Annotated in this window: 79 protein-coding genes and 1 tRNA gene (1 of these 80 only partly in view); 40 read left to right on the top strand and 40 right to left on the bottom strand. The window is 42.5% G+C overall.

Annotated features, from left to right (window positions below; translation table 11 throughout):
• The first annotated feature begins 23 nt into the window (after positions 1-23).
• The 4 genes from VR862_RS14685 to VR862_RS14670 are packed head-to-tail and all read left to right on the top strand — an operon-like array spanning position 24 to position 2946.
• Positions 24-584 carry a ClpP family protease gene (locus tag VR862_RS14685; RefSeq protein WP_324721775.1) on the top strand — a complete coding sequence of 187 codons (561 nt, stop codon included), beginning with the start codon at positions 24-26 and terminating at the stop codon, positions 582-584.
• A gap of 1 nt (position 585) precedes the next feature.
• Complete coding sequence (locus VR862_RS14680; protein WP_324721774.1) at positions 586-882, top strand: GNAT family N-acetyltransferase; 297 nt, start codon at positions 586-588, stop codon at positions 880-882.
• Between the two features lie 10 nt (positions 883-892).
• Positions 893-1336, top strand: a complete 444-nt coding sequence (locus VR862_RS14675) for a GNAT family N-acetyltransferase (protein WP_324721773.1) — start codon at positions 893-895, stop codon at positions 1334-1336.
• Positions 1333-2946, top strand: coding sequence for a L,D-transpeptidase family protein (locus tag VR862_RS14670; protein WP_324721772.1), 1614 nt, complete (start codon positions 1333-1335; stop codon positions 2944-2946). Before VR862_RS14675 ends, VR862_RS14670 begins: the two co-directional genes overlap by 4 nt.
• 5 nt (positions 2947-2951) lie before the next feature.
• On the opposite strand, the gene VR862_RS14665 is transcribed toward VR862_RS14670, so the two are convergent.
• Positions 2952-3698 carry a murein L,D-transpeptidase catalytic domain family protein gene (locus VR862_RS14665; RefSeq protein ID WP_324721771.1) on the bottom strand — a complete coding sequence of 249 codons (747 nt, stop codon included), beginning with the start codon at positions 3696-3698 and terminating at the stop codon, positions 2952-2954.
• Between the two features lie 270 nt (positions 3699-3968).
• On the opposite strand from VR862_RS14665, the gene gpmI reads away from it, so the two are divergent.
• Genes gpmI through VR862_RS14635 form a run of 6 tightly spaced genes read left to right on the top strand, consistent with a single transcriptional unit; the run spans position 3969 to position 8636 of the window.
• The gene (gpmI, locus tag VR862_RS14660; RefSeq protein WP_324721770.1) at positions 3969-5486 is read left to right on the top strand and encodes a 2,3-bisphosphoglycerate-independent phosphoglycerate mutase; all 1518 of its coding nucleotides are present in this window, start codon (positions 3969-3971) and stop codon (positions 5484-5486) included.
• Positions 5487-5488: 2 nt separating this feature from the next.
• Entirely contained in the window at positions 5489-6037 is a 549-nt protein-coding gene (locus tag VR862_RS14655; RefSeq protein WP_324721769.1) for a TlpA family protein disulfide reductase, read from the top strand.
• A gap of 38 nt (positions 6038-6075) precedes the next feature.
• The gene (locus VR862_RS14650; protein WP_324721768.1) at positions 6076-6492 is read left to right on the top strand and encodes a BT0820 family HAD-type phosphatase; all 417 of its coding nucleotides are present in this window, start codon (positions 6076-6078) and stop codon (positions 6490-6492) included.
• Entirely contained in the window at positions 6492-7316 is an 825-nt protein-coding gene (gene map, locus VR862_RS14645; RefSeq protein ID WP_324721767.1) for a type I methionyl aminopeptidase, read from the top strand. The genes VR862_RS14650 and map overlap by 1 nt, the downstream gene beginning before the upstream one ends.
• On the top strand, positions 7309-7872 hold the full coding sequence (locus VR862_RS14640) for an HNH endonuclease (protein WP_324721766.1): 564 nt from the start codon (positions 7309-7311) through the stop codon (positions 7870-7872). The genes map and VR862_RS14640 overlap by 8 nt, the downstream gene beginning before the upstream one ends.
• Complete coding sequence (locus VR862_RS14635; RefSeq protein ID WP_416384502.1) at positions 7869-8636, top strand: class I SAM-dependent methyltransferase; 768 nt, start codon at positions 7869-7871, stop codon at positions 8634-8636. The genes VR862_RS14640 and VR862_RS14635 overlap by 4 nt, the downstream gene beginning before the upstream one ends.
• A 245-nt stretch (positions 8637-8881) precedes the next feature.
• Here the strand turns inward: VR862_RS14635 and VR862_RS14630 are convergent, their stop codons facing one another.
• The 8 genes from VR862_RS14630 to VR862_RS14595 all read right to left on the bottom strand — a co-directional run bounded on the left by VR862_RS14630 (position 8882) and on the right by VR862_RS14595 (position 16336).
• The gene (locus tag VR862_RS14630) at positions 8882-9895 is read right to left on the bottom strand and encodes an FAD:protein FMN transferase (protein WP_324721764.1); all 1014 of its coding nucleotides are present in this window, start codon (positions 9893-9895) and stop codon (positions 8882-8884) included.
• Between the two features lie 2 nt (positions 9896-9897).
• Entirely contained in the window at positions 9898-10254 is a 357-nt protein-coding gene (locus VR862_RS14625; RefSeq protein ID WP_324721763.1) for a DUF8840 domain-containing protein, read from the bottom strand.
• Positions 10255-10348: 94 nt separating this feature from the next.
• Positions 10349-11638: an NADH:ubiquinone reductase (Na(+)-transporting) subunit F gene (nqrF, locus tag VR862_RS14620; RefSeq protein ID WP_324721761.1), complete on the bottom strand. Its 1290-nt coding sequence runs from the start codon at positions 11636-11638 to the stop codon at positions 10349-10351.
• A 10-nt stretch (positions 11639-11648) separates the two neighbouring features.
• Positions 11649-12263, bottom strand: coding sequence for an NADH:ubiquinone reductase (Na(+)-transporting) subunit E (gene nqrE, locus VR862_RS14615; RefSeq protein WP_324721760.1), 615 nt, complete (start codon positions 12261-12263; stop codon positions 11649-11651).
• Positions 12264-12287: 24 nt separating this feature from the next.
• Positions 12288-13046: an NADH:ubiquinone reductase (Na(+)-transporting) subunit D gene (locus tag VR862_RS14610; RefSeq protein ID WP_324721759.1), complete on the bottom strand. Its 759-nt coding sequence runs from the start codon at positions 13044-13046 to the stop codon at positions 12288-12290.
• 2 nt (positions 13047-13048) lie between these two features.
• Entirely contained in the window at positions 13049-13792 is a 744-nt protein-coding gene (locus tag VR862_RS14605) for a Na(+)-translocating NADH-quinone reductase subunit C (protein WP_324721758.1), read from the bottom strand.
• Positions 13793-13794: 2 nt separating this feature from the next.
• A complete protein-coding gene (locus VR862_RS14600; RefSeq protein ID WP_324721757.1) occupies positions 13795-14979 on the bottom strand; it encodes an NADH:ubiquinone reductase (Na(+)-transporting) subunit B in 1185 nt (394 codons plus the stop codon).
• 10 nt (positions 14980-14989) lie between these two features.
• Entirely contained in the window at positions 14990-16336 is a 1347-nt protein-coding gene (locus VR862_RS14595) for a Na(+)-translocating NADH-quinone reductase subunit A (protein WP_324721756.1), read from the bottom strand.
• A gap of 161 nt (positions 16337-16497) precedes the next feature.
• Here VR862_RS14595 and VR862_RS14590 point away from each other — a divergent pair, with 161 nt between their 5' ends.
• From VR862_RS14590 to apaG, 3 genes are read left to right on the top strand one after another with little or no spacing between them, the layout of a single operon-like run.
• Positions 16498-17751 (top strand): type IX secretion system plug protein, encoded by a 1254-nt coding sequence (locus tag VR862_RS14590; protein WP_324721754.1) that lies wholly within the window; start codon positions 16498-16500, stop codon positions 17749-17751.
• 20 nt (positions 17752-17771) lie between these two features.
• A complete protein-coding gene (locus VR862_RS14585) occupies positions 17772-18872 on the top strand; it encodes a DUF3667 domain-containing protein (RefSeq protein WP_324721753.1) in 1101 nt (366 codons plus the stop codon).
• Position 18873: 1 nt separating this feature from the next.
• Positions 18874-19260 (top strand): Co2+/Mg2+ efflux facilitator ApaG/CorD, encoded by a 387-nt coding sequence (gene apaG / locus VR862_RS14580; protein WP_168137041.1) that lies wholly within the window; start codon positions 18874-18876, stop codon positions 19258-19260.
• Between the two features lie 261 nt (positions 19261-19521).
• On the opposite strand, the gene VR862_RS14575 is transcribed toward apaG, so the two are convergent.
• Entirely contained in the window at positions 19522-20232 is a 711-nt protein-coding gene (locus VR862_RS14575) for an NRDE family protein (protein ID WP_324721752.1), read from the bottom strand.
• Between the two features lie 139 nt (positions 20233-20371).
• Between VR862_RS14575 and pruA the strand changes: the two genes are divergently transcribed.
• From pruA to VR862_RS14560, 3 genes are all read left to right on the top strand, one after another.
• Positions 20372-21997 (top strand): L-glutamate gamma-semialdehyde dehydrogenase, encoded by a 1626-nt coding sequence (gene pruA, locus VR862_RS14570; RefSeq protein WP_324721751.1) that lies wholly within the window; start codon positions 20372-20374, stop codon positions 21995-21997.
• Between the two features lie 295 nt (positions 21998-22292).
• Entirely contained in the window at positions 22293-32225 is a 9933-nt protein-coding gene (locus VR862_RS14565) for a DUF8693 domain-containing protein (RefSeq protein ID WP_324721750.1), read from the top strand.
• Positions 32226-32406: 181 nt separating this feature from the next.
• Positions 32407-39828, top strand: a complete 7422-nt coding sequence (locus VR862_RS14560; RefSeq protein WP_324721749.1) for a DUF8693 domain-containing protein — start codon at positions 32407-32409, stop codon at positions 39826-39828.
• A gap of 50 nt (positions 39829-39878) precedes the next feature.
• On the opposite strand, the gene rsmG is transcribed toward VR862_RS14560, so the two are convergent.
• Positions 39879-40508 carry a 16S rRNA (guanine(527)-N(7))-methyltransferase RsmG gene (rsmG, locus tag VR862_RS14555; RefSeq protein WP_324721748.1) on the bottom strand — a complete coding sequence of 210 codons (630 nt, stop codon included), beginning with the start codon at positions 40506-40508 and terminating at the stop codon, positions 39879-39881.
• Positions 40509-40614: 106 nt separating this feature from the next.
• On the opposite strand from rsmG, the gene VR862_RS14550 reads away from it, so the two are divergent.
• Positions 40615-41715, top strand: a complete 1101-nt coding sequence (locus VR862_RS14550; protein WP_324721747.1) for a fatty acid desaturase family protein — start codon at positions 40615-40617, stop codon at positions 41713-41715.
• A 17-nt stretch (positions 41716-41732) separates the two neighbouring features.
• The gene (locus tag VR862_RS14545; protein ID WP_324721746.1) at positions 41733-42923 is read left to right on the top strand and encodes a pyridoxal phosphate-dependent aminotransferase; all 1191 of its coding nucleotides are present in this window, start codon (positions 41733-41735) and stop codon (positions 42921-42923) included.
• Between the two features lie 215 nt (positions 42924-43138).
• Here the strand turns inward: VR862_RS14545 and VR862_RS14540 are convergent, their stop codons facing one another.
• Positions 43139-44635 (bottom strand): TrkH family potassium uptake protein, encoded by a 1497-nt coding sequence (locus tag VR862_RS14540; RefSeq protein ID WP_324721745.1) that lies wholly within the window; start codon positions 44633-44635, stop codon positions 43139-43141.
• Positions 44635-45984, bottom strand: coding sequence for a Trk system potassium transporter TrkA (gene trkA / locus VR862_RS14535; RefSeq protein ID WP_324721744.1), 1350 nt, complete (start codon positions 45982-45984; stop codon positions 44635-44637). The genes VR862_RS14540 and trkA overlap by 1 nt, the downstream gene beginning before the upstream one ends.
• Positions 45985-46116: 132 nt before the next feature.
• Here trkA and ubiE point away from each other — a divergent pair, with 132 nt between their 5' ends.
• Positions 46117-46845 carry a bifunctional demethylmenaquinone methyltransferase/2-methoxy-6-polyprenyl-1,4-benzoquinol methylase UbiE gene (ubiE, locus tag VR862_RS14530; protein ID WP_324721743.1) on the top strand — a complete coding sequence of 243 codons (729 nt, stop codon included), beginning with the start codon at positions 46117-46119 and terminating at the stop codon, positions 46843-46845.
• 4 nt (positions 46846-46849) lie between these two features.
• Complete coding sequence (porT, locus tag VR862_RS14525; protein ID WP_324721742.1) at positions 46850-47557, top strand: type IX secretion/gliding motility protein PorT/SprT; 708 nt, start codon at positions 46850-46852, stop codon at positions 47555-47557.
• On the opposite strand, the gene VR862_RS14520 is transcribed toward porT, so the two are convergent.
• Complete coding sequence (locus tag VR862_RS14520; RefSeq protein WP_324721741.1) at positions 47544-48287, bottom strand: TrmH family RNA methyltransferase; 744 nt, start codon at positions 48285-48287, stop codon at positions 47544-47546. The genes porT and VR862_RS14520 overlap by 14 nt on opposite strands.
• 37 nt (positions 48288-48324) lie before the next feature.
• Between VR862_RS14520 and tamL the strand changes: the two genes are divergently transcribed.
• The 8 genes from tamL (at position 48325) to VR862_RS14480 (ending at position 60431) form a co-directional block, all read left to right on the top strand.
• Positions 48325-50889, top strand: coding sequence for a translocation and assembly module lipoprotein TamL (tamL, locus tag VR862_RS14515; RefSeq protein WP_324721740.1), 2565 nt, complete (start codon positions 48325-48327; stop codon positions 50887-50889).
• A gap of 43 nt (positions 50890-50932) precedes the next feature.
• A complete protein-coding gene (gene fbaA, locus VR862_RS14510; RefSeq protein ID WP_324721739.1) occupies positions 50933-52000 on the top strand; it encodes a class II fructose-bisphosphate aldolase in 1068 nt (355 codons plus the stop codon).
• A gap of 67 nt (positions 52001-52067) precedes the next feature.
• On the top strand, positions 52068-52925 hold the full coding sequence (gene accD, locus VR862_RS14505; RefSeq protein WP_324721738.1) for an acetyl-CoA carboxylase, carboxyltransferase subunit beta: 858 nt from the start codon (positions 52068-52070) through the stop codon (positions 52923-52925).
• Positions 52926-53049: 124 nt separating this feature from the next.
• Positions 53050-53319 (top strand): 30S ribosomal protein S15, encoded by a 270-nt coding sequence (gene rpsO / locus VR862_RS14500; RefSeq protein ID WP_324721737.1) that lies wholly within the window; start codon positions 53050-53052, stop codon positions 53317-53319.
• Between the two features lie 304 nt (positions 53320-53623).
• Entirely contained in the window at positions 53624-55861 is a 2238-nt protein-coding gene (locus VR862_RS14495) for a polyribonucleotide nucleotidyltransferase (RefSeq protein ID WP_324721736.1), read from the top strand.
• A 171-nt stretch (positions 55862-56032) separates the two neighbouring features.
• Positions 56033-58375 carry a TonB-dependent receptor gene (locus VR862_RS14490; protein WP_324721735.1) on the top strand — a complete coding sequence of 781 codons (2343 nt, stop codon included), beginning with the start codon at positions 56033-56035 and terminating at the stop codon, positions 58373-58375.
• 44 nt (positions 58376-58419) lie between these two features.
• On the top strand, positions 58420-59490 hold the full coding sequence (locus tag VR862_RS14485; protein WP_324721734.1) for a PepSY-associated TM helix domain-containing protein: 1071 nt from the start codon (positions 58420-58422) through the stop codon (positions 59488-59490).
• A 77-nt stretch (positions 59491-59567) separates the two neighbouring features.
• On the top strand, positions 59568-60431 hold the full coding sequence (locus VR862_RS14480) for a sigma-70 family RNA polymerase sigma factor (RefSeq protein WP_011708302.1): 864 nt from the start codon (positions 59568-59570) through the stop codon (positions 60429-60431).
• A gap of 148 nt (positions 60432-60579) precedes the next feature.
• Here the strand turns inward: VR862_RS14480 and VR862_RS14475 are convergent, their stop codons facing one another.
• Positions 60580-60708 (bottom strand): hypothetical protein, encoded by a 129-nt coding sequence (locus tag VR862_RS14475; RefSeq protein ID WP_324721731.1) that lies wholly within the window; start codon positions 60706-60708, stop codon positions 60580-60582.
• 121 nt (positions 60709-60829) lie between these two features.
• On the opposite strand from VR862_RS14475, the gene rpe reads away from it, so the two are divergent.
• Both rpe and VR862_RS14465 read left to right on the top strand, forming a co-directional pair.
• Positions 60830-61492 (top strand): ribulose-phosphate 3-epimerase, encoded by a 663-nt coding sequence (gene rpe, locus VR862_RS14470; protein WP_324721729.1) that lies wholly within the window; start codon positions 60830-60832, stop codon positions 61490-61492.
• Entirely contained in the window at positions 61479-62465 is a 987-nt protein-coding gene (locus VR862_RS14465; protein ID WP_324721727.1) for a YpdA family putative bacillithiol disulfide reductase, read from the top strand. The genes rpe and VR862_RS14465 overlap by 14 nt, the downstream gene beginning before the upstream one ends.
• Positions 62466-62870: 405 nt before the next feature.
• Here the strand turns inward: VR862_RS14465 and VR862_RS14460 are convergent, their stop codons facing one another.
• Both VR862_RS14460 and VR862_RS14455 read right to left on the bottom strand, forming a co-directional pair.
• Complete coding sequence (locus VR862_RS14460; protein WP_324721726.1) at positions 62871-64997, bottom strand: Tex family protein; 2127 nt, start codon at positions 64995-64997, stop codon at positions 62871-62873.
• Between the two features lie 106 nt (positions 64998-65103).
• Positions 65104-65466 carry a hypothetical protein gene (locus VR862_RS14455; protein ID WP_324721725.1) on the bottom strand — a complete coding sequence of 121 codons (363 nt, stop codon included), beginning with the start codon at positions 65464-65466 and terminating at the stop codon, positions 65104-65106.
• A 225-nt stretch (positions 65467-65691) separates the two neighbouring features.
• On the opposite strand from VR862_RS14455, the gene VR862_RS14450 reads away from it, so the two are divergent.
• From VR862_RS14450 to VR862_RS14440, 3 genes are all read left to right on the top strand, one after another.
• Positions 65692-67245: a protein adenylyltransferase SelO gene (locus VR862_RS14450; protein ID WP_324721724.1), complete on the top strand. Its 1554-nt coding sequence runs from the start codon at positions 65692-65694 to the stop codon at positions 67243-67245.
• 174 nt (positions 67246-67419) lie between these two features.
• Positions 67420-67542, top strand: a complete 123-nt coding sequence (locus VR862_RS14445; RefSeq protein ID WP_324721723.1) for a hypothetical protein — start codon at positions 67420-67422, stop codon at positions 67540-67542.
• Between the two features lie 457 nt (positions 67543-67999).
• Positions 68000-68073 (top strand) — tRNA-Arg (locus VR862_RS14440).
• A 255-nt stretch (positions 68074-68328) separates the two neighbouring features.
• Here the strand turns inward: VR862_RS14440 and VR862_RS14435 are convergent.
• From VR862_RS14435 to VR862_RS14410, 6 genes are read right to left on the bottom strand one after another with little or no spacing between them, the layout of a single operon-like run.
• Positions 68329-69315 (bottom strand): aldo/keto reductase, encoded by a 987-nt coding sequence (locus tag VR862_RS14435; RefSeq protein ID WP_324721722.1) that lies wholly within the window; start codon positions 69313-69315, stop codon positions 68329-68331.
• 15 nt (positions 69316-69330) lie between these two features.
• Complete coding sequence (locus VR862_RS14430; RefSeq protein WP_324721721.1) at positions 69331-72201, bottom strand: glycosyl hydrolase 115 family protein; 2871 nt, start codon at positions 72199-72201, stop codon at positions 69331-69333.
• A 3-nt stretch (positions 72202-72204) separates the two neighbouring features.
• Positions 72205-73341: an endo-1,4-beta-xylanase gene (locus tag VR862_RS14425; RefSeq protein ID WP_324721720.1), complete on the bottom strand. Its 1137-nt coding sequence runs from the start codon at positions 73339-73341 to the stop codon at positions 72205-72207.
• Positions 73338-74513 carry a mannonate dehydratase gene (gene uxuA / locus VR862_RS14420; protein WP_324721719.1) on the bottom strand — a complete coding sequence of 392 codons (1176 nt, stop codon included), beginning with the start codon at positions 74511-74513 and terminating at the stop codon, positions 73338-73340. The genes VR862_RS14425 and uxuA overlap by 4 nt, the downstream gene beginning before the upstream one ends.
• A 1-nt stretch (position 74514) precedes the next feature.
• Entirely contained in the window at positions 74515-75258 is a 744-nt protein-coding gene (locus VR862_RS14415) for an SDR family NAD(P)-dependent oxidoreductase (protein WP_324721718.1), read from the bottom strand.
• A 5-nt stretch (positions 75259-75263) separates the two neighbouring features.
• Positions 75264-77435: an alpha-glucuronidase family glycosyl hydrolase gene (locus tag VR862_RS14410; protein WP_324721717.1), complete on the bottom strand. Its 2172-nt coding sequence runs from the start codon at positions 77433-77435 to the stop codon at positions 75264-75266.
• A 172-nt stretch (positions 77436-77607) separates the two neighbouring features.
• Here VR862_RS14410 and VR862_RS14405 point away from each other — a divergent pair, with 172 nt between their 5' ends.
• Positions 77608-79815, top strand: coding sequence for a glycoside hydrolase family 3 N-terminal domain-containing protein (locus VR862_RS14405; RefSeq protein ID WP_324721716.1), 2208 nt, complete (start codon positions 77608-77610; stop codon positions 79813-79815).
• Between the two features lie 109 nt (positions 79816-79924).
• Here VR862_RS14405 and VR862_RS14400 read toward each other — a convergent pair whose 3' ends face one another.
• Together VR862_RS14400 and VR862_RS14395 are read right to left on the bottom strand one after the other, a co-directional pair.
• Positions 79925-81010, bottom strand: coding sequence for a LacI family DNA-binding transcriptional regulator (locus VR862_RS14400; protein WP_324721715.1), 1086 nt, complete (start codon positions 81008-81010; stop codon positions 79925-79927).
• Between the two features lie 109 nt (positions 81011-81119).
• Entirely contained in the window at positions 81120-81839 is a 720-nt protein-coding gene (locus VR862_RS14395; protein ID WP_324721714.1) for an NUDIX hydrolase, read from the bottom strand.
• Positions 81840-81998: 159 nt separating this feature from the next.
• Here VR862_RS14395 and xylE point away from each other — a divergent pair, with 159 nt between their 5' ends.
• The 6 genes from xylE (at position 81999) to VR862_RS14365 (ending at position 93943) form a co-directional block, all read left to right on the top strand.
• Positions 81999-83612 (top strand): D-xylose transporter XylE, encoded by a 1614-nt coding sequence (gene xylE / locus VR862_RS14390; protein ID WP_324721712.1) that lies wholly within the window; start codon positions 81999-82001, stop codon positions 83610-83612.
• A 1-nt stretch (position 83613) separates the two neighbouring features.
• Positions 83614-85110 carry a xylulokinase gene (locus tag VR862_RS14385; protein WP_324721710.1) on the top strand — a complete coding sequence of 499 codons (1497 nt, stop codon included), beginning with the start codon at positions 83614-83616 and terminating at the stop codon, positions 85108-85110.
• Between the two features lie 2 nt (positions 85111-85112).
• Positions 85113-86426: a xylose isomerase gene (gene xylA, locus VR862_RS14380; protein ID WP_324721708.1), complete on the top strand. Its 1314-nt coding sequence runs from the start codon at positions 85113-85115 to the stop codon at positions 86424-86426.
• Between the two features lie 103 nt (positions 86427-86529).
• Complete coding sequence (locus tag VR862_RS14375; protein WP_324721706.1) at positions 86530-87660, top strand: glycoside hydrolase family 43 protein; 1131 nt, start codon at positions 86530-86532, stop codon at positions 87658-87660.
• Between the two features lie 11 nt (positions 87661-87671).
• Positions 87672-89603 carry a sialate O-acetylesterase gene (locus VR862_RS14370; protein WP_324721705.1) on the top strand — a complete coding sequence of 644 codons (1932 nt, stop codon included), beginning with the start codon at positions 87672-87674 and terminating at the stop codon, positions 89601-89603.
• Positions 89604-89746: 143 nt separating this feature from the next.
• Positions 89747-93943 carry a hybrid sensor histidine kinase/response regulator transcription factor gene (locus VR862_RS14365; protein ID WP_324721704.1) on the top strand — a complete coding sequence of 1399 codons (4197 nt, stop codon included), beginning with the start codon at positions 89747-89749 and terminating at the stop codon, positions 93941-93943.
• A 355-nt stretch (positions 93944-94298) separates the two neighbouring features.
• On the opposite strand, the gene VR862_RS14360 is transcribed toward VR862_RS14365, so the two are convergent.
• The 15 genes from VR862_RS14360 to murC all read right to left on the bottom strand — a co-directional run.
• Positions 94299-96482, bottom strand: a complete 2184-nt coding sequence (locus VR862_RS14360; protein ID WP_324721703.1) for an endo-1,4-beta-xylanase — start codon at positions 96480-96482, stop codon at positions 94299-94301.
• A gap of 17 nt (positions 96483-96499) precedes the next feature.
• Positions 96500-97864, bottom strand: coding sequence for a glycan-binding surface protein (locus VR862_RS14355; protein WP_324721702.1), 1365 nt, complete (start codon positions 97862-97864; stop codon positions 96500-96502).
• A gap of 29 nt (positions 97865-97893) precedes the next feature.
• Positions 97894-99519 carry a RagB/SusD family nutrient uptake outer membrane protein gene (locus VR862_RS14350; RefSeq protein WP_324721701.1) on the bottom strand — a complete coding sequence of 542 codons (1626 nt, stop codon included), beginning with the start codon at positions 99517-99519 and terminating at the stop codon, positions 97894-97896.
• 13 nt (positions 99520-99532) lie between these two features.
• Positions 99533-102697 carry a SusC/RagA family TonB-linked outer membrane protein gene (locus tag VR862_RS14345; RefSeq protein ID WP_324721700.1) on the bottom strand — a complete coding sequence of 1055 codons (3165 nt, stop codon included), beginning with the start codon at positions 102695-102697 and terminating at the stop codon, positions 99533-99535.
• A gap of 375 nt (positions 102698-103072) precedes the next feature.
• Positions 103073-104437, bottom strand: coding sequence for a family 43 glycosylhydrolase (locus VR862_RS14340; protein WP_324721699.1), 1365 nt, complete (start codon positions 104435-104437; stop codon positions 103073-103075).
• 86 nt (positions 104438-104523) lie between these two features.
• Complete coding sequence (locus VR862_RS14335; protein WP_324721698.1) at positions 104524-105681, bottom strand: endo-1,4-beta-xylanase; 1158 nt, start codon at positions 105679-105681, stop codon at positions 104524-104526.
• A gap of 153 nt (positions 105682-105834) precedes the next feature.
• A complete protein-coding gene (locus VR862_RS14330) occupies positions 105835-107016 on the bottom strand; it encodes an aldose epimerase family protein (protein ID WP_324721697.1) in 1182 nt (393 codons plus the stop codon).
• 23 nt (positions 107017-107039) lie between these two features.
• Positions 107040-108737, bottom strand: a complete 1698-nt coding sequence (locus VR862_RS14325) for a glycoside hydrolase family 43 protein (protein ID WP_324721695.1) — start codon at positions 108735-108737, stop codon at positions 107040-107042.
• Between the two features lie 70 nt (positions 108738-108807).
• Positions 108808-109458, bottom strand: a complete 651-nt coding sequence (fsa, locus tag VR862_RS14320) for a fructose-6-phosphate aldolase (RefSeq protein WP_324721694.1) — start codon at positions 109456-109458, stop codon at positions 108808-108810.
• A gap of 289 nt (positions 109459-109747) precedes the next feature.
• Positions 109748-110188 carry a hypothetical protein gene (locus VR862_RS14315; protein ID WP_324721693.1) on the bottom strand — a complete coding sequence of 147 codons (441 nt, stop codon included), beginning with the start codon at positions 110186-110188 and terminating at the stop codon, positions 109748-109750.
• Between the two features lie 160 nt (positions 110189-110348).
• Positions 110349-110798, bottom strand: coding sequence for a GatB/YqeY domain-containing protein (locus tag VR862_RS14310; RefSeq protein WP_324721692.1), 450 nt, complete (start codon positions 110796-110798; stop codon positions 110349-110351).
• Positions 110799-110918: 120 nt separating this feature from the next.
• Positions 110919-112895, bottom strand: coding sequence for a cell division protein FtsZ (ftsZ, locus tag VR862_RS14305; RefSeq protein WP_324721691.1), 1977 nt, complete (start codon positions 112893-112895; stop codon positions 110919-110921).
• A 68-nt stretch (positions 112896-112963) separates the two neighbouring features.
• The gene (gene ftsA / locus VR862_RS14300) at positions 112964-114313 is read right to left on the bottom strand and encodes a cell division protein FtsA (RefSeq protein WP_324721690.1); all 1350 of its coding nucleotides are present in this window, start codon (positions 114311-114313) and stop codon (positions 112964-112966) included.
• A gap of 3 nt (positions 114314-114316) precedes the next feature.
• The gene (locus VR862_RS14295; RefSeq protein WP_324721689.1) at positions 114317-115033 is read right to left on the bottom strand and encodes a cell division protein FtsQ/DivIB; all 717 of its coding nucleotides are present in this window, start codon (positions 115031-115033) and stop codon (positions 114317-114319) included.
• Positions 115023-115343 carry the end of a UDP-N-acetylmuramate--L-alanine ligase gene (gene murC, locus VR862_RS14290; protein WP_324721688.1) on the bottom strand. It continues 1035 nt past the right edge of the window, so 321 of the gene's 1356 nt are visible here — the last part of the coding sequence; its start codon lies beyond the right edge, outside the window; it ends in the stop codon at positions 115023-115025. The genes VR862_RS14295 and murC overlap by 11 nt, the downstream gene beginning before the upstream one ends.

The following is a 115343-nucleotide window of genomic DNA, read 5'->3' as shown; positions in this document are numbered from 1 at the left end:
GCTACCAATCTTTAAAATTTCAAATGAAAGACACAGATAAAAGCGGAAAACTTCAGGATCATATAGAACGTTCCTTACTCAATGAGCGAAAAATTTTTCTCTGGGGAACTGTAAATGAAAAAACGGCAAAGCACATCATAGAAAGGATGATGTATCTGGATGCCACCGGAAACGACGAAATACAATTTTATATAAGCAGTCCGGGCGGGTATGTTACCTCCGGATTTGCAATCTATGACACCATGTTGAGCCTCAACAGCCCAGTTTCTACGGTTTGTACAGGCCTGGCGGCCTCTATGGCTTCCATCCTCCTATCTGCCGGGGCTAAAGGCAGAAGATTTGTGCAGCCTCATGCCAAGGTTATGATCCACCAGCCGAGCGGTGGTGCACAGGGACAGGCCTCGAACATTGAGATACAGGCAGCCGAGATCCTTAAGATAAAAGAGCAAAGTGCCCGTATTCTGGCCGAAAATTGCGGACAGTCCTATGACCGGATAATCAAAGACTTTAACAGGGATTACTGGATGGATGCTTCAGAATCTGTGGAATATGGTATTGTAGACGAAATCCTTCAAAAGAAATAAAATGAATAAAAAAATTCAGCAAAAAGAAGCAGACGGCAAAGGAATGTTCTACATAGAAAAAGATGGAGATATCATTGCTGAACTTACCTATACACTTCAGGACAATAACGTCATGACCCTCGATCACACTGAAACCGAACCTGAATACACAGGGGAAGGACTAGCCAGTGGCCTGGTGAAGCACAGTGTAGAATATGCAAGGGAGAACGACCTCAAGATCGATCCTTTGTGTAAATATGCTGCCGCCCAGTTTGAGCGACATGAGGAATACCATGATGTGAAGGCTACCGAGGAATAATCTTAAAACTTTGATCCGGAAAATATCAGCCGAAGAAACTTATCCCGTACGGCAGGAAGTACTGCGTCCCAGGAGACCTTTAAAAGAATGCTTTTTTGAAGGAGATTTGGAGGAGGAAACTTTTCATTTAGGCTATTTCCACCGGCAGAAGCTGGTAGCAGTTGCTACTTATGTAGCCCGAAAAAATGAACTTTTTAAAGCTCCTTTTCAATACCAATTGCGCGGAATGGCGGTTCTACCTTCCTTCCGTGGAAAAGATCTAGGAACAAAACTGCTCCTCGAAGGCGAAAAGCTCCTTAAAAAGAAAAATCAGCAGATACTTTTGTGGTTTAATGCCAGAGAAACGGCGATCGGCTTCTATGAAAAACATGGATATAAAACTTCTGGCACTCCTTTTATGATCCCAAATGTGTGCATGCATATTGTGATGTACAAAAACCCTACTGAACTATGAAAAAGAACCTTTTACTACCATTGATCCTTCTCCTTATTAGCCTTAGTGCCTGTGAGGAGGATAAAAGAGATCCAATGACCCGTGCCTCTTCAGATGAGGCTTCGAAAAGAATTGCAGAAGCGACTCCAGATGGCATACGTACAGAAATATCTGCTAAAAATGACATTTTTGAAGGGGGAAACCTGGAGGAGATTTACAGCCAAAGGGACTACAGGTCCTTATGGCGTGATGGCGAAGTCCTTCACTCCTTTTACAACAGCCTAAAAGCTGCGGAAGAGGAAGGTCTTAATTTCAGGGATTATCACGGACTGGAAATTGACTCCCTGCTTTCCCTGTCAAATCTTGATGCAGGGCAGGCTGCCCGGCTGGACCTCTTGCTTTCTGACGCTTTTCTCACTTATGCGCGGCATCTCTACTACGGAAAATTAGATCCTGAAGAACTTCATGAATTTTGGGGTATCTCAAGACAACCGAAGGATCTTAAAGAATTACTTCAAAAAGGTGTAGAAAACAATGAGATTCCCGAGATATTGGAAGATCTCAAACCAAAGAGCCAGGTGTATCATGGGCTAAAAAAGAGTTTAGCTGAATACAGAGAATTAAAAAACAAACAGGATACCATCAACAAAATAGCAAGGGGCCAAGTAATAAAACCGAATGATTCCGATCCCCGGATTTCGGCTATTGCTCAAAGGCTGGAGCAGCTTTCAGGATTCAATCCTGATTCCCTGACCAACCAAAATGTTTATTCGGAAGCTCTGGTTGAGGCTATTAAAGAATTTCAGGAAAGCAAAAGCATTCAGACCGACGGAATTATCGGGAATTCCACTATAGATGAACTAAATAAGGGGCCGCAGGATATCTACAACCAGATCCTCGCTAATCTGGAAAGATGGCGCTGGTATCCCCGCGACCTGGGAGATCATTATATCCTCATCAACATCCCTCACTTCAGGCTGGCTGTAGTAAAGGATGGTGACACAATTAGAGAACATAATGTCATTGCCGGAGCAAAAGCGAGACCGACACCAATATTTTCAGATACTGTAAATCACCTGGTGATCAACCCCACCTGGACGGTTCCTCCTACAATTAAGTCTAAGGATATCATCCCAAAAATGGCAGCCGACCGCTCGTATCTGAGTAGAAACAATATGACGGTTACAGGGCCCAATGGAGAAAAGGTCGATCCTTCAAATGTTAACTGGGACAGCAGTGAAGCCATGAATTATAGCTTTACTCAAAGGGCAGGACCTTCAAATCCTTTAGGCCAGGTAAAGATCATGTACCCTAATAAATATTTGATCTATTTACATGACACTCCTGCAAAAAGCCTGTTCAGTCAATCGGAACGTGCAGAGAGTTCGGGTTGTGTGAGGGTGGAAAATGCCATAGACCTTTCCGCTTACCTTGTGGAGAATCAGAATGAATGGAGTAAAGACAGGATTCAGGAGGTCATTAGATCTGGAAAGACAACTACTGTTAATGTAGACCGGCCCATCCAGGTCCATCATTTCTATTGGACAGCCTGGCGGGCCGGAGATAAAACTGTTGTTATTAATGATGTCTATGGTCTCGATGAACAGATCTACACCAAATTGACAGAATAACTGGCTTAAACTGCCTGAGAATTTATATATGTAGAGTTTGCAAGGTAATCCTCACTTGTGTGGTAGATGAATAATGCAGAACCTCCTTTTATTTTGTTGATGATCTCTTTTGACACTTCAGTTGGCACGGCAGGACATCCATAGCTACGACCAAGTCTTCCTAGTCTCTTGATTGAATCTTCTTTAGCATAATCTGCCCCGTGGATAACTACGTAGCGCTCACGTGCGTTAGAGTTATATCCTTCTTCCATCCCGTCGATGAAAAGAGAAAGTCCGTTCTTCCCGTAATAAGTTTCCGCAGTTACATAGAATCCAAGGGAGCTTTGCAGAGAATTAGGGGTATTTGAAAATTTGGTAGCCATATTACCACCGGTATTTTTTCCGTGGGAAACATAGGTGTGGTAAAGAACCTCATTCGTTTCCATGTCGAGAATCCATAATCTTTTTTCTGTTGAAGGAAGACTAAAATCTACAATACTCAACAAACGATTCTTGATCTTTTCCTCTGCTTCCAGCTTGTTATAACCTGTTAGGGCATAGGTAAAAGAGACGCGGGAAGGCATATTGCTATTTAAGGCTGCAAAAGTCTCGTATAGAAGGTCGATCTTTTCTTCGGCAGTTGGTTCGGCTACTTCATTGGAAGCAGTCACTTCTTTAACTGGAAGAGCAGTTTCTGCAGGTGTGTATGCAGTAAAAGCGAAAGAGACGGTAAGAGTTAAAAATAGAGTTAGGGCAGTGATCTTCTTTATCATATCTTTTTGTTAAAGTTGTTAGTTGCTATTAATTATTCAAAGGTCATACCAAAAAGCAGAAATCATCAATTAATTCAGTATTAATGAGCAGTTTAACATTCTCCTCCTCCACATAGCAAAACTCAAAATTTATAAAAATATTGCGCAACAGGAATCCAAATTTGTTAAACTTTTCCTTATTAGTTTCCTTCAGCCTTAAAGACTTTTTTGACTTCACTTTACACTTTTCTCCCCATGCATATTTCGTATCTTTGTGCAAACCCTATTTTAATGGATAAGAAAGTAATATTGATGATCCTGGACGGCTGGGGGATCAGCAATGACCCCAAAACTTCGGCCGTTGACCAGGCAAATACTCCATTTATTGATTCCCTATATAACAAGTATCCTCACAGTAAGCTTCGCACCGACGGAATGAATGTTGGTCTTCCCGAAGGTCAAATGGGAAACAGTGAAGTGGGCCATATGAACCTGGGAGCAGGAAGAATAGTATATCAGGATCTGGCGAAGATCAATTTGGCAGTTGAGAATGACAGTCTTGGAAAAGAACCTGTACTCGAACAGGCTTTTAACTACGCCAAAGCTCATAACAAACCCATTCATTTTATGGGTCTCGTAAGTGATGGCGGAGTTCATTCCCATATAAACCATCTTAAAGGACTGCTTACGGCAGCCGAAGAATATGGCATTTCTGAAAAATATGTTCATGCCTTCACCGATGGTCGTGATGTGGATCCCAATTCCGGAAAAGGTTTTATCGAGGACCTTCAGGCGCACCTGGAAAAGACAAATGGGAAACTGGCTTCAGTTATTGGAAGATATTATGCCATGGACCGCGACAAGCGTTGGGAAAGAACCAAAATGGCTTATGATCTTATCGTCAATGGCAAAGGTGAAAAATATCAGAATGCTTCCGAAGCCATTCAGAAAAGCTATGAAGACGGAGTCACAGATGAATTCATCAAACCCATCGTAATGACAGATAGCTCAGGAAATCCTGTAGCTACTCTTGAGGAAGAGGAAGTAGTGATCTTCTTTAATTTTAGGACAGACAGAGGTCGCCAACTCACGCAGGCTTTAACCCAGCAGGATTTCCCGGAACAGGAGATGAAAGCCATGCCACTGTATTACGTTACTATAACCCGGTATGACGAAACCTTCAGGAATATTCATGTGGTTTTCAGCAAAGAAGATATTAAGGCTACTCTGGGTGAGGTACTGGAGCGTGCAGGTAAGTCGCAGATACGGATTGCAGAGACTGAAAAATATCCACACGTTACATTTTTCTTTTCCGGCGGAAGGGAGCAGCCTTTTGAGAGGGAACGCAGGATCATGATCAATTCCCCGAAAGTTGCTACCTATGACCTGCAACCGGAAATGAGCGCCTATGAAGTAACTGATGCCATTGTACCGGAGATCAAAAAGAGATCGGCCGATTTTATTTGTCTGAATTTTGCAAATCCCGACATGGTGGGTCACACAGGAGTCTTTGAAGCAGCCGTAAAAGCCTGCGAAACAGTAGATGAATGTGCTAAAAAAGTCGTGGAAGCTGCTGAGGAGAATGACTATTCTGTATTGGTCATTGCAGATCATGGAAACAGTGAATTCATGATCAATGAAGACGGAAGTGCAAACACAGCCCACACCACCAATCCCGTACCTTTTGTCCTGGTAGACAAGGATGTCAAGGAAATCAAGGACGGGATCCTTGGAGATATAGCGCCTACTATCTTAAAACTTATGGGTGTAGAACAGCCTGAATTAATGACTCAAAAACCCCTCTTTTAATCATGAAGTTTTTATTGTATTCGATACTGTTGATCGCTGCAACTAATTGTGGAGGTTCTCAACCAAGTGAACCTGTGGCAACTAAGCCGGAACCGGTGATCCAGGAAGAACAAGTTGATATCCTGGTAGGAAAACTAGGCCTGGAAGATCTGCAAAAGGCTCCTTTTTCAGCCTGGTTTGATCCCATGTACAAATCCTATAAACCGAATGATGAGGCACTGCAGACCATTAAGGAAAATATCAATGACTATGAGATCGTGATGTTCATGGGGACCTGGTGCGCCGATAGTCAGCGGGAAGTTCCAAAACTTTACAAGGTCCTGGAGCTAAGTAATTATGATCTTAACAAGATGGAAGTAAGGGCGGTAAGAGAAGACAAGACCTTACCCGATGACAGACAAAAGGAATATGACATAACCTATGTGCCTACCATTATTTTTTATAAGGATGGAGAGGAAGCAGGAAGGTTTGTGGAGTATCCACAGGAAGATTTTGAAGATGATATTGCGAAAATAGTCTCTGGCGAGGAATACAAGCATTCGTACGAGTAAGCATAATTCCTCCTTGATTTAAATTCTTATTTTTGCGCATGTCTAAAATGTTGACCATAGCAGTTGATTTTGATGGAACTCTTGTAGAAAACCGCTATCCGAAAATCGGAAAGCCCATCCTGTTTGCTTTTGAAACCTTGAAGAAGTTACAGCAGGAAGGTCACCAAATCATCTTATGGACCTATAGAAGCGGAGTAAAACTGGAAGAGGCTGTGGAATATTGTGAAGCCAAAGGCATAAAATTCTATGCCGTCAATAAGAGCTATCCCGAAGAGGAGTACGAAGAACAGTTTATGAGCCGAAAGATCCTTGCCGATGTTTTTATTGACGATCGAAATATTAACGGCCTTCCCCCATGGGGAGAGATCTATCATCAACTTGTAAAATCCAGTGCGCTGGAGAATGAGCTTCCCAGGAAAAGTAATGGGCTGCTCAAAATTTTTAAAAGGTTATAATGATCATACCAAAGACCCGAGAAGAAATTGAACTTATAAGACACAGTGCCTTAATTGTGTCAAAAACTTTAGGAATGCTGGCCGGGGAAGTGAAGCCGGGGGTAACCACCTTGCAGCTGGACAAAATGGCTGAAGAATTCATACGCGATCATGGCGCAGAACCAGGATTTTTAGGAATGTATGACTTTCCGAATTCCCTCTGTATGAGTCCCAACGCACAGGTGGTACACGGTATACCGAATAAAGAACCGCTTAAAGAAGGGGATGTTATTTCCATCGACTGTGGCGCTTACAAAAATGGATTTTATGGTGATCACGCCTACACCTTCGGTGTGGGAGAAATAGATCCTGAAACTCAGAAGTTACTGGATGTCACTAAAGAATCCCTTTACATTGGGATTAGGGAATTCAAAATAGGAAATCGTGTTGGGGATGTAGGATTTGCGATCCAGCGACATGCAGAGAAAAATGGCTTTGGAGTAGTGAGAGAGCTGGTTGGACATGGATTGGGTGCAAAAATGCACGAGGATCCGGAAATGCCTAACTATGGCCGAAGAGGCCGCGGTAAAAAATTCATTGAAGGTATGGTTGTGGCTATCGAGCCTATGATCAATGCCGGAACTCACAGGATAAAACAGCTCAAGGACGGCTGGACAATTCTCACAGCAGATAATAAACCCAGTGCACATTTCGAACATGACGTTGCATTAATTGATGGAAAACCCGAACTATTATCAACTTTTCATTACATTTATGAAGCTTTGGGAATAGAAAGCAATGAGGAGGAAGAATTCCGGGCACAAACCATCAACTTCAATGATTAAAAATTTTCGGCAGGAAAAGTGGCTCCCTTATTCCAGAGAAAACTGGCAGGAACGTTTTCGTTATGCTGTTTCTAACTACGGAAGGGTGGTGAGCTATGTCAAAAATCCTGACGGAGATCTCCTAAAAGGTGGAAAATCACAAGGCTTTCTCACTTTTGTTGCAACTCTCAAAAATGGTAAAAAACAAGCCTGTTATATTCACCGCGTTGTAGCCGAGCTCTTTCTACAGAAAAAGGAAGGGGATGAATACGTTATCCACAAGAACTACAATAAGACCGAGAACAAGGTGAGCAACCTTGCATGGGTGAGCAAAAAACAGTGGGTAGCACACCAGCAGAACAATCCGCAGGTAAAGGAGAATAAACTAAAGCGCAAGCTGGGCACTATCAAATGCTATTCAAAACTTTCTTATGCCCAGGCGACTATCCTGAAGAAAAAACTACTAGATCCCAACCGGAAGACCAGAATCAGAGTACTTGCCAAGCAATTTGGGGTTTCAGAAATGCAGTTGTACAGGATTAAGTCGGGAGAAAACTGGGGAGATATAAAGGTATGATCGGGAAAGCTTTTAAGTTTTTTCTGAACAAGATTCCGCGTCCCATCCTCATTAGGCTAAGTTACGTGGTGAAACCTTTTTTCCTGCTTAGCCTCCGCGGAAACAAATACACAGATCCCATAGACGGCAGAAGCTTTTCAAAATTCCTTCCCTATGGTTATGAACAACAGCGGGAAAATGTACTCTCTCCCTCTACCCTTTCTCTCGAACGACACAGGCTGCTCTGGCTATACCTGAAGCATCATACCGATTTCTTTACTGCTCCTCATAAAGTATTGCATTTCGCACCTGAGCAGGCTTTCTATAAACGGTTTAGAAAATTAAAGAACCTCAACTACACGACAACAGATCTGGAATCACCACTTGCAGACGTAAAAGCTGATATATGCAATTTGCCTTTTGAAGACAGTAGCTTTGATTTTATTCTGTGTAACCACGTTCTTGAACATATTCCGGATGACACCAAGGCAATGAAGGAGCTCTTCAGGATCCTGCGGCCGGGAGGCACAGCTATTCTTCAGATCCCACAGGATTTACAACGGGAAAAGACTTTCCAGGATGACTCCATTACAGATCCAAAAGAAAGAGCAAAGATCTTTGGGCAATATGACCATGTAAGGGTTTACGGAAGGGATTACTTTGAGAAACTTCGCAGTATAGGATTTTCAGTTGAGGAAGTTGACCTTACGTCTAAAATGGATGCACAACTGGTCGACAGGTACCGCCTTTCAAAAGGGGAAATAATTCCTGTTGCCAGGAAATAGCAGGAGTGAAATTGTAATTAGTTTCTAATTAGTCCAGGACTAGCAGCGCTGCCTCCCCGATTACGAATCCGGCCATCGGACCACAAGTGCAGGCTTACTGAATTTTTATTCTTCGGAGTATGAAGCTCACTCCCGATCATTCTCCACCCTCAATGCTCCGGAAAAATTCTCTTCAACGGGTACAGAAAATTAGCACTGCCCGCATAAATTTCTTGGCTCCCGATGCCTGACTCTTGATTTCCCTGCTACAGCTCCTTCATCACTTCCTTAAATCCCGGAGTAGCAAATTCTTTCATTTCCCCCTCAAGAGTGGAATAAATTAGAAAAGCTTCAAGATCTTTCTCCTGGGAAAGCAGCATTTTGGAAAGGTCGTATCCCATTGCCATGAATGCCGTCGCGTAAGCATCGGCTAAGGCACAATTTTCGGCAAGAACAGTCACACTTAGAAGATCGCTTTTTTGAGCAAATCCCGTCAGTGGGTTTATTGTATGCACATAAAGGGCTCCGGTTTCGGGATCCGTTCTATGCTTTCGATAATTTCCGGAAGTAGCCATAGCCTTATTTCTCAATTCTATAGCTGCTGTAAGCTCCCTTTGACCCATTTGCTGAATAGGATCATCTATTCCAACCAGCCAGTAGGATCCCTTATCTTTATTGACGCCGCGAGCCAGCAGTTCACCTCCCAGTTCTATTAAGTAATCCTCTACTCCTTGAGAACCCAAATAATGACCGATCAGGTCTATAGCGTAACCTTTTGCTATTGCATTAAAATCGAGATACATTTCTGGAGATTCCTTTATTACAATATCATCCTGCAGCTTCATTTTTCCGAAGCCAACATAGCGCATAAGGGAATCAATGGTGATGGAATCCACTTCTTTAGGACCATTTTCGGGCCCAAACCCGTACTGATTTACCAGGTCGCCAACAGTTGGATCAAAATACCCGTTACTTTTCTCCCATACCTCCTTGGACAGCAAAAAGACTTCCTGAAAAAGACTGTCAACTTCCACCAGGCTGTCTCCCCTGTTTATTTTTGAAATATCGGAAGAATCCCTGTAGGTGCTCATAGATTGGTTTACCCTCTCAAAAATAGAGTCCAAAGCCTTATCCATTGGAATTAGATCTTCGGAATAATAAGCAATTGAATAAGTAGTCCCTAAAGCCTCTCCATTGGCGCTTCTCTTCTCATCTATCTGAGAGCAGGAAAGAATAAGTAAACAGGAAAACAATAAAATAATAGGTCTCAAAAATGTCATTTTTAGATCTCTTTTAATCCGGGGTAATTGATGACGTAATCTTCGGAACTTGATACAGGCAACTCGTAATTTCGTGAATTTGCCAGTCCCACTCCTGCATAAAATGTACGTGCATCGAATTTCTTTGCATGTTGTTTAATGGTTTCAAGAAAGATCATGTCGATCTCTCTGGGATCATGTGGATATTCTATAGCCCGCACTATAACAAAATGCAGCTTCTTATCCTTCAATGCGACGAACTGTGGATCCTTTTTAAATTCACTGTTTACTCCTAAAAATTCGTAGCCCTGCTCCTCAAGGTCCTTTCCAACTATGTTCATTGCGAGGTTATGAAGTTCCTGATCTGTAAGTTGCGACATACAGCAAATTTAATTATTTAAGGTAAATGTATTGAAACCTAAACAAAAACAGCCGCCCTTAGGCAGCTGTTTTTGTTTATAATTCTACTTTAGATTATCCTCCAAAGTCATCAAATCTCACATTTTCCGGCGGCACACCAAAGTCTTCAGCCATTTTTTCAACGGCTTTGTTCATTAGCGGTGGTCCACAGAAATAGAATTCTATTTCTTCCGGTTCATCATGATGACTTAAATAGTTATCTATTACCACCTGGTGAATAAATCCAACGAATCCATCTCCTTCCCCGTCAATTCCATCTTTTACTTTCCAGTTGTCTTCTTCAAGAGGTTCAGAAAGGGCAATGTAGAACTTAAAGTTAGGGAAATCTCTTTCCAAAGCTCTAAAGTGTTCTGTATAGAATAACTCTCTCTTTGAACGACCTCCATACCAGTAAGTCACTTTTCTTCCGGTCTTAAGAGTTCTGAAGAGGTGATACAGGTGAGAACGCATTGGCGCCATTCCGGCTCCACCACCTACGTAAAGCATTTCAGCATCACTGTGGTTTATAAAGAATTCTCCATAAGGTCCTGAAATGGTAACCTTGTCTCCTTTTTTCTGATTAAAGATATAAGAAGATGCTATCCCAGGGTTTACGGCCATCCAGTCATTCTTTGCACGATCCCATGGCGGAGTTGCCACACGAACGTTCAACATGATCCTTCTTCCTTCAGCAGGATAAGAAGCCATAGAGTAGGCTCTTTCGACTACTTCAGGATTCTTCATTACCAGTGGCCAAAGGTTGAATTTATCCCACTCCAGCTTAAACTTATCAGGTTCTCCCGGATGTTCCTCAGGGTGAGCAGTGATATCCATATCCTGGTATTTCACCTCACACTTAGGGATCTCGATCTGGATATATCCTCCAGCTTTGTAATCCATATCTTCAGGAATCTCCACAACGAATTCCTTGATAAAGGAGGCTACGTTATAGTTACTCACTACAGTAGCTTCCCATTTCTTGATACCAAATACTTCTTCAGGAATGGTGATCTTCATATCTTGCTTCACTTTTACCTGGCACCCCAGACGCCATCCATCGGCGATCTCCTTTCGTGTAAAGTGAGGCTCTTCGGTTGGTAGAATTGTTCCACCACCTTCAGCAACAATACACTTACATTGAATACAGGTACCACCTCCACCACAGGCAGAAGGCAGGAAGAGCTTGTTCTCACCCAAAGTAGAAAGAAGAGTTCCTCCAGATCCTACTTCAATGTCTTTCTCATTGTTAATATTGATCTTTACAGGCCCAGATGGGATCAACTTGGCTTTTGCTCCCAAAAGAACAGCCACCAGGATCAAGATCAGGGCTAAGAATACAACAACACTTGCTATAATTACTTCCATTGCTTTCTCTCTATAATTTAATTCCCATGAAACTCATGAACCCAAGAGCCATAAGTCCGGTGATGATAAAAGTTATTCCTAATCCCTTAAGGGGAGCCGGAACATTTGAATAGGCAATCTTCTCGCGAATAGCAGCGATTCCAAGAATAGCCAGGAACCATCCAATTCCACTTCCAAAGCCATAAGTAGCAGCTTCTCCTATCCCGGAGAAATCCTTTTGTTGCATAAACAGTGCACCACCCAGGATGGCACAGTTCACAGCGATCAAAGGAAGGAAGATACCCAAAGCTCCATAAAGGGCTGGTGCGAATTTCTCCACGATCATTTCAACAAGTTGTACCATAGCTGCGATCACCGCAATAAACATGATAAAACTTAAGAAACTAAGATCTATAGTTGCATACTCTTCGTTCAACCAGGTAAGAGCACCGGGTCTTAGAAGGTATTTGTCAAGCAGGAAGTTAATAGGTACAGTTATAGACAGTACGAAAATAACCGCTGCTCCTAATCCTACCCCTGTTTTTACGGTCTTGGAAACTGCCAGGTACGAGCACATCCCGAGGAAATAAGCAAAGATCATATTTTCTATGAAGATGCTTCGTACGAATAAATTAATATATTCCATATTCGAATTTTTTGTGGTTAGTGATTAGGCCTCGATAAGTTTTCTATTCCTTGAACGCTGTACCCATATAATGATACCTACAACAATAAGTGCCATTGGGGATAACAGCATTAATCCATTGTTCTCATAGCCCAAAGCGTAAAGTCCCGTGGATTCTGCAAGAGTTGCACCTTTATGTCCAAGAACTTCGTATCCAAAAAGTTTTCCAGCTCCTAACAGTTCACGGAAGAAGGCTACAATTATAAGGATAAGACCATATCCTGCAGCGTTCCCGATTCCATCAAGGAAGGATTTGTAAACCCCGTTACCCAAGGCAAAAGCTTCCAAACGTCCCATTACTATACAGTTGGTAATGATAAGACCAATGAACACGGAAAGCTGTTTACTTACGTCATAAGCAAATGCTCTCAATACCTGATCTACCAAAGCAACAAGTGAAGCTACCACAACTAGTTGCACAATGATCCTGATCCTGTTTGGGATCATATTTCTCAAAGTAGAAATGATCATGTTACTAAATGCCATTACTGCCATTACAGCAATCGCCATTACAATTGCCGGTTCTAATTGAACTGTGATAGCAAGTGCAGAACAAATTCCCAATACCTGAACAGTGATAGGGTTATCATCGTCAAGAGGATCTGTAAGCAACTTCCTGTTGGCTCTCGAAAGAAAATGTTCTTTTTCCTCAGAATCTGAAAGGAAAAGGATCATTGCATCTTTCTTGTTTTCCTTATCCACCTCAGCCAATTGCTCAGGCTTATTTTTTGCTTCCTGTGCCATAATTATAAATTACTTGCAACGTTTATATCTGTTTTGCTCTTGAAATAAGGCAGATAGTGCTTAAGTCTTTCAGAGATCATATCTGAAACACCATCTCCGGTGATCGTTGCACCCGATATTGCGTCTACCTTATTATCATCCTTAGAAGTACTGGCGTTTCCTTTCACAACAGACACTCCTATTAGCTCTCCATTCTCATTAAAGATCTTTTCATCTGTAAAGCGCTCTCTAAACCACTCCTGAGTGATCTCTGCACCAAGTCCCGGAGTTTCTCCAAGGTGATCGAAAACTGCTCCTTTGATAGTATTCACATCATCCTGAAGAGCTATGTATCCAAAAATGGCATTCCAAAGTCCGGCTCCTCTAAGGGGAATAATGTAATATGTCTCACCATCAACCTCTGCTATATAGAGCGGAAAGTTTTGTTCTGTATCAGATTTCTTAAGTTCCTTGGCCAGGTCCACGTCGAAAGCATTTACTCCTTCTTTTTCCTGTCCCTGGTTGTTAAGAACAAGCTGTTCTTTAATGTATTCCTGGAACAAAGCTTCGGCTCCTGCTCTGTCGGTTTGTACCCCAACTGTCGCAAGAATGTTCTGCATTTTCTCCTGGCGCATATTCTCATATTGCATTGGCTGCAAAGAAGTCGCAGCGAAAGCAAGCACAACTCCTACTACTACCACCATTATAATGGCGAATATGAAAGTATACGAGTTGGAGTTCGTTTTGTTTACTGTTTTCTCTTCCATAACTATACTACAGTTTCAACTTGATTGTTAATTCCTGCTGCTTTTCTTTTCACTCTGCGCTTAATGTTCCCCTGGATCACGTAGTGATCAATTGTTGGAGCAAACACGTTCATCAACAGAATGGCAAGCATCACACCTTCGGGATAGGCCGGGTTAAATACCCTGATCATAACTGATAAGAATCCTATAAGGAATCCATAGATCCATTTACCTCTATAGGTCTGTGCGGCCGACACAGGGTCTGTCGCCATGTAAACGATTCCAAAAGCAAGTCCACCTGCTACAAGATGGTTGTACCAAGGGAAGTTAGTAAGAGCGTTTCCTTCAACTCCCATTGCCGGAAGCGCATTAAAGATCAAGCCCATCGCTGCAGCTCCAACCACAGCACTCACCATTATTCTCCAGCTACCCACCTTTGTAAAGATGAGGAACAATGCTCCCAATAAACATAAAGCTGCTGAGGTTTCTGAAACCGAACCGGGAATGATCCCCCAGAACATATCCATAGTAGAGTATTCTACAGGCTGGTTTGCCGCAAGGGTTCCAAGAATAGTTTCTCCTGAAACAGCGTCAACTTCTGCAGCGTTCATCACCCACACCTGGTTACCCGACATATACGTTGGATAAGCGAAGAAGGCAAAAGCACGGGCAGTAAGCGCGGGATTAAGAATATTCATTCCGGTTCCCCCAAATGCTTCCTTTCCAATTACTACAGCAAATACAACAGAGATTGCCAGCATCCACAAAGGCAGCCCCACAGGCATGATCATCGGGATCAAAAGACCGGTTACCAGGTATCCCTCGTTCACCTCATGCCCTCTAAAAATAGCAAATGCAAACTCAATTCCCAGACCTACCGCATAGGACACCACGATCATTGGAAGAATATCCATTGCACCATGTCCAAAAGCATCCCAGAAATCAACTTCCGGCTGAATTTGCTTCAAATACTGGTATCCCTGGTTCCACATACTGAACAACAGCACAGGTAGAAGGGCAATCACCACAGTGATCATCACTCTCTTCAAATCAACCGCATCTCTAACGTGCGCACCTTTTTGGGTGGTGTGATTTGGAGTAAAAAGGAAAGTATCAAGCGCATTAATAGCGGGAGAATACTTCTCTAGTTTTTTACCCTTAGCAAAGGGCTCTTTAAACTTATCTAGTTTTTGTCTAATCCATTCCATAGTAAACAGTTTATCCAACTTCGGTGATCATTAAATCCAGCCCTAAGCGTATTATTTCTTGCGCCTCAATTTTTGAAGTATTCACATAATCTACAAGTGCAAAATCTTCGGGAGCGACTTCGTAGATCCCTAGATTCTCCATCTTCTCGATATCGGCTGCCATACATGCTTTTAAAAGCTGCATAGGATAAATATCCATTGGCATCACCTCTTCCATTTCACCGGTTACCACCAAAGCTCTTTCTTCACCGTGAAGGTTGGTATTCACTTCAAATTTCTTATTAGGGAACATCCAACTTAAAGAAGTCCTAGAATTTGAAGGAATATTATTATATGTAAAAGGCAACCAACCAAACATACGATACTTATTTCCTTCCGGAATCAGGGTAAGTTCGTTTGGAAAGAAACCAATGAACTGCTCATTATTCACTTGTTGCCCCGTGAGCACATCACCGGATATGATCCTTACATTCTTAGTGTCTACAGTACCCACAAGATCCACAACCGGAGCTCCAATTATACTTCTGAAGTATTTTCTAACCTTAGCCTCACTACCACAAACCGCAACCGTACGAACAGCAGTGAATTTTCCTGTGAGGAACAGGTCTCCAATGTTGGCAACATCTTCTGGCTGTACAGTCCACACACGTTCTCCCATATTAATAGGATCGATCTTGTGGATCTGAACACCAACATTGGCAGCCGGATGAGGACCATATACTTTATGCACCTCAACATTCTGAAGGTTATTTAAAACCCCTTCACCTTTACCTGCAACAGAGACATGCACCTTCCCGGGGGTTAACCTGGTAAGAGCATTTAAACCGGCCTGAAATGCTTCAAGACGATCTTTCAGGATAAATTCAACATCTGCAGAAAGAGGTGCTGTATTTAATGCTGAAACAAAAATGGCCTTAGGCGTATCTTCAGGATCAGCCGGAATGTCGTAAGGTCGTTGGTTGATAAAAGCCCAGCTTCCACTTTCGAGGATCCTGTTTTTCACAGCATCCGCTTCAGCTTTTAAGGGATCAAGAGTTCCGAAGTCACGAAACTCATCTGAAGCATCGGCCTCTATTACCACCTCAAGTATACGGCGTTTTTCACCCCTTACTATTTCTTTTAAAGTACCACTAACAGGAGAAGTAAACCTTATCTTATCGGTATATTTCGAGAAGAAAAGTTCATCACCTGCCTGTACTTTTGCACCCTCCTTCACGACCATCTTAGGTATCACCGAATGAAAATCGGGCGGTTTTACAGCGTAAGTTTTGGAGCGGGGTGCGTCAACAAGGATCTTTTCGGCTTCTCCCTTAAGGCGAAGCGTTAGACCTCTTTTAATTCTAATGTCGTTTGACATAGGACGAAGTGTTAAAATTTCATTTAAAATTCGGGCAAATTTACTGATTTCCGACCCACAAATCCCAATTAAAACTAAATTAATTCCCCCTCCAACTTGTTAAAATAGTCAAATAATGATGGTAATCAGTTTTTGAGTATCTTTAAATTTATTTTCGTTGCATGAAGTCAATCTTTACCCTCTCCTTTTTCTTTTTTTTTGGGATCTACTTTGCTACCGCACAGGCAATCATTGAAACTCACCCACCCAATTACATTCGCACAGTGGTCTTTACAGGACCAGAGGGTTTTAGCGGCACCCCAATCATACAACTTGGGCAACCCATATTTTTAAGCTTTGATGATCTTATTGGTGATGAGGCAAATTATTATTATACCATTGAACATTTCAATTACGACTGGTCCCCCTCTCAGTTACTTAAAAATGAATTTCTCGAAGGTTTCGACAATGTAAGGATCACAGATTACGAGAATTCCTTCAACACACTGCAACTCTATTCCCACTATGAACTCCGAATTCCGAATGATAATACACGCGCCCTGAAAGTCAGCGGAAATTATTTACTGAAGATCTTTAATGAAGAAAGGGAACTGGTGTTCTCCCGAAAGTTCATGGTCTACGAACCTCTCACCCGCGTCCCCGTCACTGTACGAAAATCAAGGGAAGTTAAGTTTATTCAGACCAAGCAGGTGGTGAATTTTGAGGTGGTTTCGCCCGAATTTATTATTCGCACTCCCGAAGAGTCAGTCTGGGCCGTTATACTTCAGAACAATAACCTAAAGACCGGAATATACAACATTCGGCCGCAGTACCACATAGGTTCTACCCTGGTCTATAAATATGATCAACTCACTTCCTTCTGGGCTGGAAATGAATACCTCAACTTTGATGGGAAGGATCTTATGGCAGCTACTGTAAAGATCCAGTACATCGATGTTCAGGAACTTTACCACCATTATCTTTTCCCGGATGCTATAAGGGCGTTTCAACCTTACACCTATAATCCCGACATCAATGGTAAGTTTGTGGTCAGGAAGTTCCAGGCAGAGGAAGACGATATCGAAGCCGGATATGTGTGGACTCATTTTGCCCTTCAAACTCCGGAACCTTTCGAAGGAGGAGAGGTTCATCTCTATGGTGAATTCAATAACTTTATCCTGGATGATAGTACCAGGCTCACCTATAACTTCGAAAAAGGTGCCTATGAAACCGCCCGCCTCTTCAAACAAGGCTACTATGACTATAAATATGTGTTTCTGCGGAATGACGGGATCTTGGATGAAGGCTTTATAAGTGGAAACTTTGTTAGCACCGAAAATAATTATACCGTTCTCATCTATTACCTGCCGCCCGGCGGAAGATATACCAGGATCATAGGAGTTGGGAATGCCACCTCACTAAACATAAGCAATTAAGTTTTCAAGCAAAATTTCACATGAGCAGAGAAAGTAATTTGCCTACCATTTATAAGGAACGGCACAAACTCAAGTACCGCCACACAGAATGTCTCAATTGCTATCACCCACTCGATATAAGTGACGAATATTGCCCAAATTGCGGACAGCTCAACAGTACCAAAAAACTCGCTTTTAATGACTTTTTCAACGAGTTCTTCGCAGGGATCTTTGCTTACGATTCCAGGTTCTACAGAACTTTAGGAGTACTGCTTTTTAAGCCGGGAAAAATTTCAAAAGATTATATTGAAGGGAAGCGAGTGCGGTATGCAAATCCTTATAGGTTTTACTTAAGTGCTTCAATTATATTCTTCCTGCTTTGGAGCACAACACATCAAATCGAACCTCCTGTTAATATAGATACAGAAGCCACACAGGAACAGAGGCGGGAAGCAGATTCCCTACTTGCCGTTCAACGGGAAGCAAACCCGGAATTAAATGTTATTCTTCCTCCCATAGACACTACAACTGCAGTGGATAGTTCAGGTACTACAACCTATGTTCCCGAAAAAGAGCTTGACACGATGACCTATTTCAATGCCCGTATAAAACAATGGCAGGTATTTTCAGATCATTATAAGCGAACAGAAATGCGCAATCCTCAAGCTGCTCTGGACAGTCTCAATTACTCCCAGACCGGCTTTAATCAATGGTTTTACAGGAAAACAGTTGACGCAGAAAGATTTAGTTCAGATTCCGATCTGTTCTGGAATTATTTTTACAGCAAATTGCCTTTTATTATCTTCTTCTATCTTCCGGTCTTTGCCTTGTTTATATGGTTGTTATACCTGCGGCGACCTTTTACTTATATGGAACACCTCATCTTTACTTTCCATAATCAAACTACCTGGTTCGTCCTTTATGGAATTGCGGTGGGATTCAATTCGATCCTTAACACCGGGGCAGCCACTTGGATAGCGACCTTGATCTTCGGTTTTTACCTCTACAAAGCCTTCCGCAGATTCTACGGGCAGGGAAGAGTTAAAACGATTCTAAAGTTTATAATAATCAACATTATATTCTTTATTTTAGCCTTTGTAGCTGCAGTATTTTCCGTACTGGCATCATTCGCGATCTACTAAGATGATACAACAAGTAACCAGAGGCATTAAGATCTCAATAGAAACCAATTTTGAGGGGACCTTCTACAAGAATTACCGGGTCCACTTCGCCTTTGGGTACCAGATAACCATTGAAAATCAAAGTAAGGACTCTGTGCAGCTTACTTCCAGGTTCTGGAAAATAAAGGATGCTTTAAACAGGACTGAAATTGTGGAGGGTGAAGGCGTTATCGGCAAGAAACCCGTGATCAAGCCCGGCGAATCTCACACTTACAAAAGCGGATGCCTTCTCACTTCTCCTTTTGGTGCTATGAGCGGGTTCTACAACATGATCAATTTTACCTCCACCAGGAAATTCAGAGTAGCAATTCCTTCTTTTAAACTCAGCGCTCCTTTTGCGCTCAACTAGTTTAAGGTTTAAGGTTTAAGGTTTAAGGTTTAAAGCTAAATCAATTCAGGTTCCGCGGAAAGTTCATTTAAAAAATCTTTCCAAAAATCCCTTTTTATGCCTCTCTTATATTAGGGAGTTCTAAAGTTACTGCGATTTAGGGGCAGGTAAAATTTTGAATTGCTCCTAATGGAACACCTGGAAATCCCTCCCCTAAAATGTCATTTTTGAGAGGTTTTATTTTAGAAGTTTCGGAATTGAATTGCTGGAGGAAAAGAGCCTTCAAATAGTCAAAACAAGAATTGATTCTTCTTCAGTATTCAGATCATTGTAGAAAAATTTGCTTGAACCTTTAGAATGGACAATCTGGGAAATACTCACAGTTCTTACAAGGCCACGATCCATGATCACCCCTTTATCCTTATCTCCCTTTCCTGCTGAAAAGTGGAAATCCAGCAAAGTTTCAGATGTCAATTCTCTTTCCTGCTGAAGTTGTGCAAACCACTTTTCCCGCAACTGCTTCATTTCTTCTGAATATAAGGGACTTGATGACCAGATGTGAGGCTTCAGGGGCAGCTCCTTAAGATGTTTTTCTCTTCCGTCCCAAACGAACTCAAAGAAACAAAGCTCGTTTTGCCAGTCGGCTGCCACTATGGTGAAAGGTTCTACTTCAGTCAGATCATATGCTTCCGCAGCTTCAGGAAAATTTTCCGCAGCAAGTAGATCCTTTACTACCACTCCCCTGCTCTTTCCATAGGGCAGCCTTCTCTCATGTTTTTTAAAACCACCATTAAGAAGAGAGATGACCCGCTGCCGTTCACTTAATCCCAGCCAGGTACCGCCGGCAAGAACATCCTTCGGGAATGCCATTTTTAAGCCCTCAACATCATAAATCCTGGGCGGCAGAGTTTCCCTTCCGGGCGCTTCATCCCTATTGGAAGTAAGCACGAACGAATTCTTCCCTGATAGAGGGGTAATTGTGACGGTACACATTATGAATTAATTAAGATTCTATAGCTTTTAGCTCCTCATTTTGAGTAAAGTTCAGTAAAAAATAGTGCAACTAAAACTATTTTAATTTTTTTACCTTTACGACCACTCATTTAGAAATCACAAAAAATTAAAGACAACTATGGGAAAAGGTGTATTCCAGGTTCCGCAGGCAGTTAATGAACCAGTAAAATCATATGCTCCCGGAACACCCGAAAGAGAGGCCGTTTTAAAGGCTTATAAAGAATTGTATAATAGCAAAGTTGACGTGCCGCTTTATATTGGTGGCGAGGAGATCAGGACCGGCGACACTGCCCCAATGAATCCGCCGCACGACCACCAGCATCATTTAGGAGATTATCACAAAGCTTCAAAGGAGCATGTAGAAAAGGCGATTCAAACTGCACTCGATGCCCGTGAAAAATGGGCAAACCTCGAATGGGAGCAGCGTGCCGCAGTATTCCTAAAGGCAGCCGAACTTATTGCAGGGCCTTACCGCTACAAGATCAATGCAGCGACCATGATTGGACAGTCAAAGAATATTTTCCAGGCAGAGATTGATTCGGCTTGTGAACTTATTGATTTCCTTAGGTTCAATGTGGAGTACATGACCCGAATATATGAAGAGCAGCCCGAATCTTCTTCGGAAGCGTGGAACAGACTTGAATATCGCCCGCTTGAAGGATTCGTTTACGCAGTGACTCCTTTTAATTTTACCGCTATTGCCGGTAACCTGCCATCGGCTCCTGCTATGCTTGGTAATGTGGCGATTTGGAAGCCAAGTGATTCACAAGTGTATTCTGCACAGGTGATCATGGAAGTATTTAAAGAAGCCGGACTACCAGACGGAGTGATCAATATGGTCATGGGAGATCCAAAAATGATCTCTGATGTCATTCTTGAGCACAGGGATTTTGCCGGACTGCATTTTACCGGAAGCACCACTGTGTTCAAAAACCTTTGGAAACAAATCGGAGAAAATATTCACAACTACAGATCTTACCCGCGCATAGTCGGAGAGACAGGCGGTAAAGATTTCATCCTTGCCCACCCCAGTGCAAATCCAAAGCAAGTGGCCACTGCAATTTCCCGGGGAGCTTTTGAATTCCAGGGGCAGAAGTGTAGTGCCGCTTCAAGAGTTTACATCCCTAAGAGCATGTGGGAAGAAGTCAAAGGTTTTGTAGTGGAGGATGTAAAATCTTTTAAAATGGGATCGCCAGAGGATATGAGCAACTTCATTACCGCTGTAATTCACGAAGCTTCTTTTGATAAGCTGGCGAAATTCATTGATGCTGCGAAGAATGACAGCGATGCTGAAATAGTGGTAGGTGGTAATTATGACAAATCGAAAGGCTGGTTCATTGAGCCAACTGTAATTCTTACCGATAATCCGAAGTACAGTACTATGTGTACTGAATTATTTGGTCCGGTTGTCACTGTTTTCCTTTACGAGGATGACCAGTGGAATGAAACGCTGAAACTGGTGGATGATTCCGAATACGCCTTGACCGGAGCGATCCTTTCGCAAGATCGATACGCAGCTGCCGAAGCTACAAAAGCCCTTCAAAATGCAGCCGGAAACTTCTACATCAACGATAAGCCAACAGGTGCGGTTGTAGGTCAGCAGCCATTTGGAGGTGCCCGCGGAAGTGGAACCAATGACAAGGCAGGTTCGATCCTGAATCTTTACCGTTGGATTTCCCCGCGAACTATCAAAGAGACTTTTGTTACTCCGACAGACTATCGTTATCCGTTCCTGGAAGAATAATTACAGAAGGAAATAGATTAGAATTTTCCTACAATTCCAAATTCTGTTTCTGTTATTCAAAAGCTGGATGTTAATTATTTGTAAAAATATTAACATCCAGCTTCTTTTTTTAAGAGAATTAACTCTTACAAATCCTAATTTTTTACCTAAAAATTTCTTAATTCGTGTAGTTCATCGGAAATACTGTTACAGATATCTAAAAATCAGTTAATTAACGTTTTTTAGCTGTAAATTAGCATGTTACATAACTCCCTTCGGAGTTTAATGAGTCCCCCTACTCTTAATGCAGCTACTTATGGCAAAAAAACTACTCTTAAAAGTATTCACTTTTTGGGCTTTAATTCTGACCCCGGTTGTGGGGTGGGGGCAGACTTGTCCTACTTCTGTTAGTATACAATCTAACCAAGGTAATAATATTTGTGAGGGGACTTCTGTAACCTTTACAGCGACGCCTAATGGTGGAGCAGGTACCTTTACCTATCAATGGAAAGTGGGAACCACCGTTCAATCTTCAACCACTAGCACATTTACCACGTCTACCTTGACCAACGGTCAAAAAATTTCTGTTCAGGTTACAGATGCATCTGGCACGGCATGTAATATTACTAGTACAGATTTTACAATGACTGTTGTAACAAAAAAAACACCGGCCGTCAGCATTTCTACTACTTCAGGAATTAAGTGTGTTGGCACAAGCATTCAATTCACAGCAACCGACCAAAATGGCGGGAACAGTTCCACTCCGCCTACGTTCGCCTGGTATGTAAACGGAAACACTACGGCTGCCCAAACCGGCACATCAAAACAGTTTTCAACTTCTTCACTTCCTATTGGCAGTAATTCCGTCAAGGTTATAATGACCAGCGGACTGGACTGTGTTACATCTCAAACTGCTGAAAATACGGTTAATTTAACTATAACCGGAGATGCTAATATTGCATTAACTGGTGGAGTGGCTAGTCCATCCTTATGTATTAACACCAGCCTAACACCCATTGTTTTTACCATTAGTTCAAGTGGAAACAATGCCACGGTCTCGGGATTACCAAGCGGGATCACCGGTTCTTATAACTCTTCAACTAAGAAATTTACAATAAGTGGCTCCCCTACTGTTGCTGGAACTTTTCCATATACTGTTAACGCAACTGGACCATGCAAGAACAAAACCATTACGGGGACAATTACCGTTAATCCGAATGCTACTATAAGTCTAGATTCTGGGAACAATGTTCAAACTGTTTGCCAGGGAGAGGCCATAACAAACATCGATTATAGTATTGGACAAACCGGAAATGGTGCTACAATATCAGGACTACCTGATGGTTTTTCAGGTTCTTTTGCGAATGGAAAGTTTACCATTAGTGGTTCAAGTACTACTGTTGGCACCTATAACTATACAATTGCAGGTACAGGAACCTGTGGGAACTCACAAACTTTAAATGGCACTATCACCATCAATCAGAATCTTACTCCGGAAGTAACTATTTCCTCCTCGGATGCCGATGATACTATTTGTGAAAATGAATCTGTAACATTTTCTATAAATACAATTGCTAATGAAGGTTCTTCACCAGCCTATCAATGGAAAATAAACGGAACTAGCGTAAGTGGGCAGAATTCCACCTCCTTTACAACCACTACCTTACAGGATGGAGATATTGTAACATTGGATCTAACAAGTTCTGAAAACTGTATCACCACAGGGAATGAAACGGTTACAAGTAATCCGATCACCACTGTCGTAAATCCTAATTTGACTCCTTCTGTAACTATTTCTGATGTCACAGATACGGATATTTGTCCGAACGATACAGTAATTTTTACTGCAACCCCTACCTATGGTGGATCTACACCTAGTTATCAATGGCAAGTGGATGGCAATAATGTAGGTACTGATAGTCCTACTTTTACAACTGATGCATTAACCGACGGACAGGTGGTTACCGTAATCCTTACTTCAAATGAAACCTGTCTGGCTACAGACACAGCTGTAAGCGAAGGAGTAGCCATTGAAGTATTCCCTCCCGCACCTGATATTCCTGGACCAATTACCGGAGATCTTGAGGTATGCTATGATGCTACCGGGCTTGAATATTCGGTGCCGCCAGTACCTAATGCAGACACTTATATTTGGACGCTGCCTCCCGGGTGGAGTATTACGGGTGGAGATGGCACCAATTCCATTACTGTTAATGCGGGAATGGAAGATGGAACAATAAGTGTAACTGCCAATAACACCTGTGGAGATAGTTCTGACAGCTCTGCAATTACGGTTACCGCGATAGATGCCAAACCTGCGAATCCAGGCCCTATTACTTCGGACCTTTCTGAAAATGCGGATGCTGCATGTCCTCCGGCTACTGCTAGTTTCAGTGTTGCAGCTACGGGTGAGTTTGAATGGACAATCCCTGAGGCTTGGGAAATTATTAACGGTGCAGGAACGAACAGCATTCAGGTAAACATCACTGCTGCTACAGGTAGCGGAACCTATTCCGTCTCAGTAGTAGCAACAAATATATGTGGACCTAGTTCAAGTTCTATTTATGATAATATCGTTATAGATAATCATATTATTGCGGATTTTGGTGATGATCAAACCGTTTGTTCCACCGTAGACAACGTTCAACTTAACGGAACCCGAAGTTTTGGTGATGCCACCCTGGATGTTGAATTCGCAACAAGTGGCTCAGGCACATTTACAGGATCAAATGTTGGAGGAACTAATAAATATGGGCCTTTTACTGTAACATATAATCCTTCCCAGGCAGATAAAGATGCAGGTTCTGTTACCTTGACTATGACAGTTCCAGAACCAAAAAAGGGGCTTAATGGTAATGACTGTGGCGCGTCAGAAGATAGTGTTACGATATACTTTATTCAGGATGCCACTATTTCAACTCCATTGAACATCGACCAGTCACTTTGTATAAATCAAGCTCTTAACGATATCATTTTTACCATAACCGATGCCGGGACCGATGCAACAGTGACTGGTTTACCAGCAGGACTTAACGGGACTTTCGATTCAGGCAACTTCACAATTTCAGGAACGCCAACCGAATCAGGCACATATAATTATATTGTTGAAACCTTAGGGGATTGTGCTCAGCAAACCTCTACCTCCGGAACTATTACAGTAACACCAGATAATACAATCTCTGATGCTTCCAATAAGGATCAAATGGTATGTATTAATACCGCAATAGAAGACATTTCCTTTACCGTAAATGAGTCGGTGGATGCAGTTAACACAGCTGGTTTGCCTGCGGGTATAACAGGTATTATAAATGGTGGAAATTTTGTTCTCACTGGAACCCCTTCCGAATCGGGAATATTTAATTATACACTTACTACTGCCGGGGCATGTGAAACTGCAGAAATAGCGGGTACTATTACGGTTCAACCAAATATAACCATAAGCTCGCCAGCCAATAGAGATCAGACAGTTTGTATAAATAGTCCTATCTCAGCTATTGAGTTCAACATTACCGAACCAGGAACAGGTGCTAACATTACAGGCGATTTTCCGAACGGGTTAAGTAGTAGTTTTAATAATGGCATATTTACTATTTCCGGAAGTCCAACAGAAGCTGGAACCTTTACATATATTGTTAATACAGAAGGTAATTGCGAAACGCCAACTGAATCTGGTACAATTACGGTAACTCCTAACCCTACAGCAACTATTTCTTATACAGGTAATTTTTGTACTTCCCAGACAAACAATATCTTAGTGACCTTAGATGGTACCGGTGATTATCAAGGTGGAACTTTTTCAGCGGCTCCTGATGGTTTAAGCATAGATAACGGCAATGGTACAATCACAGCTTCCACCAGCACTGCTGGAACGTATACAGTAACCTATTTAGGACCTAACAATTGTGTAAGAGCGGAGACTAATACTACGGTGGTCATTAATCCTGCACCTACAGTTGACTTCAGTTATGACGGACCTTTTTGTAACTCCGACAACACGCTTAAAAGTCCGATTTTTGAAAATGGAGTTGGAGCATGGGAGGATGGAACCTTTAGTGCTACTCCAGGCGGATTGAATATAGATGCGACAGGGAGAATTAATCCAAATGCAAGCAGTCCTGGTGATTATTCCGTAGTCTATACCATACCTGCTACAGTTGGCTGTGTGAAGGAAGAAATTACTGCCCTTGTCACAATTACTGAATTGCCTGAACCATCAATAGCATATCCTGAAGAAGTTTGCACATCTGAAACTTCTGTTACTGTAGATTTTGGCACAACTTCAGTAGAATATCAAGATGGAACCTTCAGCGGTTCTTACGGCTTAAGCATAGATGCTTCAGGTACTATAGATCCTTCAAACAGCAGCGCGGGAGTTCATACCATTACTTATACAATCGCTTCAGAAGGTAATTGCGCAGAAGTTATTGTTACTGATACTATTGAAATTTTTGACAAGGTAATAATTAATACAGAACCTTTAAATATAGGAATATGTTCATCAGAAACTGCAACCTTCGAAGTGGTGGCTTCCGGAAGTAATTTGACATATCAATGGTATAGAAATGTAAACGGAACTCCTGAAGCAATTCTAGGCGAAATAGATCCGATTTTAAATATTAACAATGCAACTTTAGAAGATGCCGGCTCTTATTATGTAGTAGTGTCTGGACATAATTCCTGTGGCTCTGTTGATACCTCTAATTCACCCGCTACTCTTAACGTTGACGAAAACATTATAATAACAGAACCAACTGAAGATATAACCATTTGTGAAAATGAAGGTGGGCCGATTACTTTTACATTTAAAGGTCATGCAAACGGACAACCGCTGACATTCGATTGGTATAAAAATGAGGAAATTGTTACCCAGAGTAGTAATATTGATTTATTAGTTATTCCTCCAGATGACAATGATCCATTGAAAGAGTATGAAGGTACTCTAACTATAAATGATCCCAAAGAAGCAGATTCAGGAACTTATTATGTGAAGGTAGATGGACCCGATTATTTTACCTGTTCAGAGGCTACCTCGCCAAGTTTTGAATTCACCGTAAATCCTGCTCCGACACAGGGGCCTATAACCGAACCGATAACTTATTGTAAAGGAGATGAAGCTGCTCCATTAACAGCAACTGCTGATGGTGACAATGTGCTTACGTGGTATGATGCAAATGGTAATGAATTGGGAGATAGTATAATTCCACCTACCGATGAAGATACCGTCCTTACCTATTACGTTACACAAACAAAACTATATGATGTCCCTGGAGGAGAACCCATCGGATGTGAAAGCCCCAAGTCAGCATTAGTTGTAACTGTTTACGATAAACCTGAACCTGTCTCGGAAACTACGTTGGTATATGAATATTGCTTTGAAGAAGGAGATATCTCTGCTCCAACAATCGCTCCTACCGGAATTGGTGAAAACGTAATATGGTATTATGTGGAAACCGGTGGTGATCCAATTACACCACCATCGCCAGACACATCAAGTTCAGGCACTTCAGTCTACTGGATAAGCCAGACTACTTCTGATGGTTGCGAAAGTGATCGCACAAGAGTAGAATATCTTGTTAAACCATTGCCTAATGTTCAGGTTGCCATAGCCGAAGGCTTTAGTGACAAAATTTGCCTTGGAGATTCCACCACGCTTACCGCAAGCGGTGCAGAAACCTATACCTGGTTTCTTAATGGGGATGAAGTAGGCACAGGTGAAAGCCTATCTGAAACACCATCTTCTGCTGGAGAATTTGTATATACGGTTGAGGGTAGCCAAAACGGTTGTAGCAATACAAATGAAATAACAGTAACTGTAGATGAAGTTTCCGTAGCAGGAACACTTACTGCAAATCCCGAGCGAGTCTGTATTTCGAATGCTAACGGAGATATTTCTCTGAGTGGAAAAGTCGGGAATATTCAAAAATGGGAGTATAAAGCGGCTTCTACAGGTGATATATGGACCGTTTGGGATGAAGGCAACCTTGCTGAAAAAATAAGTTTCTCCGGTTTAACAGAAACAACTTCCTTTAGGGTAACTGTTAAAAATGGGGAATGTAGTGAGGCTACTACAGAACCGACACAAATAGTTGTTGACAATATGCCATTAGGTGGAGAACTTTCTTTTGCTGATTTCGGGCGGTTATATACCACATGTGAAGATCCGGAATTACTTGTAGATCTTAATTTAATTGATTATGGAGGGCAGGTATTTGCCTGGAAGTACAGAAGGGCTAGCGAAACAAATTTTACAACAATTTCAGGGGAGACCGGGGAATCATTATCAGCCTCGAAAATTGCAGGATTATTAGGGAATGAAACTCTGGTATTTCAGGTAGACGTTGTGAATGGTAGCTGTACTCAACCAGTTTCAAGCAAAACTGCAATATTGAGCGTGATTTCTTCTAATATAGAACCGGCACCTGTTACGGTGAGCGATGATGTTATTTGTTTAAATACCGAAGTTACTTTAAGTGCAGAAACTGGTTATGAATCGGGTGATGGTATTGGAGATAGTGGTAATTTTGACAATGCATCAATCAACCAACATGGATGGAGAATTATAAATGCGGCAGGAATTGAAGAAAATTTTGAAACAAGTGCCAACAATACGGCGCCAAACGTTTGGCGAAGAGTAACACCCAGAGAATTTACAACTGCTAATCTTTCAAGTCCCTATTCTACCGGTCCGCAATTATTCGATCATGGTTTAAATGATGCCAATAAGGGATTCGCTCTAGTATCCGGCCAGAACACTTCAAAACTGGAAACCAATCTCTTCACACTGGATGGAATGGATGAGGCCATTTTAACTTTCGACCAGGCATACAATTTAACTCCGGGTGCTTCAATTACTGTCTCTATATTTTCCAATGGCAACTGGATTCAATTATATAGTAATGAGGGAGATCCCAGCAGCGGTAATTATACTGATTTTGCTTCGGGAACCCCTCAGGACAGGCCTGAAAATAAAATAGAGATAGATCTTGGGGAATATCTTGGGCAATCCAATCTAAGGATTCAATTTAGTTTTGTTGGTGCCAGATCGGGTGATGTATGGGCAGTTGACAATATTGTAGTTCCTGATGGCCCTAGTAATGTTGGAGTAATTTGGGAAGATACCACCATAGACCCAGAAAATCCGATTTTAATTGGTTATAATCCAAGCGAAAAATGGACTCCCACCAAAATTGGATGGAATGTATCCGTAATTACAACTACTTTAGAGTATACTGGAGGTTCCTGTGCTACTGCAGTACACAACGAAGAACTAAAGGTGTTTGTTTTTGATAAATATACAACTAGCGTCACTGCCGATTATGGCACTTGTGGTAATTCTGAAGTTGAATTAACAGCAAATGTTCTTAATGGAAGGGATGAACCTATTACAAGCTATCCTACTCCTGATGGCTATATTGGGCGATGGAACATCGAAGGAGGTACTCTAATAGATTCTAATCCAGATGATGACATAGAAGCAATAAATGATCCTAATGCAATTTTATCTACTCCAGAAAATGGCTCATATACAGTTTCCTGGATCCTGGAGCCAACAGAAAAAGATGAAGATGGTAATCTTTTTGTAAATCCCGATGCCTGCCCACCGGTGGTAGAACCTTTGGAAGTAGTTATAGAAGGATGTACAGCCTTGGATTTTGACGGGGTAAATGACTATGTGGATCTTGGCACCTCCTATGCTGGCAGCAGTTATAGTATAGAAGCATGGATTTATCCTCATGATCGTGATACTGAAAATGGATTAACTAACGCCAGTTATGGCACCATTATTTCGGGGCCAGGTTTTGAAATTAAAATGCAGGATCTTCCTTCTTTTGTGCAAAAAAACAAAAGATGGTATCATATTGCCTATACCAGTGAAGGGTTACTTTATATTGATGGAATTCCATTGACCTCTAATAATATTTCTGATGTTGGAGGAAATGAAACTTTAATAGGTGCTCGCTGGAACTCCTCTACCAAAAAAGCCGAAAATCATTTTTCAGGCTGGATCGAGGAAGTTCGAATTTGGAAAGGAAATATCACCCAGGAACAAATTAGATTTTTAATGAATCAGCGGCTCCAGACCGGTGCTAATATCGGAGTAGAAATCCCTCTACCCGCTCCCGGTCTTACATATGATGCTCTCTCTGGCTACTTCCAACTATTGACTACTACAATAGACAATGGGGAAACTCCGAATTTAGGAACTGGGGCCGATGGTCGTTTATACAATATGGAAACGTTACAGGAGAATACGGCTCCGCTCCCATATACAACTTCTGCAGACGGGAGTTGGTATGATGCTGATGAAATAGCACCAGCTTCTCCCTGGACCCATCCTGATGTTTGGGACGCTCCACATAGCACTGGAATCGACGGTAGCCGGATTGAATGGAATATTGTACGTTCTGCAAATAATGTCGTGTCAGGCGGGGAAGACATCAGAATTTTAGGTTTACTCTCGGAGGCCAACACACTAAATATGGAGGGAACAAATTCTACAAGCTGGTCTGGTGGAACGGGAACAGGAAATGAATTATTTATTTCAAATTATCTCCTTCTCAATGGAATTATTGACCTGAACGGGGAATCCCAACTGATACAACCAATGGGCAGTATAGTCGATGGAAACAGCGGAGGGCATCTTGACCGGGATCAACAAGGCACCATGAGCAGTTATAATTACAACTACTGGTCCTCCCCCGTAAGCCCGGGGTCGAGTAATGCCGGTTATTCCGTAGCGGCTGTAATGATGGATGGCACAAATCCTGGAAATCCGCAGGGTATAACATTCGGTTCGTCATATCCTCATGCTGATGGGGGACCTACAACCCCAAGAAGAGTAAGTGAATATTGGTTACACAAGTTCCATGGTACTGCCAATGACTACTTCCAATGGGAGCATATTGGAAGTACGGGAGCATTAAACGCCGGAGAAGGCTATAGCATGAAAGGAACTGCGGGGTCAGCTGCCATTGAAGATTCTCAAAATTACACCTTTAGAGGCCTTCCGAACAATGGTGATGTAATACCAGGTTCTACAGGGCCAGAGGAGAACTATTTAGTTGGAAACCCTTATCCTTCAGCTATTGATGCCAAGGCATTTATTGCCGATAATTTAGCTGCAGGCCACATTAATGGTGACAATGTTTTCAACGGAACTATTTACTTCTGGTCTCATTTTGCCAATAAGACCCACTTTTTACAGCAGTACATTGGAGGATATGCAGCTTATAATCTTTCTGGCGGAGTACGTGCAGTAGCCATAGATGAGCGTATCAATCCTACTACTCAAACAGGAGGTGAACAACCTCAACAATTTATCCCGGTAGGACAAGCCTTTTTTATAAATACTATGATAGATCCAAACTTGGCAGCGGCTATAGAGGACGCCGGCCTGGATATCAATGTTAATGGAGGCCAGGTTATCTTTAAAAACAGTCAGAGAATTTTTATGTCAGAAGGTACAGGAGAAGGTGGATCAGTGTTCCACTCCGCAAATAAGAAAACTTTGAATTCTGGCCCTAACAATTCATCCACAACAGAATCTGTAGAGCAGAGAAAGATCTGGCTTAAATTTAAATCGCCTAAAGGATACCACCGACAGATCCTGGTTACTGCCGACGAGCGGGCAACAGATAATTTTGATCTTGGATTTGATGCTCCTTTAATTGATGATAATGTTGAAGATATGTACTGGTTCTTCAATAATCACCAATTTGTCATCCAGGGTGTCAATGACTTTAATGTAGACAGGAAGCTTAAACTGGGAGTCAAAGTAGCAAAGAAGGGAGAATTTATCATAAGTATAGATCAGCTTTCAAATGTGCCTGCTAATCTCCCTATCTTCCTGAAAGATAATAAGGAAGAAGTCGTACATAACTTAAGAGAAAGTAAATATGTGACTCATTCGAAACCCGGTGTCTTTACTGACCGCTTTGAAATTGTATTTAAGAATGAAACAGCAGTCGGTATCGATCCAGAACCCGAAGAACCCATCGTTTCAGAGGAAGGACCAATTGAAGTGATCTATATTAATGACACCAGGGAGATTATCATAAAAAATCCTGAGCTGGTCAAGATTGACCGGGTTTATCTAAATAATATGGCGGGACAACAGGTTCATGTTTATTACAATGTACCACAGGATAAAAGAGTACCGCTTCCAGTGAAAAGATTCAGTTCTGGTGTATATATTGTGAAACTACATTCGGAAAACGGCATAATTACTAAAAAAGTCATTCTGGAATAATATGTTTGTTTTCCCTCAAAAATCTTCCAAGTTTGGGAGCTTTTTTTTGTCTTCACAATTAACAAACTGGGTATTTCATCCTTTAAACATGCCATTAAACGTATAAATTTTTCTTAAAATTCTCCCAGGGTCATTTTTTTTCCTACTTTTACTCCCTGATAAGTTTCTAATAATTAGGCCTATGGAGAAAATTTTTACCTCTCTAAAACTTGCCGTACTATTTTTCACCCTGACATCTTCAGGGTTTTCCTATTGGAATTATCCGGCTCTTGAAACTTACTCCTATCCACAACCTGCTTCCCAAGTGACGGAAAATTGGTATGATTCTCCATTCGGGATATTTGCCATTGCTGTGGAGAACTGCACCACTGACAATGAAAAACCTGTTATTTCTCACAACGGGGATCAGAATTTGTCCAACGCTACCGGAACATGTGACGTTTTGTTCGAAGCAAGTGCTACAGCAACCGATAATTGCAGTGTCGGGGATCCTGTAGGTAGCAGAAGTGACGGTTTAGCATTGACGGCTGCCTATCCTGTAGGTACAACAATTATTACCTGGAATGTAACTGACGCCAATAATAATGACGCGACCCCTGCAACACAGACTATTGTGGTAACTGACAATGAAGATCCTGAAATTATAGTCGGAAATGCTATTTTAGAGACCACAGATGCAGGAGTTTGTACAGCTTCCATTGCCATTCCAAATGCTTCTATCAGCGACAATTGTAGCGGAAGCAGTCTTAGCTGGAGTATGAGTGGAGCTACTACAGCTTCAGGAACAAACCAGGTAGGAACTCACACCTTTAACCTCGGAACAACTACAATAAACTACATTGTGACGGATGCTGCCGGAAATACAACTCCAGGATCTCTTACAGTTACTATAGAAGACGATGAAGCTCCGGAGATCACTCTCGGAAATGCTATTTTAAAGACCACAGATGCTGGAGCGTGTACAGCTTCCATCGCCATTCCAGATGCTGTCTTTAGCGACAATTGTAGCGGAAGCAGTCTTAGCTGGAGTATGAGTGGAGCTACTACAGCATCAGGAACAAACCAGGTAGGAACTCACACCTTTAACCTCGGAACAACTACAATAAACTACATTGTGACCGATGCCGCCGGGAATACAACTCCAGGATCTCTTACAGTTACTGTAGAAGACAATGAAGCTCCGGAGATTACCCTCGGAAATGCTATTTTAGAAACCACAGATGCAGGAGTTTGTACAGCATCTATTGCCATTCCAAATGCTGCCTTTAGCGATAATTGTAGCGGAAGCAGTCTTAGCTGGAGTATGAGTGGAGCTACTACAGCTTCAGGAACAAATCAGGTAGGAACTCACACCTTTAACCTCGGAACAACTACAATAAACTACATTGTGACGGATGCTGCCGGAAATACAACTCCAGGATCTCTTACAGTTACTGTAGAAGACAATGAAGCTCCGGAGATTACCCTCGGAAATGCTATTTTAGAAACCACAGATGCAGGAGTTTGTACAGCATCTATTGCCATTCCAAATGCTGCCTTTAGCGATAATTGTAGCGGAAGCAGTCTTAGCTGGAGTATGAGTGGAGCTACTACAGCTTCAGGAACAAATCAGGTAGGAACTCACACCTTTAACCTCGGAACAACTACAATAAACTACATTGTGACGGATGCTGCCGGAAATACAACTCCAGGATCTCTTACAGTTACTATAGAAGACGATGAAGCTCCGGAGATTACCCTCGGAAATGCTATTTTAAAGACCACAGATGCTGGAGCCTGTACAGCTTCCATCGCCATTCCAAATGCTTCTATCAGCGACAATTGTAGCGGAAGCAGTCTTAGCTGGAGTATGAGTGGAGCTACTACAGCATCAGGAACAAATCAGGTAGGAACTCACACCTTTAACCTCGGGACAACTACAATAAACTACATTGTGACGGATGCTGCCGGAAATACAACTCCAGGATCTCTTACAGTTACTATAGAAGACGATGAAGCTCCGGAGATTACCCTCGGAAATGCTATTTTAAAGACCACAGATGCTGGAGCCTGTACAGCTTCCATCGCCATTCCAAATGCTTCTATCAGCGACAATTGTAGCGGAAGCAGTCTTAGCTGGAGTATGAGTGGAGCTACTACAGCATCAGGAACAAATCAGGTAGGAACTCACACCTTTAACCTCGGGACAACTACAATAAACTACATTGTGACGGATGCTGCCGGAAATACAACTCCAGAATCTCTTACCGTTAACGTAGAAGACGACGAGAAACCAGTCATCACTGCAGGTGCAGACATAACTATTTCCAATATTAGTGGACAATGTTATGCCGGAGTTTCAGGAGTTCAAGCTACTGCTACAGACAATTGCGGAGTAGGGAATCCTCAGGGCATAAGAAGTGACGGCGAGGCATTGAATTCTTCCTATCCTGTAGGAACAACCACAATTGAATGGACTGTTACTGATAACAACGGAAACGCTGCAACACCTGTAATTCAGACTGTAGTTGTTGAAGATAATGAACCTCCTGTACCTCCTCAACTTGAAGATATATTTTGGGGCTGTGAGTACACTTTTGAAATACCGACGGCCTTGGATAACTGTGACAATGTAATCACTGCAACTTACTCCGGTTCTAATACCTTTACCACATCCGGTTCTATTACCTGGACATTTACAGATGCTGCAGGTAATTCAAGTGAGGTGACACAAAATATCACAATTGATCCTGTAGGTATTGCAACCGTAGATGTACAGGATGTTCTGTGTAATGGGTTTGCAACAGGATCAATTACAGTTGCCGCATCAGGTGGAGTTGCTCCTTATACCTATGACTGGGGTAGTCTTGGAGCAGGTGACACTAAAACAGATCTTCCGGCTGGAACTTACTCTGTTAAAGCTTTCGACGCTAATGGCTGCGAGACTGAAACAATAAATGTGGTCATTGAGGAGCCGGACACTTTTGTGGATATCCAATCTGTTACCACAACTGCAGGATGCTATCAGCAAAATAACGGAACTGCAACGGTACAGGCTACGGGAGGTACCGGAAGTTATACATATTCCTGGAGTAACGGACAAACTACTCAGCAAGCAACAGGACTGGCTCCAGGCACACATTCTGTCGTCGTTACCGACAGCAATGGATGTTCTAAAGAAAGATCCTTTTCAATATCTCAACCAGAGGAGTTGATCGTTTCAGGATTTTTAACTACTGAAACCACGTTGTATGGTTCTGCCACAGGAACGGCTACTGCACAGGTTACTGGAGGAACCCCCAACTACAGTTTTTCGTGGTCGAACGGGCAAACGGGACAGACAGCACAAAACCTGACTGCAGGTACTTACACCGTAACTGTTACCGATGGGAACGGTTGTACTGCGACGGGAGTAGTTGAGGTTATTGATTCCTTAGTAGGGTACATTCTCCCTATTTCAGTTTGCGAAGGAGATGATATAATCAGGACGTCATACTTTGAAGTTGAAAATGGAGGTGCCATAGGTGGCACCCCGGGATATACCTATGAATGGAATTTCGGCGAAGGCGCTTCACCCTCCACAGCCGTGGGCAAAGGTCGTCACAAGGTAGAATATGAGACAATTGGAGATAAGATAATTACACTTACTATTCGGGATTCAAAAGGTAGAGAATTTGAACATACAGTTATACAGTACGTGGGAGGTTGCTTTGCAAATGATTGTGGTTCAAATGATCTTGGATTGGACAATTATTTTATTGGAGATAAGAACAAGAATAAGATTACTTCAGAAAATTGTGATACGACAGATGAGAAATATATTTATATTAATTTCCCCACTAACGCCACAAGATACTCTTTACAAATTGAGCTAATTTACTCAGTTCAGAATCTTGAAGACAATACCACTCAGACGTACAAGGTAAAGGATTGTTTCTTTAATAAAGCTGCAATTCCCCAGGTGGCGCAGACTTTCCAAATAGATTACACCTGCGGAGACATAGTGAAAATTGAAGGTATCTATCTTACATTCCAGAATAACATCCAAAGGGAATGTGGTACGACCGACAGCACTAATGGTAATGGCAATGGAAATGGCAACGGAAGTACTCCTAAATGTTTTTCGACGAACAATGAAGCTACGGTCGTTTCACCTCTCTATGCAGTTGCATTTGCTAACGAGTTACTATGCTTTGGAGCTTCTAACGGAACTATAACCTCACGAGCATCTGGGGGTCAACCAGCTTATCAATTTAGGGTAAAGAACTCTGAAGGAAATGTGGTGCGACCCTATCAATCAGAAAACATTTTTAATGGACTTCCTGCAGGACTCTATACTGTGGAGGTAATAGATACAGAAGGTACAGTTTTTCCAAGTCGTCAGGTAGAAATAACACAACCTGAGAACCCACTAAGCCTCGAACTTGTAAATTCAACAGATGTAACCTGTTTTGGAGGTGATAACGGTGAAGCTACAGTAATTGCATCAGGGGGAACCCCAGGAAGCTCAGGACAATATATCTATAGCTGGGAGAACATTGGTCAAACTACTGCTACAGCCACCAATTTAACTGCAGGAACCTATACTGTCAAGGTTTTGGATGCCAACGGCTGTGAAATTTCCTTAGATGTACTTATAGGAGAACCAGCCGAGCTTTTGGCAAACGCAGGTCCAGATCAAGTTCTGGAATGCGGAAATTTAAGCACCTCTCTAGCTGCTGTTTTCGAACCTGTTGTAGAAGATGGAGAGCCAGCTCCCCAGGGAACCTGGAGTATCGTAAATGGACCAGCGGGAGGGACAATTGAAAATGTAAATGATCCTAATAGCAGGTTCACCGGAAATGTGGGAACCTACACTCTAAGGTGGACGGTACCTTGCGGGACCACTGATGATGTGAAGGTATCCTTCAGTAGTTGTAGCACACTAGATTTTGATGGAATTAATGATCATGTGGTAGTGGGAGATAAATTCGACCTGCCGAGTGCCTTTACGCTAGAGGCATGGGTGAAACAGAGTGCTCAAAAAACTGCCGGTGTAAAAACGGTAATGTCAGAAACAGACCTTTCCGATCCTACCAAAGGTTTTGCACTTGTAGTAGATAATAATATACCTAAGTTCCGATGGAACGGAGGTGAGGTCTCTTCTAATTACCAGATTGGCACAGACAGGTGGTATCATATTTCAGTAATAATAGGCGGTCCTGATGCAGGTCTTTATGTGGATGGTATAAAAGTTTCAACAGATACGCCAGGCGCACCTTCCACCTCCACTTTACCTTTTATCATCGGTGCCTCTTATAATTCCAGCACTTCTGTACCTGAGAATTATTTCCACGGCTGGATCGAGGAGGTTAGACTGTGGAATAAGGCATTGACAAAGAACCAGGTAAGGTTTTTAATGAACCAGAGATTGAAAATTGGAAGTAATCCTTTGGAAGGGACCGCTTTGCCATTGGCAGCTCCAGGCCCTCTTGATTATTCACAGGACATATTGGCTTATTATCCTCTTATTGTAAGTGAAATTACAAATGGAACAACTATAGATAAAGGACCAAATGCCTACCACGGGAAAATGGTAAATATTACCACCCTTCAGCAAAATACTGCTCCTCTTCCCTATATCTCAGCAAAAAATGGAGCATGGACTGCAGATGACACATGGCTGCGTCCAGCCGTTTGGGACCATCCGAACAGTATAGGAGTGGATGGAAATACCTTTATCGACTGGAATATCGTAGTTACTAATCATAATATTACTTCTCAGGCCAAAGATATCACTGTTCTAGGTTTGAGGTCTGAAGCGGGAAGATTGACGATTAGTAATCCATCGGGTCCCCAGAATGAATTGAATTCAGGCCAGAGTCTTACCGTCACTCACTATTTAAAGCTAATGGGAGTAATTGACCTGGTTGGGGAATCTCAACTCCTACAAAGCGAAGGCAGTCTTCTAGCATCTACAAGTACCGGTTACCTTGAGAGGGATCAACAGGGAACGGCTAGCAGTTACAACTACAACTACTGGACCTCTCCAGTAAGCCCTGGTTTTAATGCTGCGTATAGCATAAAAGGAGTTATGAAAGATGGCACAATAACCACTTTCAGAGATCTAAGCTTTGGTAATCAGTATCACTTTGCCGATGGTCCCTATACCAATCCCCGGCGAGTGAGTAATTACTGGCTTCATAAATTTCATGGTACTGCAAACAATTATTTCTCCTGGAATCATATTGGAAGTACCGGAACCTTAAAAGTAGGTGAGGGATATAGCATGAAAGGGACATCCGGGTATGCCAGCAATGATGACCTACAGAACTACACCTTTGTTGGACTACCTAACAATGGGACCATTGAATTACCTATTAATCAGACCTCTGAAGGTGAAAATTATTTGGTAGGTAACCCTTACCCTTCCGCCATAGATGCAGACAGTTTTATATGGGATAATATCACCAACGATCCTTCAAGCAGCTCATTCAACGGAAGCCTTTATTTTTGGGACCACTTTGCCAAAACCGATCACTATCTTGAACATTATATCGGAGGGTATGCGGTTCTCAACATATCTGGTTCTGTAGAACCCGCCTCCTCAGTCGACAGTAGGATTGATAACAGTGATCCTTCTAGAACCGGAAGTAGAAGACCAGGGGATTACATTCCTGTTGGCCAGGCCTTTTTTGTTAATACTGTGACGGCTTATACTGGATCAGGAGTAGAAACCACGGGTGGAAACACCATTAAATTTAAAAATTCTCAAAGGATCTATAAACGTGAAGGAATAGATAAATCCAATGGGCAGGATCAGGTCATATTTTTCTCTGCCAATAAAAAAACTTTAAACACATCTACTTCTTCAGAAAATAAGGTTGAACAACAAAGAAAGATTTGGCTAAAATTTAAATCTCCTGCAGGTTATCACAGACAAATACTGGTAACAGCCGACAATCGATCAACGAATGGATTTGATCTCGGTTTTGACGCGCCATTAATTGACAATAACAAAGAAGATATGTACTGGTTAATGGGTAAGTCTGAGCTCGTTATCCAGGGAGTACCTGATTTTAATCTGGAGCGCATCCTGCCCTTAGGAATAAAAACAGCCGAAGGTGGAAAATTTATAATCACTATTGACGGCCTGGAAAATGTAGATACTAATTTTCCTATTTATGTTAAGGATATAGAGAAAGACACTTACCACAACCTACAGGAGTCAGATTTTACTGCAAAAGTAGAGAAGGGCAATCTTCACGAGCGATACGCCATAGTTTTTAGCAACAAGGAAGACCCTGAAGATCCGGGAGATGGCGAGGGTGATCTGGATAATGGTGATGGTGATGGCGATGGTGTGATTGTAATAGATAAACCTGAACAACCTCTTCCAACTCCTCCAGGTTTAGAATTACTATATTCTTCAAAGGATAAAGAGGTCGTTATAAAAAATCCTGAATTGTCACCTGTCAAAAAAGCGGTTCTGTATAGCTCATTAGGTCAGGAGATCTACACGTATAGGAATATTCAGGTAAAGACTGTTATTGAACTTCCAGTAGATCTTCCGGCCGCAGGAATGTATATCCTTAGAGTTTATACTGAAGATTCTACCCAGGCACTAAAATTCCTGGTAGACTGATTTCTTAACGATTAAGAAATAGGGCTCAAAAACGACGTTTTTGGGCCTTATTATTTTTTGTACTTCAGCGGAAGGTAAACTACCTTTTTTGTTTCGAAAAAGTCCTCTGCAAAATAATCAGGAAGGTCATAAATAACAGCATTTCGATATTCGGAGAGTTCCTTAGAAAGATCTCCGCCTTTTAAGTACAAAATTCCGTTTTTTAATTCATGTCGGCTTTCTTTGGCAATTTTGCCTTTGATCCAGTGAACAAATGTGGGCATCACAGCTACAGCCCGACTCACTATAAAGTCGTAATGCCCCGGCACTTCCTCAACCCTGGCATTCGTTGTGTGAACATTCTTTAAACCTAATCCTTCTACAACTTCATTTACCACCTTAATTTTTTTTCCAATGCTGTCTACCAGGTGGAAATTTGTTTCGGGATGAAGAATGGCTAAGGGAATTCCGGGGAAACCTCCACCGGTACCCACGTCCAGGATTGATGCTCCAGGCAAAAAGCGCTGAACTTTAGCAATTCCCAAAGAATGCAGCACGTGTCGAAGATAAAGCTCATCAATATCCTTTCTGGACACCACATTGATCTTTAAATTCCAATCTTCGTAAAGATCCTGCAGGTTAGAGAATTTATTTTTTTGATCCTCAGTGAGATCGGGAAAATATTTTTCGATGAGTTCCAAACTTCTTATTTTTCCGCAAAAGTAAATAATTTAAAGCAGTTAATTGTGAGCCGGTATACTCTCAAAGAATTATTATCTTATACCTTTGTAAATTATATATGATTTAATGAATACACCCACAGTACGTTTTTCGCGGACAGATTCCGCAAAATTTTTTAGAACCCTGAACAGTAGGGTAAATACTTATTTTAAAGAAAACAACCTTCAAAGGACAGGGAACTGGAAGTTGCATCTCAAAGCAATAGTCATGTTTTCCCTCTTCCTCACCCCATATTTCTTGATTCTCACCCTGGATATTTCTCAATGGTGGATGTTGCTTCTCACTATTGTAATGGGAACAGGAATGGCAGGAGTAGGAATGAACATTATGCACGATGGAAATCACGGCTCTTATTCCTCAAAAAAGTGGGTCAATAAATTGATGGGAAGTACCATATACATTTTGGCAGGCAATGTCTATAACTGGCAGGTGCAGCACAATGTTTTGCACCACACCTACACGAACATTCACGGCCACGATGAGGATCTTGATGCCGGAAGGATAATAAGATTCAGCAGACATGCAAAATGGCATCGCTTTCACAGATTTCAGCATTACTACTCAATTTTCCTTTACGGACTTCTTACCTTCAACTGGGCATTGACTACAGATTTCAAGCAAACTAAGAGATATCTCTCCAGGCAATTATCATACGGTAAAATGCCTAATCCTGTAAAGCAGTGGAGCATCTTAGCAATAACAAAATTAATTTACGTTTCGATCTGGATCGTGATCCCTATGCTGATCCTTTCCATAGCATGGTGGAAAATACTTATAGGATTTTTTATCATGCATTATACTGCCGGTTTAATCCTAAGTGTGGTATTTCAGCTGGCTCACGTTGTGGAGAAAACAGATATGCCGTTGCCCGACAATACGGGTTCAATTAGGAACACCTGGGCCATCCACCAGCTCTTTACAACAGTAAATTTCTCAACCAGGAACAAAATCGTTAACTGGTTCACCGGCGGACTCAATCATCAGGTGGAACATCATATATTTCCTAACATTAGCCACATTCACTATAGTAAGCTGTCAAAAATCGTAAAAGAAACAGCCAAAGAATGCCAGCTACCTTATAATGAATATAAAACCACAAGGGCAGCCATCGCTGCACATTTTCGTCACCTCCGGGAGATGGGAATGAAGCCTGCCGTTTCAGCATAAACATCAACCTTTTTTACATGTATCAACTATCTGACCGTATTAATAACATGTCTACCTCCCAAACTTTGGCCATGGCTGCCAAGACAAGGGAATTAAAGGCAGAAGGAAAAGACATTATCGGATTAAGCCTGGGAGAACCCGACTTCAACACTCCGGACTTCATTAAGGAAGCCGCAATCCAGGCCATTAATGATAATTACAACTCTTACACACCCGTAGATGGATATGTGGAGTTAAAAGATGCGATCATTCAGAAGTTCAAAAGAGACAATGATCTTACGTATGATCGCTCTCAAATAGTAGTTTCAACAGGGGCAAAACAATCCCTTGCTAACGTGGCAATGGTAATGCTAAATCCCGGAGACGAGGTGATCCTCCCCTGCCCTTACTGGGTGAGTTATGCTGAAATTGTGAAGTTGGCCGAAGGTGTACCCGTTGAAGTACCAACTTCGGTAGAATCAGATTTTAAAATGACACCCGAACAATTAGAAGCTGCTATTACTCCCAAAACAAAAATGCTCTGGTACAGCTCCCCTTCCAATCCCAGCGGAATGGTCTATAGCAAAGAAGAATTACGAGCCCTGGCAGATGTTCTGGTAAAGCATCCACAGGTTATTGTGGTAAGCGATGAGATCTACGAACATATAAATTTTGTTGGAGAACATGCTTCAATGGCACAGTTCGAAGACATGTATGATCGTGTGGTAACTGTTAACGGAGTTTCAAAAGCATTTGCAATGACAGGCTGGCGTATAGGCTACATAGGTGCACCTGCAGAAATTGCAAGAGCATGTAATAAAATGCAGGGCCAGATCACCAGTGGAGCTAATTGTATTGCCCAGCGCGCCGTCATTACAGCTCTTGAAGCACCGGTTAGCAAGATCCAATATATGATCGACCGGTTCAAGAGCCGGAGGAAACTTATCATCGACCTACTCTCAGATATCGAAGGATTTGCTATTACAGAACCCGAGGGTGCCTTTTACGTATTTCCCGATGTTTCACACTTCTTCGGAAAAACCATCAATGGCTATGAAATAAAAGATGCTACAGATTTTTCAATGTTTCTCCTTGAAAAAGCTCTTGTGGCAACAGTTACGGGAGATGCCTTCGGAAGCCCAAAATGCATCCGACTATCTTATGCTGCCAGTGAATCTGAAATAGAAGAAGTTATGAAGCGGATCAAAAATGCAATTTCTGAACAGTAATTTCTGAATGAAGTTATTTGTACTTTTTTAGAATCAAGGGGGTAAAACCCTTTTAAAGTACCTTTCAAAAATGACATTTTTGAAAGGTATTTTTGTTATAATTCAAAACGTTAAGTACTGAATGCTGACATCACCTGCACGGATTGCAAATTCGTGCCATCTCGTTATATGTTGCAAAAACTACCAACTATTGACTAAAGACTACCGCCTAAAAACTATCTGTTTCTCCAGAAGAACGGGGTGAGGAGAATCAGCACGGTAAAAAGTTCAAGCCTTCCAATCAACATTAAAAAAGAACACCACCATTTTCCCTGCGGAGGAAGAGAGTCGAAATTATTCACCGGACCGAGGTCGCCAAAGGCCGGCCCAATATTTCCGAGAGAAGAAGCAGCCCCTCCAATGGCAGTTTCAAAATCCAGTCCCATTGCAGCAAGCACCACGGCTCCTATAATAAATGACAGCATATAAAGAATAAAAAATCCGAGTATATTGAACACGATCTTTTTACTAATGCTCTTTCCGTTGTAATGAACAGGAAGAACGGCATTAGGGTGAAGGGTTCTTTTAAACTCGATCAATCCATTCCTGATCATGATGACATGTCGCATTACTTTCACACCACCCGCAGTAGAGCCCGCAGAACCTCCCAGGAAGAAGATTCCAAAGAAGAAAACCGTTAGGAAAGTGGTCCACATGGTGTAATCTGCCGTCACAAATCCGGTGGTCGTAACGATTGCCAGAACTTGGAATAAAGCATGCCTTAAGGCGCTTTCAAATTCTCCCAGAACCATTGGGTGCTCTATGGAAGAGAGAGAAGGATCTGCCTTAAAAAAGATAATGAGAGTGGCAACTACGGTAAAACCAACAACAAAATAAGTGTACCATTTGAACTCCTCGTCTCTAAGCACCTTTCCGAAGTTACCTTTAAAACCAAAATAGCTAATAACGAAGTTGGTTCCTGCCAGGAACATAAAAAGACAGACAATGTACTGCACCAGCGGGTTATCATTCCAGAATGCAAGACTGGCATTTTTAGTAGAAAATCCTCCCGTTGACAAAGTACTAAGGGAGTGGTTCACAGCATCAAATAATCCCATTCCGGCAACGTATAGTAAAATGGTTTCAGCAAAAGTTAATCCCACATATATGAACCAAAGTCTCTTAGCTGTATCGGTAATTCTGGGTTTCAGTTTATCTGCACTTGGTCCTGGCGCTTCCGCAGCAAATAACTGCATTCCTCCAATCCCCAGTAGCGGTAGTATGGCAATTGCGAGGACAATTATTCCCATACCGCCTATCCAGTGAGTAAGACTCCTCCATAAAAGCAAACCTTTGGGTACAGATTCTATATCATTTAGAATTGAGGCACCTGTGGTCGTGTAGCCAGACATGGTCTCAAAGAAGGCATTTGTAAAGGATGGAATGCTTCCACTAATCACATAAGGCAGTGTACCACTCAATGCCATGAAAATCCAACCAAAGGTCACAATTAGATATCCATCTCTTTTTTTAACTTCTTTCTTGTGCCCCCGGGTGAGGAGCATGGCAAAGGAACCCACACCAATTGTAATCAAAGCGGCCGCCAGAATTTCCATTACCACTCCGTCATCATAGTAAAAGCTAACTGCAGCTGCCGAAAGCATAAAGCCTCCGTTACATACCAGCAGCACCCCCATGATATGGCTTATTATGGGTTTATTAACTCTGGGCATTACAGGAACAATTTTTCAACTTTTTGAATGGCATGTGGAAGGCAACAAATAACTATCCTATCACCCGGGAGAATCTTGAAATTTCCCAAAGCGATTACTCCGATTCCGTCGCGTATTGCCCCGCCAATAATTGCTGAGCGAGGAAAATCCAGGTCGACGATCTTTTTGTTGCTTACCTTGGATGTGGGTTTTACTATGAATTCGAGCAGTTCCGCATCCATATTGCTTAATCTGGTCATTGCAACCACCTCTCCCTTTCTGATATACCTGAAGATATTACTGGCGGCCAGGAGTTTTTTATTTATCAGCGTATCTATTCCAATAGAATGGCTCAACTGAAAATAATCCATGTTTTCGACCAGTGCTATTGTCCTCTTTACATTTTTTGATTTGGCTACAAGGCAGGTCATGATGTTAGTCTCAGAATTACCCGTAACTGCAATGAAAGCATCCATATCCTGAAGACTTTCTTCTTCGAGTAACTCTACATTTCTTCCGTCGCCATGAATAACAAGCGCCTTTGGCAATTCATCTGCCAGATCAAAAGCAGTATCCTTGTCACTTTCGATCAGCTTGACGTTCATTTTCTTCTTACATAAGTCGGTGGATGCTTTACGACCAATCTTACTTCCTCCCAGGATCATGACATTTTTCATGTTCTGCCGTTTTTTCCCGGTAAGCTTATAAAGGTCGTTCACCCCTCCCCTTGTGGTAACAAAATAAACCTGATCCCCATCCTTAAACGTGGTATTCCCCCTGGGAATAATAGTTTCTATAGTATCTTTCCTTCTTAGGGCAATGGGCATGAAATGGATTCCGGGAAATATCTTGGCAGTATCCTTTACAGATTTTCCCACAAAAGCTGCCGATTCAGATAATGTCATCCCCACCATGGTGAGAGCACCGTCCTCGAATTCATAGCTATCGTTGAAGGCCGACTGGTTCAGCAACAATTCGATCTCCCGGGCAGCCAGTGCTTCAGGAGAGATCAATTCATCTATCCCGAACTGTGTAAAACCGATTTCGTTCTTATTATCGAGAAATTCTGTATTTGCAATTCTGGCAATGGTGCGTTTTGCGCCCAATTGTTTGGCAAGTACACACACAGTAATATTTGTGGTTTCACTGCTGGTTACGCCAATCACAAGGTCCACATTTTTGACCTGTGCATCTTTTAGCACAGCAATAGAAGTAGCATCTCCTCTTAAAGTGCGGATATCAAGGTGGGCATCAGCATAAATGAGATTTTCCCTGTTATTGTCAATCAGGGTGATGTCTTGAGATTCGTATGATAATAATTTAGCTAAATGAAATCCTACTTCACCGGCACCGGCAATAATTATTTTCATAAGGAACGAGTAAGTTCAAGGGGAACAAAGTTAAGGTATTTAGCTCAACCAAAACAAAATACCGCCGAAGTATTTAGTTTGAAGCCTCAGCATTTGGTGGATATTCTTGTATCTTTGGCGAAAATTTTTTGAATGGGAAAAAAGATCACTCCATATAAAGATTCAGATCTGGGAAAGAAAAAACAGGTTGAACAAATGTTTGATACCATTTCAACAAACTATGATGGCCTTAACAGGGTGATCTCCTTTGGTATTGATGTGAAGTGGCGTAAGAAGGTAGTGAAAATGGTTTCTGAAACCAATCCTCATGCAGTTCTTGATATCGCCACCGGCACCGGTGATCTCGCCATAAGCCTTGCAAAGACAGGAGCAAAAAGAATCGTTGGACTTGATCTTTCGGAAGGAATGCTGGCCGTAGGCAGAAAAAAGATAAGGGAAGAGGATCTTTCAGAGAGAATTGAGATGATCCAGGGCGATTCTGAAGCCCTACCGTTTGAAGACAACACTTTTGATGCCATAACAGTTGCTTTTGGAGTACGAAATTTTGAAAATCTGGAAAAAGGACTGGCTGAAATCTTAAGAGTTTTAAAACCTGGAGGAATTTTTGTCATTTTAGAGACCTCTGTTCCTACTAAGTTCCCTTTTAAGCAAGGATATTACTTCTACACCAGAAATCTGCTTCCACTTATTGGCAAACTCTTTTCAAAAGATAAGGTAGCGTATAGTTACCTGAGTGAAAGCGCAGCTGCTTTTCCATATGGAGATAAGCTCAACAATATTTTGAAAGAAATTGGGTTTATAGATGTGAGCCACAAACCTCAAACTATGGGAGTGGCGACAATTTATTCGGCATCAAAATAGATCTATGAAGAAGTTCCTGATACTGGTAATTGCCATACTTTTCGCATTGCCTGCACACGCTCAGTTGTTTGGCAGGGATAAGGTGATCAATAACCCTAATTTCGATATGCAACGTTTTTCCTGGGGATATTTTTTGGGTTTCAACACCTATGACTTTGATTTCGATTATAAGAGGTATGTCGCGAGTCCCGCCACCGGAAAAGATTTTTCTGTTGACCGGACTATAGGTTTCAACGTCGGACTTATTGGAAATATGAGGCTCAGTGATCACCTCGACCTAAGGTTGGAACCCGGAGTTTCTTTTAACAGGATCAACTTCCAGGCAACTAAAGCCGATAGCAAGACATTCAGGGAGATCAACTCAACTTTTGTGCACATTCCTTTGCTTTTAAAATTTTCTACAACCCGTATAGGCAACTACAAACCCTTTGTGGTGGGTGGAGCTTCTACATCGATAAATCTTTCCAGCAACGAGAACAACCCGGATGATAATAAGGATGGGCAGTTTCGAATGACCACTAATAATTTCTACTATGAAATAGGTTTTGGGATAGATCTTTACCTGTACTACTTCAAATTTACACCTTCCATACGAGGAGTGTTTGCCATTAATGATGAGCTGGTGAGGGATGATGACCCCAATAGTTTTTATACAGGAAACGTAGAGAGCATGTCCTCCCGCGGAGTTTTCCTCAATTTTACTTTTCAGTAAAACTCATCCGTCTGAATTCACTTAAGAAAATTGCAGCGGCTGTTGCCACATTAAGGCTTTCGGTGCTTTGTGCAGCTCCAAATTGAGGTATATGTATTTTTTCAGAGATGAGGTTCTCAATTTCTTTAGAAATTCCATTTGCTTCGTTCCCAAGCACAATAATTCCATCAGAAGAAAGATGTTTCGTATAAACATTCTCACCTTCTAAAAAAGTACCATAGATTTTCTTCTTCGTTTTAGCCTGAGTGAGATATTCAGAAATGTCACAATAATGAATATTTACTCTGGAGATAGAACCCATGGTAGCCTGAACTACTTTTGGATTATAACAATCCACCGTTTCCAAGGAACAAATGAGGTGCCTTATTCCAAACCAGTCACAGAGGCGGATTATTGTTCCTAAGTTACCGGGATCCTTTATCTCATCCAGCACCAGCTGCAGTCCTTTCATATCTGGGACTTCCGGTATTGGAATCTGGAAAACAGCCAAGGCGGCTTGCGGGGTGTGCAGGTTGCTTATCTTCTTAAGATCGGCTTCAGAAATAAGAAAAGTCCTGTCCTCTTCAGCTTTGAAAATATCTTCGGTAGTATAAAGTGCATGAAGCTTGAAGGACGAATTCAGGAGTTCAAAAATGCCTTTTTTGCCTTCAATTACAAATAGCCCATTTTTCATCCTGTACTTTTTTTGAGACAGGCTTTTTATAAGTTTAATTTGGCTTTTGCTAAACATACCAAAGTTGTATTTTTGAGCACATTAAAAAGGCTACTTGAGACATTTGCGGGCAAAAATATCATTAATTCTTTTAACTGCTTTATTTCTTTCTTCCTGTAACGCTGTAAAAAGAGTTGAAGATGATCAAAGACTTCTCACAGAAAATACCATTTTTGTTAATGGTGAAGAAATTTCTCAAAGAAATATTTACAACCAGATCTACCAGGAGCCGAATAAGACCTTTTTAGGCCTTCCGTTGCAATTATACCTCTACAATTTAGCCAATCCCAACCCTGATACAACCTATTTGAAGTGGCTACACAAAAAGCCAAATAGACCCGAAAGACTTGCCAGTTTACTTTCAGAAAAACAAGTAGTAAGGCTCGGAAACATCTACGTTAACATCAATGAGTGGATCATGAAGACGGGAGAACCACCTGCTATAGTTACAGAAGGACAAACCCAACGTTCTGCAGAAAGACTGAAGGCATGGTACTGGAACAATGGATGGTTTAATGCCGAAACCGCGTATGAGATTATCCCCACCAGAAAGAAACGGGCAAAAGTCAATTATTTCGTCACTCCCAAGGAACCATACATAGTCGATTCCATTACCACCAGAATAGCTTCAATAGTGGCCGATTCTATATACGAGGCTCATAAGGCAAATTCACTTATTGTACCTGGCGTGCAGTATAAAACTCAGGATTACGGAGCCGAAAGGGAACGACTCACTCAATTATACCGCAATAATGGTTTATACCATTTTGAGCAGGAATACATCAGCTTTGAAGCAGACACTGTAAATACAGATCATAAAGTAAATACAGCGGTTATCATCCAGAATCGCGAAGCAACCGTGGATGGTGTAGAAACGAGGGTTCCTTACAAGGTTCACAAGGTGAGCAAAGTAAACATCTTTCCCGGTTACAGGTTTGAAAACAGGAATGAACCAATTACAGATACCGCATCAAATGAGGGGTACGACCTCTACAGTTTTGATCAACTGGAATTTCGACCTAAGGCTCTAACAAATGCAGTTTTCATTACCCCCGGAACCATCTATTCAGATGCCGACAGGACCCTTACTTACAACCGTCTCAACCAACTCAGGATCTTTAGGTATCCTAACATTCAATACATGGAAGATCCTTCCGACACAACCGGAACAGATCTTATCGCCAACGTGTTCCTTACCCCGAGACAAAAATATTCTCTCGGATTTGAATTCGATCTCTCCCAAAGTAATATCCAGAAATTTGGAATTGGATTTGGTGGTTCGCTGTTGATCCGGAATGTCTTTAGAGGTGCTGAGATCCTAGAAATTGGAGGCCGCGGTAGCATTGGTTCTTCCAAGGATGCTGCAAATGATTCCGACCGTTTTTTCGATATAACAGAAGTAGGAGTCGATGTGGATCTCACTCTCCCCAGAATTTTATTTCCAATTGAGACAGAGCGGTTCATTCCTAAATACATGTACCCTTTTACCACCCTTGGCGTAGGTGCCAGCACTCAAACGAACATCGGTCTCGACAAGCAAAGCTTAACCGCAGTCATGAACTACCGGTGGCTGCCTAACGATAATCTCACACACCTCCTTGACCTTGTAAATATTCAATACATCAGGAATCTTAATACTGATAACTATTTTAATGTATATAGAAATTCTTACCTGGAGTTGAATCAAGTGGCTACTGCCGATAATGTAAACGCTCCAGATCAATTCTACACTATTGGAGATCAGGGAACCCGGTTCCTTCAAATTCCTGAAGGTGCCGATGGTTTTTTACAGGCTGCACGTACCGGAGGAGTAACCGGACTTACGGCACCTCAAACTGAAATTCTCAACGACCTTAGAGAAAGAAAGAACAGGCTCACTGAAGACAACCTTATTTACGCCACCAATTTTTCATACATCCTCAACAACAAGGAAAATATTTATGATGAAGATTTTTCACGGCTACGGGTAAAGGTCGAAGCTGCCGGAAATATTTTGGCCGCCGTTTCAGAACTTGCCGGTGTAGAAAAAGATGAATCGGGAAGATTCAGCATTTTCGGAGTGAATTTTTCTCAATACCTAAAAACTGAAGTTGACTACATAAAGCACTGGGATCTGGGCAGGGACAATGTAATCGCTATCCGTTCCTTTGGCGGGATCGCTGTCCCGTATGGGAACTCCAACAGCATTCCATTTATCAGGTCCTTTTTTGCAGGAGGACCAAATGATAATCGGGCGTGGCAGCCTTACTCTCTTGGCCCCGGAAGCAGTGGCGGCCGAAATGAATTCAATGAGGCAAACATGAAGATCGCACTCAGTACAGAGTACAGATTTAACCTTTTTGGGGACCTACATGCTGCCCTCTTTGCCGATGCAGGAAATATCTGGAACGTTTTTGATGTCGTAGAGGAAGAAGCATCGACTTTTACCAGCCTTAGCGACCTCGAGGAGCTCGCTTTGGGAACAGGAATTGGCCTGCGTTACGATTTTGATTTTTTCGTGTTGAGGTTCGATGTTGGATTCAAGACTTACAATCCTGCCCTGAAAGCCGGAAATCGGTGGTTTAGAGGGTACAATTTCTCTAAAGCAGTATTCAACGTAGGAATCAATTATCCTTTCTAACCCGACTATTTTTCTTATTTTTGTTAACCTAAAAACCAAATCAATGAGTCATAATATAAAACCCGGAGTTGCCACTGGAAAAGAGGTCCAGGAAATATTTCGATATGCAAAATCCAAGAAATTTGCTTTACCGGCAGTCAATGTGATTGGATCCAGCACAATAAATGCGGTGCTGGAGACAGCCGTAGAGCTAAATTCCCCTGTAATCATACAATTCTCTAATGGAGGTGCCCAGTTCAATGCCGGGAAAGGTCTCTCAAACAAAGATGAAAAAGCAGCCATAGCAGGAGCTGTTGCCGGCGCAAAACACATACATGAACTGGCAGAGGCTTACGGCGCGACTGTCATTCTTCATACAGACCACTGTGCAAAAAAACTTACCGGCTGGGTAGACGGTATGCTCGATGCCAGTGAAAAACATTTTGAGCAGTTTGGAAAGCCACTTTTCAGCTCCCATATGCTGGACCTTTCTGAAGAGCCTTTGGAAGAAAATGTTCAAACCTGCAAAAAATACCTGGAGCGTATGAGCAAAATGGGTATGACCCTCGAGATCGAGCTCGGGGTAACAGGTGGCGAAGAAGACGGTGTGGACAATACAGATATTGATTCTTCGAAATTATATACCCAACCAGATGAAGTAGCTTATGCTTATGAAGAGTTGAGCAAAGTGAGCGACCAGTTTACAATTGCAGCTGCCTTTGGAAATGTTCACGGTGTATATAAGCCTGGAAATGTTAAGTTAACTCCTGTGATCCTAAAGAATTCGCAGGATTTTATTTCTGAAAAATATGGAGTTGAAAAAAACACCATAGATTTCGTTTTCCACGGTGGTAGTGGCTCAACTGTTGAAGAAATAAGAGAGGCAATTGATTACGGAGTGATCAAGATGAACATAGATACAGATCTTCAATATGCTTATATGGAAGGAATTCGTGACTATATGAATGAAAAGTCTGAATACCTGAAATCGCAAATCGGCAATCCTGAAGGTGCCGATTCTCCAAACAAAAAGCACTATGACCCTAGAAAATGGGTGCGTGAGGGAGAGTTGACTTTCAAAGCCCGTTTAAAAAAGGCTTTCGAAGACCTTAATAACGTAAATACACTTTAAAAACCTATTTTAGAAAGGCTTCAAAAATGCTATTTTTGCGGCCTTTCTTTTTTAATCCCTATACAATATGGCCTGGTTTAGAAGAACACAAAAAGGTATCCAGACTGCAACCGAAGACAAAAAAGATGTCCCTAAAGGATTGTGGTACAAGTCTCCAACCGGAAAGATCGTTGATGCAGAACAGCTGGAAAAGAATTTTTACGTAAGTCCCGAGGACGGTTACCACGTGAGAATTGGAAGCAATGAATATTTCAAAATTCTCTTTGACGACAATAAATACACTGAACTGGATAAGAACCTTTCATCCCGGGATCCACTTGAATTTGAGGACACCAAAAAATACACAGACAGACTGGAGGAGGCGCAGAAGAAAACCGGTCTCAAAGATGCAGTTCGTACGGCTGTAGGAAAATCTAAAGGTAAAGAGCTGGTGATAGCCTGTATGGATTTTGCCTTTATTGGAGGGTCCATGGGTTCGGTAGTAGGTGAAAAGATCTCCCGCGCTGCCGATTATGCTCTGGAGCACAAAATACCACTCATGGTGATCTCAAAATCTGGTGGAGCAAGAATGATGGAAGCCGCTTTCTCTTTAATGCAGCTGGCCAAAACTTCAGCTAAACTGGCGCAACTTGCAGATGCCCGGATACCATACATCTCCCTTTGTACAGATCCCACCACAGGAGGAACCACCGCTTCTTTTGCGATGTTGGGAGATATAAACATTGCTGAACCCGGAGCTTTGATCGGTTTTGCAGGACCCCGCGTAGTGAAGGACACAACCGGAAAAGATCTTCCAGAAGATTTTCAAACTTCTGAATTTCTACTGGAACACGGGTTTCTGGATTTCATCACCAAGCGATCTGAACTAAAGAACAAAGTCAACAAATACATTGATCTTATTCTTAATGAGCCAATAAGAGCCTAAAATGTCATTTTTGACTGAGTTTCAGAAAAGTAAAAATTTAGCTGTTCGTATTTAATATTATATTATCTTTGCGCCCTGGCAGAAAAGCTGTCAATACATAAAAATCATTAAAATTAATATTGGAATGTATTTAACTAAGGAAGCAAAAGAAGAACTTTTTGCAAAACACGGAAAAGGGAAGAACGACACCGGTTCTGCCGAAGGGCAAATCGCCCTGTTCACTCACCGTATTGAACATTTGACCCAGCACTTGAAAAAAAATCGCAAAGATTATAATACAGAGCGGTCACTAGTGAAGCTGGTAGGTAAGAGAAGAAGCCTGCTTGATTATTTAATGAAGAAGGATATCTTAAGATATCGTGCAATTATTAAAGAACTAGGATTAAGAAAATAAGAAAAAGGGGCTATTGCGGCCCCTTTTTTTATTCTAATTCTTCTGAAAAAACAGCTTTTATAAAAATTATTACCTCCTTTTTCTTTTCCCTTGAAAATTCTGTGTAATTTTTAACCTGAAAAAAATAAGTAATAAAAGCTCATTTTTGACACCTGTAGTTTTTCTGACTTAGCAGGTGAGGAAACAAAAGGCAGTTTTTCATTGGTCTTCACAACTCACAACAACAACACAACTGTCCCGTTCAGCATAAACGGGAGACCATTGTTTAACAAACCTGCATGAGCAGGAGTAGAATTAAAAATTTATGATTCCAAAAACTTTTAGAGAGGTCATCGACCTGGGAGACGGCAGGACCATCTCCATCGAGACCGGAAAACTGGCAAAACAGGCCCATGGTTCTGTTGTTGTTCAAATGGGAGATGCAATGTTGCTTTGTACCGTAGTTTCTAACTACAACAAAAGCACCGCCGACTTCTTTCCATTGACCGTAGATTACAGAGAGAAATTTGCAGCCGCAGGAAGATATCCGGGAGGATTCTTCAAAAGAGAAGCCCGTCCAAGTGACGGTGAAGTTCTTGTAATGAGAATTGTTGACCGCGTATTGCGTCCACTTTTCCCTTCAGATTATCGTTATGAAACTCAGGTGATGATCCAGTTGATGTCTCATGACGAAGAAGTAATGCCCGATGCACTTGCAGGATTGGCAGCTTCCGCAGCGATCCAGCTTTCTGATATTCCTTTCGAAACTCCAATCTCTGAAGCCCGCGTGGGAAGGATCAATGGAGAATTCGTGATCAACCCTAGCCGCAGCCAATTGGCAGAATCTGATATCGATATGATCATTGGAGCATCTGCAGATTCTGTGATGATGGTAGAAGGTGAGATGAAAGAGATAAGCGAAGAGGAAATGGCCGAAGCCATTAAATTCGCTCACGAAGCCATTAAAGGACAGATTGAAGCTCAAAACCGGCTTGCCGACGCTGTTGGAAGAAAAGAAACCAGAGAATATGCTGTAGCAGATTCTGATGAGGATCTTTACAACAAGATCCGCGAAGCTGCATATCAAAAGATCTATGACATCGCCAAAGGAGCTCACAGCAAACACGAGCGCAGCGATGCATTTTCAGCAGTAAAAGATGAAGTTCTTGCAATGTTCTCTGAAGAGGAACTCGAAGAGAAGAAAGATCTTATCAAGAACTATTTCAATAAAGTAGAAAAAGAGGCTGTAAGAGAGTTGACTCTTGCAGAAGGTTTACGCCTGGACGGTAGAAAGACAGATGAGATTCGCCCAATCTGGTGTGAGATTGATTACCTTCCGTCTGTTCACGGTTCTTCTATTTTCACCAGAGGGGAAACCCAGGCGCTCGCCACGGTGACCCTTGGTACTTCCAGAGAAGCAAATATGATAGACATGCCAACTCACCAGGGTGAGGAGACATTCTACCTTCATTATAACTTCCCTCCTTTTAGTACAGGAGAAGCTTACCCTATTCGTGGAACTTCGCGTAGAGAGATTGGGCATGGTAACCTGGCTCAACGAGCTCTAAAAGGAATGATCCCTGAAGATTGCCCCTACACTGTACGTGTGGTTTCAGAAGTTCTGGAATCAAATGGATCATCATCTATGGCAACAGTTTGTGCCGGAACTATGGCAATGATGGACGCGGGTATTCAGCTGAAAAAACCTGTTTCAGGAATTGCGATGGGACTTATTTCTGATGGAGATCGTTACGCAGTACTTTCAGATATTCTGGGAGATGAAGATCACCTGGGAGATATGGACTTTAAAGTTACGGGAACGGCCGACGGAATTACGGCTTGTCAGATGGATATAAAGGTAAAGGGACTTGCTTATGAAATCCTTGTAAAGGCTTTAAAACAAGCCAGAGCAGGAAGATTACACATCCTTGATAAATTAACTGAGACCATTGCAGAACCAAAGGCAAATGTGAAAGCTCACGCTCCAAAAATGGAGAAAGTGGAGATCCCGGGAGAATTTATTGGTGCCGTTATTGGACCTGGTGGAAAAGTAATCCAGGAAATGCAGAAGGAAACCGGTACTACCATTGTCATCGAAGAAGTTGAAGAAATGGGAGTGATCGAGATCTTAGGGGTAAACCAGGAGATGATCGATGAGGTTAAAAAACGTATTAAAGCTATTACTTTCAAACCTGAAGTTGGAAAGGTTTACGAAGTGAAGGTCGTTAAGATGTTGGATTTTGGTGCTGTAGTGGAATACAAGGAAGCCAAAGGAAATGAAGTCCTACTTCACGTATCTGAACTGGCATGGGAACGCACAGAAAATGTTTCTGATGTTGTAAAAATGGGTGATGAATTTGAGGTGAAATATCTCGGAATTGATCCTAAGACCAGAAAACCAAAAGTTTCAAGAAAGGCTATTTTGCCAAAACCTGAAGGTTTCCAGTCCAGACCTCCAAGAGACAGGGATAACAGCCGTGATGGTGGCAGACGCGACAATCGAGGGCGTGATGACCGTTCCAGAGGAAATCGTGACAGAAATGACAGGAACGACAGGAACTAAAACCTGAATTTATACTATAAAATCCCCCTGCCTACCACAGCAGGGGGATTTTTTTTGCTCATCTTCAATGCCTTAAGTTTTAAGGCAAATTATTCCCTCTTCTTGCTTTGTTTTTATTTAGATTGATTCTACATTTGTCTTCAATTTATAATCAATCCAAATAAAAATACGATGAGATTTCTACCCCTTCTCAGTTTTATGTTCTTCAGTTTGCTGGCAACTGCACAAACTGCTACACTCACGGGCAAGATTACAGGACCCCAGAGTGAAGAGGTGCCGTACGCAGCTCTCAGCTTTCAACAATCAGACATAACCACTACAGCAGGTGCAGATGGCACCTACAGTTTTTCGTCATTGACTGCCGGAAACTATACCCTTTTAGTAACAGCACCAGGATATGTTCCTACTACCCGAAAGTTTAGCCTGGCGGCCGGAGAAAACAAAATCCTGAACATTGTCATGGAACAAGAGCTCAAGGATCTTGAAGAAATAATAATAACTACCAACAGAAGGACCGAAACTTTAGATGAAGTACCTTCCTCTGTTTCTGTCCTCAACTCCCGTGAAATCGAGAGATTTAGCCTTACCAGTAATTCCATTGCCGATGTCATGAATGAAGTGCCGGGACTGGCTTTAAGCACGAGCCAAACCAGTAGCACAGGACAAACCCTTAGAGGAAGGAAGATGCTTATCCTTATCGACGGAATTCCACAGTCTACCCCTCTGCGCAACGGAAGCAGAGATGTTAATACCATCGATCCAAATGTCATAGAAAGAATTGAGATCATTAAAGGTGCAACTGCTATATACGGTAACGGGGCAGATGGAGGGATTATCAACTACATCACTAAAACCCCAAAGGCCTACAAAGAACTTGAAAGCACCACAGAACTTAGCAGCGGAATTTCACTTGTAAATACCGAGCACACCCTTAGTTCCAAATTATCACAAACTTTCTCGGGACAGGTGAATAAGCTGGGCTACGTGGCAAATGCGAGTTTCGGCCAAACCGGGATCTTTAGAGATGCTAATGGCGAAGTGGTCTCACCTTCTTATGGCCTTGGAGAAACAAATCAGTACAATTTCTTCGGAAAGCTCAACTATGAAATTGACCACAATAATTCTGTTGAATTCATGTACAACTATTTCAGCAGCAATCAGGACACAGAGTATATCAACCAGCCCGGAGTTTATGGGGAACGCCCTGCAATTGGCGTCATTGGTGAGGAATTAGGTGTGGACCAGGGAAACCGTTACAACCATAACGGGCAGTTTACTTATAATTCATTTGATCTTTTTGGAGATACAGATTTTAATGCCAACCTTTATTTTCAGGATTTCAAGACGGTTTATGGCTACTCTCCTTTCTTCTTCAACAGTGAAACAGGTTATGAAGGTGGGCAGTCAATGATCGAATCTGATAAAAAAGGAATACGTGCTAATTTTAGAACTCCCTATGCATTTGGAGGAGACATTTCCGGAGATATTCTCTACGGAATTGATATACTCAACGACGTTACCTCTCAGCATCTTGTGGATGGCAGACTCTGGGTTCCGGAAGTTGACATGAAGAATTTCGCTCCTTACGCCCAGCTGAAGACCCTTTACCGCGACTTTGTCCTAAAGGCCGGAATTCGTTTTGAGAACATCAACATTGACATACCAGACTATACTACCATTTTCATAATGCCCAACGGGGGAACTCCGCAAGGAAATGTCTCTGTTGAAGGAGGAGAGCTCAAGTACGACGCCACCACCTTCAACGCCGGTTTGAGGTATAACGGTTGGAAATATCTTCAACCATTTGTAAGCTTCTCCCAAAGTTTCTCCATCGCCGATCTTGGCCGTACGTTGAGAAGCGCAACAGAAAATACCGTGGGCCAGATCTCTTCGGAAGCTGTTATCGCCAATAACTATGAAGTCGGGTTCAACAGCAATTTCGGAAACACATCTCTTAGCGGAGCTTATTTCATAAGTACTTCAGAACTGGGAGCAACCTACCGCGAAGTAGACGGAATATTTCAGATAGCCCGTCAGCCTGAAAAGGTTTACGGCTTTGAAGCAGCTTTAGACACAAGATTGTCCCAAAATCTCACTTTTGGCACTTCAATTTCATATATAGAAGGAAAGCTGGATTCAGAAGATAATGGTGACTATGATCTTTGGATGAATGGCGACAGAATTCCGCCTATGAAGATCGCCTCTTACATTAATTACAATGTCTTGAGTAAAGTAAATGTACGCCTTGCACATATTTATAGTGGAGACAGGGACAGATTTGATCCGAGACCAAATGGAACTTATGTCTATGGTCAGGGTCCTGTAGATGCTATAAATCTTGTCAATCTTACCACTACCTACAACATGTCTGCTAATACCCTTTTGAGCCTGGGAGTGCAAAACCTTCTTAATGAAGATTATTACCTTCCAATTTCACAATGGGATGCAAGACCGGATAATTATATCAAAGGCAACGGAACCCGGCTAAACCTATCGCTAAAGGTTAACCTGTAACAAAACAACGGCAGCTATGGGCTCTACCATAGCTGCCTTTTTCTATGAAAAACAGAAAGATCCTTAAATATCACTCTTATGCAGGCCTCATAGCAGGTCTTTTCCTGATATTAATGGGAGTGTCTGGAGCCATTTTGGTATTTCAACATGATATTGAAGATTTCCAGTGGCAGGAATATACTGAAGTTGAAGATTACAAGGGACTGAATATTGACCTTGGAGTCTCTACCATTCAGGAGAAATATCCTCATTGGGATACAAGGCTGATGCATTTTGAGGAAAATGAAGCCTTGATCTTCAACCTTAGAAAACCCACAGAAAGACTGTTTGTCTTTGTACACCCTTCCACAGGAGAGATCATTAAAGAAATAAATGAACTTACCACCTTCACCAGATGGCTTTTGAAGTTTCACTACTCGTTCCAGGTCGGTCCTGCGGGAAGGATCCTGGTATTTATTATCGGAGTACTTTTTCTCTTTTCCCTCTTAACAGGAATTTACCTCTACAGGAAAAGCATTATCAAAACCTTCACTTTTAGAACCCCTGTTTTGCACAAATCAAAACGGACTTTTTACTCTTCCCTGCACCGTATAGTTGGCACCTGGGCTTTGCTCTTCAACCTGGTACTGGTGGTGACAGGAGTTTTTCTTTCCTGGACTGTAGCTGCTGCGGGATTAAATCCCCCGGCTGCTCCCAAAACTCCGGTTGTTAAAGCCCCGGTAAAGAATTTATTGGAGGAAATACGGCATGAGTATCCGGAATTTTCTCCGACCTATGTAAGACTACCTCTTAATCCGGAAGGACATCTTATTGTCTATGGCCTTTTTGATGATGATCCATTTTACTATTCCGAGTTCTACAACAAAATAAGCGCGAATTTCAATTCGGGGGAAATTACAGGTGTTACCAGAATTCAGGAAGCCGATCTTCAAACGAAACTTTCCAGCACCTTAATCCCCCTGCACTTTGGGCAGTATGGCGGAATTTGGACCAAACTACTCTACTGCATTACAGGCCTCACGGGACCCTTTTTATCGGTTACAGGCTTCTTGGTCTGGAAGCGGGGAAAACCGGTTAAAAAACCTCGCAGGAAAAAAATTTTTCATTATCTTTAATTCTTGTAACATTTCCAACCCTTCTTACGTATAACTATTACAAGAGTTATTCTAATTAAAATCCAAGGAGACGATAGATGAGACAACTTAAGATTACGAAGCAGGTAACGAATCGTGAAACTGCTTCGCTGGATAAGTATTTGCAAGAAATAGGTAAAGTTGACCTGATCACCGCAGATGAAGAGGTGGAGTTGGCACAACGAATTAAAGCGGGTGATGACCGTGCTCTGGAGAAACTAACAAAGGCGAACCTTCGTTTTGTGGTATCTGTGGCAAAACAATATCAAAACCAGGGGCTAACCCTTCCCGACCTTATAAATGAGGGAAATTTAGGATTAATTAAAGCTGCCAAACGATTTGATGAGACCCGTGGTTTCAAATTCATATCCTATGCCGTTTGGTGGATTCGCCAGTCTATACTACAGGCTTTGGCAGAGCAGTCGCGTATTGTACGACTGCCGTTGAACAAGATCGGTTCGATAAATAAGATCAACAAAACTTTTGCTTTTCTTGAACAATCACATGAGCGTCCGCCAAGTGCAGAGGAAATTGCAAAGGAATTGGATATGACCATTAATGACGTAAAGGAATCCATGAAGAATTCCGGCCGTCACGTATCCATGGATGCGCCGCTGGTAGAAGGTGAGGATTCAAACCTTTATGATGTATTGCGTTCAGGAGAATCTCCAAACCCGGATAAAGAACTTTTACACGAATCCCTTCGCACTGAGATCGAGCGTGCTCTTGAGACGCTTACTCCCAGAGAAGCCGATGTAATTCGCCTTTATTTCGGCCTGGGAGACCAACATCCTATGACTCTTGAAGAAATTGGCGAGACTTTTGATCTAACAAGAGAAAGAGTAAGACAAATTAAAGAAAAAGCTATTAGAAGGTTAAAACACACCTCCAGAAGCAAGATCTTGAAAACATACCTGGGTTAATACCCGGTAACGAAGCAACAGTTGATTACTGTTCGTTTTTTGATTGATTGATGAAGAACCCCGGCTGATTACCGGGGTTCACTTTTTTTGGGTATAAATAGGTTTGACTGTAAAGGTCAACTCCTCAATTAAAAATTTCCTGGCTCCCTTAATGCTCCCAGGGATAATTAATGACTCCTGTTGCTATTAGGATAATTATCAAGATGAGAATAAGGACAGCAACAAAACAGCCCATTTTTCCGTAGTTACTCTTATTGCTTTTTTCTTCTACTTCCATAGTTTCATTTTTTGGTTGATCTATTCTAAATATACAAAAATCTTCCTACAGGAATTCACCCACGCCCAATCAACTCTTTTAGTTTATTTCTTGTTACTTTTGCAGAACTAGAAAGAATTTCATGAAAAACAGACTTATAGCCCCTTCTGTATTAGCTGCCGACTTTGGCAATTTGCAGCGTGATCTGGAGATGATCAACAATAGCGAAGCCGATTGGTTTCATATAGATATTATGGACGGAGTTTTTGTTCCGAATATCTCTTACGGAATGCCCGTTCTGGAAGCTATAAACAAACATGCAAAAAAAACTATTGATGTTCACCTAATGATCGTAGATCCTGATAGGTATATCAAAGAATTTGCTGCCCTGGGAGCTACCAACCTTTCTGTACATTACGAAGCCTGCACGCACCTTCACCGCAGCCTTCAGGCTATTAAAGCTGAAGGCATGAAAGCCGGGGTAGCTATTAACCCCCATACTTCTGTAGATCTTCTTGAAGATGTCATTAACGATATCGACCTGGTATGTCTAATGAGTGTAAATCCAGGCTTTGGCGGACAAACCTTCATAGAAAACACTTTCAACAAAGTGAAAAAACTGAAGGATATAATTCAGCGCAACAATGCATCCACTCTTATTGAAGTTGACGGCGGAGTGACCGACAAAAATGCTGCTCGACTGGTTGAAGCCGGGGCAGATGTGCTGGTAGCCGGAAGTTTTGTCTTTAAAGCTGAAGATCCTACTCAAACCATTAAAGAACTAAAAGCTCTTGTCAACAAATAACAGGCAACAACCATACGATCTCATAATCGTGGGCGGCGGACCTATTGGCATCGCCTGCGCCCTGGAGGCAAAAAAGCATGACCTTACATACCTCATTTTAGAGAAGGGAACGCTGGTGAATTCTCTTTACAATTATCCGGCGAACATGACCTTCTTTTCAACTTCCGAAAAACTGGAGTTGGATGAGATCCCCTTCATCAGCACCAATCCTAAGCCACACAAGCAAGAAGCTCTCGAATATTACCGGCGCATAGTCACCTCCAACCATTTGAATATTCAGCTTTTTGAGAAGGTAGAGAAAATAAAAACTGAAGGAGAAAATCAGCATAAGATCACTACCTCCAGGAATTCCTATACCTCCAAAAATGTCATTATTGCCACAGGTTTTTATGATATCCCTAATTACATCAATGTTCCGGGAGAAGAACTGCCAAAGGTGGCACATTATTACAATGATCCACATTTTTATGCAACGCAGAAGACCATTGTAGTAGGCGCAAGTAATTCGGCTGTAGATGCGGCTTTAGAGATCTACCGCAAAGGCGGAGACGTCACCATGGTTGTGCGCGGTCCTGCCATAGGAGAGCGAGTAAAATACTGGGTCAAACCAGATATCGACAACCGTATCGACGAAGGCAGCATAAAAGCCGTTTTTAATGCCAAAATAAAAGAAATTAAAGAGCACGAAGTGATCATCTCGTCCAAAGAAGGGGATCAAAGCCTGGAAAACGACTGGGTGCTTCTCCTCACCGGTTACCGCCCGAATTTTGAATTTCTGAAGAGCATGGGCATCAAACTTTCAGACGACGGCAGAAGGATCCCTCAATACGATCCCGAAACCATGGAAACCAACATAAAAGGCATCTACCTCGCCGGAGTCATCTGCGGCGGTACCGAAACACATAAGTGGTTCATTGAGAACTCGCGGGTGCATGCCAAAATGATAGTTAGTGATATAGTTGGGAGTTCGTAGTTTGGAGAAGCTTTTGACTTTTGGCCGTTAGCATTTGACACAGTCCGGTTACCGGTTGCCTGTAGCCCGGTTGCCTGTTTCAAAAATGGATTCATAAATGTTGCAGGTTGCGGGTAGCAAATAGCCTTAAAAGTTGCACGTTAGCCGGTTATGCGTTTTTTTCTTCAAAAACAACTGACCACTGGGCAACCAGGACCACTTCTTCTAACTTTGCACTTCAAAGATCAAACATCCGTCACTGCATATCTGCCGTCCTTTTCCTGTTGTATTTGCAGGTCGGGACATATACGTTTAAAGTTGCCTGTTGGAGTGGTTACAGCGTTCATTTCCTCGAACCCACTGATCACTGAGCACCGAGCACTGGCTACTTCCTTCTAACCTCGTCCTTCTAAAATCTAACTTCAATTAGTCGATCATCGACAATTGTATCCTCTTCCTCGCCTCATCCACCTCCATTACAGCTACCTGTACGTGCTGGTGCAATTTCACCACAGAATTCACATCGCTCACGAACTCATTTTTCAGTTTGGAGATGTGGACGAGTCCGCTTTCTTTAATACCGATGTCTACAAAGCAACCGAAGTTGGTAATATTATTCACGATCCCCGGCAGCTTCATTCCGGGCTGAAGGTCTTTAATGGTTTTTACTTTGGGATCGAATTCAAAGACTTTAGCCGATTTTCTTGGATCCACTCCGGGTTTTTCCAGCTCGCCCAGGATGTCTTTAATAGTAGGTAAACCTACAGTGTCAAAAATGTAATTTTCAGGAGATATTTTTGACACCAGCTCCTTATTCCCAACCAGGTCCTTCAAAGGAACTTGTAGGTCTGCAGCCATTTTTTCTACTATAGAATAACTTTCAGGATGAACGGCCGAATTGTCCAGCGGATTTTCAGAAGCAGGCACTCTAAGGAATCCTGCAGATTGTTCAAAGGCTTTGGCTCCCAGTCGCGGGACTTTCAGCAGCTCCTTCCGCGAAGAAAACTCCCCGTTCTCACTTCTGTAGTTCACTATATTTTCGGCTAAAGCAGGACCAATTCCGGAGACATAGCTCAGCAAGGCAGCACTCGCGGTATTCAGGTTAACTCCAATTCCATTCACACAACTCTCCACTACCCTATCCAGTTCGGCCTTGAGCTTAGATTGATCTACATCGTGCTGATACTGCCCCACTCCAATGGATTTGGGATCAATCTTCACCAGTTCAGCAAGCGGATCGGCCAATCGGCGGCCAATGGAAATTGCCCCGCGCACTGTGACATCATAATTGGGAAATTCATCCCTGGCAATTTTTGAAGCCGAATAAACCGAAGCTCCGGCCTCGTTGACCACGAACACCTGCACATCCCTGTCAAAACGAATGTTTTTAATAAAGAATTCAGTTTCACGAGAAGCTGTTCCGTTGCCAATTGCTATGGCTTCAATATTATAGGCATTGACAAGAGATTTTACCTTTTTTGCGGCCATAGCCACCTCCCTTTGCGGCGGGTGAGGATAAATGGTCTCATTGTGCTGCAAATCCCCTTTCTCATCTAGACACACCAGTTTACAACCCGATTTAAATCCGGGGTCACACGCAAGAATTCGTTTATTGCCCAACGGGGGCGCAATAAGTAACTGCTTCAGGTTTTCTGCAAAAACTTTTATAGCCTCCTCATCGGCCTTTTCTTTTGCAGCAACAAGTGCTTCATTGGAAAGCGCAGGAAAAAGCAGTCTCTTAAGTGCATCCTCCATGGCCTCTGTTATGTGGGAAGTACCTGAGCTCTCTTCATTTTTTAAAATATATCTTGCAGCAAGTTCAAAGGCTTTCTCCTTTTCAACCTCAACCTTAACACGAACATAACCTTCATTCTGAGCCCGTAAAATTGCCAGAAGACGATGAGAGGGAATGTTTCTAAGTCGCTCCTCCCATTCAAAAAAGAACTTGAATTTCTGAGCATCTTCCTCTTCTGCTTTTTTCTTGACTACAGTTGAAACAATTTTTCCATGCAGCTTAAAAAGGGTGCGCAACTTTTTCCTTACCCCCTGGTGTTCGCTGATCCATTCTGCAGCAATGTCTCTTGCGCCAGAAAGTGCTTCTCCGATCGAGCTAACGTCTTTACTTACGTACCTCCTGGCAGCGGCTTCAATATCAGGGGAATTTTGTGCCATCAGCATTTTTGCCAGTGGCTCATGTCCCAGTTCCCGGGCGGCATCGGCCTTTGTTTTCCGTTTCTTTTTGTAGGGCAGGTAAAGATCTTCCAGCTGAACAAGATCTTTTGCACTACGTATCTTTTCCTCCAAATCGCCGGTAAGAGCGTCCTGTTCAGCTATAGCTTTTAATACACTCGCTTTTCGCTTTTCCAGCTCCTCAAATTCAGTTTTATGTTTTGCAATCTTAGCAATCTGCACTTCATCCAAATTTCCCGTCCTTTCTTTGCGATAGCGGGAAATAAAAGGAATACTGGCGTCCTCGTGGAGTAATGAGAGGGTATTTTCTATACTTCTCTGCGGAAGGTGTGTTTGGGCAAATATATATTCTGAAGCTGTCATAATTTAGCTGAAGTTGAACCCACAAAGATAACAGCCTTTCACTTTTCTCAATGAAAAAGCCTTCCGAATAGATCTTCAGAAGGCTCAAGGCAATTTGTAAATTGTGCTATACCAGTACTACATCTTCTATTTTATTTGCATTGCCATAGCCTGCAAGCAATTTTCCGTAGAACTTCAGGTCAAGATCGTCACTTCTTAAAGATTTAGTTAATTGTGCAACTGCTTTTTTAAGTGGGATCTTATGCACCGTAATTTCAGGATAAGCGGTAACTTCTTCTTCTTTTTCCACGCCTACCTCTATGCAGTTAGACTTTTTGTCGTAGCACACGAAAGCAGCCTGGTAGTTGTGTTTAATAAGTTCTTCAAGAGCCTGCGGGAGCTCGTCGCATTCCCGGCACTCTTTGATCTGGTACGGAAGTAGGTTCCGTACCTGATTCTGAATGTCATTTTTGCTTTGATATGAGACCATTTTCTTTCAATTTTTTTCTAAAAATATATCAGATCATGCTGTCGCAAATACATTTTAATTTAGGTTTAACTTAAATTCTTGTCATTGTCTAAGCTGCTGTTAATTTTCTAAAGAAAATTCCCACTTGTGCCACTTCTGTTTCTCTACATTTGTAAGTAAAAGAGGGTCGAAAAGACTTCCGCTTTATACTCCGGAAAGTTTTGTATTTTCAGGGAAAAATAAGCTATGCCTGCCATTGCAGAAAAAGATCTTAAAAATGAATTTGTTGAAGCTTTTGATGGAGATGACAGTGGTGATCGCACTCCTCGCCAAACCCCAGGAAAACTCTACAGCAAAGCAGAACCTACTCCCGTAGCAAACCCAAAGCTCCTGGGCTGGTCGACAGATCTGGCAGAAACTTTGGAAATTGAAAGCCCAACAGATAAGGATGTGGAAATCCTGGCCGGTAACAGCCTCACTCCTTCCATGTTTCCCTATGCAGCCTGTTATGCGGGGCACCAATTTGGTAACTGGGCGGGGCAGCTCGGCGATGGCCGGGCAATTACTTTGGGAGATTGGAGTTCGAAAAATGGCATTTTTGAGCTGCAATTAAAAGGGGCGGGGCCTACCGCATATTCCCGGCATGCCGACGGGCGGGCGGTACTTAGGTCTTCTGTTAGAGAATATTTGATGAGCGAGGCCATGCACCATCTTGGAATTCCTACTACCCGGGGCCTGGCCCTTGTTTCTACCGGAGACCGGGTTTTAAGGGATATGTTTTACAACGGAAATCCCCAATATGAACCTGGCGCAATAGTCACCCGCGTAGCTCCTTCGTTTTTGCGCTTCGGAAATTTTGAGCTGTTGGCGGCACAGCGTAATTTCAATCAACTGGAGCAACTGGTGAACTGGACAATTAGCCGATATTATCCGCATCTCACCGGGGACGACAGGATCCTGAAATGGTTTGAAGAAGTAGTGGCAAAAACAGCATTTTTGATGAGCGAGTGGCAGCGGGTAGGTTTTGTTCACGGAGTAATGAACACCGATAATATGTCTGTTCTCGGCCTCACCATAGATTACGGTCCTTTTTCTTTCCTAGACAACTATGACTACAACTTCACTCCAAATACTACCGATCTTCCAGGTCGCCGATATGCCTTTGGCAATCAGCCGTCCATTGGCTACTGGAACCTCGGCAAGCTGGCCAACGCACTTTCTTTGTTGTTTGAAGATACCGACGGACTGGAAAATGCGCTCAATTCGTATGAAAAAACATTCTGGGATCATTACTATTCAATGATGGGCAGGAAACTTGGGCTCGACCAAATTAAAAAAGAGGAAAAAGAGCTTATTTCAAGATTTGAAAAAGTACTTTCTGAAATTCAGCCCGACATGTGCCTTTTTTACAGGTTACTTGCAGATGTTTCTATAAAAGCTACTTCGGAAGAAATTCTGCAGCATTTTAAAAAGGCATTTTACCAGCCCTTAAAACCCGAAGAGCAGGAGCAATTTATCAGTCTAATTACTGATTATTCAAAAAGGCGAAAAAACAACAGCATTTCTGCTGAAGCTTCCCGCCAGCTGATGAATAAAAATAACCCGAGAATCATCTTAAGAAATTACCTTCTGCATCAGGCTATAGAGGAATTAGAAAAAGGCGAAAAGGAGCTTTTCGAAAAACTGCAGAAAGCAATGAAGAACCCTTATGCTTCTGAAGGATTTGAGGAACTGGTAGAGAAAAGACCAGTTTGGGCCGAGACAAAGGCCGGCTGCTCGATGCTTTCCTGTAGTTCATAAAGACTTCTTTTAACGTAATATTTTAGGATCGCTCCGACACCTCCAGGTATTTTGTACTCAATTTCAGACATTTAACAGTAGTAGCTTTGGCAGAGTCTTAAAATTTTATAAATTAGAGTAATCCTCTCTTAAGAATTTTAAGGGAGTCAAACCTAACCTCTAAAATTGGAAGCCATGAGCCGACACAAGAGAAATTCAGGAGAAAAGGAAAAGGTAACAGATTTCGAGATCTGGTCTGACCATTGCCTTGTAGCTGCACTGTTCATCTTTTTAGTGCTGCTTGGTTTTATAGTGTAAGTGTAACTTCATTTTTGAACATAAAATATAGAGCTCCGGAAATTCCCGAAGCTCCTGGTTTTTTTAGTTTTTTAATCTGCTGCATTTTATGCCAGGCGGCCATGATGAACCTATTTTCCAAACAAAACCGGAAGTATATCCAAAGCAAGATTATTTATAAGAGCTTCTGTCTTATCTAGATGCTGAGGAAAACCCGGACTTCTATCAAACAAAATTCTATACCCCATTTTCCCCTTCATCGTCAAATCCCTAAAAATTGATTCTTTGTTACAGGCTGAACTATTGCCTGAATCACTTCACTTTCAGGGACCACGTACCTCGTCTGCCACAGGCTGTAAATTTCGTACTAGGGCTTTTAAAGAACGGGGTTTTATGTTTAGAAAGGAGAAAAATATTTAAGCCTGGAATAGGTCGTGAATCTTAAAATTATTTCTAAATTTGGCCCTTAAAATTAGCAGGCCGCGTAGTTCAACTGGATAGAATATCAGATTTCGGCTCTGAGGGTTGGGGGTTCGAATCCTCCCGCGGTCACATCAAGCAGAAAGTCTGCAGCGCAAGCTGCGGACTTTTTTATTTCCCGAAAAAGCTGAGCTTGCTCAATGTTCTTGTAATTCAGGATTTAAAAATCAGGATTCGAGATTTCTAACAAACCAATCTTGAATTTCAAACGACCAAATTTTCTATTTGCAGAAAGGAGCGTAATGAGTGACACCGCAGGCTAATTCTCCTGCGGTTACAGTGCTCAGCGAGAGCTATCTTTTCAAGAGGAATATTCTTGATCACAACTTACCACCTTTGATGTACCTGTGGCTTGATGTACTTCTCGTAAATCCTCTGCATTTCAATTTTCTGTTGTGTAGTAAGTGGAGGTGCATCGTAAATAGATAAATTTGATTCCACTTGCTCGGGTCTAGAGGCGCCGGGAATGACACAGCTCACCTCTTCAAACTGAAGAATCCACTGTAGCGCGACCTGCGCTAAATTTAAAGACTTTGGAAAGATCTTTTCCAATTCCCGAACCGCTTTTAAGCCGGTCTCATAATCCACCCCGGCAAAAGTTTCACCTTTATCAAAGGCTTCTCCGTTCCGGTTAAAGTTTCGGTGATCATCTTTGTCAAACGGGGTGTCTTCAGAGAATTTTCCGGTGAGGAGTCCGCTGGCTAAGGGCACTCTTGCGATGATCCCCACATTCTTTTCCTTTGCTTCCACAAGCATTCTTTCCTTGGGACGTTGCCGGAAGATATTGAAGATCACCTGTATTGTCGCTACATTATCATATTCCATAGCTTTGATCCCTTCCTCCACTTTTTCCACACTTACTCCCAGGTTCTGGATCTTTCCCTGTTGCTTGAGCCTTTCAAAAGTTTCAAAGATCTCCGGACGGTAATAAACATCGGTAGGAGGACAATGCAGCTGAATGAGATCAAGCGTCTCCAGTCCCATTCTTTTCAAGGTATCTTCAACAAACTTTGTCAGAACCTCCGGCTTGTAGCCATCATTTGTATGCGGATTGATCTGCCGGCCACACTTGGAAGCTACATAGATCTTCTCAGATCTTGATCTAACTACCCTTCCTACAGCGGCCTCGCTAAGGCCATTTTCATAGACATCGGCAGTATCGATAAAATTAACTCCTTTGTCTATGGCAGAATTGATGATCCTGTCGGCATTCTTGTCATCAAAACCACTGCCCCATTTCCCTCCAACCTGCCAGGTACCAAGAGAAATTTCAGAAATTTTTAATCCTGTCTTTCCTAAAATGCGATATTTCATCTTCTTTATTTTTTTCTAATTCGTTTTTGCACTTTCCGGAGGTCCTAAATAAGACTCCTTTACTTCCCCTGTTTTAAGGATGATCTTCTGCAAAACAGGTCCTGTCTCCACCGCCCATATCTTGAGGGTATGTGCTCCGGGTTTTCCCAGGTCAAGCTTTGTCACCACCCTGGTCACATTATTACTTACGGAAGCAGACCAATCATCTGGTGTATTTTCATGCATGTTGAGCATTTGAAGTTGCTTATCATCTAAAGAAACAGCCAATTTAAGTCCGCCCTTGTTCAGGTAGTCCAGAGTTGGTGATAGCAACAATTCCAGGTCTGCTTCTCCACCACTTGTAGTGAAAATGTTATAGGCAAGGTAGGGATTCTCTTTGCTGATTCCTTTGTGCACCGGCTCATTAGGATAAGCTGCCATAGCTGAACCTGTTCTTCCCAGGTTTGGAATCAACTCCCAGCCCCGGCCGTTCTTCTGCACGTTTTCTGAAAAGTTAGCAGCCTCTATTGCTATATAGTTATTTCTTTCTACAAAACCTGTTGCTTCTCCTGTCCTAAAATTATTAATTGGCACCTCCACCTCAACAGATTCTCCGGCTCCGTGTACAGTAATTGTTCCGGTTTTTTTACCTTTTGGCACCTTGTCCCAATTCACCTTCACATAGATCCTCGACTGATCGTCTACAGTTCCCTTTACTTCTGAAACCTCCAGCCATTTATTCCTGTTTCGGATATTAAAATTAAACGGCTCCTTTCCCTTATTGAAGATCTCGATGTAGTACGATTGATCATTATAAGGATCAAGAACAGGCAGGGTAGCAGTTGCACTTGCTGTCGGAAATGTTTGTTCCGACCCTTCCAAAGCAATTCCCATTTTAGCCTTTTTTGGAAGGTGAATTTCTTCAACTTCAGGCATGTTGTTCTGCTCGGGTTGCTGCCAGTAAGTGTAGCCAATATGAGTTTGAGACATCATGTGATTCCACTTTCCGTCTGCCAGATCGGTATGAAATTCTTTAGTAAGCGCCGCATCCTTTTCAAAAAGTACTTTTACTCTTTCGGCGTACCTGTTGGTTGCAGCCCTGCCCTGTTGTGAATAGAGCCTGTTCTTTGCCGCCGCTACATAAAGTTCGTTCAGGTTAGCTGAAGCCTTAACAGGAAACAATACCAGCTGATAAAAAGCATCTTTATATTCCTCTTCCAATGCTGCATAGACCTTTTCTGCCCGGTCCACCAGATTGTTGTAATCTTCTACAATTCTTTCAGCCTCATTAAAATTTGTCAAGCTGTAGGTTTCAGGACCTATAAGCTCAGGCTTTCTCCTGCTATTGTATTTGGTGTATGTAAGCAGCAGCCCGGCTATTTCTTCTGAAAACTGCTCATTAAATTGCTTTTTTGACCACTCTACAGTATAATCCTTCAGGTCATCAGCAGAAATTTTTTCAGGATCCCAGGCATAGTCCAGGAAGAAGCTAATAGGAAATTCCATGGGTTTGATATCTCCCACATTCACCATCCATAATTCATCTGCTCCATACCGGTAGGCAAGATTCATCTGCTCCCACACCCGGGAAATCTGAGTGGTGTTGATCCATTTATAGTTCCGTGGACCTCCAACATAGTCGTAATGATAATAAATTCCGTAGCCGCCTTCTCTTCGTTCATCTTTGGGGTTAGGAAGTTTCCGGATGTTTCCCCAATTATCGTCTGCCAAAAGCAGTGTTACATCATCGGGCACCCGCATCCCCTGATCGTAATAATCCTGAACTTCCTTGTACAGCGCCCATACCTGCGGAGTTTCTTCGGAAGGTTTCCCTGTAACATCGGCAATGATCTCGCGCTGGTCTTTTACTATGGTCTCAAGCAGCTCAACGGCAGTGTCCTCGCTCATGGGCTCATCACCGTCCCCGCGCATCCCTATGGTGACCACACTCTCATTGTCTCCCATTCTTTCAATTCCCCCTCTCCAGAATTCCCTGAGATTTTTCGGATTTTTATTGTAATCCCAGGCCCCTTTCCCATAGCGTCTCCATTCATCATGTGCTCTCATTAAAGGCTCATGGTGCGAAGTTCCAATAACTACTCCGTATTCATCGGCCAATTCCGCATTTATAGGGTCATTATCGTAAAAGGCGCGGCCCCACATAGCAGGCCATAAATAATTTCCCTTAAGCCGAAGAATAAGCTCAAAGACGTGCTCATAGAATTTGCTGTTAAAGCCTCCAAAGTTCTCCCCCGCCCATCCGGAAAGGGCCGGAGCTTCATCATTGATAAAGATCCCCCTGTATTTCACTTTTGGAGTGTCATCTGAAAATTTTCCGGGTTTGATGTAGAGCTCTTTAGCCTTATCTGCCGGAACATCGGCCCAATAATACCAGGGAGAAACCCCTATTTCTTCTGAAACATCGTAGATCCCGAAAATAGTTCCGCGTTTATCGCTTCCAACAATAACCAGGGCCTGATCAACTCCGGGAAAAGGTCTTTCTACAGTCTGAATGGAAAAGGTTTCCCACTTTCCTTCAATTTCTGAAATATCCAGTTTTCCCCTATCAACAAGATCATCAATCAAGGTACTTTTCCCGAGGGTTCCAATAATCACCGGTTTTCCATCGGGAATTTCCGGACCTGTCTTAAGAGCAGGAAGCTTGCCGGTCACCCTTTCTACATCTTCAACAAAATCCTGTGCTACTCTATGAACTCCTTTATAATCGTTTTGAGCAACGTAAACAGTGGCGGCACCGGCTTCAGAAACAAGGGGAAAAAATGCCTTTTTTGGAACAGTAGTTACGAAAGACTCCTGTGCACCTACTGAAGCAATGTTTAAAACTACCAGAAGCAGCCCCAGCAGAACCGGTTTTTTTGCACTAAAACTGAAAGGTAATCGCCTCATTTCTTAATTTTCTACTTTGCCAAAATCGATCACTTCGTAGTACGCTTTCTTGGGTTCAAAGTTTTCATTAAATAGCAGAGGATAGTTCTTTCTACCTTCTACAGGATAATGGTCAAGCCAGGTGTACCTGTCGGACAGATTCCAGAAAGTAACTCCCGTAAGAACATCCTTATAATCTCTAAAGACCTCGAAGAACATATCATAAGCTTCGATCTGTCTCTGTTCGAGCTCGGGCGTGAACTCGTCAGATTCTCCTGGCTTTAGATCCCGTTGTTCCTTTTCCCATGGATAAAGGGAAACATCGAGCTCGGTGATCTGCACATCCAATCCCAGAGAAGAGTACATATCAAGCGCCTTTCGCAGCTCTTCTTCCGAAGGACCATAAATAGACCAATGGCCCTGGATTCCCACGCCGTCTATCGGCACATTATTTTCCACAAGGTTTTTCAGCATTTTGTAGATCCTGTCCCTTTTTTCGGGAATGATGGCATTATAGTCATTGTAATAAAGTTTGGCGTCGGGATCTGCAGCACGTGCATACTCGAAAGCTTTGGCTAAAAAATCCTCTCCAATTATCTCGAGCCAATCCGACTTGCGGAGTAATTGGTCAGGATTGTCGGAAATTGCCTCATTCACCACATCCCAGGAATAGATCGTGCCTTTATACCGGCCCACTACAGAATCAATATGGGTCTTCATTCTCTGTAACAGTTCTTCCCGGTCTACCTGACTTCCATCCTCATTTTTAAAGATCCAATCTCCTGCCTGCTGATGCCAAACCAGGGCATGACCTCTCATTTTAAGATCATTTTCTTCTGCAAAAGCGGCAATTTTATCGGCTTCCTCCCAGTTGAACCTATCCTTCTCCGGGTGAATAGGCCCCATCTTCATCACGTTTTCCGGGGTAATGCTGTTAAAATGTTTAAGTAGAAGATCTGCAGATTCTCCTTCAACAGTATTAGGAGCCACTGCAACTCCCATGGGAAAATAACCTTCATAATAATCCTTAAGTCCCGGCTCCTCAGCTTCGGCCGCGGCGACTGCCTGCTCTTCTTCTTCAGTACCAGATTTACAACTCAACAATGTTCCCGTAACCAGCAGGAAGAGAGCTGCTTTTTTTAAGCTTTTTAGATCTTTCATTTCTTATTTATTAATTCTTCTAAACCTATTTCGAGTCCGCGCAATTCAGCCAGGCCTTTTAACCTTCCTATATACGAATAGCCGGCATAGTAGTTTTTATCCCTTTCCATTGTGTGGAGGTAACCGTGGTCCGGGCGCATGGGCAGGCTCAGTTGCCGCTCCTGCATGAGTTGCAGGATATTCTTTACCACTTCAGTCATTGGCACATCTCCATCCAGGTGGTCTGATTCTCTAAAAACTCCGGATTTTTCTTTTCGCACATTCCTTAGGTGTAGAAAATGAATGCGGTCGCTAAAATTTTTAAAGATCTCTAAAAGGTCATTTTTTGGATGTGCTCCCAAAGAGCCGGTACAATAGCAAAGTCCGTTGGCTTTGTTATCCACATTTTTCAGGATAAAATCTATATCCTGCTGGGTACTCACTACCCTGGGAAGCCCAAGTACAGGAAAGGGAGGATCATCGGGATGTATGGCCAGATTTACCCCGCTTTCTTCGGCTACAGGCGCCACTTCAGCAAGAAAATTGATGAGGTTATCCCTTAATTTATCTTCGTTGATATGTTTGTAAGATTCCAGCAGTTCAAGGATGATCCCGGGTGTGAAATTCTCAGTGCTTCCCGGCAGTCCAAGAAGAATGCTGCGGAAGAGCTCAGCCTTTTCTTCTTCGGAAAGTTCCTTTTCCAGCTTTTTTGCTGCGGAAATGACTTCTTCGGAATGATCTTTTTCAGCTGAAGGCCGCTTCAGCAAAAAAAGATCGAAAAAAGCGAATTTTACAGGGTCGTATTCCAGCACAAGTGCGCCCTGCTCGTTTTCGGCATAATGTTCTGTCCTAACCCAGTCCAGGATGGGCATAAAATTGTATGCCACCACCGGAATTCCGCATTTTCCAATATTGCGCAGGCTTTCCTTATAATTATCGATGTATGTCCCGTAATTTCCTGAAGCTTTTTTGATATCCTCATGCACCGGCAGGCTTTCTATCACGCTCCATTCCAGCCCGTGAGCCTCAATAGTTGCTTTCCTCTCTAAAATGGCATTTTCGGTCCAGATTTCTCCAACCGGGATCTCGTGCAAAGCAGTTACTATTCCACTAATGCCGGCCTGCTTCAAGTCCTTTAGCGACAATACATCATTGGGCCCGTACCATCGCATGGTTTGTTTCATTCTATACATATCAAAAACCTATGGAATTGCCTCCATCTACAGGTAGAACCGTTCCTGTTGTAAACTTTGATTCAGAAGTAGCGAAGTAGAAAACAGCATCAGCTACATCTGAAGGTTCTCCTAACTTACCCATTGGTGTTCTGGAAAGAACTCTTTTCTTTCTCTCCGGGTCGCCATCCAACGCCTTACCGGACATATTAGTTTTTATAAATCCAGGAGCCACAGCATTAACCCTGATCCCAAATTGTGCCAGGTCTACAGCCATGGCGCGGGTCATCCCATCTATAGCTGTCTTACTGGCAGAATAAGCGATCACCCTTGGAATCCCGTATTGAGCAGCCATGGAGCTAATATTTATAATACTGCCAGAGCCATTCTCCTTCATCACTCTGGTGACCTCCCGACTTATCGCAAAAAGCGCCAGAACATTCGTGTGAAGGATATTCTGAAACTCCTCATTTGTCACTTCAAGGAAGTCTTTTTTCATGTTGATCCCTGCATTGTTCACCAGTACATCAATTCTTCCGGCTTCTTTTGCCACTTTTTGAACAGCAGCAGGAATTTCCTCCAGGTTATTGAGGTTAAGAATGAAGGGCCTGGCATTTGGCCCCAGCTCCTCGCAAGCCTGTTTTGTTTTTTCTTCATTTCTTCCGTTAACGTAGGTAATTATCCCGTTATCGCAGAATTTCTTTGCAGTCGCAAAACCGAGTCCGGCATTCGCTCCGGTTACAATTGCGATTAGTTGTTTCTTCATACTTATTAGTTCCAGGACGGGTTTATGCCAGGGGCATAAGGGTGATTAAGGGATTTATAATATTCCAGATCATGTTCGGGTTGCGGAACCGAATCCGGTAATTCCATATCTGAAAATTTTTGGAAGTAGCTTAACACAGCATCTCTCCACCATTTGGCTTCTTTCAACTGAATGTCGAGGAGCATAGAAACTCTCTCATACCTTTCCTTGTCTACATATTCTTCCATCTCTTCCCAGGTGGATTTCATTTCTTTAACATCCTCTACCCCTTCCTGATGGGTGAGCGCCAGATTCGTCCACAGGGTTTTTCCATTCTTCATTTCATAATCCCATGGTAAATGATGGAACCACAAGAGGTATTTTTCCGGAGTGGTTTCTGGAGAGCTGTACTGCTGGCTAATAGGTTCGGCATATTGCTCAAGAGCATTACTTCCGGTAGCTGTTCTGTCAAAACCAACCCCTAAAGAATCAGCTTTGTGGTAATAAACCGGATTCCATTCAGGGCGGCTTAGATCATCTACCCACGGACCGGGACCGTAATGGTGACCTGTAGCCATGATGTGATGCAAGCCCAGCGGGGTCATATATTTTACCACAGCTTCCCTGGAATTGAGCATCTGCTCCTTCATTGGCTCTACAAATTCATTGTCATTTGAAAATGTCATTTTAAGCCACTCTTCGGCGATCTTCTCCGAGCTTAGGTAAGGATCCCAGGCAAGTCTCCCAAAGCCGTACCAGTTGGCCTGTCCAAAAGGATGATTTGTCCAGTTCTTTGCAGTACCAATATTGGCCACGCCGGCCATGCCAGTTAATTTCTTGTTGTGGAGACTACCATCTATGACCTTTGCCACTGTTGAGCCTTCTCCTTTTACGAAAGTATCTTCATCTAATACCTCTTCAAATAACTTCGGAAGAAAGACGAGATGAGAACTAAAACCGAGATATTCCTGGGTAATTTGAAATTCCATCATCAACGGGGTATTTGGCATTGCTCCGAATATAGGATGAAAGGGCTCTCTTGGCTGAAAATCTATAGGTCCATTCTTAACCTGAACAAGTACATTATCCCTGAATTGCCCATCAAAAGGAACAAATTCAGAATAAGCCTGTTTTGCCCGGTCGTCGGGATCATGTTCAGAATAAACAAAAGCCCGCCACATCACAATGCCGTTGTGTGGCGCAACTGCTTCTGCCAGCATATTTGCACCATCAACATGAGATCTTCCATAATTATTTGGACCGGGCTGTCCTTCGGAATTTGCTTTTACCAAAAAGCCTCCAAAATCGGGAATTGTAGCGTAGATTTCATCAGCTTTATCTTTCCACCACTTCCGGACTTCAGGATCAAGTGGATCTGCTGTTGCAAGATCTCCAAGTTCTAAGGGAGCTGAAAATCTTGCTGTCAAATAAACCTGAATTCCGTAAGGTCGAAAAATATCGGCCAAAGCCTTGACTTTTTCGATGTACATGGGAGAAAGCACCAGCGAACTGGCATTTACATTGGTAAGTACAGTTCCGTTTATTCCTATAGAAGCATTTGCACGGGCATAATCCATGTATTCTGGTTTAATGAGTTCAGGTAAGTGATGCCAGTCCCAGATTGAAAATCCGGCATAGCCCCTTTCTACGGTTCGATCAAGATTATCCCAGTGATTAAGAACCCTTTTTTGAATTTTTGGAGCATCTGCAATGTAGATCTCCTCGATTTTGTTGTGTAATTGCAGTTCTCTCATAAACCTGAAGGTCCCGTAGAGCACTCCCACTTCGGATTTTCCGGTAATGACGATAAGGGGAGTATTACCTATTTTGATTTTCTTAATGAGAAAACCTTCATCATTTATCTTGCTATAATCCTGTTCCAGAGCAGGCAAAACATAAGCCGGTAAATCTTCTTTAGTTCCCAGCACCAACGAATTTGCCTTGATAGAGATCTGTCTTTTTAATTCTTTTTTGAAGAAACCCTGGTGCGCCCGCATTATTTCATTGGAAGCAGCCTTAAGAGTAGGGCTATCGCCAAATACCATCAATCCTGAAACATTTTTGAGGTACTCTTTGGACAACTTCTGATCTTCTATTTCATCATACTGGAGCCATAGATCATAGCCTCTCTGGGAGTATCCATTGAAGGTAAGTACAAGCAGAAGAAGGGCTAAACTGATTTTTTTACAATACATCATTCTGGTGATAGGGGGTGGTTTAATTACATCAAAAAGGCTTGGGATGCGAAAATTAGGCAAAAAAAAGAATGGCGCAAAATAAATTACGCAATCGGTTGCGCAAAATCCTCCTTTATACTTAATTTGTTAAATAATTTTTGCAAATTTATAGTCTTAACCAACCTCAGAATTTATGATACGTTCTCTCACAAAGCCTCTTCTGCTCCTTTTGATCTGCTTCCCTTTTACAGTTTTGGGTCAGGAAAAAATTGCAACAGGAGATTATCCTTTTAAAAATCCGGGTCTTTCCACCGAAGAAAGGATCAATGATCTGGTCAATCGATTGACCCTCGAGGAAAAGGCCGGTCAAATGATGCATAACAGTCCCGCTATTGAACGCCTGGGAATTCCGGAGTACAACTGGTGGAACGAGGCATTGCACGGGATTGGCCGATCTGGGGTGGCAACAGTTTTCCCCCAGGCCATTGGTCTGGGTGCAACCTTTGATGAAGATCTTATCTTAAGAGTCGCCACAGCAATTTCAGACGAAGCCCGCGCCACACATAATACTGCAGTTGAGCATGGTTACCGCCGACAATATAGCGGGCTCACTTTTTGGACCCCGAACATTAATATTTTTAGGGACCCCCGTTGGGGCAGAGGACAGGAAACCTACGGCGAAGACCCTTACCTTACAGCTCAGCTGGGAACTGCCTTTGTGAAAGGGCTGCAGGGGGATCATCCTAAATACCTAAAGACAGCCGCAGCAGCAAAACATTATGCTGTTCACAGCGGGCCGGAAAAACTGAGACATGAATTTAATGCCGAAGCTTCTCTTAAAGATATGTGGGAGACATACCTGCCAGCTTTTAAGGCACTGGTAGATGCCGATGTTGAAACAATCATGTGTGCCTATAATGCCACAAATGGTGAACCTTGTTGCGCTAACAAATATTTACTGGAGGATGTATTGAGAGGTCAATGGAATTTCAAGGGACACGTGGTAAGCGATTGCTGGGCGCTTGTAGATTTTTACGAAGGTCATAACGTAGTTGAAACCCCCGCTGAAGCTGCTGCTCTAGCAGTGAAGCACGGCGTAGATCTCAACTGCGGGAGCACCTATTACCCCAGCCTGGTGGAAGCTGTGGAAAAGGGTCTGGTAACCGAAGAAGAAATAGACGAACGCTTAAAGGTCTTAATGAAAACAAAGTTTGATTTAGGACTCTTTGATCCTGCAGAAGATAATCCTTACTCCCAACTTTCTGTCGAAAATCTCAACACACAGGAACACAGGGAACTTGCCCTGGAGACGGCTCAAAAATCTATAGTTCTTCTCAAAAACAATGGAGTTCTCCCACTAAGAAATGATCTATCCAAATACTTTATCACCGGGCCCAATGCTACCAGTATAGAGGTTTTGCTCGGGAATTACCATGGAGTAAACCCCGATCTGGTAACCATCCTCGAAGGAGTAGCCGGAGCTATTGCACCACAAAGTCAGCTACAGTACAGGCAGGGGACTTTGCTAGACCGTCCCAATGCTAATCCCCAGGACTGGGCTTCACCAAATGCCGGAAATAGTGACGCCACTATTGCTGTACTGGGAATTTCGGGCGTTCTTGAAGGTGAGGAAGGAGAATCCATAGCCTCCGAAACATTTGGTGACAGGCTGGATTACAACATTCCGCAGAACCAGATCGACTATCTGAGAAAACTGAAGGAAGCTGCCGGAGAGAATCCTCTGGTTGCAGTGATCACGGGAGGAAGCCCTATGAACCTCGAGGAAGTACACGAATTGGCAGATGCGGTACTCCTGGTATGGTACCCCGGCGAAGAAGGAGGAAATGCCGTTGCAGATGTCATTTTTGGTAATATTTCCCCTTCAGGAAGATTGCCAATTACATTTCCAAAATCCCTGGAGCAACTTCCGCCTTATGAAGATTATACAATGGTAGGCAGAACATATAAATACATGACCGAAGAGCCTATGTACCCTTTTGGCTTTGGCTTAAGCTACACCAGTTTTGACTATTCAAATGTCACACTTTCAGAAAAGAGAATTAGAAAGGGGAAATCTCTAACGGCAAAGGTCACTGTAACTAATTCCGGAGACACAAAAGCAGAAGAGGTTGTTCAGCTTTACATTTCAGATCTAAAAACCTCTGTAAGAGCTCCAAAATATCAACTTTTTGGAATAAAAAGGGTCGAATTGGAGCCAAAAGCTTCCGAAGTGGTGGAATTTGAAATCATTCCGGAGATGATGGAGTTGGTCGACCTGGAAGGAAGAAGAATACTCGAGTCAGGTGACTTCAAAATTTACATCGGCGGATCCAGCCCGGGTCAAAGAAGTCATGAGTTGGGTATCCCGCCTTCAAAAGAAGCTGTATTTACCTTAAGGTGAGTTCTAGAAATAGAACACGAAGAACTCTCAAAAATGATATTTTTGAAGAGAAAGTATATCGCAGATTTGCTGAGCATGCCCGGTCTTGTTTTTGTTCAAAAAGATAAGATCAGGACTGGGAATGTTCGGTTTTAAATTCTTGTTCTGGCTCCCCTGCGGATTCGGATTTTGAGTTTTTGCGGCTTGAATCCCTGACAATGATCTCTGTGTCCAGCATGGTGATTTCAGATATACCAGAGTCCAGGCCAGCAGATGAATGCTCCAGAATTCTCTGCGTTGACAGTTCCCCCATTTTTCTTGCAGGATGAGAAACAGTAGATAAAGCCGGCTCAACAATGGAAGCCACAGGATCATCGTTAAATCCAATTACGGCAAGTTCATCTGGCACCTTTACTCCGAATTTTTTTGCACATAAAATAGCTCCCACTGCAGCAGCATCATTAGCAGAACATACGCCATCGGGAGCATGTGGTGATGTGAGCAATTTCTCGGTAGCAGCCATTCCCTCTTCCATGCTCAGAGTCTCCAGGCTTATTACATTTTCATCATAAATTTGAAGTCCATTTTGTTCCAAAGCATCTTTGTAACCTTGAAGTCTTAAGCTATAAACATTTATATACTTTGAGCCTGTAAAATAGGCAATTCGCCTGCACCCCTGATCGATCAAATGTTTTGCCGCTTTAAAACCGGCCGCATAATTATCTATTATTACTCTATAGGAATTGAAAACCTGGGGCACCCTGTCTACAAAAACCACGGGGATTCCTTTATCGGTAAACTGCTTGAAATGGTCTGTATTTCGGGTTTTCATTGCCAGGGAAACAATTAGACCTCCTACCCTGCTGTCGTAAAGAGCCTTTGCGTTTCTTACTTCATTCTCGTAGCTTTCATTTGACTGACTTATAAGCACATTATAATTAGCCTTGCGTGCAGTATCTTCAATGCCACTTATAAGGGTAGACATAAAAGGACTATTTATTCTTGCAATAAGAATTCCAATGGTCTTACTTTTGTTACTGCGCAAAGAAGCTGCAAGAGAATTGGGCCGGTAACCCAATAAATCGGCCGCTTTTTGTATTTCCCTGGTGGTCTTTTTTCCAATACTCCTATGGTTGTTAAGAGCTCTGGAAATGGTAGAAGGAGAATAATTCAGCTCTTTTGCCAAATCATAAATCGTAACCTCTTTTTTTTTCATGAATTGCTACTTGAGAGATAAGAATTCCTTCTTATCGGCCGTAGACAAATATAGCCAAAGTTGACCAACCGCATCAATGATCAAAAGAGAAAGTTTTAAGAGAATTTACTCAAAACTCGAAATTAAAACCCTTTTGGGTTAACTTTTTGTAGGTGTTATCGTCGAACTTGTATAGTTTTGCAGCGCGATGGGAAACATCTTTCTGCTTCTCATTCACATCTACCAGGAGCTTCATTCTCAAAAATTTTCTTCTAAAGTTAGGCTTATCCATTTCCAGATCAAGAATTTCCTCGTAGAGCTGCATCAATTGGAGAAGAGTAAATTTTTCTGGCAAAAGATTGAAACCTATAGGAGCCTGTCTAACTTTTCTTCTAAGATTTTCTATGCTGAAGTTTAAGATCTCATTATGGTCATAAATTAGCGGAGGGCAGTCTTTAATTTTAAACCACCTTGCTTCCGAGGCAGTGAACCCGGCTTTAATGCTGTAGTCCTGTCTCTTTACAAGGGCATAATATCCTACTGTGATCACTCGCCCCAGAGGAAAACGATCTGGTTCTCCAAAAGCTTTGAGTTGTTCGAGAAAGATATTATCAAGCCCCGTTAGCTCTCTCAACAAGCGATGAGCTGCTGCATCAATACTCTCTTTTTCCTGAATCCATCCTCCGGGAAGACCCCATTTTCCTTTGCTAATACCCTGAGCATGTTTGACTAAAAGAACCTCAAGACTACCGTTCTCAAAGCCAAAGATGGTGCAGTCAATGGTTATGGTGCTCATCACCGAGGTAGAAACAAGTTCTCCAGATTCAATATCTAATAATTCTTTTTTCATGGACTAGATGAATTGCGATTTAAAATTCTTCAATACTGAGAAGTTTTTAATACTGATCTGCAATTTTAAGAAGACTTTAATATTAGCACCAATTAATTGCTAAAGTAAAAATTATTATTTAAACTTGTAGTCACTTAAACCATAAGTTCCAATTTTATAATGTCAACACTTCAAACCAGCAAAAAAAGCGTGTATCTAATAACTATAGTTGCCAGCCTGGGCGGGTTGTTATTTGGTTACGATACAGCAGTTATTTCCGGGGCCGTAGGAGCCCTTGAAAATTATTTTATTTTCACTCTCGAAAACGATTCCGTATTCGCAGCGAAAAGTATTTTTCAGTTTAAAATTATCCTTAGCATCTGTATTTTCGGGATTGTCCTACTTTTCAGTTCTTTTATTCTGAAGTTCTTTAAGAAGAGTACGGCCTATACCATCATTGCTTTGTTTTTTCTAATAGGAGGAGCTTTATATTATTTCCAGTTTTTGGCTCTCCCAGATGTTCTAACAGAGAACCTAAGAAATTCAATTCTCGGGTTCATGATTAGTAGTGCTCTCGTGGGATGTATAATAGGGGCATCCTTTGGGGATAACATAGCTAATTCCATAGGGCGTCGCAATGGACTCATAGTAGCTGCGATTCTCTTTTTAATCTCTGCATGTGGCTCTGCTTATCCTGAAGCTTTGGATATTTTCCCCGGGAACAATCTTTCTGCTTTTATCATTTACAGGATCATAGGTGGAATTGGAGTAGGATTGGCGAGTATGCTTGCACCTATGTACATTGCCGAAATGGCTCCTGCCGATATGCGGGGTAAACTGGTTTCATTTAACCAGTTCGCCATCGTGACGGGAATGTTGGTGGTTTATTTTGTCAACTATTTCATTGTACGGGGACAAACCGAAACGTGGATCAATGAAGAAGGTTGGCGTTATATGTTTATCTCCGAAGCAATCCCGGCAGTTCTGTTCTTCATTTTTCTGTTGTTGGTTCCTAAAACCCCCCGTTTCCAAACAATGAAAGGACGGGAGGAAAATGCAAGGAAGGTCCTTACCCAACTTAATGGACCTGAAAGAGCAAACCAGATCTTACAGGAAATCAAGGCATCCTTCAGCAGAACAAGATCACACTGGCTATCCTTTGGCTGGACAGTGGTTATTATAGGTATCTTATTATCTATATTTCAGCAGTTCGTAGGAATAAACGTTGTACTCTATTACGCTCCAGAGATCTTTAGAGGAATGGGAATGGAGACAGACGCCTCTATGCTGCAAACCATCATCGTGGGAGCCATTAACATGCTGTTTACAGTGCTTGCGATCATGACTGTCGACAAATTTGGTCGAAGGAAATTAATGATGATAGGTAGCGCCATTATGGCAGTTAGTATGATTGGTCTTGGCTTTACGCTTTATTGGGAAGTGGAGGGATTACCGGCCTTGCTCCTCATGCTACTGTATATAGCCGCCTTTGCCATGTCCTGGGGACCTGTGGTATGGGTACTGCTATCAGAAATTTTCCCCAACAAGATCAGAGGTGTGATGGCCGTGGCTGTTGCTGTACAATGGCTGGCAAATCTAATAGTTTCCTGGACTTTCCCAATGATGAACAACAACGAGGCTTTAGTAGAAAGTTTTAACCACGGTTTTTCTTACTGGATCTATGGGGTAATGGCAATTCTATCAGGACTCTTTATCTGGAAGTACGTACCTGAAACGAAGGGAAGAACTCTCGAAGACATGGAAAATATTTGGATCAGACAAAAGCAGAACTAGCATGTACTTTTTAGGAATTGATCTGGGAAGCTCTTCAATAAAGCTATCGGTGTTGAATGCAGAAAAAGGGACTGTGGTATGTTCTGTCACTGCGCCCGATTTTGAAATGGAAATGAGAGCCCCGAAACACGGATGGGCAGAGCAGGATCCCAATAGTTGGTGGCAGTATTTCAAACAAGGTCTTAATACCATAAGGAACGAACACAGGTTTGATCTTAAACAAATAAAAGGAATAGGTATAGCTTACCAGATGCATGGTCTTGTTATTACCAATGAAAAATTTGATCCTGTACGACCTTCAATAATCTGGTGTGATAGCAGAGCGGCTCAAATTGGACAAGAAGCTTACAAATCCATCGGTGAAAAAAAATGTCAGGAGCAAATCCTCGGAAGCCCCGGTAATTTCACAGCCTCTAAGCTAGGCTGGGTAAAACAGAATGAGCCCGGGGTTTATGCCGAGGCAAAATACATGATGCTTCCCGGGGACTTCATTGCTGCGAAATTAACGGGAACAGCTCAGACCACTTCTTCTGGTTTATCTGAAGCTGCACTCTGGAATTTTCCTGAAGGCCGGCTCGCTGTAGAGGTTTTGGAAAATATGGGTCTGGATGAAAATCTTATTCCCGAAATCGTGCCCACTTTTGGGGAGCAGGCTACTATTAATCCCAAAATTGCCGAAGAGCTGGGATTTGATAAAAATGTAAAAGTCACCTATCGTGCCGGCGACCAACCAAATAATGCACTGTCGCTCAATGTACTGAATCCCGGAGAAATAGCCACAACGGCTGGAACCTCAGCAGTTATATATGCCGTTACAAATAGCGACGCCTACGACCCTGAAAACCGGATTAACACATTCCTGCATGTAAATAATACTGAAAGGCAAAAAAGAAATGGACTGCTGGGGATAATTAATGGATCGGGGATATTGTATCAATGGCTTCGGAGAATAATGTCCCTGGGCAACAGTGAACTTATTTCTTATGAGCTGCTAAATACTGAAGCTGCAAAGACAGAACCAGGTAGTGCAGGCCTTCGTTTCTATCCGTTTGGGAATGGAGTGGAAAGAATCTTTAATAACAAAGAAGCCAATTCGGGAATTGAAAATCTCAATTTCAACATTCATCAACCCGCTCACCTTGTAAGGTCTGCCTGTGAAGGAATTGTCTTTGCCATGAACTATGGCTTTGAGGTCATGAAATCCCTGGGCACCTCGGGAGAAATTGTGCGCGCCGGGAAGGGGAATCTTTTCCTGAGTCCGGTATTTAGAGAAATTTTCTGCAATACTACCCAGGCGCAGCTTGAACTTTATAATACTTCGGGAGCAGAGGGGGCAGCTCGTGGTGCAGCCTTTGGCCTGGGATACTTCAAAAATTTGAGCGAAGCTTTTGAGAACCTGGAGCGACTGGAATGTTTGGAGCCCGACAAGGAGCTCTCTGCACGTTATCAGGATATTTACGAACAATGGAAAAACAACATTAAAATAAATAAAGATTAAAAATGGAATCAAAATTTTTCAAGAACATCGACAAAATAAAATATGAAGGCAGGGAAAGCGACAACCCTCTTGCTTTTAAGTGGTACGACGAGAACAAAGTTGTAGCAGGAAAAACTCTAAAAGAACATCTGCGATTTGCCACAGCTTACTGGCACACCTTCAACAATACCGGAAGTGATCCATTTGGACCGGGCACAGAAACTTTCGCCTGGGACCGGAGTAACGACCCCATTACGAGGGCAAAGGATAAAATGGATGCAGCTTTTGAGTTTATGACTAAACTGGGAACGCCCTACTACTGTTTCCATGATGTAGATGTTGTTGACGAAGCCCCCACTCTTGCTGAGTTTGAAAAAAGACTCCAGACAATGGTGGAGTATGCAAAGAAAAAGCAGGAAGACACTGGAATTAAATTGTTGTGGGGAACTTCAAACTTGTTCAGCAATCCACGTTATATGAACGGGGCTGCCACCAATCCCAACTTTGACGTACTTGCCTATGCGGGTGCACAGGCAAAAATTGCACTTGATGCCACCATTGCTTTGGGCGGAGAAAACTACGTATTCTGGGGTGGACGAGAAGGTTATATGAGCCTTTTGAACACCGACATGAAAAGAGAACTTGATCATTTAGGAAGATTCCTGAATGTTTGTAAGGACTATGCGAGAAAGCAGGGCTTCAAAGGAAATTTCTTCATTGAACCCAAGCCTATGGAGCCAACAAAACACCAATATGATTATGATGCCGCCACTTCTCTCCATTTCATTAAGCAGTATGGACTGGAGAAGGATTTCAAATTAAACCTTGAAGTTAATCACGGAACTCTGGCAGGTCATACCTTCGAACATGAATTACAAGTTGCAGTAGATGCAGGTATGCTGGGCAGTATAGATGCTAACAGAGGAGATTACCAAAACGGCTGGGATACAGATCAATTCCCAATCGATCTTTACGAGATCACCCAGGCCATGCTCATCATCCTCGAAGGAGGTGGACTACAAGGTGGTGGAATAAACTTTGATGCCAAAGTCCGCCGTAACTCTACCGATCTTGAAGATAAATTCATTGCGCACGTTTCAGGAATGGATGTGTTTGCCAGAGGTTTGATCTGTGCTAACAATGTACTTGAAAATTCAAAGTATAAACAAATTCGTAAGGATCGTTACGCGTCATTTGATTCCGGTAACGGAGCAAAATATGAAAACGGAGAACTCTCGCTTGAAGATCTAAGCAGAATTGCACGTGAAAACGGCGAACCAAAACAAATTAGCGGAAAACAGGAGTTACTCGAGCAAATTATTGCCAATTCCTATTAACTTTCTCGTTTAAGCAGTAAAACCTTTTAATAGAGGCCGGAGTCTTTAAGACTCCGGCATATTAACTGCTTTAATTCAAAGCTCATCGCATAAACTCACAATCATGAAACAAAAATTAAATTTTCAAAGAGTAGGACTCTTTCTTATAGCAGCTGCTTTTCTAACAGGGTGTAGAAATGAGAACAAGACTCCGGAAACCGAAACAGCTCCCGCTGCTTCCAGTGATACTCTACCGCAATTTGCCTCGGAGCCACTGGTAACAGATAACTATACGGCAGATCCTTCTGCTCATGTTTTTGAAGGGAAGATCTATGTGTATCCTTCCCACGACTGGGATTCAGGAATTCCTGAAGATGATACGGGAGCGCACTTCAACATGAAAGATTATCACGTTTACTCCATGGACAGCGTAGGAGGTGAAATTACAGATCACGGAGTAGTGCTGGACGTTGAGGAGGTCGCCTGGGCTAAAAGGCAAATGTGGGCGCCCGATGCTGCCGAAATGGATGGAAAATATTATCTATACTTCCCCGCAAAAGACGAGAATGACATCTTTAGAATTGGAGTTGCGGTTGGAGATTCACCGGCAGGACCGTTTACCCCTCAGGAAGAACCCATTGCCAAAAGCTACAGTATAGATCCTGCAGTATTCAGAGATACAGATGGAGAATATTACATGTACCTGGGCGGAATCTGGGGCGGCCAATTGCAACGATATCGCAATAACGAATACCAGGGAGAGCAAGATCTTTATCCTGCAGATGATGAGCCGGCCTTAAGTCCGAAAGTGGCCCGCATGAGTGATGATATGTTAGGTTTTGCTGAAGAGTTAAAGGATGTACAGATCCTGGACGAGAATGGAAATCCAATTACCACAGGCGATAATGAAAGAAGGTTCTTTGAAGCTGCCTGGGTTCATAAATACAATGGAAAATATTATTTCTCCTATTCTACCGGAGACACACATAACATCGCTTATGCCATCGGCGACAGTCCTTATGGTCCCTTTACTTACCAGGGGGTAATTCTTGAGCCGGTTTTGGGATGGACAAATCACCATTCGATTGTGGAACATAATGGCCAGTGGTATCTCTTCTATCACGATAGCTCCCTTTCCGGAGGCAAGACATATCTTAGAAGTATGAAAGTTGCTAAACTTGAATACAACGAGGATGGCACCATTAAAACCATAAGTTCCTTCAAGGAGGAGGAGCCGGATGTAGTTACAAACTAGAGCTTCCAAAAATGTCAAAATCCAGAGCTTTATTATCTGCAGTACTGTTTTGTATCTTCTCTGTTGCTGCGTTTGGTCAGGTAAAATTGCCGAAACTAATAAGCGACGGCATGGTGCTGCAGCGGGATACAGACATCAAGCTATGGGGATGGGCTTCTGAAGGGGAACCTGTTTCTGTTCTATTCAGGGGGAAGGAGTACAACACCCGTGCAGATAATAATGGAAAATGGACCATCGATCTTTCAGGACTTGAAGAAGGTGGGCCATTCATTATGACAATTGCGGGAAGTAATAAAATCGAATTAAAGGACATATATGTAGGTGACGTATGGCTGGTCTCTGGACAATCTAACATGGAATTATCTATGGGAAGAGTTGAACCTTTGTATGCCGATGAAATAGCCAATGCCAATAATCCCCAGCTTCGATTTTTTGAAGTGCCTAAAAACTATCATTTTGAAGAGGCCCGGGAGGAAATTGAGGGAGGCAAGTGGGAACCTGTAACCCCGGAAAATATCAGGCAGCTATCAGCTGTTGCTTATTTCTTTGCCAAAGATCTATACGATCAATACCAGGTTCCAATTGGGATCATCAATTCGAGCCTTGGGGGTTCCCCTGCAGAAGCCTGGATGAGCGAAGAAGCTTTAAAAGAATTTCCAAATCATTATGCTGAAGCAATTCAGTATAAAATTTCAGACTTTAGGGACAGCATTCAAAACAATGATGCTGAAAGAATTGGAAGCTGGCATCGTAAGGCTGTAAAGGAGGATGTAGGGATCCCGAATAAATGGAAAAACGAACAGGTTGACACGTCCGGATGGAGCAGCATGGAAATTCCGGGGTACTGGGCCGATGATGAACTCGGCCACAAAAATGGGGTGGTTTGGTTCAGAAGGACATTTGAGATCCCGCAAGAGCTGGCAGGCCAATCACCGAAATTGTTACTAGGAAGAATCGTGGATGCCGATTCAGTGTTTGTCAACGGCCACTTTGTAGGAAATACAACGTATCAGTATCCTCCACGAAGATATTCGATACCGGCAGGAATTTTGAAGCCGGGACAGAACAGCATTAGCATAAGGATCACCAATGAGAGCGGAAGAGGCGGGTTTGTTACAGATAAGCCATATAAGCTCATCTTTGAAGATTCAGAAATTGATCTTAGGGGAGAATGGAAATATAAACTTGGGGTGGAGATGCCATCTTTAAGAGGTCAAACCTTTATAAGATGGAAGCCCCTGGGCCTGTACAACGCCATGATCCACCCTCTTACAGACTACTCTTTAAAAGGAGTTATATGGTACCAGGGGGAATCAAATGCCGATAATCCTGTGGAGTATGAAAGGCTATTTCCAGCTCTTATAAAGGACTGGCGGAAGCAATTGGAGCAACCGCGACTTCCTTTCCTGTTTGTGCAACTGGCAAACTTTATGGAACCCCGGGAAGAGCCAGGTGAAAGTAGTTGGGCCAGGCTTCGAGAATCCCAGACTAAGACCCTGTCCCTTCCCAAAACCGGAATGGCAGTAACTATAGATGTAGGGGAATGGAATGACATTCATCCCCTAAACAAGAAAGCAGTCGGCGAAAGGCTTGCACGGGCAGCAAAAAAAGTTGCTTATAATGAAGAAATTGTGCCAGCCGGACCGCTCTACGATTCTTTTGTTAGGGAGAAAGACTCGATTATAATTAGCTTCAAAAATACAGGAAGCGGATTGGTTGCCAAAAATGGCAATTCTCTTGAACATTTTGCCATTGCAGGAAAGGATAGAAAATGGCGCTGGGCAAAAGCTGTGATAAGAGGAAACAAAGTAGTGGTTTATCATCCTGAGGTCTCGAATCCTGTAGCAGTACGATATGCCTGGGCAGATAATCCCGATACGGCTAATCTCTACAACAGAGAAGGACTGCCTGCCTCTCCATTTAGAACAGATGACTGGGATTAATATACCTATTGTAAAAAGCCATTTTAGGAAGTGTTTTGAGTGGCCTTTTTCAGGTTATCAATATCCATTGGTTAGAGGAGAAAAATTGAGGTAAACTAGTAATAACAGATTAACCTGTTCCCTACCCCATAAGAATGCTTGTTATGAGTAGACAGCTATTTCCAAAAATATCTTTTGCAGCCATTCTGATTTGGCGGTTTGCAAACAGCTGTCAAAAAGTTCAAGTCAGCTATTCTAAAAGACCCTACTTCCTTTTCTTTCTCTTTTTTCTTTACGTTGCCTTCTGCTTTGGTCAGGAAAAGCCACTTCAGAAATATCAATTCGAGGATCTATCCAACATTCCCACGCAAAGGGCCGTGGCCACCATTTCGCAAGACCAACAGGGATTCATTTGGATGGGCACCAACGGCCTCGGTCTAAACCGGTATGACGGTCTTGACTATGCTATCTACCAATACAGAGAAAAGGACAGCACTAGCCTGAGCAATTCTCTTGTCCACGCCACTTTTGTAGATGAAAAGAACAGGTTGTGGGTAGGCACAGAAATGGGTCTTGATCTTTACAACAGAGATCTGGACAACTTTCTGCACATCCCCATGACAGAAGAAGGAATAGAACCAGCAGTGCATTCTATCCTGAATCTCGGAGTTGATGAACTTTTAGTGGGAACTCATGAAGATGGGATTTTTCGAGTAAACTCTCAATCATTAGAATCTTTTTCTGTCGAAATAGAAGGAGTTAGTGAAATTAGGAATTTCCTTATCAACGATTTTGCACATTTTGATCATAGGATTGTTGTAGGAACAGACCGAGGTCTTTTTGAATTTGATAAAGAACAGAATAAACTCTATCCTCTCACCTTTATGACTTTGAATGGTAGGGAAAGAATTACTGCCCATGTACAAAGCTTTGCCGTTGACCAATACGGAACACTTTGGGTTGGCACTACCACACAAGGTCTGTACAGGATTGAGGGCAATGAAAATGGCCGCTATGTGATTCAGCATTTTCCCATCACCTCAAAAAGGATTTTATCTCTTTTGGCTACTCCACGAAAAACAATGTTATGTGGAACAGAAAACGATGGAATGTTTGAGTTGGACAGACATGGAAAAATTCTCAAGCAGTATTTAAGCACCAAAGATGACGACAAAAGCATAAAATCAAACTCTATCTGGTCTCTATTCCTGGACCATCAGGAACGGATATGGATTGGCTATTACAATAATGGAGTGGCAGTCTACGATCGTCTAAGCGACAAATTTGCAGATATTGAAAGTAAGTTGAACAATTCCAACACCCTCCAGGCTAACTCAGTAACCGGAATATTGAAGGATGAAAAAGGCAGAACTTGGATAGGAATGGATGGAGGCGGAATTGATGTTTATCACCCCCAATCTCATTCTTTTACTCATTTGCTTAATAATAGGAACAATGTCGCCAGTGGACTTCATTCTCCCGATGTTCAGACCCTTTTTAAGGACAGTAAAGGGAATATCTGGGTGGGTACCTGGGATCATGGGATCTACCTATTGAAGAAAGGATCGACTTCATTCATTAACTATAACATCGAAAATACAGAGGGAGAAATAGCCACTAACAGAATTCTCAGTTTCACGGAAGATTCAAAGGGAACAATATGGATAGGTACCTTTTCCAGAGGCCTTCATTCCTATGATCCTCGATCGGGTAAGTTTTCCGTGTATGATCAGGAGCCATTCCTACGTGAAAGGATAAGTTATAGCAATGTAAGGAAAGTATATGTCGACAGTCAGGACCAGCTTTGGATAGGAGGTAATCCGGGGCTTTTCAGGCTTAAAATCCAGAATGGGAAATATTTTCTGGAGGTGATGTCGGGGAGATTTTACGCAGGGGCGGGAAAAAGATCCTTTGATAGTCAGGTTCTCGATATCTATGAAGACTCCTCCCAAAGGATCTGGATAGGTACAGATGGGGCGGGACTTTCCACTTATGATATGAAAACAGACCGTTTTTCGTGGATCAAACCTGAAGATGGCCTGGATAAATTAACAGTTTCCTCGGTTGTTCAGGATAATGAGGGCAACATTTGGGCAGCAGGAAATAATGGGCTGGCAAAGCTGGACAGAACCAACAATAGCATCAAGAACTTCACAATCAATGATGGTTTGCTCAGCAATGATTTTAATAACAGTGCAGTTTATAAAGACCGGGATGGCACACTCTATTTTGGTTCCTACGAAGGGGTGAATTTTTTTAATCCTGCACAATTGACTAGTAACAATAGCCCTTCAAAAGTCTATTTTACCGATTTAAAGATTTTCAACCAATCTGTCAAGCCTGGAGAGGAAGCTTCTCCCTTAGACAAGGTTATTTCTCAAACCAGAAAAATAGAACTGCACCATTCCCAATCTGTCTTCACCATAGACTTTGCATCTATTGACTTTACAAGACCCGAAAAAATTTATTTTGCCTATTACCTCCAGGGCTTTGAAGACAAATGGAACTATGTTCAAAATACCAGAAGTGCTACTTATACAAACCTTCCGGCAGGTGATTATACATTTAAGGTAAAAGCAGCCAACAGCGATGGAATTTGGGGAGCGGAACCTGCCTCCGTTCAAATAACCATCCTTCGTCCCTGGTGGTTTACCAACCTTGCTATAACCGGTTATATCCTTCTTATTCTAGGGTTATGTTTCCTCTTCTATCGATATTTTAATTCCCGTATAAAACACAAACGTCTAATTGAACAGGAACGGGAAAGGCACCTCCAGGAAGAAGTTTTGAACGATAAGAAGATCCAGTTTTTTACCAATATCTCTCACGAATTTCGTACGCCGTTAACTCTTATCTTGAGTCCGCTTCAGGACATACTGCATAATGACATCCTTCCGGAGAAGCTGAAAAGAAAACTCAATATTATCAATAAGAACACTGTGAGGCTAAAAAGGCTTGTTGATGAATTAATGGACTTCAGAAAACTTCAGCTTGATGAAATCCCTTTGAAGATTTCCGAATTTAGAATTAATTCACTGCTGGAGGAAAGTCTGGAATACTTCAGAGAAGAGGCTCAACAGCGGAATATTGCCCTGACCCTCGAATCTGAAAATAAAAATATTATGATCCGGGCAGACAAAGGTAAACTTGAGAAGATCCTGTTTAACCTTCTTTCCAATGCGTTTAAAAGCACCCCGAATAATGGGATAATCACCTTAGCCGTCGCTATAAAACAAGAACATCACTTCAGACTTACCGATGAAGATCTTCCACTAGAGGCCCTTGAAATTAGCATTGAGGATACAGGAAAAGGAATTCCAACGGAAGAACTGGATAAAATATTTGAGCGCTTTTATCAGATAAAGGATCTTAATGAACAATACTACAGTGGAACGGGAATAGGCCTGGAGGTGGTAAAGAGCTTTGTGGAACTGCACAAAGGTGACATTAAAGTAGAAAGTGAATCAGGAGTTGGCACCAAGTTCACAATTCTGCTTCCCCTGAATAAAACCTTATCCACTGTGGCGGAGGTCATAGACCCAGAAACAGCTTATCAGAAACACGAGACTAGAGCACATGAACTTGCAAAGCCAGAATTCGAGAAGCAACACAAGAAAACTCTTTTACTAGTAGAGGATAACCTTGAACTCAGATCCTACTTGCAGGAGGAACTTTCTTTTGATTACCGCGTGTTGACCGCACTAGACGGAATAGAGGCCATCGAAAAGGCCGATAAATACCTGCCGGATGTGGTGGTTACTGATGTTGTGATGCCCAATATGAGCGGAATTGAATTCTGTTCCCAGCTTAAGAAGAACATTAAAACCAGCCATATTCCTGTTCTTATGTTGACGGCAAAATCACAATCTGACGACCTGATAGAAGGACTGGAGGCGGGAGCCGATGTTTACCTGACGAAGCCATTCGAGATGAAAGTGATGCGGTCTCAGTTAAAACAGCTGCTTTCCACAAGAGCTCTCTTGTACTCAAAATATATTGGAGATTTTAAAAAGGCCGAAACAGAGCCCGGCTCCATTTCTTTAGATCAACAATTTATCCTGGAGATCATAAGGTACACCCGCCAAAACATCAAAGAAACTAATCTTAATGTAGAGAAGCTTGCGAAGGAATTTAATCTCAGTAGAAGCCAGCTTTACCGGAAGATTAAAACCCTCACGGGGCTTACCGCCAATGAACTCATTCGAAAGATTCGCCTGGAACGAGCCAAAGAACTGCTTGAAGAAAGTGCATCCTCAGTAAGTGAGATAAGTTATGCTGTAGGATTCTCTTCCCCCTCCTATTTCTCGAAATGTTTTAAATCTCATTTTGGTATTCTTCCAAAGGAACTGAAGGAAGAATAAAATTAAATGCCAGGGGAATGCGTCTTTAAAATCAAGTTATTCAGCTCCTGAACAAATCTTTTTTGAGCCTTACCTTACCTTAAGTTTCCAGCTTTGGTTGGTTGAGATGTGCCAACTGGTGGTTCTATAGGGGAGTCAGCATCAATGTGTGATCCGGATTTCAAAAACTGGCGAAATAGCCTTTCAAAAAATAACATTTACCACACTCCTTAAAAAAGGTGCCTCAAAAATGGCATTTTAGGAAGTTCATTTTGAACAGTGTTCACCTGTTCCTATCTAAAAATAAGCAAACAAAAAAACCGGGCCAGAACCCGGTTTTTTTGAGAAGTTAATTGAAGCTAAGCTAATTCAAACCCTAGTATTCCAATTCTCCTGTAAAATCTTCACTTACGTCTCTACCGGCCAAGCCGTCTGCAACTCCCTTGTAGGCATGTTTTCTTTCATAGTTGGCATCCCAAAGGTTAGGAGATTCATCGGGCAACCAGAATTCGTGCTCCTTTTCGTGATCTGAAACACCCCAGATGGTTATTCCGTAGCGCTGAGCAGCAGGAATATATTCTCTATAGGAATCAAAGATGAACCGGTACATATCAGCTTGATCTGCTAATTGCTCGGTTGTTGGAGAGGCCGTACCGAGTCTTACATCAAGTTCTGAAACTTTGATGATTTTCCCGGTAGCTGCAAGTTTCTGGAACATTTCAACAATGTCTTCTCTGCTGGTATAAAGACCCACGTGCATTTGGGTACCAATTCCATCAACTGTAGCACCCTGGCTTTCGATGTAGTTAACATAATCTATCAATCCGTCGAGTTTTGCCATACTGGCCTCAAGGTTATAGTCGTTAATAAAAAGTACATCAGATGGCTCAGCATGCTCGCGCGCCAGTTTGAAAGCCGTCACCGCATAATCCTTTCCAAGATACTTCTGCCAGTAAAAATGATCGCTCGCCGCATCTGTTACGTTACCGTCACGAAGGCTTCCACCCTCTTTCATCGGCTCATTAACAACATCCCAGGCCGTTACGTCATCTGTATAACGGGTTACCATCTCGGTGATCCAATGCTCCATTGCATCACCTATGACTTCAGCTTTTTCTTCATCGGTCATTTCTACTATTATTGGAGGAGAGCCTGCAGCTACTTCGCCCGAAGTCAGCACCACATCGTCAATGTAAAGAGTTGCCGGAGTCTGTCCAAAATCGAAGACAAGTTTATTACGGTCTGCTGTAGTTGGGGTAATTGTTCTTACCACTTGTTGCCAGGTGGTTCCAACATCAATACCACCGGAATAATCGGCTGCATAATCAGGATTTTGTAACTGAAATTGAATAGTTGCCGGTACATCTGCTTTGACATAAAAAGATACAGTATATTCTGTTCCCTGCTCCAGTGGTTCGTTTAAAGTATAAAGCTGTTGTGCCTCCCATAACTGGGCTTCAGAAGGATTCGTCAAAACCATAGCATAAGTACTGTTATAGCCTTCTCCTTCTGCAGAAACTGATCGGGTAGACTCATTTCCCCAACCGTTCCAGCCGTCTAGTGTTCCATTTTCGAAATCACCGTTAGCTATCAGATTGACTACTTCGGCCTCCGCGTCAAGATCCACCACATTAAAGCTGTCAACGTCGACATAATAAGTGACGCCGGGCAGATAACCCAGGTCCAGAAACATACTAAAGTTTGTTCCGGTAAAATCGCTTACGACAAATTTCACCTGCTGCCATTGAGAAGTTGTCTCAAAAGCTTCGGTCCAATCCCCACCAGTATTATACCAGTCAAGCCATGGATAATTGTTCGATAGGCCGCTAAAGGAAATTCTTCCCTTACCAGGTTGATCAGATCTTATATAAAATGACACTTCATATTCATGGCCGGAAACTACAGGGATTTGTGGACTTGCTAACTGGAGATCCCACGGGTTTGCAGCACCTGAGCCGGCAACAAGTTTAATTGCTTTACTGTTGTCTCCCAGACCTTCTCCTTCAACAACAGTTATACCATTCCCCGGGTTGTTTTTATTCCAACCGGTAAAGCTGCCGTCTTGTAAGCCCGAAATATCCAAAGCATTAGACCCACTTGATCCGGGTATTACCGTGGGTGCTATTAAGCTGTTTAGGTAACTCGCGTTTTGATTGGAATGCCATACAAGAGTATGACCATATATGCTCAACCCTGCGTCTGTAGCTTCTGCAATGAAAGCATCAACAGGTGCAAAGTTTATTTCGCCCTGTGCATTCACCATAGCGCCGTGTTTCATGGCGTAACCTACAGTGACTTCATCAAAGTTCTCGTTTACTATATTCCTGTAAACCTCATCATTCATGTAAAGGTCCATTCCTATACCTGCACCCAATACATAATCGGCATAGGTCTTTAGCGGCTCATATCTTTCTATTTTTTCTGCCAGTTCCAATGGCAATTCTGCACGTGTCACCCTTTCATCTTCAGGTCTCTCCTCCCACTCCATAATTTCTCTTTCACAGGATGGAAACAGGAGAGAGCAAAGAACAAAAACAGATAATATCTTAATTTTTTTCATCTCTTAATTATTTATAGTTATTCAGGAAAATCGGTAACTATTGGAGTTTCTAAAGAAACAATACGCCAGTTATCTGTATAAACCTGCACAGAAGTTTCAGAAGAAGGGAATTCCACATCGGCAGTGTACCCCGGCAGCTGATTAAGATTAAAATCGGAGTTTTCAAAGAAGATCCCAAAGTTCTTATAGGTAGCCGCTTCACGATATGCCAATACATCTTCAAAGGTGTGATCACCTCCATCACTAAACATATAGAAGTCTGTTAGAGGAATGGTGACTGTGGTCCAACCTTCGGGTTCAAAAGGCACTACCTCCCCGTCAACGATCCATGGAACGTAATTGTACACTCCTCCACTCCATTCACCACCGTTGAAGTTGTTTATCAACATAATTTTTAAGTATCCGCTATCTGCCCATGCTTCAGGAACAAAGACATCAAATTGGAAAGCCACCTGGTCCAATGGAGTATCGGCTGGAATTATGGGAGTAAGTTGAGATCGCCAGTTTTCTTCGCCTGATGTCCAGACCTCAGATAAGCGATTTTTAGCGGCGGCATAGGTTTCACCTTCCGCAGGACCATGAGGAATATAGTTGCCCTGAGAAACATGACCTTCCCCGACCACTTCAGACCGGAGATCTTCCCGGGTGAGATTGGTTCCCCATTCTCCCATGACACCTTTCCCGTCAAAGTTCAAAAGTATACCGGGCTCGAAATTAAAAAAGGCAGGAGAATATGCTACCCCATTGGCGGTTTCAACATAAATCGAACCGCCTTCGTCTGCAACTCCTTCAGGAACGGTTACAGTAAAGAATTCCCCATCTTCTTCATCGTAAGTAATTCCGCTAGTAACTTCAACATCACCAGGAAAAACTACCCGACTCACCTCCATTAAACCTGTACCATAAACGGTGATTTCTTCACCCGCATTAGGTAGCGTGTGTGAAACACCTGTAATTGTTGGTGCCGAAGAGCGTATTTCAAAATTAATTACCGTTTCAGTATTGTCCTTTACCAAACGAATGGTGTTACGTTCATCTTCAGGAGCCTCCGAAACAGGAGTGTCTGACGACACCCGGATCAACATTGAATTGTCTGAGACATAAACAGGATTAAAATCTGTTTGAAAGCCGTTGATATAAACTCTTCTCATACCGGTGAAACCCGATCCCTCAAGGCGCAATAACTGCCCAAGTCTTGCAAATTCTACTTCCCTGTCGGGTACATTTGAATCTACATCCTGCAGGTAGACCGCGTCTACAACTATTTCACTATCGCTGGTATCATCATCGGTAGAACAGGCCGTGAAGAGAAAACTCCACAGAAGAACTCCCAGCATGGCTCTCCACTGCCACCAACTCTTGTTTATACTTTTATTCTTCATTTTATTTGATTTTAATGTTATATAATTTCTTACTGGAATAGTTCATCTGTAATTCTTTCTTCAGTAAACTCGTAAGGAACAGCCTCTTCTCTTAGAAGTGGATTTTGCACAACTTCAGATTCAGGATAAGGCAAAAAGAATATACTGGCATCAGCATCTCCCACCGCACGTGTCGTAGCGTCAACTGTCTCATCAATCGTTACAGTATTGGTTGCGGCATTATAGGTGAAAGGAAGAATGGTAGCCCGATCCTGATTGTCAATGTAATTTATTACTTCCTGTTGTTCATAATAGGACCATCTCACCAAATCGTACCAGAACTGACCTTCCATTGCCAATTCTACCCGGCGCTCATGTAGAAGATCTGCGAAGGTAAGACTGGATTTAGGATCCAAACCTGCTCTTTCGCGAAGTTCATTGACATACATAAGTGCAGTTGCGTCACTTGTAGAGGCGTTGTTTCCTAACACTGCCTCGGCATAGTTCAGGTAAACTTCCCCCAGCCTTAGCATATAAGTATTCAAGCCGGAATTCATTCTTGAAGTAGCCGGGTTGTCTTTAGTTGAACCCACAACTCCTTTCTTTACATTGAGATAAGTGTTTTCATGTTCGACCAAATAACCTCCATTTGCTTTGTTGATCTCAGGATAAAAGTCTCCATCAGCCATCCAGGTGGCTTCGCGACGCTGGTCATTCTGTTCATATTCCAACAAAACGTCATATGAGGCTCTCGTCCAGGCTCCCCAGGCCGCATCATCCCCGGTTATTTCAGAATTTAGTGCAAAGTATGCCTGATGTGTATTATTCACTCCCCAATCTCCATTTGGTACCCACTGCAGCGCAAACATTGATTCTGAATTGTTATTATTTTCGACTTTAAACAAGTCGGCGTAGTCACCCATCAAAGCATAAGGTCCTTCATTAATAGCCTTGGCAGCAGCCATTTTTGCCAGGTCAAGAAGTTCCTGATCTCTCGTACCACTGTTGGGGCCATCAACAAGTCCGGAATATGAGAGATATACTCGGGACAGCATTCCATAAGCTGCATATTTTGTTAGCCGCCCAGCCTGTCCTGCTGTTTCGGGTAAATACTTAGCAGCAAATTCCAGATCCCTCAATGCAAACTCAAACACATCGGTTCTTGGGCTCTTCGGGATCAATGGATTACTAATGATTTCTGACTGACTTGTGGTAATAATAGCATCTCCCCATAATGAAGCAACATACCAGTAGGCCGTTCCTCGCATGAATCTTGCCTCGGCTATGTACTGATTTTTTATGTCTTCACTAACATTACTTTGCCTTATAGCCTCAATAGTATTATTGGACTGCTGAATTACCACGTACAGAGATCTCCATGCCTCCACCAGCGGCCCGGTAAGACCGGTCTCAGTTAAATCGCTGAAAGGATAAATGTAGTCTGAATAAGGGGCATACAAATTATAAGACCTTCCATCACCCAGACCAAAGTAAAATTTATCATTGAATGAAAACCATACCTTGTTATAAAGAGGTGCAGTTGCAGCCTGGAAATCCTGTTCAGATTTGAAGAAATTCTCTTTTGCAATTTGATCATTCGGCTCTACATCAAGACTACAGCCGTAGGAGCCAACAAGGAGACCCGCCACAAAAAGTGTTTTAACTATATTTTTCATAATCATCATTTTTTTAAAAGTTGACATTTAAACCTACCGTATAAATTCTAGGGGAGGGATAACGGCCATTATCAATACCTGTTAAAAGGGCATCCTGGTTAATTGCTCCTACTTCGGGATCATAGCCAGAGTAATCTGTAAAAGTGTAAACATTCTGAAGATTGGTATATGCCTTCATGCTGTATAATCCAAATCGTTCAATCCAATCGGCTGGTAATCTATAGCCAAAGGAGATGTTCTGAATCCTCAAATAGGAACCATCTTCAAGGAACCTGTCACTAAACCTGAAATTCGAAGTCGAAGCTGCAGATGATGCCGCTATTCTTGGCATATATGGATCACCTCCAACGATCTGCACGTTGCGGTAATCGTTTGGACCATTAGGATCTATTAAGGCCAGTTGGGCATAACCAAGAGCCGATTGCAGCAAGTTGGTATTTTCCCTTGGGTTTTCTAAAAATCTTCTCTGATAATTTACAATCTCATTTCCGTAGACTCCTGACAGTTGAACATTTAGATCAAAATTCTTATATCTAAAGGTATTTGCTATACCAAAAGTGAAATCTGGCAATGGGTTTCCAATATAATCCCTGTCCTGTTCATTAATTACTCCGTCACCGTTAATGTCTTTAAAAATGTAATCTCCAATCCACACTCCATTTTCTCCAATTTCCATTCCTTCCGGCAAGGCCGTTGGAACAACCTCTCCGGCCTCATTTCTGTAGTAGAAATCGGTAGCATCTTCAAAACGCCCAATAACTTTATAACCATAGAATTGAGCTATAGGCTTACCAACTGCAGTTCTTGTAACAATGGTGACATCTGAACCTTGCTGAAGAGTTCTGTTAAGAATCCCGGTTTCGGTGGCCAGGGAAAGCACTTCGTTTCTGTTGAGGGTAAAAACAAAGTTTGATTTCCAGGCAAAGTTATCAGAATCGATGTTTACAGTATTAAGAGTCAGCTCAACACCCTTGTTTTCCAAAGATCCAATGTTCACATATGGCGCAGAAGTAGCACCTACACCTGAAGTTCCCGAATAATCTGGATAGGGAGCAAGAAGAAGTAGGTCTTCTGTTTTCTTGTAGTATACATCTGCAATAAACTCAATACGGTTATTGAACATGTAAAGATCAATACCGGCATTGCTGGAATATGTAGTTTCCCACTGCAGGTCTGGGTTTGCAGTATTTGCAGCCAAAAGCCCGGTTCCAAAAGGAGTGGCAGAGGCTCCATAAATAGAAGTGAAGGCAAAATTAGGCACACTCTGGTTACCCACAGCTCCATATCCTAAACGCAGCTTCAAGTTATTAATGTATTCATTGTCTCTAAGAAAATCCTCATTGGAAATTCTCCAGGCCAATGCTGCCGATGGGAACCAACCCCAACGATTATCCTCGCTAAATTTAGAAGAACCATCATACCTTAAAGTGGCTGTCAATAAATACCTGTCATCATAGGAATAGAAGGCCCGTCCAAAATAAGAGCTAAGTGCACTTTTGAAACTGGAATTGGAATTTCTGGCAGTTGTGGCATCACCAGCATTGAGATCGGTAGCTCCATTTGTAAGATATCCTGTGCGGTAACCGTATAAACCTTCCCAGAAAGATTCCTGGTACTCCTGTCCCAGCATAGTGTTAATACTGTGATCTCCAAAAGTACGGTCGTAGGTTAAGATGTTACGGAAGTTGTAGTATTCATTATAATTTTTTGTTCTACTTCCTTCACGAACATCGTTCACAATGGCCCCAAAAGTATAGGAAGGATTAAAAGTATATCCATTATATATTCCGTAATCCAGGGAGTACTCCGATCTCAACTTTAGACCTTCAATGATCTCAAGCTCCGCATAAGTATTTGCCCTTATCCCGGCACTTTCACTCCTGTTTTCTCTAATACTGGCTAAACCTACAGGGTTATTCTGCACGAATTCGTCTGTTACAGGACCGTCGAAGGTTCCTTCTGCATTGCGCACCGCCACATTTGGCGTTTGCTTTAAAGCGGTGAGAATCAACGACTGGTCTGAAAATGTAGTATTCTGGTTAATATTACTGAAAGCAAAATTTATCCCGGTCTTTAGATAATCTTTCACCTGTGTATCGAATAGACCCCGAAGGTTCAAACGATCAAAAGAAGAGCCCAACGCAATACCTTCCTGATCAAGATATCCAATACTCATGGAATAATTGTTTTTTTCGTTTCCACCAGAGACAGAAACATTATAGCTTTCCATCATAGCCCTGTCAAACATTTCATCCTGCCAGTCAGTTCCTTCTCCCAGCAACTCCGGACGAATAAAAAAGGGATCCTGCTCAACAATGCCCAGTTCGGCTCTGGTATTTTTATGAATAGCGTACTCTCGCAGGTTTAGCATATCCAGGTGTTTTGGTAATTCCTGAAAACCTACGTAGGTATCCAGATTTACCCTCATTTCACCTGCCCGGCCTCTCTTTGTAGTGATCAAAATAACCCCGTTAGCAGCCCTGGACCCATAAATTGCCGTAGCAGAAGCATCCTTTAAGATATCTATGGATTCAATATCTGAAGGGTTGATAGATGCAAAAGCATTTTGCCCTCCCTGGCCGGTATTACTATCCACGATTACTCCGTCGATAACGAAAATGGGCTCGTTGGAACCTGTTATGGAACTTATCCCACGAATTCTTATCGAAGAGCTTCCTCCCGGAGCCCCACTGTTCTGCTGAATTTGCACTCCGGCAGCTCGCCCCTGAAGCACCTGGTCTACCGTAGTGGACACAGACTCCTCTAATGCATCAGCCGAAACCGAAACCACAGCTCCTGTCACATCACTCTTTTTCATTGTTCCATAACCTACTACCACCACTTCATCCAAAGCAGAGACATCCTGAATAAGAGTAACATTGATTTCCGACTGGCCATTCACGGTAATTTCTTCAGTTACAAAACCTACGTAACTATAAACAAGAGTTCCGTTGGCAGGAACATTATCAATAGTGTAGTTTCCATCAAAATCGGTCACCACTCCATTAGTTGTTCCCTTAAGTAGGACGGTAACTCCGGGCATGGGACCATTTTCATCGGTGACCGTCCCTGTCACTGTACTTTGACCGACTGCAGTAAAACTCATTAAGCTCAAAAGAACCAAAAAAGTAAAACTTCGTGTCCTGGAGCAAAATTCGCGAAGTAAATAATTTGTCATCTTCAATCTTTATTAATTAAGTATTAAGTAAAATATCCTGCCTCGTAATGGCATTGAATTTTTAACATTTACGAAATCGATTGATTTCTTAAATATGGGTTAAATCTAAAAAATAATTATCTTATAAACATAGCTTCAACTGCTAAAATTTAGTAGCACATTTGTTGCAAAATTGTACGAAATTTGAAGCATTACAGCACTTTACGGCACCAAAACCCTTTAATCATCTGCCAACAGCAAAGGAGTTTTGAAATTTCAAAATTTTTAACAACTTTTTTTTCTGAAGAGGTATTTTGAAAATCGATTGTGAAAAATTTCCTCTATTGATCATCTCATATTTTTTCAGGTGCTTGTGATGAATTCTTGAGGATGATCTTAGTTGAATTTCACCCAATCCACCTCCACGCCATCACCTTCCTTCAACTGCACTATAAGATCCTGAATACCTTCTACCTCCTTTTCTACCGGCGCTGAAAAAACATTCCAATTTCCCCCTTTTTGAATGGCAACTCTAGAAATCTCCTTTTGGTCCTCACCTGCCAGTTTTAGTACCACAGTACCGCCGGTTAAGGATCTTGCCTTCAGCTTTACTTCTTTCGGACCTTCTTTACCGAAGACTACCCTGTTATACCTAACCCAGGCATCAGGTTTATTTATTACCATTTTCCAGCCTTGAAAGGGATCAAGCCGGTCCAAGAAAACTGCGGCAGCTCCGTAATTACTTTTTGCACTATAACGGTCGATTTGAATTTCAGAATTGCTGGAAGTAACTCCCACTCCGCGTTTGGTAGGAACTACTTTTTTAATATTTCCATTGTCCTCAAAAAACAAGCTGTCCGCACGAATGGAGCGGTTTTTGTCAAAATCGGGAGACAGATCATTGTCGTGATAAAATAAATACCATTGATCTTTATAACTAACAATCGAATGATGATTCGTCCAGGTACCTGAAGCAGACTCATCCATGACAACTCCTCTATGGGTGAATGGTCCCATGGGGTTATCCGAAACTCCATATTCAATTCTTTCGGTATTATTAGCCACATGGGGATAGGTCATATAATAGATCCCGTTACGTTCAAATACAAAAGGCCCTTCTATATGCCCTTTTTGAGGGATCTCCTCAAAAGTTTTTATTTCTGAAGCCAGCTCCAGCATATTATCATTCAGTTTCGCACCGAAGATCTCGCCTCGGGACCAGTACAGGTAAGCCTGCCCATCATTATCTATAAAAACATTTGGATCTATTCCTTCCACACCATGAATATGGTTTGGCTGTGGCTTGTAAGGACCTTCAGGCTTATCTGCTATGGCTACCCCAATGGAAAAGCCCTTTTCACCATTCGCGGCACCTTTGATCCTGGTGGGAAAATAGAAGTAATATTTTCCATTTTTGGATACCGCATCGGGGCCCCACATACTATAAGCCGTGGGATCGCCCCACGGAACATCCTTTTGATCCAGGATTTTTCCGTGGTCTGTCCAATCGGTTAGATTTTCAGAAGAAAAGACGTGATAATCTGCCATGTTGAACCATTCTGCACGTCCTTCCCCTTTGGGAGGCACAATATCATGGGAAGGAAACACGTATAACTTTCCATTAAAAACTCTGGCCGTAGGATCTGCCGTGAACTGGTCTATGATCAGCGGATTCTGCGCAAGTGCCGTTTTCGGGGTTAGAAGGATGATCAAGGTAAAAACCGTTGTAAAATTCCTAAATGCCAACTCTCTGTATTTCATATCTTCTTCTTTATCTTTTTTGCAATTCTACCTGCGCAAACGTTTGAGTAAGACTTTCAAAATTTTTCCGTTCCCGGTGTATCATGTCATTCTTTTGTACTCAACTCAATGAGTTCCTTTACCACAGGTTTCGGCTGGTTCTGTCTGTCGAATAAAAGCGGATAGTCTGTTCTCCCTCTTACCGGCCAATTGTTTTTCCACGAATTTCCGTCGTTGACACCCCAGAGGCTTACGCGGGAGATTTTATCCTGATGTTGCAGAAAAAGGGAGAAATACTGGACATATCTCCTGGTAAACTGCTGTTCAACATCCTCCGGAAGACCCTTGGGAAATGGGTTCATCTTATCTTCATAATCAAAATTCTGCGAGATTTCGGCCCCGGCATCGCCCCAGGGAGAGGGTAAAACGCTGAGATCGAGTTCGGTGATCATTACCTTGCCCAGAGCTCCGAATGCTTCTATACTTTTCTCAAACTCCAAGATATTTGGATAATTCAAGCCAATATGCCCCTGCATTCCTATGCCATGAACCGGCACTCCCTCCTCCTTAAGCTGTTTTACCATTTTCACCACCCCTGCACGTTTGCGCGGATTGGCCATGGAATAGTCATTGTAGAAAAGTTGTGCTTCAGGGTCTGCTTCGTGCGCAAACTGAAAAGCCAGTTTGATATAATCTTCTCCCAGAATCCTGTAGAATTCACTTTCCCGGTAGCTACCGTCATCTTCTATGGCCTCGTTTACCACGTCCCAAGAATGGATCCGCCCTTTGTACCTGCCTACTACGGTATAGATGTGGTCTTTCATACGTTTCTTAAGGACTTCAGGAGTGACTTTTTTTCCCTGAACATCTACAAAGAACCAGTCCGGTGCCTGTGAATGCCAAATGAGCGTATGCCCATGAATGTGCATGTCATTTTGCTCCCCGAACTCCACCAGTTCATCTGCGGCTCCAAAATTGAATTCTCCTTCCCGCGGCCGAATACGGGCACTTTTCATGCTGTTTTCGGCAACTATAGAATTGAAGTGCTGCTTTACAACTTCTATTGCTTCCGGTTCTTTCCCTAAAAGTTGCCAGGTATTCAATGCTGTACCTATGAGAAACTTTTCTTTAAAGGCATTTTTAAGAGCAAACTCGTCATGTTCTCTATTAAAAGCGGTTTGGCCAACAGCTTGTCTAGCTGAAAAAGCAAGGCTTATGCAGAGGAAAAGGCTTAGTAAGGGATATGTATTTGTGCTAAAGTTCATAATTGGTAATAATCTTCTATTGACCTGGTCTTGCTCTCTTCTGATGCTCCTAGCCACTGCTGTCCTTCTCTTCTCTATCTTGAACCTTCCCTCTTCGTGCATTCTCATCTTCGGAAAAAAGGCTTCAAAAATGTCATTTTTGGATACTCTTCCCTATTCTTCTACTGAAAATCTAAAACTGGTTTTACTGGAGTACTTCTCCCCCGGCTCCAATACTACCGACGGAAAATCTTCCTGATTTGGAGAATCGGGATAGTGTTGTGTTTCAAAGCAAAAGCCGCTTCTTTTCTCATAGTACCCGTCTCCATGTTGCAAAGGCAAAGTACCATCAAGAAAATTCCCGGTGTAAAGTTGCATTCCGGGTTCTGTGGTAAAAACCTCCAGCCTTCTACCCGATTCGGGATGAACTGCCGAAGCAGCAAAGCGCATCCCACTGTCTTGCTCATTAAGTACCCAGGTATGATCGTACCCATTTGCAATCTTCAGTTGCTCATGTGCAGCATTTATCTCTTTTCCCAGGGTTTTGGGCTTCCTGAAATCAAAAGGAGTATCGGCTACTGAATCTAATTCTCCCGTTGGTATAAGGCTATCATTTACAGGCACAAACCTGTCGGCATTGATCCTCACCTCATGATCCAGGATCTTCTTTGAAAAATCTCCAGACAAATTGAAGTAGGAATGCTGAGTGAGATTAACTATGGTTTTTCTGTCAGTCGTGGCTTCATACTCTACATCCAGGGAATTGTCGTCATTAAGGGTGTAAGTCACAACAGTTTCAAGGCGGCCGGGATAACCTTCTTCCAAATGTTCACTGATGTAAGATAAAGTGAGACTATTCTGGTTTGAAGCATCCTGTACCTTCCAAATCCCATTGTCAAATCCTTTTATCCCACCATGCAGATGGTTTTCCCCGTTGTTCCGGGCGAGAGTATATTCCTGTCCGTCCAAAGAAAATTTCCCTTTTGCAATTCTGTTCCCATAGCGGCCGATTATCGCTCCAAAAAAAGGATTCTCCTCAACATACTGCTCCAGGCTGTTAAAGCCCAAAACCACATCTTCATAATTACCTTGTCTATCGGGAACTTTTAAAGAAGTTATTCGTCCTCCGTAGGTGATGATCTTCACTTCCATACCCTGCTCATTTTGAAGAGTATATTGTCCAATCTGTTTCCCTTCGGGAGTAGTTCCAAAACTGTCTTTTTTCATTGCTGAATTTTCTTGTTGTGCCGGAGAATCCACTTCCGCAGATTTCCCCTGATCATTTTTACATCCCATGAAAATACCCGCCAGACAAGCCAATGCAGTTGTCACAACGAAAAGCTTAGGAGTTTTCATAGGATCTGTTTTTAATGAAGAGATCAATTGTTTTGACTCTCCTGATACACCTCATCATCACCCGAATATTTAAACCAGTCGAAAGCTGCCGAGTTATTAGAGGTCTCTCCATTGGAAGTGGTATACATTCCAATATTATTTCCAACGAAACCACCTGCTATACGAGTACTTAGGTACTTTCCATAAAGCTCACCACCAAGGTTCTTCCATTCGTTACCGGTCTTGTAATAGAACTTATATATGTCTTTATCGAATTCCACCTTAAAAACCACAGGTTTTCCTGAAGGAGAAATTTTTTCACTGGCCAACAACTCAGGTCCACTTTCTGATCCCCTGTATAGCTGTACAACAGGAGAATTCCCCTCGTAAGATTTAGCTATAAAATAAAAATGCGTTTCATTTTGAAACGCGATCAATCCGGCTTTTTCATTTGATTTTTTCGTCTCAAAATTCATAGAAACAGAAGCCTCCCCTGTTAAATGTTGCTGCCTGTGGGCAATGAAGCTGGGATTTGAAGTTCCTGAAACCGTCTCAGGACGCGTGGCCATGATCAGGTAGCCTTCCTTCTCCTTTAGATCAAACCACTTTTCTTTCCGATTCCGAAGGAACAACCATTGAAGATCAAGTTCTTCCTCTTCGAATTCCCGGGTAAATTTGAAGTTCCCGTTAAGAGGAAATAGATCCTGATTAATGCTAACCCCTTCCGGAAGCGGATATTCATATTTGATCTCCTCTCCTCCTAAATCAAAGATGGGCCAGTCATTTTCCCATTTTACGGGAGTCATAAAAGTCTCTCTTCCGGTATTGTAAAAATCGCCCTCATAAGGCCGTACGGCAAGAAAAACTCCATACCAGTCCCCGTTTGGATGCTGAACAATATCTGCATGTCCCGCCGAAGTGACCGGATTTTGACGCTCCGGATCGAGATGCCTTTGGGTGAGAATGGGATTGCCCTTAAAAGGAATAAATTCGTCGTCTATGTCTTTATTCCTGTAGATCATTTCGGAATGGTTCACCGCTGTCCCTCCTTCCGCAGTCATTAAGTAGTAATACCCGTTCAGTTTATAGATCCTGGGACCTTCAGCCCAAACAGGTTTGGTGCTTATGTCCACACCACCATTCACAAGAATACGATCCTCTCCCACCGTCTTCAGGTTTTCCTTATCGAATTCCATCATCCTGATAGTGCGGTGACCGTCGTACAACGGCTCATTGTTCGGCGGATCACTGTTATATACAATGTACGATATGTTCTCGTCGAAGAACAGCCCGGAATCAATACCAATGACTTCCGGCAACCACACCGGATCGCTCCACGGACCTGCCGGATCTTTAGCAGTGACCACAAAATTCCCTTTCCCATCTACTACAGTACAGGTGACATAGAAAATTCCGTCGTCATAGCTGATATCTGGCGCAAAAATGGCCCGGGATGTTCCGAAGCCTTCAAGGTCTATCTGGTCCGGCCGATCAATCAAATTGCCAATTTGCTTCCAGTTCACCAGATCTCTACTGTGAAAAATAGGAATTCCGGGATAAAATGCAAAGGTGGAGTGCACCATGTAAAAATTGCCGCTCCCGTCATTGGTAATTGCAGGGTCTGGATACCAACCTGCCAAGATGGGATTCTTGTAGGTCTCCTGTCCAAGAGTTGATAAGGTAATAAGTAGGATCACACAAAGAGACAGAAATCTTGCTGAAATCTTAGAAGTATAAGTCATATATTATTTTTATATTAGGTATCAGTTCCTCAAGATGAACCTCTAAAACAGAGTATTTTTTTAGCGCTCCTTAAAATGATTTCGCGTCCTCGAGGAATTTTGCTAATCCGCTATCGGTTAGGGGATGTTTGAGAAGACCGTCAATTGAAGAAAGAGGTCCTGTTATGACATCTGCACCTATTTTAGCGCAGTTCACCACGTGCATGGTATGTCTTATAGATGCTGCGAGGATCTGGGTCTCGAATTCATAGTTATCATAGATCTGCCGGATTTCAGCAATTAACTGCAGTCCGTCCGTCGAGATATCATCCAGCCTGCCCAAAAATGGAGAAACATAGGTAGCTCCAGCTTTTGCCGCCAAAAGTGCCTGCCCTGCGGAAAAGACCAGGGTGCAGTTAGTGCGTATTCCTATATCTGAAAAATATTTTATGGCCTTGATCCCATCCCTGATCATGGGGACCTTTACCACAATTTGGTCGTGCAGTTCTGCCAGTTCCTCTCCTTCCCTGATTATGTCATCAAGATTTGTTGCAATTACTTCTGCGGAAACATCTCCATCTACTATTTCGCAGATCTGCACATAGTGCTTCAGAATGTTATTTTTACCCCTGATGCCCTCTTTGGCCATTAAGGAAGGATTTGTGGTTACACCGTCCAGCACTCCCAGTTCCTGCGCCTCCCTGATCTGTTCCAGGTTGGCAGTATCAATAAAAAATTTCATACTTGACTATTTATAGTTCGGAGACTTGTTGTCATTTTAACCATAAGCCAATTTAGGAAAAATAGCTGACACCAAAAATTTCTATAAGAAGATTTTGAATATTTGAGAAAGCGGATAATAAGTTTCTGTATTGCCGGATCCTTTAGCTAAAATTTGTTTGGGTTACAATAGCGCTTCCTTAATGGAAGAAATAGCATTGGCCTTTCTGAGTAGTTGTTAAGTCAGATTATTTTTTCGCAAAAAAAAATCCGCAGCTCTCGCTGCGGACTCTTCCTTTTATTGCTACTTCTTAAGATTCACCCATGATTGAAACCCTCATTGGTTTTAGAGATTCTCCGCTTCTTTCAACTTCAACCTCCACTTTTTGCCCCTGCTTGAGCACATCAAAGGCTACGGGTTGACCGTTACGCATTATCTGAGTGTCACTAGAAAAATACAACTCAATTATTGTGGTGTCGTTAAGTTGAACGTAAACTTCCTTTTGCTCAGAATCTACTATCGTTGCAGTACCTGTATATGTACCTGATTCAACCAGATCTGTGTTTTCGAGTTCCTTTTCACCAGCCATGGTAGTATCCAGGGAAGTCATGTTGTCGTTCATGTCCATAGAAGATTCTTCCACTTCGGTCATCTCAATGACTTCTTCATTGTTTTCTTCCGCATCTTTACAAGAAGTTACAGTGGAAAAAATCATCGAGGAAACAGCTAAAATCATTATTGTTCTTTTCATAATTTTCTATTTTAATTTAAAGGACCATATTCTTTACAGGGTCCATTAATACAATTAGCGAATATAAAAAGGAAAAACGCTGTTTCTCAACATTTTACAATAGGTTTAAGTCAAAAATGCAAGTTTTAACCCCCCTTTAAGGAAACTAAGATGTACGACCTTAACTGAGCTTTTTCCTCACTATCCCCGAGATCGTTTTACCATCGGCCCTACCGGCCAATTCCTGTGAGGCCATACCCATGACTTTTCCCATGTCCTGCATTCCACTGGCGCCGGTTTGGTCAATTATCCTGTCAACCTCTTTCTCAATTTCTTCTTCACTCATTTGTTCGGGCAGAAAATCTTCTATTACTGCAGCCTGATCTAACTCCGGTTGTGCCAGGTCTTCTCTTCCCTGCTCCTTATAGATTGCAGCACTCTCTTTTCGCTGCTTTACCAGTTTTTGAAGCAGCTTAAGCTCCTCATCCTGACTCAATCCGTCTTTACCCGCAGCATCTGTCTGCGCTAAAAGGATGGCACTCTTCACAGCTCGTAAAGCCTCCAGTTTATTGCTATCTTTAGCTCTCATGGCCGCTTTCATCTCGGTCATTACTTTTTCCTGTAAACTCATCTTTATTGGAATTTTGTTAGTTCTGCGAAGATAATCAAAAGGCACGGAGCAAAATATTCAGAAACAAAAAACCCGAAACCGGGGGGCAGGTTTCGGGTTAGAAAATAGTTGGGGGACTATTTAATCTACATTGTCGTGTAAAAAGGAATTATTGGTCCTGAATCTTATCTCATCATCCTCACCCGAACCCAGGGTGGTACGGGATAGTTTTTCCTCTCCCGGTTTTGAGTTATCAAGATCTATTCCCTGTCTTTTATAAGCGGGTTGCCTCTCGTACTCATCTACTTTTGTGAGGTTGTTGCGAAACTTATAATTGAATTCCTTCATTTTAGCTCTCCTCTCTGCCGTTCTTTTCACCAGGCTCTCATTGATAGGTATATTGAAAGGATCCACGTCCTCCTCGGGCGTTTGCTTTGTTTCCTGAGGTTTCGGTGCAACTTTTGACACCGGCGGTTGTACGGGCTGAGGAGATTTTTTCAACTCCGGCTCAACTTCAGCTTTTGGCTTTGGTGCAGGCTCAGAGGTTCTAAGCATCTCCTCCACCTGCATGTAATCATCTAAAGAATAACGGGTAATTCCATTGTGAGTATTCTTCATTTGAGTGGATAGTTCCTTTTTAGCTTCGGCTTTCTCCTCCATTTCATCTGTAAGAGTATGAACTATCCTCTTTTCAGATTTAGGCTCCTGTTGCTCCTCCCTTTGCATTTGTGGCTGCTCTTCCTTTTCCTTGGAAGAATTGTTCTTCGGCATGTCAAAAGTGAACATGAACTGCTGCTCCTGTGGCTCGGGAGTCACAACTTCGGGCTCTGAAACTTCAATATCCTTGACACTTTCAGTAATAATGAATTCAGGTTCTTTATCTGCTTTTACTTCTTCGAACTGGACTTCCATGTCTCTCACGGCTGCCGAAGGTCTATTGTTCTCCGGCTCCTCATCTACATCTTCATCTTCCAAAGAGAGCGTGTGAACGATCTTCTTTTCCTCCTTTGGAGCAGGCGCAGGACCATCATAAACCGAAGAGGTCTTCTTTGGAGATAGTTCATGCTCTGCCTTTTGCTCATCTTCAAGGGTGTGGATGATCTTTTTGGCTTCAGTATTTACAATATCATTTTGTTGCTCTACATCAAAACCTGTAGCAATTATAGTGACAGAAATTGCATCGTCAAGACTTTCATCTTCTCCAACCCCCATGATGATGTTGGCGCTGTGACCCGCTTCAGCCTGAATATGATCTGAAATCTCCCCGATCTCGTCAATTGTAATTTCTTCGGAACCGGAAATGATAAGTAGCAACACATTTTTGGCACCCGTAATTTTATTGTCGTTAAGCAATGGAGAATCCAGGGCTTTAGAAATGGCATCCTGGGCACGGTTTCCTCCCGAAGCCTGGGCAGATCCCATAATAGCTGTACCACTATTACTAAGAACAGTCTTAGCATCCCGTAAGTCAATGTTCTGCGTGTAGTGGTGGGTAATTACTTCGGCAATACCTCTGGAAGCAGTTGCAAGGACTTCATCGGCTTTTGAGAATCCTGCTTTAAATCCAAGGTTGCCATATACCTCCCTTAATTTATTATTATTGATCACAATAAGTGAGTCCACATGCTTACGCAGGTTCTCAACTCCCAATTGAGCCTGTTCATTCCTCGTTTTACCTTCAAACAGAAAAGGGCTGGTTACGATCCCCACCGTAAGTATGCCCATGTCTTTTGCCTGTTTGGCAATGATTGGCGCAGCTCCCGTTCCAGTTCCCCCACCCATACCGGCAGTTATAAAGACCATTTTGGTATTGGTATCCAAAAGTGCTCTTATCTCATCAAAACTTTCTTCTGCAGCTTTGCGCCCGACTTCAGGATCGGCGCCTGCTCCAAGACCTTCTGTCTCTCTTACTCCCAACTGGATCTTATTAGGTACCGGGCTGTTCTCCAAAGCTTGTGCATCTGTGTTACAGATCACAAAGTCAACACCCTTGATACCCTGCTGGAACATGTGGTTGATCGCGTTGCTACCGCCTCCACCAACACCAATAACTTTTATAACGTTCGATTGATTCTTGGGGAGATCGAAGGTAATGTTTCCGAATTCTGTGCTGCTCATAAATTCTGTTTTACTGGTTGTGTACTTCTTTTATCTTTCTTTTTCATATTAATTTTTCCGCCGATCCTTTACTCGGCATTGTCTAAAAAATCCTTGAATTTTTCAAACCATTTTTCAAATATTGTTCTGCGCGGCTGGCTTACCGTAGTCGGCTCTTCCCGCTCTTCTTCCTCCTCTTGAGGAACTGCCGTTGGAGTAGCTGCTGCTGCCGCTTCTTCTTTTACCTCCGGCTCTTCCTCTGTATGGGAATGCTTGCTGTTTATTTCCAAGCTATTAAGCACCAAGCCTACTGCAGTTGCATAGACAGGGCTGGTAGTTTCGGTGTCGCTGTCTCCTGCCAGGTGTTCATTGGGATAGCCTATCCTGGTATCCATTCCCGTAATGTACTCAACCAGTTGCTTGATATGCTTTAACTGGGCACCACCTCCGGTTAATACAATTCCGGCAATGAGCTTCTTTTTTTGTTCCTCATGCCCGTAATTCTTGATCTCCAGGTAAACCTGCTCGATGATCTCCACTACTCTTGCGTGGATGATCTTCGAAAGGTTCTTCAAAGTAATTTCCTTAGGCTCCCTGCCGCGAAGGCCCGGGATGGAAACGATCTCGTTGTCCTTGTTCTCTCCCGGCCACGCAGAACCGAATTTTACTTTCAACAGCTCTGCCTGCTTTTCAATGATGGAGCAGCCTTCTTTAATGTCTTCGGTGATTACCCCGCCCCCAAAAGGAATAACTGCGGTATGTCTTATGATCCCGTCTTTGAATATGGCGAGATCTGTTGTCCCTCCACCTATATCGACAAGAGCTACCCCGGCTTCTTTCTCTTCCTGGCTCAGCACTGCATTTGCAGATGCCAGCGGCTCCAAAGTAACTGCGGAAAGATCCAATCCTGCACTCTTCACACATCTTCCCACATTGCGTATGGAAGAGACCTGTCCCACAACCACGTGAAAATTGGCTTCCAGTCGGCCACCGTACATGCCTATCGGTTCTTTGATCTCTGCCTGCCCGTCTACTTTGAATTCCTGTGGCAAAACATGAATGATCTCTTCACCCGGAAGCATTACCAGTTTGTGAACCTGGTTGCAAAGGGTCTCAATATCTGTAGCGTCAATCACCTCATCGGGATTGGGACGCGTGATGTAATCGCTGTGTTGTAAACTGCGAATGTGCTGGCCGGCTATACCTACCACCACATCTTTGATCTTCATTCCGCTATCTGCCTCTGCCTCCTGTATCGCCTGCTGAATGGATTGGATAGTCTGGGTGATATTGTTCACCACTCCACGGTGCACCCCAAGGCTCTTGGCCTTTCCTATCCCAATAATCTCCATTTTGCCGTAATCATTTTTACGACCAATCATGGCTACGATCTTAGTAGTACCAATATCTAATCCTACTGCGATGTCGTTTTGTTCCATACTTTACTTTTTAGTGCATACAACCTGGTCACCAAATTGTAGATCCACTTTTTGATATGCGTCAAGCTTTTTATCCTTCAGTGCCTTTTGATAAAAAGCTTTAAAATTTTTAAACTTCAATTCTATATCCTTCACCTCGCCAAAAACCACCACAAAATCCAGTTTCCTAAGGTGGATCTCATATTTTCCATTCGAGGTGCGGTTAATTCCCGTCACATGTCGCGTTAAGAATTCATCGTTATTGATGAAATCCATTAGCGGATGCACTTCCTTCAGCTGCTTTTCATTTACCCCGGTCACCAACGGCACCCTTGCAGAATGATATTGCGACAATGGCATTTTAAGCCCCTGTCTGTCAAGGTAAAAGGGCGCGGCAGCCATCACTCTTGCCAAAGGCTTTCTCTGTGTGATCTCGGCCCCCATTTTTCCATCTACAGTGAGAAAAACTTCAGCATTTTCAACCATCTCGTGAGATTCCAGTAAAGTCTCCACCCTACTCAAATCTAAAGTTTCTTTGCCTATGCTCTTAACCCTTACCTCATTTTGTATTAACAATTTATTAACCGCTTCTTCAGTAAGATACAGGTTTTCGCTATTGGTAAAATGAAGATTTACTTCGGAAAGAACCCGTGCGTGGTTGCGCTTTTCGGCGAATGCAAATAAAAAGAACACTACGCCAATGAGCAAGAATGTTTTTATGTAATTCCAGTTAATTTTCACCGCTAAGTTCTTTACGAATTTTCTCTACTTCTTCCCCAATATCACCGGCCCCCATAAGCACCACCACCTCAGCATTTTTGCCTTTAATTACTTCGGAAATTCCCTCTTTCTGGATCAGCTGCTTTTTGTCATTTTTGACAAGCTTCAGAAGCCATTCTGAAGTAATTCCCTCGATAGGCTTCTCCCGCGCAGGATAAATATCCAGCAGCAGCAGCTCATCGAAGAGGCTAAGGCTTTCAGCAAAAGCTTCAGCAAAATCTCTTGTCCGACTGAAGAGGTGCGGTTGAAATACTGCCAAAACCTTCTTCCC

Source organism: Salinimicrobium aquimaris (genome assembly GCF_035607535.1).
In the GTDB taxonomy this organism is placed as follows: domain Bacteria; phylum Bacteroidota; class Bacteroidia; order Flavobacteriales; family Flavobacteriaceae; genus Salinimicrobium.
The sequence above is the reverse complement of the archived record's forward strand: the minus strand, read 5'-3'. Positions and strand labels throughout refer to the sequence as shown.

Excerpts from the sequence above, each read along its gene's own strand:
- nqrE (WP_324721760.1), bottom strand. The coding sequence starts at position 12,263 with ATGGAATATATTAATTTATTCGTACGAAGCATCTTCATAGAAAATATG.
- VR862_RS14610 (WP_324721759.1), bottom strand. The coding sequence starts at position 13,046 with ATGGCACAGGAAGCAAAAAATAAGCCTGAGCAATTGGCTGAGGTGGAT.
- VR862_RS14475 (WP_324721731.1), bottom strand. The coding sequence starts at position 60,708 with ATGGAAGTAGAAGAAAAAAGCAATAAGAGTAACTACGGAAAAATGGGC.
- porT (WP_324721742.1), top strand. The coding sequence starts at position 46,850 with ATGAAGAAGTTCCTGATACTGGTAATTGCCATACTTTTCGCATTGCCT.
- VR862_RS14445 (WP_324721723.1), top strand. The coding sequence starts at position 67,420 with ATGAGCCGACACAAGAGAAATTCAGGAGAAAAGGAAAAGGTAACAGAT.
- VR862_RS14345 (WP_324721700.1), bottom strand. The coding sequence starts at position 102,697 with ATGACAAATTATTTACTTCGCGAATTTTGCTCCAGGACACGAAGTTTT.
- map (WP_324721767.1), top strand. The coding sequence starts at position 6,492 with ATGATCATACCAAAGACCCGAGAAGAAATTGAACTTATAAGACACAGT.
- rpsO (WP_324721737.1), top strand. The coding sequence starts at position 53,050 with ATGTATTTAACTAAGGAAGCAAAAGAAGAACTTTTTGCAAAACACGGA.
- fsa (WP_324721694.1), bottom strand. The coding sequence starts at position 109,458 with ATGAAATTTTTTATTGATACTGCCAACCTGGAACAGATCAGGGAGGCG.
- VR862_RS14315 (WP_324721693.1), bottom strand. The coding sequence starts at position 110,188 with ATGAAAAGAACAATAATGATTTTAGCTGTTTCCTCGATGATTTTTTCC.
- ftsZ (WP_324721691.1), bottom strand. The coding sequence starts at position 112,895 with ATGAGCAGCACAGAATTCGGAAACATTACCTTCGATCTCCCCAAGAAT.
- VR862_RS14680 (WP_324721774.1), top strand. The coding sequence starts at position 586 with ATGAATAAAAAAATTCAGCAAAAAGAAGCAGACGGCAAAGGAATGTTC.
- VR862_RS14545 (WP_324721746.1), top strand. The coding sequence starts at position 41,733 with ATGTATCAACTATCTGACCGTATTAATAACATGTCTACCTCCCAAACT.
- VR862_RS14385 (WP_324721710.1), top strand. The coding sequence starts at position 83,614 with ATGTACTTTTTAGGAATTGATCTGGGAAGCTCTTCAATAAAGCTATCG.
- VR862_RS14560 (WP_324721749.1), top strand. The coding sequence starts at position 32,407 with ATGGAGAAAATTTTTACCTCTCTAAAACTTGCCGTACTATTTTTCACC.
- VR862_RS14585 (WP_324721753.1), top strand. The coding sequence starts at position 17,772 with ATGAGCAGAGAAAGTAATTTGCCTACCATTTATAAGGAACGGCACAAA.
- VR862_RS14565 (WP_324721750.1), top strand. The coding sequence starts at position 22,293 with ATGGCAAAAAAACTACTCTTAAAAGTATTCACTTTTTGGGCTTTAATT.
- VR862_RS14605 (WP_324721758.1), bottom strand. The coding sequence starts at position 13,792 with ATGGAAGAGAAAACAGTAAACAAAACGAACTCCAACTCGTATACTTTC.
- VR862_RS14360 (WP_324721703.1), bottom strand. The coding sequence starts at position 96,482 with ATGAAAAAAATTAAGATATTATCTGTTTTTGTTCTTTGCTCTCTCCTG.
- VR862_RS14600 (WP_324721757.1), bottom strand. The coding sequence starts at position 14,979 with ATGGAATGGATTAGACAAAAACTAGATAAGTTTAAAGAGCCCTTTGCT.
- VR862_RS14455 (WP_324721725.1), bottom strand. The coding sequence starts at position 65,466 with ATGGTCTCATATCAAAGCAAAAATGACATTCAGAATCAGGTACGGAAC.
- VR862_RS14685 (WP_324721775.1), top strand. The coding sequence starts at position 24 with ATGAAAGACACAGATAAAAGCGGAAAACTTCAGGATCATATAGAACGT.
- xylE (WP_324721712.1), top strand. The coding sequence starts at position 81,999 with ATGTCAACACTTCAAACCAGCAAAAAAAGCGTGTATCTAATAACTATA.
- VR862_RS14550 (WP_324721747.1), top strand. The coding sequence starts at position 40,615 with ATGAATACACCCACAGTACGTTTTTCGCGGACAGATTCCGCAAAATTT.
- VR862_RS14650 (WP_324721768.1), top strand. The coding sequence starts at position 6,076 with ATGTCTAAAATGTTGACCATAGCAGTTGATTTTGATGGAACTCTTGTA.
- VR862_RS14595 (WP_324721756.1), bottom strand. The coding sequence starts at position 16,336 with ATGTCAAACGACATTAGAATTAAAAGAGGTCTAACGCTTCGCCTTAAG.
- gpmI (WP_324721770.1), top strand. The coding sequence starts at position 3,969 with ATGGATAAGAAAGTAATATTGATGATCCTGGACGGCTGGGGGATCAGC.
- VR862_RS14340 (WP_324721699.1), bottom strand. The coding sequence starts at position 104,437 with ATGAAATACAGAGAGTTGGCATTTAGGAATTTTACAACGGTTTTTACC.
- rpe (WP_324721729.1), top strand. The coding sequence starts at position 60,830 with ATGAAAAACAGACTTATAGCCCCTTCTGTATTAGCTGCCGACTTTGGC.
- VR862_RS14415 (WP_324721718.1), bottom strand. The coding sequence starts at position 75,258 with ATGAAGAAACAACTAATCGCAATTGTAACCGGAGCGAATGCCGGACTC.
- VR862_RS14370 (WP_324721705.1), top strand. The coding sequence starts at position 87,672 with ATGTCAAAATCCAGAGCTTTATTATCTGCAGTACTGTTTTGTATCTTC.
- VR862_RS14490 (WP_324721735.1), top strand. The coding sequence starts at position 56,033 with ATGAGATTTCTACCCCTTCTCAGTTTTATGTTCTTCAGTTTGCTGGCA.
- VR862_RS14375 (WP_324721706.1), top strand. The coding sequence starts at position 86,530 with ATGAAACAAAAATTAAATTTTCAAAGAGTAGGACTCTTTCTTATAGCA.
- VR862_RS14410 (WP_324721717.1), bottom strand. The coding sequence starts at position 77,435 with ATGATGTATTGTAAAAAAATCAGTTTAGCCCTTCTTCTGCTTGTACTT.
- VR862_RS14365 (WP_324721704.1), top strand. The coding sequence starts at position 89,747 with ATGAGTAGACAGCTATTTCCAAAAATATCTTTTGCAGCCATTCTGATT.
- VR862_RS14480 (WP_011708302.1), top strand. The coding sequence starts at position 59,568 with ATGAGACAACTTAAGATTACGAAGCAGGTAACGAATCGTGAAACTGCT.
- VR862_RS14335 (WP_324721698.1), bottom strand. The coding sequence starts at position 105,681 with ATGAACTTTAGCACAAATACATATCCCTTACTAAGCCTTTTCCTCTGC.
- ftsA (WP_324721690.1), bottom strand. The coding sequence starts at position 114,313 with ATGGAACAAAACGACATCGCAGTAGGATTAGATATTGGTACTACTAAG.
- VR862_RS14395 (WP_324721714.1), bottom strand. The coding sequence starts at position 81,839 with ATGAAAAAAGAATTATTAGATATTGAATCTGGAGAACTTGTTTCTACC.
- VR862_RS14310 (WP_324721692.1), bottom strand. The coding sequence starts at position 110,798 with ATGAGTTTACAGGAAAAAGTAATGACCGAGATGAAAGCGGCCATGAGA.
- VR862_RS14625 (WP_324721763.1), bottom strand. The coding sequence starts at position 10,254 with ATGTCGCAACTTACAGATCAGGAACTTCATAACCTCGCAATGAACATA.
- VR862_RS14435 (WP_324721722.1), bottom strand. The coding sequence starts at position 69,315 with ATGAAATATCGCATTTTAGGAAAGACAGGATTAAAAATTTCTGAAATT.
- VR862_RS14540 (WP_324721745.1), bottom strand. The coding sequence starts at position 44,635 with ATGCCCAGAGTTAATAAACCCATAATAAGCCATATCATGGGGGTGCTG.
- VR862_RS14635 (WP_416384502.1), top strand. The coding sequence starts at position 7,869 with ATGATCGGGAAAGCTTTTAAGTTTTTTCTGAACAAGATTCCGCGTCCC.
- VR862_RS14590 (WP_324721754.1), top strand. The coding sequence starts at position 16,498 with ATGAAGTCAATCTTTACCCTCTCCTTTTTCTTTTTTTTTGGGATCTAC.
- pruA (WP_324721751.1), top strand. The coding sequence starts at position 20,372 with ATGGGAAAAGGTGTATTCCAGGTTCCGCAGGCAGTTAATGAACCAGTA.
- VR862_RS14355 (WP_324721702.1), bottom strand. The coding sequence starts at position 97,864 with ATGAAGAATAAAAGTATAAACAAGAGTTGGTGGCAGTGGAGAGCCATG.
- VR862_RS14495 (WP_324721736.1), top strand. The coding sequence starts at position 53,624 with ATGATTCCAAAAACTTTTAGAGAGGTCATCGACCTGGGAGACGGCAGG.
- fbaA (WP_324721739.1), top strand. The coding sequence starts at position 50,933 with ATGAGTCATAATATAAAACCCGGAGTTGCCACTGGAAAAGAGGTCCAG.
- VR862_RS14640 (WP_324721766.1), top strand. The coding sequence starts at position 7,309 with ATGATTAAAAATTTTCGGCAGGAAAAGTGGCTCCCTTATTCCAGAGAA.
- VR862_RS14430 (WP_324721721.1), bottom strand. The coding sequence starts at position 72,201 with ATGAGGCGATTACCTTTCAGTTTTAGTGCAAAAAAACCGGTTCTGCTG.
- VR862_RS14405 (WP_324721716.1), top strand. The coding sequence starts at position 77,608 with ATGATACGTTCTCTCACAAAGCCTCTTCTGCTCCTTTTGATCTGCTTC.
- VR862_RS14400 (WP_324721715.1), bottom strand. The coding sequence starts at position 81,010 with ATGAAAAAAAAAGAGGTTACGATTTATGATTTGGCAAAAGAGCTGAAT.
- VR862_RS14330 (WP_324721697.1), bottom strand. The coding sequence starts at position 107,016 with ATGAAAACTCCTAAGCTTTTCGTTGTGACAACTGCATTGGCTTGTCTG.
- VR862_RS14425 (WP_324721720.1), bottom strand. The coding sequence starts at position 73,341 with ATGAAAGATCTAAAAAGCTTAAAAAAAGCAGCTCTCTTCCTGCTGGTT.
- VR862_RS14520 (WP_324721741.1), bottom strand. The coding sequence starts at position 48,287 with ATGTTTAGCAAAAGCCAAATTAAACTTATAAAAAGCCTGTCTCAAAAA.
- VR862_RS14655 (WP_324721769.1), top strand. The coding sequence starts at position 5,489 with ATGAAGTTTTTATTGTATTCGATACTGTTGATCGCTGCAACTAATTGT.
- VR862_RS14325 (WP_324721695.1), bottom strand. The coding sequence starts at position 108,737 with ATGACTTATACTTCTAAGATTTCAGCAAGATTTCTGTCTCTTTGTGTG.
- VR862_RS14460 (WP_324721726.1), bottom strand. The coding sequence starts at position 64,997 with ATGACAGCTTCAGAATATATATTTGCCCAAACACACCTTCCGCAGAGA.
- accD (WP_324721738.1), top strand. The coding sequence starts at position 52,068 with ATGGCCTGGTTTAGAAGAACACAAAAAGGTATCCAGACTGCAACCGAA.
- VR862_RS14665 (WP_324721771.1), bottom strand. The coding sequence starts at position 3,698 with ATGATAAAGAAGATCACTGCCCTAACTCTATTTTTAACTCTTACCGTC.
- nqrF (WP_324721761.1), bottom strand. The coding sequence starts at position 11,638 with ATGGAAGTAATTATAGCAAGTGTTGTTGTATTCTTAGCCCTGATCTTG.
- VR862_RS14670 (WP_324721772.1), top strand. The coding sequence starts at position 1,333 with ATGAAAAAGAACCTTTTACTACCATTGATCCTTCTCCTTATTAGCCTT.
- xylA (WP_324721708.1), top strand. The coding sequence starts at position 85,113 with ATGGAATCAAAATTTTTCAAGAACATCGACAAAATAAAATATGAAGGC.
- VR862_RS14485 (WP_324721734.1), top strand. The coding sequence starts at position 58,420 with ATGAAAAACAGAAAGATCCTTAAATATCACTCTTATGCAGGCCTCATA.
- VR862_RS14450 (WP_324721724.1), top strand. The coding sequence starts at position 65,692 with ATGCCTGCCATTGCAGAAAAAGATCTTAAAAATGAATTTGTTGAAGCT.
- VR862_RS14575 (WP_324721752.1), bottom strand. The coding sequence starts at position 20,232 with ATGTGTACCGTCACAATTACCCCTCTATCAGGGAAGAATTCGTTCGTG.
- VR862_RS14630 (WP_324721764.1), bottom strand. The coding sequence starts at position 9,895 with ATGACATTTTTGAGACCTATTATTTTATTGTTTTCCTGTTTACTTATT.
- apaG (WP_168137041.1), top strand. The coding sequence starts at position 18,874 with ATGATACAACAAGTAACCAGAGGCATTAAGATCTCAATAGAAACCAAT.
- VR862_RS14350 (WP_324721701.1), bottom strand. The coding sequence starts at position 99,519 with ATGAAAAATATAGTTAAAACACTTTTTGTGGCGGGTCTCCTTGTTGGC.
- uxuA (WP_324721719.1), bottom strand. The coding sequence starts at position 74,513 with ATGTATAGAATGAAACAAACCATGCGATGGTACGGGCCCAATGATGTA.
- ubiE (WP_324721743.1), top strand. The coding sequence starts at position 46,117 with ATGGGAAAAAAGATCACTCCATATAAAGATTCAGATCTGGGAAAGAAA.
- trkA (WP_324721744.1), bottom strand. The coding sequence starts at position 45,984 with ATGAAAATAATTATTGCCGGTGCCGGTGAAGTAGGATTTCATTTAGCT.